Consider the following 84,252-nt stretch of genomic DNA (forward strand, 5'->3'; position numbering starts at 1 on the left):
GGCCGCCGCTGCCATAGACCAGAATCGAAGTGGAGACTGCGATGACCCTGACCGTTGAAAAACTCGATGTCTACATGCAATTCAAGGGTGACCTCGATGGTCGCACGCGCAGCGCGGCCAGCGCATCGCGGCAGGCGCTCAGTGACGACGAGTGGTATCTGATCGACGAGCTGTTGATGCAGCTTGGCAATGTGCACGCCGGCCACGCCTCGGCTGGTTTCATTGCCCGGCTGGAGGCGCGACTGCAGTCGGTCACCGCTGACGAAGCAACGCGCGACACCCTGCGCGCCCTTGCCCGCCGATCCGTCTGAAACCGCAGGCGCCGCCACCTGCACCTTGAATCTTGAATCTGCCTAGAGCCGGCCGTCGACCAGCCGCACGATGCGGTCCGCCCGTGCGGCGAGCCGCTCGTCGTGGGTGACGATGACGAAGCTGGTGCCGCGCGTGCGGCTCAGCGTCAGCATCAGGTCGAACACGCCGTCGGCGGTCTTGCTGTCGAGATTGCCGGTCGGCTCGTCAGCCAGCACGCACGCGGGCTGAGTCACCAGTGCGCGCGCGATCGCCACCCGCTGACGTTCGCCGCCGGACAATTCGCCCGGCTGATGTTCCACTCGATGCGCCAGCCCGACTTCGGCCAGCATGGCGGCCGCGGCTTCGCGCGCCTGCGGCCTTGACTGACGGCGGATCATCAGCGGCATCGCGACGTTGTCGAGCGCGGAGAACTCGGCCAGCAGATGATGGAACTGGTAGACGAAGCCCAGCGAGCGGTTGCGCAGCGCGCCGCGCGCCGCCTCGCCCAGCGTCGAATACTGCTGCCCCAGCAGCGACACGCTGCCCGCACTCGGCGTATCCAGCCCGCCCAGCAGGTGCAGCAAGGTGCTCTTGCCCGACCCGCTGGCGCCGACGATCGCCACGCGCTCGCCGCGCAGCACCGCCAGATCGACACCGGACAGCACCGGCACTTCGACCTTGCCCTGATGGAACACCTTGGTCAGCCCCTCGCACTTCAGCACGATCTCATTCATAGCGCAGCGCCTCCGCCGGCTGCACGCGCGACGCGCGCCAGCTCGGGTACAGCGTCGCGGCCAGCGTCAGCAGGCCGCCGATGACGGTCACCGTCAGCACGTCGGACCACAGGATTTCGGAGGGCAGCTCGGGGATGAAATACACCTCGGCCGACCACAGCGACACGCCGGCGATGGCTTCGATGACCGGCACCACGACGTCGAGATTGGACGCCAGCGCCACACCGCCGGCCACGCCGAGCAGCAGGCCGCCGCCGCCGATGATGGCGCCCTGTACGATGAACACCGCCATCATGCTGGCCGGGCTGGCGCCCAGCGTGCGCAAAATGGCGATGTCCGCCTGCTTGTCGGTCACCACCATGATGAGCATGGACACGATGTTGAACGCCGCCACCGCGACGATCAGCATCAGGATGATGAACATCATGTTCTTCTCGATCGCGATGGCGCGGAAGAAATTGGCGTGCTGGCGCGTCCAGTCGCCGACCAGCAGACCGTCGCCCGACATCTGCGCGTGCAGATCGCGTGCCACGCGCGGCGCATCGAACAGATCGCCCAGCTTGAGCCGCACGCCCGACACGCGGTCTTCCATGCGATACAGCGTCTGCGCGTCCTGCATGTGGATCAGCGCCAGACTGGCGTCGTACTCGAAATGCCCGGCCTCGAACACGCCGAGCACGGTGAATTGCTTCAGCCGCGGCAGGACCGCCGCCGGCGTCACCAGACCCTGCGGCGCGATCAGCGTCACCTTCTCGCCGACCTGGACGCGCAACGCGCGCGCCAGTTCGATGCCCAGCACCACGCCGAACCCGCCCGGCTGCAGGTCGGCGAGATTGCCGGCACGCATGTGCTGGCTGAAATCGGCAACGCCATCTTCGGCCGCCGGCAGCACGCCGCGCACCATGGCGCCGCGCACTGTCTGGTCGAAGCTCAGCATGGCCTGCTCGCTGACATAGGGCGCTGCGGCCTTCACATCCTTGTTCTGCAGCGCGCGATCGGCCACCTGCTGCCAGTCGGTCAGTTCGTTGTCGTAGCCGGTGATCTGTACGTGTGACGCCACGCCGAGGATGCGGGTGCGCAACTCCTTCTGGAATCCGTTCATCACCGACAGCACCGTGATCAGCGCTGCAATGCCCAGCGCCAGACCGAGCGTGGAAATCAGGGAAATGAAGGAAATGAAGCCGTTGCGCCGTTTCGCCCGCACATAGCGCAGGCCGAGCAGGATTTCATAGTTCATGGGGCAAGGATGGTACCGGTATCGGCGAGAGCGCGTCGTCCGCATCCGCTGACACGGCGAGCGAAATGGTTGCCCGGATGCGACGCTGCGAAGGGGAGCCGAGGGAGAGAGCTGCGCGCGGCCGCTGTGGAAGCGGCGTCTCGGGTGTTTCGGCGCGGCCGCAACCGCGGGGGTGGGGGAGCGACGATCCACGGCTGGCCCTGCATGGCCAGCCGTGGATCGCCGCTCCCACAGCCGCTCCGTCAGCCGCTCCACAGTCAGCGGTCCGGGACCCTCAAGCCCGTTCGCCGCCGGCATCCGACAGGGTGCGCGCAAACAGCCTGTGCAGCGCGCCGCACGCCGCGTCCGCGCCTTCCATCTGCGCCCGCACGATGGCGCCTTCGATGGCCAGCAGCAGGTCGGCCGCCACGTCTCCGGGACCGGCCAGGCCGGCGTCTTCACACTGCTGTTCGATGCGCGCGGCCAGTTCGCGCTTGTGCGTCACCGTCATCGCCGGCGCGTCGGGTCCGGCTTCGGCGTGACCGTTGATGAAGGCGCAGCCGCGGAAGCCGGGCGTGCGGAACCAGTCATCGAGCGCGTCGGGCAGCGCAGCGAGCCAGTCGCGCGGCGAGCTCAACCCGCCGAGCCGACCTTCCAGCCAGGCCATCCAGCGCGCATGGCGCAGGTCGAGACAGGCGTCGATCAACGCCTGCTTGGACGGAAAGTGACGGTAGAAGGACATCTTGGCCACGCCCGACTCGGCGATGATGCGGTCGATGCCGGTGGCGCGCAGGCCATGCCGGTAGAACAGCCGGTAGGCGGTTTCGAGCACGCGGGTACGCGCGTCCTGCTCCGGCAGCGGGCCGGAGCCGGCAAGGTCGTCGAGGGTGAAGGTCATGCGCCATGTTGACAGACAGACCTGTCTTGTTCAAGCATGTAGACAGATCTGTATCCCCGTCCTTTTTCCAACCCTGCACGATGGAGCCCGCCATGACCGACGCCCCCCGCCCGCCGCTGCCGCCCTTCACCGCCGACACCGCCGCACAGAAGGTACGCGCCGCCGAAGACGGCTGGAACAATCGCGACCCGCACAAGGTGTCGCTCGCCTATACGCCGGACAGCCGCTGGCGCAACCGCTCGGAATTCATCAACGGACGCGCCGGAATCGTCGATTTCCTGACCCGCAAGTGGGCGAAGGAACATGAATACCGGCTGATCAAGGAGCTGTGGTGCACCGGCGGCAACTGCATCGCCGTGCGTTTCGCCTACGAATGGCACGACGCCGACGGCCAGTGGTTCCGTTCCTACGGCAACGAGAACTGGGAATTCGACGAACGTGGCCTGATGGCGCGCCGCCACGCCAGCATCAACGATCTGCCGATCAGCGAAGCCGATCGGCTGTTCCGCTGGCCGCAGGGTCGCCGACCCGACGACCACCCGGGGCTGAGCGAACTCGGACTCTGATGCTGCGCTGACTTTTCGTCACCGCCTTTTCGTCACCGCCTTTTCGTCACCGCCTTTTCGTCCTTTCGCCGACCTGACGGTGGCGCGCCCGGGCCGCCGTCAGGGATACTGCACGCCTCCATCAACACGCCCCCTCCCCCATGTCCAGCCTGCTTTTCCAGCCCTATGCCCTCGGCCCGCTGCAGCTCCCCAACCGTATCCTGATCGCACCGATGTGCCAGTACTCGGCGCAGGACGGCTGCGCCACCGACTGGCATCTGATGCATCTGGGCCAGCTGGCGCTGTCCGGCGCCGGCCTGCTGATCATCGAAGCGTCGGCGGTCGAGCCGGAAGGCCGCATTTCGGCGCAGGACCTCGGCCTGTGGTCCGACGCCAACGAAGCGGCGCTGGCGCGCGTACTCGAGGCGGTGCGCGCGCATTCGAACATGCCGATCGCGATCCAGATCGGTCACGCCGGGCGCAAGGCGTCGGTCGCGCGGCCATGGGAAGGCGGTGCTCAGATCGCACCCTCGACCGGAGGCTGGCAGACCGTGGCGCCGTCGGCACAGCCGCATGCCCCGGGCGAACACCCGCCGGTCGCCCTCGATGCCGCAGGCCTCGATCGCATCCGTACGGCGTTCGCCGACACCGCCCGCCGCGCGGCGCGGCTCGGACTGGACGCGATCGAAGTGCATGCCGCGCACGGCTATCTGCTGCACCAGTTCCTGACCCCGCTGGCCAACGCACGCGGCGACGAATACGGCGGTTCGCTCGACAACCGCATGCGCTTTCCGCTCGAAGTGTTCGACGCCGTGCGTGCCGCCTTTCCGGCCGACAAGCCGGTCGGCGTGCGCATCTCCGCCAGCGACTGGGTGGACGGCGGCTGGCATGTCGATCAGAGCGTCGTCTTCACGCAGGCACTGAAGGCGCGCGGCGCGGCGTACATCCACGTGTCGAGCGGCGGCGCCTCGCCGCTGCAGCAGATTCCGGCGGTGCCCGGCTACCAGGTCGCGTTCGCAGAACGCATCAAGCGCGACGGCGGCCTGCCGACCATCGCGGTCGGCCTGATCACCGAAGCGGAACAGGCCGAAGCCATCCTCGCCAGCGGTCAGGCCGATCTGGTCGCACTCGCCCGCGCCATGCTTTATGACCCGCGCTGGCCCTGGCACGCCGCTGCGAAGCTGGGCGCGCAGGTCGACGCCGCACCGCAGTACCTGCGCTGCCAACCAAGGGAATTCAAGACGCTGTTCCGCTGAATGCAAGAAGGAGACGGCAGGAAGGCTGCCGTCTCGCAGCAGCTCGCGTGCCATGGGAGCTATTGCTGTGGCAGCGGCGGCCTGTGGGAGCGGCGTCCCCGCCGCGATCGTGCCGCGACCGTCGTTGTGCGAAGTACGTATCGCGGCGAGGGCGGAGCGGGAGTTTCGGCGAGCACTGCTCGCCGCCCGCAGAGCCGGCTGGCCATGCAGGGCCAGCAGTGGATCGCCGCTCGATCGCCGCTCCCACAGGGCCGGTGCCAATCTCAGCGAGGGCGCCGCTCCCCCTTGCGAGCCTGCTTCGGCTCAGTACCCGCGTTCCCGGCGCAGCACGAATGCGCTCGCCATCACGAGCGTGAGCGCGAGCCAGGCGAGCGCCTGCGGATTGCGCCAGTCGGCGAGCCAGGCGACGGCACTGCCGATCACCGCGACGGCGGCAAACAACGTGCCTTCCGGCAGAGGGGGCAAAGGCGCCAGCCGCGCGGCGGCGGCGGCCAGACCCCACTGCACCGCCGGCAGCAGGAACAGCAGGAAGGGAAAGTCGCGGTAACGGCCGTCGACGGCCAGCAACAGACCGCTGAATGCGAGTCCGAACAGCAGCACCCGGGCCGCAAGGCGCACCGCCTCGCCGGGGCGACCGTGCAGCGTCCAGGGCAGCGCGGCCCACATCAGCCAGCCGGCCGCCGCGACCACGCCCATGGCGGCCCATTCGAGCGGGCTGCGACAGGCCAGTGCGAGATATTCGAACTGCAGCGGTGCGATGACACCGGCCAGCACGCCTGACACAGCGAACGCGACCGTCGCGGCCGGCCGGCGCACGCGGCCCAGCGTCGACAAGACGAGCGCCAGCGCCAGACCCGCCGCACCGGCAACCAGCGGCTGCGGCCCGTCGACCCGCGCAGCCAGCGGTCCCTGCCATGCAAACTTGGCGTGGCCGTCCGAATCGAGCAGGCCCCAGAAGCCGCCCACCGTGCCCTCCAGCCGGCGCTTCCACGGCTGGTCGAACGCTTCGATCAGGTTGTACTGCCAGCCGTGCGTCTGCGCGGCGATGACGAATTCGCGCAGGTAGCGCGCCTGTTCGAGCACGCCGGGGCGCGCGCCGTCGCGCTGCTTGCCGACGCTGGGCCAGCCGGTTTCACCGATCAGAAGCGGCTTGTCGAAGGCGGCGTCGACCGTCTTCATCACCTCTTCCACATGGGCAATGGCGCGGTCGATCGGCTGCGGCTCGTCTTCCCAGTAGGGCAGCACATGCACGGTGACGAAATCGACCGACTGCGCGAGGTCCTTGTTCATCAGCCAGAACTCCCACACGTCGGCGTAGGTGACCGGCACATTCGTTGCGGCCTGCGCACGTTCAATATAGGAGCGCATGGCGTCCGGCGTCTGTTCGCGTCGCAGCAGCACCTCGTTGCCGACGATCAGGCCGCGCACCACGTCCGGGTGACGGTTGGCCAGTTCGATGGCCTGCGCCAGTTCGCGGTCGTTCTTCACCTTGTCGCCGCCGATCCAGGCGCCCAGCAGCACCTTCAGGCCGTGCTTGCCGGCCAGTTCGGGGACGTGGTGCAGGCCCTGATCGACCGAATACAGCCGCACACAGCCGGAAATCTCGGCCAGTCGCGCCAGATCGGCGTCTATCCGCTCGCGCGTGACCCGGAAGTCCGGCTGCAGCGGCGATTCACCCGGGCGGTAATAGGGCGCATAGGACACGCACTGCAGCGGACCCGCCTCCGCCGGCACGTCGGCCAGCGGCTGCGCCACATTGCGCTGCCACAGCCAGACCGCCAGCAGCACGAGGACGAGGGCATGGACAAGTGCAAAGCGCACCCAGCGCGGCGCGGAACGGTTCATGCGTTCAGTGACCGGTCACGCGGCCTGGGCCTGCGCCGGCAGCGGCTCGGCTTTTTCCGGCAACTGGGCGATGAACTGGCAGCCCACGGCGGCGAGATAGGGCAGCGACTGCAGACCCAGCATGGTCACCCACAGCACGACTTCGATGTTCTGCGTACCGCGCATCATGATCATGGCCCAGGCGGCGGCGATCAGCGCCAGCAGCAGATACGTTTCCTCGCGAATCGGCTGGAAGAACTGGGCCAGACCGCTTTCGCCCCTGCCCTTGGCGGTGCGCAGGAACACGCCACGCTTGTGCGTCAGCCCCGCGATCACGCCGCGCGCGATCGAATGCGACAGGCCGAGGCTGACCAGCGACGCGCCGGCAATGTCGGCCCACGGACAGTCCATCGCGCGCCGGTAAAGGATCGGACCCATCGCCGCCTTGGCGACCAGCAGCCCGAGCACCGGCGCCAGCATGATGGTGACCGGCAGCGAAAACAGCTTGGGCCAGATGAGCATCGCCGCCGTCCAGGCGATGGCACCCATCGCGAACACCAGCTGCAGCGCGTCGCCGAACCACGAAAACCAGCCGGTGATGAAGTGATAGCGCTGGCCGCTGTCGAGCTTGCTGCGACCGAACAGCGAACGCCAGTGGCCTTTCAGGATCTGCATCGCGCCGAACGCCCAGCGGAAGCGTTGCGACTTCAGCGCAGCAAAGCTGGCCGGCGTCAGTCCGCGGCCGAACACGCGGTCGATGTAGCGCAGTTCGTCGCCGTTTTCGAGCAGGCGCAGGCCCAGTTCGGTGTCTTCGCAGATGCACCACTCCGACCAGCTGCCCGAGCTCTCCAGGCGCGAACGGCGCACCAGCGTCATCGTGCCGTGCTGGATCAGCGCATTGCGCTCGTGGCGATGGTGCATGCCGATGCGGAAGAAGCCTTCGAATTCCCAGTTGCACATGCGGCGGAACGGGTGGCGCTCCCATTCGCGGTGCGCCTGCGGCGCCTGCACGACGGCGACCTTTTCGTCATGGAAGTGCGGAATCAATGCACTGAGCCAGTCCGGCGTGACGACGTAGTCGGCATCGACCACGCCGACCACGGTGGCCCGCGGGTCGGTCTGCTTCAGGCCGAAATTCAGCGCGCCGGCCTTGAAGCCGGGCCACGGCGACAGATGGAAGAAGCGGAAGCGCGGGCCCAGTTCGGCCATGCGCGCCTCGACCGGCTTCCACAGCGCCTCATCCTTGGTGTTGTTGTCGATCACCAGCACTTCAAAGTTCTGGTAATCCATGGCCGCCAGACTGTCGATGGTGGCAATCACCATTTCCGGCGGCTCGTTGCAGCAGGCCAGATGCACCGACACGAACGGTTGCTGCTCGGGCGGCAGCGGTTCGGCCGCCTTGTAGGCGCGACGCCAGCGCGCCTTGAAGAACACTTCGGCGAATTCGAAGCCATTGGTCAGCAGCACGCCCGCGGTCAGCATGACGCCGAACACCAGGCCGATCAGCGCCGTGAGGTCGCGCAGCGTGAAGTAGTAATCCGCCGGCAGCCGGGCCGAAATGACGATGGCGGTGACGCAGGCCTGCACCAGCACGCACATCCACAGCAGGCCGAACATGCTCATGCCGCGCTGTGCGAGGCACAGCAGCAGCATCGGCACCAGTGCGAACACGGTGGCGACGATGGCGTCGTCGATCCAGCCGCTGTTGCGGTCCACGCTGCCTTCGAGCGGGAACTTCAACTGGCGGTCGGCGTTGAACATGCCCCAGTAGGCACCGGCCCAGCCTTCGATCTCGATCTTCCACGGCTGGTCGTAGGCCTCGATCAGGAAGTAGTCCAGATTCTTGCACAGCGAACGGAACAGGAATTCGCGCACGAAGCGCGCCTGGTTCTCTTCCGACGCCACCGCGGCCTGGATGGTCGGCCCCTTGCTCGGCCAGCCGATTTCGCCGATCAGGATGGCTCTGCCGGGAAAGGCATCCAGCAGTTCCTGATAGCGCGCCATCGCATAATCGACCGCCTTGTCCGCCGGTACCCCCTCGTGATACGGCAGCAGGTGCACGGCCAGATAGTCGACGTGGTCGGCCAATTCGGGGTTCTTCAGCCAGACGTGCCAGGGCTCGGCGGTGGATACCGGCAGATCGCTCGCCTCGCGCACCTCGTCCAGGTACTCGATCATTTCCGGAATCGTCACGTCGGCGCGCAGCAGCGATTCGTTGCCCACCATCAGCCGGTCGATGTTGCCATGCAGACGCGCGTCCGCCAGCAGCGCGCCGATCTCCCGGCGGTTGCGCACCTTGTCGGTATCGATCCACGCACCGGCCGTGACCTTCAGGTCGTTCTGGCCGGCCAGATCCGACACCTCCGGGTTTTCGGTCGAGTTGTAGGTGCGGATGCGGTGGGCGATGCCGCCGAGTTGCGTCAGGTCCTGCGCAATCTCGTCGTACGAGGGATAGATGCCGCGCAGCGGCGTCTGGTCACGGCGGTAGGGGCTGTACGAGAAGCCGTCGATGTAGTCGAGCGGTTCGACCAGACTGACCGGCCGGTTCATCACCGCCCACAGGCCGAAGTGGATCGCGGCGACGCCGCCCGCCACGAACAGCGCCATCAGTATCCGGGCGAACGAAATCTGTCTTTTCATGCGCGGTGTGCGAACGCGCCCTGAAGCGTCGGACGCGGAATTTCCGGTAAGGTTGGGGTGTGCACAAGTCGCCTTTCTGACCCGTCGTACATATCTTCGAACGACCTGTTGTTGCAGCGCGGCGATGCTAACACAGCGAAAATCCGTTGCCCTGTGGCGACGGACTCCGCCTACACTCCCCCGCCCATGAACCGACACCTGTTTCACCACAACGCGCCGCTGACCGGCCTCATCGTCGCCTTCGCCGCCGCCGTCGCGGCCAGCGTGGCGCTGCGCTACGGACTGATGGAATCCGACGCGCTGCACGGCCTGTGCGCCGCGGCGAGTGACGACTGGCGCTGCGCTGCTAGGCGCTACGCGCCGCAGCTGTTCATCGACCAGCGCATCGGCTGGCTGGCGCTGGCGGCCGGCGCACTGGCGATGGCGACGCGCATCCCCGCGCTGGCGGCAGCGGCCTTGATCAGCGGCGGGGCCGGCCTGATCCTGTACAGCGCCGACTACGCCGCCGCCGGGCTGCTGCTTGGTCTGATCGCGCTCACATCGACCCGGTCACGCCGCAGTCACGCGCACTGACTGCGCAGTGCAATTGTTAACAGCGCGTAAACCGGCTGTGTGGATTTGTCCGGTTTGCATTCGGGCGGCCGGCAAGCCGCTAAGCTTGCATGCATGAACACCGCCAATCCCAAGCCGCGCATCCTGGTCGTCGATGACGACCCCGACCTGCGCGAGCTGCTGCGCGACTATCTGGGCAAGCAGGACATGGACGTGCGCACCGTGGCGGACGGCCCGGGCCTGCGCGCCGCACTCGCCCACGAAGCGTGCGACCTGCTGATTCTCGACGTGATGCTGCCCGGTGATGACGGGCTCGCGCTGTGCCGCGAAATCCGCGCGAAATCGCGTCTGCCCATCCTGATGCTGACCGCGCGCGGCGACGAGCTCGACCGCATCATCGGTCTCGAAATGGGTGCCGACGACTACCTGCCGAAGCCTTTTCACCCGCGCGAACTGCTGGCCAGGGTGCGCAGCATCCTGCGCCGCGCGCCGGAACACCCGGACGGTGACGGCAATGTGCGCGCGCTGAAATTCGCCGGCTGGACACTCGACCTGGGCGCACGCCACCTGGTGGATGCCCAGGGCGTCGTGACACCGCTGTCGAGCGGCGAATTCCGCATGCTGAACGCGCTGGCCGAAAGCCCCAACCGGGTGCTGTCTCGCGATCAGCTGATGGACGTGCTGGCCGGTCGCAGCGCCGGTCCGTTCGATCGCACGGTCGACGTGATGATCAGCCGGCTGCGCCGCCGGCTCGGCGACGACGGGCGCGAACCGCGCATCATCCGCACGCTGCGCAGCGAAGGCTATGTGCTGTCGGTACCGGTGGAGAAGCACGTTTGAGCACGTTTTTTTCGCGCCTGATGCCGCGCACGCTGTTCGGCCAGATCCTGCTGACCTTGCTCGGCGGCCTGCTGGTGGCCAATGGCGTCGGTCTCTGGCTGGTGGTGGACGACCGCGTGCGTCTGTCGCGTCAGGTGCGCAGCGAATACGCCGCGACGCGGGTGGCCGAATCGATCGCGTTGATCAATGACACCGCGCCGGCCGGACGAGCCCGCCTGGTGCGGCTGCTGGAAAGTCCGAGCACCGCGCTGTCGCTCGACGAGCCCTGGTATGACGATGCACGACCGGTTGACGAGGACTTCGAAACGTTCGCCAACAAGGTGGGCGAACGCATTGCGGGGCGGCATGTGCATCAGGTGATCACGCTGGAACGCCCGAAAGCGTCGGCGGGCGTACCGGCCGGTGACGCGCTGCCGCTGCGCCCGCCGCCCCCGCCGCCACCGGCCCTGGCCCGGCTGCTCGCGAAGCCGCACGCGGACAACGTGTCGACCCAGGCGCGTCTGAACGACGGCACGGTGCTCACCTTCCGCTATTCGCCGCCACCCGCGGTGGCCGAGCGGCCGCTGCGCATCATCGGCAGCCTGCTGCTGGTGGGCATCGTCGTCAGCCTGCTGTCGATCTGGGTGGTGCGCCGGCTGACCCGGCCGCTCGACATGTTCGCGCGCGCCGCAGACGGACTGGCGCGCGACCTCGAACAGGCGCCGCTCGGCGAATCCGGTCCGCGCGAGGTCGCCGGCGCCGCACGCGCCTTCAACAGCATGCAGCGCGCGCTGCGCACGCTGATCCAGACCCGGGCGCAGGCACTGGCAGGCGTGTCGCATGACCTGCGCCTGCCGATCACCCGGGTGCGACTGCGCCTCGAACAACTGCCCGAAGGGCCGGTGCGCGACGCCATCGAGCGCGATCTGGCCGACATGGAAACGCTGATCGACGACACCCTCGCCTTCCTGCGCGCCGGCGACAGTTCGGAAGCGGCGGCTCCCACCCGGCTCGACGCGCTGGTCGAAGGGGTGGCCGACGACATCGCCGCACTGGGCGCGGATATCGAAGTGAACGGCAGCGTGGCGCAGCCGGTCATCGTGCGGCCGTCGATTACCCGCCGCTGCCTTGCCAATCTGATGGACAACGCGCGCCGCTACGGCGGCGGCAAGATCCGTGTCACCGTGTCGGGCACCGCCACCGAAGCACGGGTGGACATCGACGACGACGGCCCGGGCATTCCGGATGCCGAACGCGAGCGGGTATTCGAACCCTATGTGCGGCTCGAGGCGTCGCGCGCCCGCCACACCGGCGGCAGCGGCCTGGGACTCGCCATCGCCCGCGCCGTGGCCCGGGCGCAGGGCGGCGAAATCACGCTGAGCCGCCGGCCGGAAGGTGGCATGCGCGCCAGTCTGGTGTTGCCGATCGCACCCTGAATCCGCCGGGCCCCGGGCAGCGACCACACCTTCACGTCCCGGCCGAGGGAGCCTGCCGGCCACGAGTTCGGCCCCGGACTTGGCGCCTCGTGTGCCTCGTACGCGGGACCTGGAACCTTGAATGGTGTCCCTGTGGGAGAGGTCCCTGTGGGAGAGGTCCCTGTGGGAGAGGTCCCTGTGGGAGCGGCGGCCTGCTCGCAATGCGGGCATGCCACGGGAAACTGCGCGCCGTCGATCGATCGCTACTTGCGCGCCTGCAGTGCCTCGACCGCAGGCGGGTACTTCTGGTCAGCCGCGCTGTTCAGCCAGCGCAGCGATTCGTCGCTGTTGCGCGACTGGCCGGCGCCGGTCTCGAGCATGACCGACAGCGCGTACTGGGCTTCGGCTTCGCCCTTTTCGGCCGCGACACGGAACAGCCGCGCAGCTTCGGCCAGATCGCGCGGCACGCCGCGACCCGATTCGTAGGCCCAGGCGAGCCGGGTCACGCCGCGCGGGTCGCCCGCATCGGCCAGCGTTCTGTACTGCGACACGGCATCGCCATGCCGGCCATCGGCTTCGAGTTTCCGGGCGTCGGCCAGCGCACGATCGGCAGCACTGCCGCCCGGTACATCGCCCGACAGCGCGGCGAGCTGGGTCAGCGCTTCCTGATCGCCGCCGTCGGCAGCGACCTTCAGCCAGCGCCGCGCGCCATCGGGGTCGGGCGCGCCGAGCTTGCTGGTCTGCAGCAACAGGCCGAGGCGCAGCGCGGCGTTGCGGCTACCGGCCAGCGCCCCCTGTTCGTAGCGGTGGCGCGCCTGCTGTGGGTCACGCGGCTCGCCCAGCCCGTCTTCGGCCAGGATGCCCAGATTGAACCAGGCCTCGCCGCTGCCGCGCTCGGCCAGTACGGTCCAGATGCGTTTGGCGTCGTCGTAATGCGCCATCTTGAATTCGGCGTAGCCCTTGTACAGGCCCCAGGACGGCTTGCGGATGGCTTCGTCGATGTCCGCTTCGGTCAGCGCGAACGCCGATATCGGCAGCAGACCCAAAGCCACGGCGGCATGAAGCAGGAAGCGCGGTCGAAAGCGTTGGATGGTCATGATGCAGGTTCTCCGCAGTGGGTAGCCCGGCCGTGCCGACAGGGTGCGGCAGCGGCTTTCAGGTATGTCATGTTTGCTTGACAGCTTAACGCGCGAAGGAGTTTCCCGCCGGCCGTGGATTTCGATCCGGCCGACGTGTGCTAGCGTCGCGAACCATCGCATCCTCGCCCAGCTCCCTGCCGCACGATGACGCTTTCCCTGTTCGGTCCGATCCGCTTCTTGCTGGCCGCGGCGTTTGCCTGTGCGCTGTGCTTCATGTTGTCCAGCGCGCCCGCCTTCGCCGGCGACATGACGCTGGAGGCGCTGTCGGCGCGCTTTCCGCCGCCGCTGCACGTGCAACCGAAGCTGACCGACATTCCCGCCTGGCCGATCACCAGCGAACTCGAACCGGAAGGCGGGCCGATCGGCTACGTGTTCGAATCGATCGATCTGGCGCCCATCCCGGGGTTCGAAGGCACGCCGATGAACCTGCTGGTGGCGATCGACCGCAAGGGCAACTTCATCGACGTATCGGTGCTGCGCCAGCACGAACCGGTGTTCCTGAGCGGCCTGGGCGAAACGCCGCTGAACGAGTTCGTGCGCCAGTACGCCGGCAAGAACCTGCGCCAGGACTTCACCGTGTCGTCGGCCTACGGCAATACGAAGACCGGCGCCGCCGACAACCGCGTGGTGCTCGATGGCGTCACCAAGGCCACCGCATCGGTGCGCATCGTGAACCAGACCGCGCTGGCCGCCGGGCTTGCGGTGGCGCGCGCCAAGCTCGGTTTCGCCGACCCCGGCACACGCGGTCCGCCCGCCGAAGTGCGCAGCGATGTCTATGAAGCAGTGGACTTTCCGGCGCTGGTCGAGCGCGGCTTGGTCGGGCGTCTGCGCGTGACGCACGCCGAGGCCGAAAAGCTGTTTGCCGGCACCGAAGGCGAAGGCGCCGACGAGGACGCGCTGCGCAGCCCGGGCGACACGCTGATCGAGCTTTACGTCGCCTATCTGAATGCGCCGACCGTCGGCCGGACCGTGCTCGGCGAGACACGCTACGCCGATCTGATGAAAAAGCTCGAACCGGGCCAGCATGCACTGTGGTTCGCCAGCACCGGCCGCGAGGCGGTGCTCGACGACAGCTTCGTACCCGGCACCGCCCCCCCGAAGCTGCAGCTGACCCAGGGTGGCTATCCGGCGGAAATGCGCGATCTGGTGTTCGAGCACCCGGCGCCGCCCGGCGCGCCCGCCTTCAATGCATCGGGTGTGTTCCGCGTCTATGCCGCGTCCAATCTCGACCCGGCGCAGCCGCTGCAGGTCACGCTGACGCTGACCCGCGCCAAGGGCATCATGCTGCCGCGCATCACCAACCAGACCGTGGCGCTCGACTACGCGCTGCCCGAGCGGCTGTTCATCTATCCGCCCAAGCCGCTGCCGGAATGGCTGATCGCCTGGCAGGGCCGCTGGCCGGATCTGGCGCTGATCGGCGCCGCGCTCGTGCTGCTGTCGGTGGTGCTGGCAAAACCGCAGTGGATGGCGAAGGATGCGCGCCGGCTGGTGTGGTTCCGCAGCAGCTTCCTGCTGTTCACGCTGGTGTTCATCGGCTGGTATGCGCAGGGCCAGCTGTCCATCGTGCAGATCACCGGCGCGATCAAGACGCTGGTCGCTGGCCAGAGCCTGAAGAGCTTCCTGTACGACCCGGTATCGCTGCTCATCATCGCCTTCACGCTGGTGAGTTTTTTCATCTGGGGGCGCGGCACCTTCTGCGGCTGGCTGTGCCCGTTCGGCGCGCTGCAGGAATTCGTCGCGATGGCGGCGCAGAAGCTGCGCGTGCCGCAGATCCGCCTGCCCGCGCGGCTCGCGCGGGTGCTCGATCGTGGCCGCTACGTCATCCTGCTCGTGCTGGTGGTGGCGGCAGGCGTCGCGCCTGATCTGGCGACCGGGCTGGTCGAGGTGGAACCGTTCAAGACCGCCATCACGGTGGGATTCGACCGCACCTGGCCCTATGTGGCCTGGGCGATCGGCCTGATGCTGGCCGGCGCGTTCAGCTACAAGTTCTTCTGCCGCTATGTGTGTCCGCTCGGCGCGGCCATGGCGCTCGGTGGCAAGCTGCGCCGCTTCGACTGGCTGGCGCGGCGGGTGGAGTGCGGCAAGCCGTGTCAGACCTGTCGTCACCGCTGCCAGTACGACGCGATCGAGCGCAGCGGCGACATCCGCTACGACGACTGTTTCCAGTGCCTCGACTGCGTCGGCATCCACGCCGACGAAAAACGCTGCGCGCCGGTGCTGCTGTATGCGAAGAAGGGCCGCACGGTGAAGCCCTTTCCGTTGCCGGTCAGGGTCGAAGGCGGCGCCTGATCAGTCCCAGCGCCGGGCGGCGCTGTCGTCGGTGTCGCGCGCATCGACCCAACGGCTGCCGTCCGGCGTGTCCTCGCGCTTCCAGAACGGGGCGCGCGTCTTCAGGTAGTCCATGATGAATTCGCACGCCGCGAAGGCTTCGCCGCGGTGACTGCCTGCGACGATGACCAGCACGATGCGGTCGGCCGGTTGCAACAGGCCGACGCGATGGATCACGCGCACCGCGAGAATGTCCCAGCGCGACTTCGCCTGGGCGACGATGTCGTCCAGCGCCGCCTCGGTCATGCCCGGATAGTGTTCGAGCGTCATCGCGTGCACGCCCGAACCGTCGTTCATGTCGCGCACCAGGCCGGTGAAGGTGGCCACCGCGCCGGCGTCGGTGCGGCCGGCCAGCAGCGCGTCGATTTCGGCGCCGATGTCGAAATCGGCTTCGCGGACACTTACGCTCATGCCTGCCTCCCGCTCAGCCGCCGGTGACCGGCGGAAAGAAGGCGACCTCGTCGCCGTCTGCCACCGTCGCGGCCGGATCAGCCATGCGCTGATTGATCGCGGCACGCAGGTTCTTCATCTGCGCCAGCTTCTCCCAGTCGCCGCCGCGGCCGGCGATCAGCGCCCGCACGCCGGCCAGCGTCGTGCAGCCGTCCGGCAGTTCGACCGTTTCGCCCGGGGTGCCGAGCGCTTCGCGCAGCGCGGCGAAATACAGCACTTTGATGGTCTTGTGGGTCATGACTCAGTACAGCAGCGATTCGAAGGACAGGAAAGGCACGGCATCGCCCCGGGCGATCGTCTGCCCGGCCGCGATGTCGGCCAGGCCATCGCCCCATACGGTCGAGGTCAGCACACCGGAACTCTGGTTGTCGAACAGCTCCAGCCCGCCAGTGGCGGTGCGGCGCACGCGCAGGAATTCGCGCCGGCGGTCGGGTTTCGGCCAGTCGAAGTCGGCACGCACCATGAAGGGCAGCGGCGTCACGTCATGCACACCCATGCGGCGCAGGATGAACGGGCGCACCAGCAGCAGGAAGGTGACGAAGCTGGACACCGGATTGCCGGGCAGACCCAGGAAGTCCGCCATGCTGCCATCGGAGCGTTTCACATGGCCGTGCGCCAGCGGCTTGCCCGGCTTCATCGCGATCTTCCAGCTGTCCAGCCCACCTTCGGCTTCGAGCGCCGGCTTGATGTGGTCTTCCTCGCCGACACCGACGCCGCCACTGGTCAGGATGACATCGCAGGTCGCCGCCGCTTCGCGCAGCGCAGCGCGCGTGGCGTCGAGCCGGTCCGGCACGATGCCCAGATCGAGCACTTCGCAACCCAGCGCCTCGCACAGCGCGCGCAGCAGGTAGCGGTTCGAGTTGTAGATGGCGCCCGGGGGCAGCGGCTGGCCCGGCATGACCAGTTCGTCGCCGGTGGAAAAGAGTGCGACGCGCGGCCGGCGCACCACCGGCAGGTCGGCCAGCCCGACCGACGCGGCCAGCCCGACTTCCTGCGCCCGCAGCCGGCTGCCGGCCGCCAGCACCGTGTCGCCGCTGCGAATGTCTTCGCCGGCGCGCCGTATCCACGCGCCGGTCTTCGGTATCTCGTCGAAGCACACGCCGGCATCGGTGGCGCGCGTGGCTTCCTGCATCACGATGGCGTCGGCGCCCGCGGGCACCGGCGCGCCCGTGAAGATGCGCGCACAGGTGCGCGGCGCAAGCGGCGCACCGACGTGTCCGGCCGGAATGCGCTGGCTGACCGGCAGGCAGTCGCCGACCGATTCGAGGTCGGCCACGCGCACCGCGTAACCGTCCATGCTGCTGTTGTCGTGCGGCGGAACCGTGATGGCCGACCGCTGATCGCGTGCCAGCACACGACCGGCCGCATTGAAAGTGCTGACCGTTTCGGTGTCGCCGATCGGGCGAGCAGCATCGAGCAAGCGGGCGAGTGCCGCGTCGAGCGTAAGCATTTCGTTCATCGGAACCCCTGGTGCGTGAGGATGAAGACGGCGATGGCGTCCACATCGTTCAGGTCGAGCCGCGGCAACGGAAGCTCCATCGGCACATCGGTCGCGACCGCGACCACATGCGGATTGTCCGGATACATCAGCGGCCGGTCGTGCGACGGACGGTGGACTTCCAGCTTGGGAATCGGCGATGCCTTGAATCCCTCGACCAGTACCAGATCGCACGGGCTCAGCGCAGCGATCTGCTCATCGAGCGACGGTTCTTCACGGCCGCGCAGTTCGTGCATCAGCACCCAGCGGTTGTTGGACGTGAGCAGCACTTCGGTGCAGCCGGCTTCGCGCAGGCGGAAGGAATCCTTGCCCGGGCGGTCGATGTCGAACCCTGCATGCGCATGCTTGATCAGCGACACAGTCAGCCCTTCCAGCACGAAATGCGGGATGAGCTGTTCGATCAGCGTGGTCTTGCCGGAGCCGCTGTAGCCGGCAAATCCGAAAACTTTCATGGGCTGGGCGATGCACGGAAACCGCGATTATCGCCCAGGCGACCGCACACGCGCACGGCGGCCGCCGCGCCCGCCATCGTTTGCCGGAAACGGCACAGATTGACCCGGGACTTCGCCCCTGCAGGCGAGGGCCGCTTCGACACTTACTTCGTCGACGATGTCGTACAGCTTCGCGGGGATGGAGCAGGGATGTTGGGCATCGCTGCGCTCACCCCAACCTACAACGGTGCGCGGAATCCGTAGGTTGGGGTGAGCCAAAGGCGATGCCCAACACGCACCCGCCGCACCCCACACCCGCCCCGCAGGTTAGGGCGAGCGCAGCGATGCCAGACACGCACCGCGTCAGGCCGCCTTCTTCACCTGCTTCTGGTACAGAAACTCGAGCAGCGCGGCGCGGTACTCGACAAAGTCGTGGTCATGCGCCAGTTTCAGCCGGTCGCGCGGGCGGGCCAGCTTCACTTCAAGGATTTCGCCGATGGTGGCGGCCGGGCCGTTGGTCATCATGACGATGCGGTCGGACAGCAGCACCGCCTCATCGACGTCGTGCGTCACCATGACGACGGTCGCACCGGTCTTTTCCATGACACCGTTCAGCTCGTCCTGCAGGCTGGCGCGCGTCAGTGCGTCGAGCGCGCCGAAGGGCTCGTCCATCAGCAGGATCTTCGGCTCCATCGCAAACGCGCGCGCGATGCCGACGCGCTGCTTCATGCCGCCGGAAATTTCATGCGGCAGTTTGTCCAGCGCGTGGTCCATATGCACCATTTCGAGCGCCGCCTCGGCGCGCGCCTTCAGCTTGCCCTTGCCTTCCTTCTTGCCGAACACGCGCTCGACCGCCAGCAGCACGTTTTCGCGGCAGGTCAGCCAGGGCAGCAACGAGTGATTCTGGAACACCACGGCGCGTTCCGGACCCGGGCCGGCGATTTCGCGTCCGTCGCAGAACAGGTTGCCGCTGGTCGGCAGCGTGAGCCCGGCGATCAGGTTCAGCAGCGTCGACTTGCCGCAGCCGGAGTGGCCGATCAGCGTGACGAATTCGCCCTCGGCGATGGTGAGGTCGATGTCGCGCAGTGCGACGAACTTGCCCTTCTTGGTATCGAAGGACATGCCGGCGTTTTCAACCTTGACGATGACTTTGCTCATGGGAGTCTCCTGGGTCCGTGATCAGCTGTTGCCGTACGAGAAGCGGCGGGCGAGCAGCAGCAGGCACTGTTCGAGCAGCAGACCGACGATGCCGATGACGAAGATGGCGATGATGATGTGTTCGACCTTCAGGTTGTTCCACTCGTCCCACACCCAGAAACCGATGCCCACGCCGCCCGTCAGCATTTCGGCGGCGACGATGACCAGCCAGGCGGTGCCGATGGACAGGCGGATGCCGGTCAGCATGTAGGGCAGCACAGACGGGAACAGGATCTTGGTGACGATCTTCCACTCGCTCAGATCGAGCACGCGCGCCACGTTCATGTAGTCCTGCGGCACGCGCTGCACGCCGACCGCGGTGTTGATGATCATCGGCCAGATGGAACAGATGAAGATGGTCCAGGTGGCGGCCGGATCGGCCTGCTTGAACACCAGCAGACCGATCGGCAGCCAGGCCAGCGGGCTGACCGGGCGCAGCAGCGAAATGATCGGATCGAGCATGGCGTTCATGAAGGCGAAGCGGCCGATGATGAAGCCCAGCGGAATACCGACCAGGGCGGCGAAGCCGAAGCCGACGCCGACGCGCTGCAGCGACGACAGCACGTTCCAGCCGATGCCCATGTCGTTCGGCCCGTTGTTGTAGAACGGGTCGGCGAACAGCACCTTGGCCGCTTCCCACACCGGCAGTGGCCCCGGGATGCTGCCACCGGAGCCGGCCAGCAGCGCCCACACGGCGATCAGCAACACCATGCCGGCGATCGGCGGAAACACCGCCTTGAAGATGTTCAGCAGAATTTCCGACACCGGCGTGCGCGGCTCGCGCGGCGCGGCGGCTACAACGGGTGGCGCGACCGGCACGGCTTCGTTCGCGGCGCGCACCGGCGTGGCTGCGGAGCCCGATGTCATCGGAACGACCTTGTCGCTGGTAATGATTGCTGCACTCATGATTGACTCCTTTCGGTACCGGAGGACGCGGGGCGAACCCCGCGCCCGAACCATCAAGCGGCGTTGACCTTGAAGCTGCCTGCATACTTCTGCGGTTCCTTGCCGTCCCAGGTGACACCGTCGATCAGCTTGTGCGACCGCATGTCGCTCTTGGGCAGCGGCGCGCCGGCGGCCGTCGCGGCCTGCTTGTAGATGTCGATGCGATTGATCGCCTTGGCCACAGCCAGGTAGTCGGGGTCGCTCTTCAGCAGGCCCCAGCGCTTGTGCTGGGTCAGGAACCACATGCCGTCCGACAGGTAGGGGAAATTCACCGCGCCGTCGTTGAAGAATTTCATCGCATTCTTGTCGTCCCAGCTCTTGCCGAGGCCGTTCGAATAGCGACCCAGCATGCGTTCCAGGATGACGTCCATGTCGGTGTTGATGTACGACTTGGTCGCCACGACTTCGGCCGTCTTGCGCCGATTGACGAGCGAGGCGTCGATCCACTTGCCGGCTTCCAGAATGGCGGCTGTCATGGCGCGCGCCGTGTTCGGGTTCTTGCTGACCCAATCGGCGGTGGTGCCCAGCACCTTTTCCGGGTGATCGGTCCAGATGTCCTGCGTCGTCACCGACGTGAAACCGATCTTGTCGATGATGGCGCGGTTGTTCCACGGCTCACCGACGCAGAACCCGTCCATGTTGCCGACGCGCATGTTGGCGACCATCTGCGGCGGCGGAACGGTGATGACCTTGACATCCTTCATCGGGTTGATGTCGTGTGCCGCCAACCAGTAATACAGCCACATGGCGTGGGTGCCGGTCGGAAAGGTCTGCGCGAACGTGTACTCGCCGGGCTTGCTCGTCAGCAGTTTCTTCAGGCTGGTGCCGTCGGTGACGCCCTGATCCTTCAGCTTGTTGGCGAGCGTGATGGCCTGGCCATTGTTGTTCAGATTCATCAGCACGGCCATGTCCTTCTTCGGACCGCCGATGCCCAGATGCACGCCATATACGAGGCCGTACAGCACGTGCGCTGCATCGAGTTCGCCGTTGACCAGCTTGTCGCGTACCGCCGCCCAGGATGCTTCCTTGGACGGGATGATCTTGATGCCGTACTTTTCGTCGAACTTCTCGACCGCCGCCATCACCACGCTGGAACAATCGGTCAGCGGAATGAAGCCGATGCGCACTTCCTTCTTCTCGGGTGCATCGGAGCCGGCGGCCCACGCTCCCGAACGCACGCCGGGCGGCACCATGCTCATGAGCGCGGCTCCTGCGCCCAGTGCGACGCCCTGTCTGAGGAAGCTGCGGCGCTTGTCTGGGGTTTCAATGATGCCTGGGACCTGCGCGCTGTCTGCCTGTTTCGGATGGTCAGCCATCGTGTTCTCCGTCGGTTCATGTTTCGGTTCCAGAATGAAAAAGGGGCGTGCATCCGCAGCGGTGAAAGCCGAGCCGGATGGACGCCCCTGTCCCTGTCGGAGGCTTTCGAGCCTCGCTGGCCGCAACGTCGTTGTTGCGCCTTGATCAGCTGTTAGCATGCGGCGTGCCAGAGCACCGCACCGAATACATCCTTATGTTTTGAAACGGTTTTGGCTGCGACAGCCGACAGCGTTTCGCACGCTTCATCATCAGGCCGCACTTGTGCGGTGCAGCAGCCCAGGGTCGCGCACCATGACGAACAGCGGTGACGGACCTCGGCGCAGCGTGCATTCAAACCAGGATGCCGCCGGCTGCAGGTGCCGGGGCGGATGCCACCGGCGCCGCGTCAGCCGAGCAGGCGGGCGGTCGCAAGCAGGTCTTCGGACACGGCGGCAATGGTCTTGCCGCGCTCCATCGCCAGCTTGCGCAGCGTGTGATAAGCGGCGTCTTCCTCGATACCGCGCAGCTTCATCAGCACGCCCTTGGCGCGGTCGATCGTGATGCGGTCGGACAGCTTCTGCCGCGCCTCGTCGCGCGCGCGCCGCAGTTCCTGGTGTTCCTCGAACTGCGCCAGGGCTACATCGATGATGGGCTTGATGCGCTTGGCTTCCAGCCCATCGACCACATAGGCCGACACGCCGGCCTTCATGGCCCGACGGATGGTCTTGCTGTCGGATTCGTTGGCGAACACGATGACCGGACGTGGCATTTCTCGGTCCATCGCGGCCATGTGTTCCAGCGTGTCGCGCGAGGGCGAATCGGTCTGGATCAGGATGACGTCGGGTTTGAGCTCTTCGACCTTGAGGTGCAGGTCGTAGGCGCTCGACAGCACGGCGGCAACCTGATAACCGGCGCAGGCGAGCCCGGCACAGATTTCCGCTGCGCGCTTGCGCGATTCATCGACCACCAGCACATTGAGGACAGCCATGGAGCAACATTCGAAATTCGGGTTGACCGTGGCATGCAATCGCTGTGCCAACGTGCCGGAACAGCGGGCACAGTGAACCCTGTCGATGTGCGTGCGCCGTTCGGCGCGGGTTTCATTCGAGATTGATCACCATCAGGGACACGTCGTCGTGCGCCGATGCCCCGTCCAGATGCATATCGAGCGTCTTGCGCACCGCATCGTGGCGTTGCGTGGGCACAGCAACCTTCAACACCGCTTCGAGGCGAGGGCTGCCGAACGCTTCACCACCCGGTGACTGCGCCTCGAGCAGTCCGTCCGAACACAGCACGAGCTGGTCGCCCGGCGTCCAGCGGAAATGGCGCGGCGGGACATTGACCGGATCATCGGCGTCGATGCCCAGCGGCAGATTGGCTGACGCGAATCGCTCTTTCACCTCGCCCTGCGTGTCAAGCCACAGGACCTCCGGCGTACCGCCGACCCACAGCTCGCCGAAGCCATCGCCCAGTCTGACCATGCTGGCCGCGACGAAGCGGCCGACCGGCAGCGACGACATCAGGTGGCGGTTGATTTCGCTGGCCATCAGGCCGAGCGACAGATTCTTGGCCGCCATGCCGAAAAAGACCTGCAGCACCGGCAGCACGCTGATCGCTGCGGCCAGTCCGTGACCGGTGGCATCGGCCAGCAGCGCATAGAGCGCACCGGAATGCGAGCGCGACACGGCAACGATGTCGCCGGAGAACAGCGTCGTGGGGATCACCGAATAGCGTACGCGCGAATCGGCGACCGCCTTGCCCTTCACCTGGCGCTCGATGACGCCGCGCGCGAACTCGATTTCCGCTTCCTGCTCGGCGCGGTAATTGTTCATGTCGGCCTGCAGTGCCAGCTGACGGGCGAAGGCAGCGAGCTTGGCCGCAAGGATGGCGCGCCGGATCGGCTTGCTCAGGTAATCGTCGGCGCCCGCCTCCAGACCGGCAATCATGTCTTCGTCGTCGGAACGCGCCGACAGCAGCAGGATGGGCAGCCAGGTACCGGCGCACAAGCGGCGCAGTTCGCGCGTGGCCTGCAGGCCATCCATGCCGGGCATGACAACGTCCATCAGCACGATATCGGGGCGCACGCTGCGGAAGGCCTGCAGCGCAGCGGCGCCGTCCGATGCTTCGATGCAGCGATAGCCGAGGCGACGCACCAGCGCGCTGACGGTTGCGCGGCCGATCAGGGTGTCGTCAACGACCAGCACCGTCATCGGTCGCACCGGCGGCTGATCGACCAGTAAGGTCAGGTCGTCAGCATTGACTTGCGTATGGCTCATTTCAAATCCACCGCTGCGCTGACCACGTTGCCGGATCCGATGTATTCGAGCCGCTTGAAGGAGAGCTGGCGCGCCATGGCGATGCCGCGGCCATTCGGATCGAAGGCGCGCTCCGGATCGAAGTCGAGATAACGTGTGTAGTCGAAACCGCGGCCTTCATCGAAGACCGTGAAACGCACTTCCACTGCCGAGCGTTCGACCGTCAGGCGCGCCCGCTTGCCCGCGTTCTGCGGCAACAGCAGGCGGCGTTCGACCTCCTCCTGCCAGCGGTCTTCCAGGCGCAGGCGCGATTTCTCGGCGTACGTGATGCCCAGATTGCCGTGTTCGATCGCGTTGATCAGCAGTTCGCTCAGGCCCATCACGATGTTTTCCGGTTGCGGTGCCGCCAGCGAAGCCAGCGTCGACAACTCGGTCGCCTGCTGCAGCGTGGCGAATTCGAACTCGGCCCGGGTGAGCATGCACATGGCGCGGCGCATGTCTTCGACCTGCAGCAGAATCTCGCGCGTGCGGCGAACTTCGTCGAGTGCGGACTTGACGATGGCGAGCAGCGCATCCGGCTCGTACGGCTTGGTGAGGTAATAGCGCGCGCCCGCTTCGAGCCCTTCGCGCACCTGGTCCGGGGTGGCGGCGGCCGTCTGCATGATGACCGGCATCCCGCGCAGACGCGGCGTGCGCTGCACGCGGCGCAGCACCTCCATGCCGTCAAGGCGCGGCATCATGCGGTCCAGCACCAGAAGATCGAATTCGCGCTCGACCTCCTCGAGCAGCGCCCACGCTTCGACACCGTCGTGAGCCATGGTCAGCTCGAATCCGGGGGCGTCCAGATACTCCCGGATGATTTCAAGGTTGAAGGGCTCGTCGTCGACGACAAGCACGCGAACTTTCGCTGACACACTGGGCATGCAAGGCTCCGGAAGTCTGCGGCCGGAATCCCGTCAAACCTGATGGCACCCGACCTCTGGCAGTGCTAACGGCCTGCTGCGCCGGGTCTTGAACCCGTTCAGCCGGCCAGGGCGGCCAGGGCGGCCAGGGCCACTTCGGCCATCACCTGCTGCACCCGCGCATCCTCACCCACCGCAGTGGCCAGTTCGATGTGCAGCGAGGGATGGCGCGCGCGCGCTGCATCGACCTGCGCCGGCAGGTCACGCCGCACATGGCCGCTCTGTGCGATGAACATCGGCACCACGGCAATGCGCGTCACGCCATCGGCGACCAGCCGGTCGCAGGCCTGTTCGAGCGTGGGTTCGAGGAATTCGAGAAAAGCGAGTTCGACGCGCGGCGCCGACGGCGCACCGGCCAGCCGCGCCGCCACCTCGCGCAGGGGGCGGGCCCATTCCGGATCGCGCGAGCCGTGTCCGAACAGTATCAAGCCGTGATTCAAGGTTATTCCCTTTCAAGTTATATGCTTACGATCAAGCACCGGCGATGCGCCGCAGGTACACTCGCGCCATCTCATTGCGACGGGACTTGGCATGCAGGTCATGATCATCGAAGACCAGCCCCTGATCGTGGAGGGGCTGCGCAGCGTGCTCTCCGGCATAGACAGCGAGCCGGACATCCGGTGCGCACTGCTTGCGTCCCGCGCATTGTCCATGCTGCGCAGCGGTTTGCGCCCCGATCTGGTGCTGCTGGACCTCAATCTGCCGGACGCCGAGGGGACCTCGCTGCTGACCGAACTGCGCCAGGAGTTTCCGGACGTGCCGGTGGTGGTGATTTCGGCTCAGGACGACCGCGACACCATCACCCGAGCCATCGATCAGGGCGCCATGGGTTTCATCTCCAAGAGCTCGAACACGGCGATTCTGGTCAGCGCGCTGCAGCTGGTGATGAAGGGCGGCATCTATGTGCCGCAGCAGGTGCTGGACGACCATGGCGCCGACCAGCCGCTGCGCCCGAGCATTCAGGATCTTGCCGACATCGGCTTGACGCGGCGCCAGATCGAAGTGCTGACGCTGATGATCGAAGGCCTGCCGAACAAGCTGATTTGCCGCGAACTGGGCATTTCCGATGGCACCTGCAAGACGCACATTTCGGCCATCCTGCGCCTGCTGGACGTCCGCAACCGGACGCAGGCGGTGTTTGCGCTGTCGAAGATGGGTGTGAAGCTGCCCCGCCGCCCGGCCAAGGAATGAACCTGAAGGCCTCGCAGCCCGTCAGGTGTCCGGATCATCGGCCGCGTCGAGCATGCCGCCGATCACCGCGTCGAGCACGATCGGACGCACCGGTTTGGCGACCAGCGGAATGCCATGCCCTTCCAGTTCGATTTCGAGTTCGCGCGTGGCAGCCAGCCCGGTCATCACCAGCGCCGGAATGTCATCGCCCAGTTCGCGCCGCAGCGTCAGCACCGCATTCAGTCCGTCCAGCCCGTCTCCCAGCTGGTAATCGCTGATGATGAAGGCCGGTGCGCCGGCCTGCCTGAGCTGACGCAGCACGAAATCGGGCGAGGTACCGGCAATCACGTCGATGCCGACCGAGCTGAGCAGCGACTGCAGCGACTGCAGCACCGCGGCATCGTCGTCGATCAGTGCCACCCGGCATCCGGCCAGGCGAACCAGCCCATGCAGCGGTTCGGCCACCGGCGCCTGCACCCAGGCGCGTACCCGGGGCAGCGCAACGCTGAAGGTTGATCCGCGCCCGGGGCGCGAGCGCACCTTCACTTCATGCCCGAGCAGGGCGCACAGACGCTTCACGATGGTCAGCCCCAGCCCCATGCCCAGCCCGCCCGCGCCCGGGTCGGCGCCGGGCAGGCGCACGAATTCCTCGAACACGTCGTCGATGCGGTCGGCCGGTATGCCCTGACCGCTGTCGCGCACCTCGATGCGCAGGCGGCCGTCGTCGAGCATGCGCACGCCGGCGAACACCGTGCCGCGCGTGGTGTAGCGCAGCGCATTCGACACCAGATTGGCCAGCACGCGTTCGAGCAGCAACGGGTCGGAGCGGCACCACGCCCGCGTCGGATGCAGCTCGAAGCGCAGCCCCTTCTCCGCGGCCTGCGCCTCGAAGGTGACACGCAGGCTGTCGAACACGCGGATGAGCGGAAAGTCGGTCAGACGCGGCTGCGTGGCCCCCGACTCGAGCCGCGCCACATCGAGCAGCACATCGCGCATGTTCTCCAGCTTCAGCGAGGACCGTTCGAGCCGCGACAGCAGGCCTGCGCTTTCATCGTCGCGCAGGCGCAGCTTCAGCGTGCGGATGTCCAGACCCATGGCCATCAGCGGCTGGCTGAGGTCATGCAGCAATGCATCGACGAACTGCGTCTTGGCGCGGCTGGCCTGCTCGGCCACTTCCTTTTGCTGCTGCAGCTGGGCGGTGGCGTCATGCACCCGCTCCTCCAGCCCGGCGCGCGCCGTCTGCAGCGCGACCGCCATGCGGTTGATGCCGTCTTCGAGCACCTGCAGGATGCCGCGCGCACCGGTACGCGCGCGCACCGAAAAGTCGCCCTTCTCGATGCGCTGCACGGTTTCCGCCAGCGCACGCACCGGTGCGGTCACGCCGTCCGACAGGAAGCGGGCGAACAGGCCGGCCAGCAGCAGGCCACCGGCGGTGATCAGGACGGCACTGGTGATCAGTTCGCGCCGCGCCTGCGCACTGCCGAAACGCGACACCTGAACCACCACGGTACCGAGTCGCAAGGGCCCGGACGGCGCCAGTTGATCGTCGAGCAGCAGATCCGTCGGTCCCTGGGCAGAAAACACCGGCGCGGCAAACTGATGGAAGCGATCGCTGCTCTGCAGGCGCGCGGTCCGGGCGAGACCGCGTGTGGCGTCCACGGGCGGGTCACTGACCTGCCCTGCGCGCGCCAGAACGAGCTGGTCGCGATCGACGATGAGTACGCCGTCCACGCCGCGTTCGCGCATCATCGAATCGGCCAGCGACTGCAGGATGTCGAGATTGCCGACGAAAAGCCCGTATTCGGAGGCTGGCGCGAGGCTGCCGGTCAGCAGCGCGGCGCGGTCGATCAGCGACTGCTCGATGTCGTCGATGCGCGTACTGGTGAAATGAACCGCCAGTGCGAGCGCAATGGCCACCGAGGGCAGCAGCGCGGCGACCAGTACCCGACTGCGAAAGCCGAGGCGATCGAGTCCGAAACGACTCCGCACCCTGTGCCCCCCACACGCGCCGAGCGCGGAAATTTACCGCACTCATGATACGCGAAGCCCGTTGCGGGCCCGTGCTCAGTACCAGCTGGTACGCAGCGTCAGCCGTGCCTGCCGGCCGACTGCATTGAACGGGGTGCGGCTGCCCTGGTCATCGTTGAAGGTTTCGTAGCGGGGTCCGATGTCGGTCACCGCAAACGCGGCTTCCCACAAGGTGCCGCCACTGCGGAATTTCTTCGCGATGCGCGCATCCAGCGTCTGATAGCTGTCGACCCGTTCGCTGCCGCTGAACCAGCGGGCGGAATTGACGCCATGCAGCGTGGCCGAGATCGACCAGTCGCGCGGCAGCGCCTCGAACCAGGTCAGCGACCAGGTCGACGACGGCACGGTGTCGCCGTAGCAGACGCGCCGCGGATTGCAGGTGGCATCGGAGCGGATGCGCGGAATGGCCTGGGAAAACCAGATTTCGCGCCCGTTGCCGCGATAGCGATATTGATATTCGACTCCCTGTATGGTGACCGCGTCGCCCTCGATGAAGGTCACGCCGGTTTCAAGGTAGTCGTTGTCGCGATAGCGCGCTTCGGTGACAAGGTGGTTGAAGCGCTCGTGAAAGGCACGCACTTCGAGCGTGGAGGGGCCGAACTGGCCGACATAGCCGAATTCGACGGAATCCAGCCGTTCCGGCTGCAGCGAGGGCGTGCCGACGAAGGTGCGCCGCGACCGCCCCTGCTGGAATCCGGCCGCCAGCAGCGGCCCCGCCACCGGGTCGAGTGCGGTCAGTGCGGCCGCCACTTCCGGATAGATGAAACGGGAATCACCCCGCGTTTCGATCAGCGCGGGATGACGGTATGCGCGGCTGACACCGGCCTTCAGGGCATGGTTGGGTGTCGCATGCCAGGTCGCGAACAGGCGCGGCGATGCCTGCGGGCTGCGATCGCGGAAGCGCTCGATCATGTTGCCTGCATTCAGGGTCCACCGTTCGCTCGGCCGCCATTCGACATTCGCCGACACGCGCACGAAGCCGTCGGATTCGCGGCCGGTCAGGAAGAACATGCGATCCGACTTCAACTCTTCGTGGCGCAGTTCGGCGCCCCAGGCCACCCGCCAGTCCGGCGCCGGAACGAAGCTGTGCTGGAAATCGATGTTCTGCCGGGTGGCCGAGCGGTTGTAGTCGATGGGCAGCGGCAGCGAACCGATGGAAAAAAACGGAAAGCCGGCATCGATGAGCCCCTGATTCACCACGTCGGCCGCTTCACCGAACCACTCCTCGCGCCCGCGGTCCTCGTTGCGGTAGTAGCTCACCGACCATTCGTTGTCGGTCGATACCAGCCGCCGGAAGCGCAGGTGCAGGAACCGGTTGTCGGTACGCGATTCGCGGAAGCCGTTCTCGTTCGCGCTGTTGCCGGTCACGCCGTATGGATAACCCAGCTCGCGGCGACTCTTGTTCTGTCCGGCCGTCAGGTTGATTTCGTCCGAGCTGTTCAGCGTCAGGTCGGCGCGGAAGGTCATTGAATTCAGCCGCGCATCATCGTAGCGATCGTCGAAACCGGCGTCGCCCATGGTGCGGGCGTTGAGCGCGATGCTCAACGGTCCGAAGCTGTGCCGCAGACGCATCGACGCATCGGCCACATCGCGATTGCCGCGGCTGACCGAAATGCTGGAGCGCGGACCGTCCTGGCTGCTGCGCGTGACGATGTTGACCACGCCCGCCACGGCGTTCGAGCCATAGGTGGTGGCATTCGAGCCACGGACCACCTCGATCCGCTCGATCTCTTCCATCGTCAGCGGCAGGGCGTCCCAGTCCACGTAACCGAACAGATAGGGCGAATAGACCGACCGGCCATCGATCAGCACCTGCATGCGGTTCGGATTCAGCGAACCCAGGCCGTGATAGAACACCGCCGGCGAGTGTCCGGTGTCGCTCATCACGTTCATGCCGGGTACCAGGCGCAGCACCTGGGTCAGACGGCGATAGCCGAGACGTTCGATGTCTTCGCGCGTGATCAGCGTGACCGCACCCGGCGCATCGTCGATGCGCTGCGGCATGCGGGTCATCGACAGCACGACCGGCAGATCATCGAGGTGCGGCGCCTCGGGCTCGTCGGCCGCCACAGCAGGCTGCGCGGTCAGGACGACGCCACAGACCAGCGGCACAAACGGCCAGCGCGTGCAGAACCGCCTCAATTGCGGGCGCTCCGCGGCAACGGACATGGCATCAATGCGTATCGGAGGCGATTCGAAAGACTCAATTCAGAATGACTCCAAATGACCACCACGGGCTCGCGGGGTGGCAAAAAGCAGCGATTATCTGTCAAAGCGCCCCTTCGGCGCATGCCCTGCTCCGCCGCTCACCCCACGATCAGCAGATGCACCCGGTACGGTCCGTGGGCGCCCAGCACGATGGTCTGTTCGATGTCGGCCGTACGCGACGGACCGGACACGAAGTTGACGGCACGCGGCCAGGGGTCGAGCGTGTCGCGCGCGACGGCGAATGCGGCTTCCATGTCGGCCACGATGTGTTCGCGCGGCACCACCGCGATGTGCGTCTCGGGCAGCAGGCTGTTGACCGCCGGCGACTGCGCACCGGAACACAACATCAGCGTGCCCGTCTCGGCGATGGCACGGAAGCAGCCGGTGATGCCGACCGGGTCGTCGCCGGCTGCCGCACCGAAGCGCACGTCCAGACCGCTGGCCGCCCAGTCCAGCCCGGCCAGCGCAGGGGATACGACCACCCGACACCCGAGCCCCTGCAAAGCCAGCCAGCTGGCACAGCGCGCAGGCACCTCGGCCGGCGCGGCACACTCGTCCACGGTGGAAATCAGCGCTTTCGCCCGCTCGATGAAACGCGTCGCCAGATCGCCGTCGTACGACGGGCGCGGCCCGGCCTGCGACGCGGAGATCACCTGCTCGACACGCTCGCGCGCCGCCAGGGTACCGACCGGTTCGCGCCCGATGCGCTGGCGCAGCCGGCCGAGGATGTCGTCGCGCGCGCTGCTCATCGCCCTGCCCTGCGACGCGCCGCATACTGGTCGCGGAAGCTCTGCGCGGCCGGTGCCGGAAAGTCGCGCTCGGCGGTCCAGCCCGGGGCGACCCCCATGGCCTGGATGCGGTCACGACCATCGGCGAGCCAGCGCAGATAGCGCACGGCAAGACGCACGCCGCGCGCATACAGTGCCGGACGCTGTGCCACCCAGGCCCACAGGCGCATCGACAGCCGCTCGCTCCACGGTCGCAGGCCGGCGTCGACCTGCTTCTCGCGCAACTTGCGCATCAGGTCGGGCAGCGGAATCGACACCGGACACACCACGCCGCACTGGTTGCACAGCGTGGCCGCCTGCGGCAGATCCTTCGCCTTCTCGAGCCCCTGATAGAGCGGCGTCAGCACCGAACCCATCGGCCCGGGATAGACCCAGCCGTAGGAATGGCCACCGATGGTCTGGTACACCGGACAATGGTTCATGCAGGCGCCGCAGCGTATGCAGCGCAGCATGGCTTCGAAGTCGCCGCCGATCAGATCGGCGCGGCCACCATCGACCAGCACGAAATACATGTGCTCCGGTCCGTCGGCGTCGCCCTCGTGCTTCGGTCCGGTCAGCAGCGACACATAATTCGAGATCGCCTGCCCGGTGGCCGAGCGCGGCAGGATGCGCATCAGCGTCGCCAGATCGTCCAGCGTCGGAATCACCTTTTCGATGCCGGTCAGCGCGACGTGCACGCGCGGCATCGTGGTGCACATGCGGCCGTTGCCTTCATTGGTGACGATGGCGACCGACCCGGTTTCGGCAATCAGGAAGTTGCCGCCGGAGATGCCCATTTCGGCGCCCAGAAATTCCGGCCGCAGCTTTTCGCGCGCCTCGCGCGTCAGTTCGACGATGTCGGTCTTCGCCGCCGTGCCATGCACGCGCGCGAACAGTTCCGACACCTGCTCCTTCGACTTGTGGATCACCGGCATGATGATGTGCGACGGTGGTTCGTTGTCGTTGATCTGCAGGATGTATTCGCCCAGGTCGGTCTCCACCGGACGGATGCCGGCGGCTTCGAGTGCGGCGTTCAGCCCGGCTTCTTCCGACACCATGGATTTGGCCTTGACGACGGTTTTCACGTCGTGCCGGCGCGCAATGTCGATCACCAGCCGGCAGGCCTCGTCGCCGTCGCGCGCCCACAGCACGGTGGCGCCGCGGCGCGTCGCTTCCGCCTCGAAGCGTTCCAGCCAGACGTCGAGATCGCGCAGCACCGACGCCCGGATGTCGGTGGCGCGGGCCCGCACCGCATCGAAGTCGTCCAGACTCGACAGCGACGCCAGCCGCGCCGCGGCGTTGCGGCCGCGCGTGCGCTGCAGGTTGCGCTGCAGTTCGGTGTCGTCGAGCCGCTGGCGCACGCGCGACACGAAATGCATGGAGCGGATTTCCATCGCCGCCTCAGTCCGGGTCGAGCCGGCCGGCCAGCAGCTCGGCGATGTGGATCACCTGCGTGCCCTCGTCACCGATACGGCGCAGCCGTCCTTCGATATTCATCATGCAGCCCAGATCGCCCAGCGCCACGGTGCCGGCGCCGGAAGCGCGGATGTTGTCGCACTTGCGCTGCGCGATGGCACCGGAAATATCCGGGTACTTGACCGAAAACAGGCCACCGAAGCCGCAGCACTCCTCGCACTCGTCCAACGGCCGCTGCTCGACGCCGGGCATGCGGTCGAGCAGCGCGCGCGGCTGGCGCTTGACGCCCAGTTCGCGCAGCCCGGCACAGCTGTCGTGATAGGTGACGGCACCGACGAAGTCGCCCGGCACCTCGGTGACGCCCGCCACGTCGGCCAGGAACTGCGTCAGTTCGAAGGTCTTTGCGGCCAGCGCCTCGGCACGGATGCGCCAGGCATCGTCGTCATCGAACAGGTGGGGATAGTGCGTGCGGATCATGCCGGCACAGGAGCCGGACGGCGCGACGATGCAGGGGAAAGCTTCGAACTCGGCAATCAGCTTCTGCGCCAGCGCGCGCGCGCTGCGCGCGTCGCCCGCGTTGTGTCCGGGCTGTCCGCAGCAGGTCTGTGTGTTGGGTACGACCGGCGTGTAACCGGCCGCCTCGATCAGTTTCAGCGCCGCGAATGCGATCGACGGACGCATCAGATCCACCAGGCAGGTGACGAACAGGCCGACTTCGCCACGGCTGCCGGGAGGTGGCTTGCTCATGGGATTCAGCCCGCGCCGGCACCCTGTAGCGCCAGGTGTTCGACCCAGCGGCGGATGCGGTTGGCGTCACCGATACGGGTCAGGCGACCCCAGGAGTCGAGCAGCACGATGACCACCGGCTTCTGGTTCAACCAGGCCTGCATGACCAGGCACTTGCCCGCTTCGTTGGTGAAACCGGTCTTCTGCAACGCGATTTCCCAGTCGGAACTCGATACCAGCGCATTGGTGTTGTTGAAGTGCAGCGTCTTGCCCTTGACCGCGAACGACCCGTCGCGCGTGGTCGAGAACTCGCGGATCAACGGATAGGTGGACGAGGCAGCGACCATCTTGGCCAGATCACGCGCCGACGACACGTTGTGCGGGTCGAGGCCGGTGCTGTCGAAGAAGCGCGTATCGGCCAGCCCCAGCTCGATCGCCTTCTGGTTCATGGCGGCGATGAACGCGCGCTGACCACCCGGGTAGTGGCGCGACAAGGCGGACGAGGCGCGGTTTTCCGACGACATCAGCGCCAGGTGCAGCATTTCCTCGCGCGTCAGGCGGGTGCCGACGGCCAGCCGCGAGCGTGTGCCCTTGAGCTGGTCGATGTCCTCTTCCGACACGACCAGCACTTCGTCCAGCGCCGGGCGGGCGTCCAGCGCAACCATCGCCGTCATCAGCTTGGTGATCGAGGCGATCGGCACCACGGCGTCGGAATTGCGTTCGAACAGCACTTCACCCGAAATCTGGTCCTGCACCAGCACGGATGCGGATTTGACGTTCGGCAGACCGAGCGCGTCGAAATCGGGTTCGTTGGGAACGCGCGGCGCCATGGCGACCGACTTGCGGGAGGATTTCTTGATGCTGGCCTGCTTGATGCGCTTCGAATGAGCGGCCTTGGCAATCTTTTTCTTCGAGGAGGACTGTGCGGCGGTTGTTTTGCCGGCGGCTTCGGAGGGCGGTGCGACGCCCAGGCCGAGCACGACTGCGGTGCAGCTGACCATCAGGTATTTCAGAAGCATGCGTAGGACCCCTGGTGGCGATTCGATTGAGTGAAGAGTCTACCCGTCGAAGGCAAATTTTCAAACGAAAATAAGGCCATGGAAAGCATTCTTATGGCCGTTTCGCGATTGTGACGAAGGTATTCACGGCGCAATCGCCGCCGGCTTGAGGCCGAGGAAGTTCACCACATCGTCCGCGCGCGCCATCGTATCGCGGTAACCGAGGTCGATCAGCGCCCGGGTATAAGGCTTTTCGAACAGCAGGTAGCTGGCCAGGCCGCCACCGGCACGCTTGGTGCCGCCGATACCGCCCAGCAGGGTGCGGATACCGAACGGCAGCGCATCGACGTGGCGCGCCGCGATGTCGTCGAGCCGCTCCGACGGCGCGATCACCAGGGTTTCGATCGGTCGCAGCGGCAAGCCCATCTCGGCCATCACATGGTCCGGTACGCGGCCGAGAATGTCATTCACGCGCTGCAGCTGCTCGATGTCGATCATCAGCTGATCCAGGAAGATACTGGCCAGCGCGTGGCCCGCCACCTGGGCCAGCGAGGGGTAGATGTCGCCCCGTCGACGCTGGTCCTTTTCGTTCATGCGGCTGACGCCGATGATGAAGATGCGTTCTGCGCCCAGATGCACCGCTGGACTGATTGGTGCGAGCTGGCGCATCGATCCGTCACCGAAGTATTCACGATTGATCTTGGTGGCGGGAAAGATGAACGGCAAGGCGCTGGATGCCAGCAGGTGCTCGACCTTCAGCGGCGTGCGCGAGGCGGCGCGCTGCATGCGCTTCCACGGCTCGATGTGCTCGCCGCCTTCGAAAAAGGCCACGCTGTCACCCGAGGTGTAGCCCGAAGCGGTGACCGACAGCGCGTACAGCGCACCCCGGTCGATGGCCCGCTGGATGCGGGTGAAATCGAGTCGGTCGGTCAGCAGGTCGCGCAGCGGCGTGTTGTCGAGCAGCGACTTCGGGTAGCGGTCGACCGCCCAGCCGAACATCAGCGCCATCAGCCAGCGGGCACCGGTGCGCGCCAGACCGAGATTGTCGGCGCGATAGACCTGTCCGGCGTGAAAATTGCGCCAGATGTACAGCAGGTTGTCGACCGCGTCGCCGAAGTCCTCGCTGTAGACACCCAGCGACACGGCATTGATGGCGCCGGCCGACGTGCCGCACAGGATGGGAAAGGGATTGATGCGCGTGTCGGGCAGCAGGTCGCGCACCGCCGACAGGACGCCGACCTGATAGGCGGCGCGCGCGCCCCCCCCGGACAACACCAGCGCCGTCCTCGCTTGCTGCACCAAGCCTCCCCTTCTGGCCGCATGCCGGTTCGAGCCGGCATGCGTGCGTCAGCGCACTGCGCGGGTCTTCAGCGTATCTGCCCCGCCTCGACCACGGTCAGTGCTGTCATGTTCACGATGCGCCGCACGGTGGCGGTCGGCGTGAGGATGTGCACCGGACGCTTGGCACCGAGCAGTATCGGGCCGATCGTCATGCCTTCTCCGGCTGCGGTCTTCAGCAGGTTGTAGGAAATGTTCGCCGCATCCAGCGTCGGGAAGATAAGCAGATTCGCTTCGTCCCGCAATCTGGAATTGGGGAAGATGCGCGTGCGGATGTCAATGTCGAGCGCTGCGTCGCCGTGCATTTCACCTTCGACTTCGAGGTGCGGGTGGTCGGCGTGCAGCATTTCCAGCGCGCGGCGCATCTTGTCGGCCGTCGGCGTGTTGTCGGACCCGAAGTTGGAATGCGACAACAGCGCAATCTTCGGCTCGATGCCGAAGCGACGCGCTTCCTCTGCAGCCAGCACGGTCATCTCGACCACCTGAGCCGCCGTCGGGTCGTAATTGACATAGGTGTCGCACAGCATGACGGTACGACCCGGCAGGTTCAGCAGATTCATTGCATAGAAGCTGCTCAGGCCGTCCTTGAGGCCCAGCACATTGCGCACGAACTGAAGGTGGCGCGTGAAGTGGCCGAAAGTGCCGCAGATCAGACCGTCGGCGTAGCCCAACCGGGTCAGCAGCGCGCCGATCAGCGTGGTGCGGCGGCGCGCTTCGAGCTTGGCGTAATCGACCGAGATGCCCTTGCGCTCGGTCAGGCTGTGATACAGCGTCCACAACTCCTTGTAGCGCGGGTCATTGTCCGGCGTGACCAGTTCGAAATCGACCTCGGGTCGCAGCCGCAGCCCCAGCTTCTGGATGCGTGACAGGACGACGTCACGGCGGCCGATCAGGATCGGTCGCGCCATGCCTTCGTCCACCACGTTGCGCACCGCGCTCAGCACGCGTTCGTCCTCGCCCTCCGCGTAGATGATGCGTTTCGGGTTGCGCTTGGCTTCGGCAAACACCGGCTTCATGACGAGGCCGGATATCCACACCAGGTTGTTCAGCTGCTGGCGATAGGCTTCGAAATCCTCGATCGGGCGCGTCGCCACGCCGGAATCCATCGCGGCTTGCGCCACGGCCGGCGCGATCTTCACGATGAGGCGCGGGTCGAAAGGCTTCGGAATCAGATATTCCGGCCCGAACGACAGCGGCTGCTCGCCGTAGGCGGCGCGCACGATTTCGCTTTGCTCGACCTGTGCCAGTTCGGCGATCGCCAGCACCGCGGCCAGCTTCATTTCCTCGGTGATCGTGGTCGCGCCGACATCGAGCGCACCGCGGAAGATGAAGGGGAAGCACAGCACGTTGTTGACCTGGTTCGGGTAGTCCGAACGTCCGGTCGCGATCACCGCATCGCTGCGCACCGACTTCACCTCTTCCGGCAGGATTTCCGGCGTCGGGTTGGCCAGCGCGAAAATCAGCGGGCGCGGTCCCATGCGCATCACCATGTCGGCCTTCAGCACTCCACCGGCCGACAGGCCCAGAAACACGTCGGCGTCGCCGATCACGTCGCCCAGCGTGCGCGCGTCGGTGACCTTGGCATAGCGCGCCTTCAGCGGCTCCATGTCTTCCTTGCGGCCTTCGTACACCACGCCCTTGATGTCGGTCACCCAGATGTTCTCGACCGGCATGCCGAGCAGCACCAGCAGGTCGAGGCAGGCCAGTGCGGCCGCGCCGGCACCGGACGTCACCAGTTTGACTTCGCGGATGTCCTTGCCGACCGCCTTGAGGCCATTGAGCACTGCGGCGCCGACGACGATCGCCGTGCCGTGCTGGTCGTCATGGAAGACCGGGATCTTCATCCGCTCGCGCAGCTTGCGCTCGATGTAGAAGCACTCCGGCGCCTTGATGTCTTCGAGGTTGATGCCGCCGAAGGTCGGTTCCATGCTGGCGATGATGTCGACCAGCTTGTCCGGGTCGCGCTCGTCGAGTTCGATGTCGAACACATCGATGTTGGCAAACTTCTTGAACAGCACCGCCTTGCCTTCCATCACCGGCTTGGCGGCGAGCGGACCGATCGGGCCGAGCCCGAGAACCGCCGTGCCGTTGGTGATGACGCCGATCAGGTTGCCGCGCGCCGTGAGCGAACTCACTTCAAGCGGGTTGGCAACGATCTCCTCGCACGCAGCGGCAACGCCCGGCGAGTAGGCGAGCGAGAGGTCCTGCTGATTGGTCAGCGCCTTGGTCGGTACGACGGAAATCTTGCCCGGACCGGGCTTGCGGTGGTAGTCCAGCGCGGCAGCGCGAATATGTTCGTCCATGATGAACAGCAAATCCTCCGATCGAGTGATACGACACGGCGGCCACGACTCACCTGGTGGGTGAGCATGGTGCAGTGCGAAAACTCAGGATTTTAGCTGTTCGGCGCGCGGCGCGGGCTGTGGTTTACCGTTGTCGGCCGCTTATCGAACTTCGGGCATGCGCCCGGGCAGGCGCACGCCTCAGATGGCGGCCTGTGCCGTCTGCATCGGCGGCGCGAACAGGCCCTGCAGGCGGCGGTACTCGTTCAGCACCTTGTTCGAGTAGACGAGATCCGGATCCTCGATCGAACCGACATAGCGCTGCAGACCGCCCTCCACCGATCCTGCCGAGCGGATGTACTCGCGCAGCACCTGCGCGCCGACATGGATGCTGATGCGCGGTTCGAGCAGCGTCGCGTCGGGCCCGTGCAGCGCAAGCTTCTCCGGGTGGAAGCGCGGGATGACCTGGGTCAGTCCCTGCGCACCCCACACGCTCTCGGCGGTGGGATTGAATGCCGACTCGACGGAGATCAGCGCCACCAGCAGCAGCGGATCGATCCGGTATTGCGTGGCCGCGGAATAGATATGCGGGATGTATTGCTCGACCGCGGCACGGGCCACGCGATGGCGCCGGGAAACCTGGTCGATCAGGGCCTTCTGCTGAGCGGACAGTTTCTGCCCGGACGCCGGTGCTTCGTCACGCGTCATGATGAAGTCGAGTGATGAAGGCGCGTTTCCGCTGGCCGGCTCGATGGCATTGATCAGCGAGAACTCGGGCAGCGACGGCATGATCTGCGGTGTCAGCCCTGCTTCCGATACGCGCAGTCCGATGAATACGCTGACCATCACACCGACTGCCAGCAGACCGCCATGGGCGAAGTGAACGACGATGGCGAGAACGCCCTTTAAAACCGAATACAGCTTGTTCATGCAGCACTCCTTTCGAACGTCCGCACGTCGCCTCGCAAGGAGGTGCGACGGATGTCTGAGGGATCCTTGTCAGGGATCGTTGCCGTGACGCGCGTCTGACACGCGTACAGGGGCTTTTCGATCGCATGATTCGCGGCATGGGGATATGCCGGAACATCTGGACAGTCTGATCAGCGCAAGGCGCTGTCGGACCACGTTGAAACGGCGGATGACGTTGTCGTGATGGACACTCATCCGGAGGGGCGACCAAGCAACCCGGCCGCGATAGTGCTGATTCAGCGGAGTTTCGTCAAGTAAAGCTTCGTAAAGCGAAATGTCGGCGGGCGCCGGCGCATGACGTTCAATCAGGAAAGGGCGGCCGCGAAACGGGCACCTGAAGGGGCAACCAAAGGGACGGGGGAAAGGCAGAAAAAAACCGTGGAGGCACGGGGGCCTCCACGCGAGCAGAACACACTCAGGACGGACGTGAGCCCGTCGGGAACGGCCATGCTGCAGCCGGATTCAACGATGACTTGATGCCCGGTGTGGCGGCCGTCGACGGCGTGGCCGGCGCAGGAGCAGCCGGCGCGGGCGCCGGGTCGGACGACTTCGAAACCACCTTGGTCGCAGCCGGTGCAGCCACCTTCTTCGCAGCGGGCTTCGCTGCCGGCTTGACCGCAGCCTTCGCGGGCGCAGCTTTCTTCACGGCGGGCTTTGCCGCCGGCTTGGCCGCAGCCTTTGCCGGTGCGGCCTTCGCGGGTGCAGCCTTCTTCGCAGCGGGCTTCGCTGCCGGCTTGGCCGCAGCCTTCGCCGGTGCAGCCTTCTTCGCAGCGGGCTTCGCCGCCGGCTTGGCCGCAGCCTTTGCCGGTGCAGCCTTCTTCGCAGCGGGCTTTGCCGCCGGCTTGGCCGCAGTCTTTGCCGGTGCAGCCTTCTTCGCAGCGGGCTTCGCCGCCGGCTTGGCCGCAGCCTTCGCCGGTGCCGCCTTCTTCGCAGCGGGCTTTGCCGCCGGCTTGGCCGCTGCCTTTGCCGGTGCCGCCTTCTTCGCAGCGGGCTTTGCCGCCGGCTTGGCCGCAGCCTTTGCCGGTGCCGCCTTCTTCGCCGCAGGTTTTGCCGCCGGCTTGGCCGCAGCCTTCACCGGTGCGGCCTTCTTCGCTGCAGGTTTCGCAGCAGCCTTACTCGGGGCACTCGCCTTCTTCGCCCCCTTCTTTGCGTCAGCTTCAGCCATGACTACTCTCCTCTGGATAACAGGAATTGACAGCACCTCAGCCCCTCCGGTGGCGGAAGGTCCGTTCACGACGGTGCGCACCCTGCGCATCGCCAGGAACACTTTTCGGTCGAAGCAGATCGCTCCGCATCGGCCTGCAGATCACCGATCCGCAGGGCACCCGGACGACGCATGCCGTCCGGGTGCCCGGTTCGTCATCGCATGCAGCCCGACGCTGCTTACGACATTCAAAAAGACTAATGAAGGCTGGATCGCCCCATACCGTGAATTCCTTCGCGTGTATCGACCTTCGCCATCGCCCGCAAACGCGCGGCGGCGATGATGTACCGCGTCGCCTCCACCTGCGCGATGCATGCGGAACCACATCGGCCGAGCCGGTGCGGACGGGACACACGCACGGGGCGACGACACGGCTGGAGGGCGGATGAAATGGCCGGATGCAATCGACCATGCGGGGTGATGCGCAAGAGGGAAGCGGTCGAATCCGTCGGAAACAGGCGACCCGGATCGCCGGACAGTGCGGCAACTGACAAGAGGCTTGAAGATTTCGTCACAAGGGACTGATTCATGGGCCGAAAGTATTACATAACCATCAGCTTTTAAAGCAACAATCCACACAAAAGTCCAGATTTTTTTCCGCCTTTTGACACACGTTCCGGACGCATATTCTTTCAGCATTGCCGCCAGCGCCCCGGACAGGCATCCGGAAACCTTTACCGGGCAAGGATCGCAGCACACTGGCAATTTTCCACGGCACATTCTGCGGACAATTTCCGGCGCAGTTGAAAGTGTTGCGAAGCTGCCATCGATCCGTGGAGCAGAACGGTACCCGTAGTGTGCTACCGCGTCCGCGTGACTAGATACAGCGTCTTGCATTCCTCGATTTTCTGACTGCAGCGACGCCGGCGAGTCGCACTGCGGGGCATCCGGCGCCGGCGGACCGGACGCGCGCAGACGCGAGTCCGGTCCGCCCGCCCTGCGAGTGCCCGCATCATGCGTCGATGATTGCGCTGCGCAGACGCTGCCGTCCCGCACGTCACCGACCGACAGCCATGTGATGACGATGATCACGACGCCGTCGAGTGCCGGCACGCATTGCGGATGGGCGATGGCACGCGGAAAGGCGCGGTTGAAGACAAGCGCCTTCCGATTGCCGGGCGCGCACGGCCGTACGCAGGAGACAGCCGGTCAGCCGCGTTCCGGTTCCTGCGGCGGCTGTGCCGGACTGGGCCACCATCCGGACTGCGGCACCACCTGCGGCGTCGGCGTATCGGCCATGTAGTGCGGCGACATGATCTGCACGCCGTACTCGTTGAACACGTCCTGGATGTTGCCGTGCAGCTGGTTCAGCGCTTCGGCGCGCCGCGCCGGCGCGCTCTTGTCGATCTGCGCGCACATCCTGTATTCGACATAGAAGTCGGACAGCGCAGTCTGCAGCACATAGGGCGACGGCGTCTGCGCGACACCCGGCGTGCGCCGCGCGGCTTCGAGCAGCATGGCATGCACCTGGCGCCAGGGCGTGGCGTAGCCGATGGTGACCGTCGTGTGTACGACAAACCGGCCATCGGTCACCAGGCGGGAGAAGTTGCGCACCGGCTGGCTGAACATGACCGCGTTCGGAATGCTCACCTCTTCGCCCATGCCGGTGTGTATCCGGGTCGCAAACAGGCCGATGTTCATCACCGTGCCTTCGGTGTCGCCGGCCTTCACGTATTCGCCCGGACGCAGCGAACGGGAATACATCAGGCTGAAACCCGACAGCACCTGGCCGACGATGCTGGAAGCACCGAGCGACAACATCAGGCCGGCCAGGACCGATACGCCCTTGAACGCTTCGCTGTGCGAACCGGGCAGATACGGATACGCCATCGCCAACGCAAAAAGCCAGATGATCAGATTGCCGAGGCGGCGGGTCGGCCCCGCGGTGTCAACGTCCAGACCGGCCACCCGGGCCTCGCCGCTTTCGACGCGCTCAAGCAGCGCACCGAGCGCCTTCGAACTGACGCGCGCCAGCAGGAAGATGAGCACCGCGATCACCAGTCCGGGGATCGCACCCGCAATGGCCCATGCAAACTGCGCGAGCACATCGAGCAGCCAGGCGGTCGATCGTTCGCCCCACGGGCGGGACCAGGCAAACTGGTGCAGCACGAAGGTGAGCCACGCATCGATCAGGAGCACGGCGGCGACCCAGCTCAATCCGCGCGACACGGCGCTCAGTACCCGGCGAGCGTGCTCGGCGTAGGCGGCAAGCAGGTCGCCGGCCGATCGGTCCTGCTGCCATGCGGCGAGACGCCGATCGAGCCGCTCCGCCAGTTTGCGACGCAGCCAGAACACGCCCTTGAGCAGCACCAGGGCGAGCAGCGTTGCACCGGCCGACCTGGCAAGCCCTTCACCGATGCGTCGCGCATCACCCTTTTCACGCACTTCGAGCACCGCTGCCTGCAGGCGACGCCGCACCTCTTCGGCCGCGGCATCGAACGACAGGCCGGAAGATGGCCCGACATCGTCAGCCACCAGATGGAACACCCGTTCGCCGTCGAACTTCAGGCTGGCGGTCGAGCCTTCGCGCAGCAACGTGATGGCCGCCGGACCTGCGCCGGCCAGCATGCGCTCCAGCGTTGCCTCGGCCTGCTGCGCGCGCACCGCCGGCGCATCGTCGAGCAGCGTGGCGCGGAAGGTCACGATGCGGCGTCGATTCACGAACAGCGTGCCGTCCTCGACGTCGATGCTGCCGCCGCGCGACACCTCGAACGCCGGGCGCACCGATCCGTCGACCGGAGCGGGCGGTGCATCCGTCGGCTGCGAAAACGTACCCGCCGAACAGGTCGCCGTACCGATCAGAACGAGCAGGCGCACGCAGCGGAATGCATTACGACGGGCGTTCACGCGCGTCTCCGGATCATGTCGATGATCGCGAGAATGCTGCATTCAAGGCGGGGCGTCCAATGCCTCGTCCGTCATTTCGTGTCGGCCTCAGCGGCACACGCTCGGCCCGAAATGCCGGGTTGCTTCGCGCCCGGGCACCCCCGCTACCGAGCGCGCCCGGGCGCTTCGCCCATGAAGCATGTCGACCCGCTTTACAGCGCCACACCGGCGCCTGGACACTGAGCACACGAATGAAATGTAAAACATTGATTCTTCGAGCTTCGTCGAGGCGTGCCCGGATCGGGAACGATTCATGCGTCGCTTTCATGGTGACCGGCCTTTGCGTCGGACCACCCACTGTGGAGGCACACCGGATGAGCAACTCGATCCTGCGCGGCGCACTCGGACTGCTGTTGGCGGTGCTGCATGCAACCGCCACTGCCGCACCGACACTCACCAACGGCGGCTTCGAATCCGGACTGGCGGGCTGGACGGTCGCTGACCAGGCCGGGGGCGACGGCACCTTCTTCATACAGTCCGGCACGCAGACGCCGCTGAGCGATCCGGCGTTTCCGGTCGCCGTTCCGGCGCCGCCCGAGGGCAGCAACGCCGCGATGACCGACGCCTTCGGTCCCGGCGCGCACCTGCTGTATCAGGATTTCGTCGCCAGCCCTGGCGTGGCGGTGCTGAATTTCGACCTGTTCATCCTGAATGGCGGGGGCGAATTCGAATCACCCGACAGCCTGCTGTTCGATCTGACCGACATCGTCGGCGAGAACACGCAGAACCAGCAGATCCGGGTGGACATCCTGCTGGTCAGCGCCCTGCTCGACCCGTTCAGCGTGGACCCGTCGGACGTGCTGGCCAACCTCTTCATCACCCTGCCCGGCGACGTACCGCCCGACGGCTACACGACGATCACGCACGACCTGACGTCGCTGATGGGCAGCCACGCCGGCCAGACCCTGCGCCTGCGTTTCGCGGAAACCGACAATCTCGGCCCGTTGAACCTGGGTGTCGACAACGTCCGCTTCGATGACCGCAACACGGTGCCCGAACCGGCGACGCTGCTGCTGGCGGCGGCTGCGCTGGCCGCACTGGCCGGCACGCTGCGCCGCCGCTGAAGCCCCCACCCTGAGGAGAGGTTCCGATGTCGCGCATCCTTCATGCAGTCCGTCAGTCCCTTTTTCAATCGTGGCTGCAGCCGGTCCGGATCGCCACCGCCTGTACGGTCTGCTGGCTCGCTCTGCCGCTGCAGGCCGACACCACGCCGGTCACGCTGCTCGATCCGACGCTGCAGGTGACGACCGCGCTGGGCAGCGGCATCACGCAGCCGATCGGCATCGTCTTCCTGGAAGACGCGGACAACTACTTCGTGCTGGAAAAGGCCAGCGGCCAGGTCAAGCGGGTGCTCGACGGCGCGCTCCAGGCCACACCGGTGCTCGATCTGGCAGTCAATTCAGCCAGCGAGCGGGGCTTGCTGAGCATGGCGTTCGACCGCAATTTCCCGTCCGTACCCTTCGTCTATGTGTTCTGGACCGAAAGCCAGTCCGGCACCGATTCGACGGTGATCAGCGACGTGCCGCTGCTGGGCAATCGCGTCGATCGATTCGTATGGACCGGCAGTACGCTCACGTTCGACCGCAACCTGATCCGACTGCGCGCCCGCCAGACGGACAACGTGCTGGTGCCCGGGCAGACCGGCGGTGCCAACCCGTCCGAGAACGGCAATCACAACGGTGGAGTGATCCGCACCGGCCTCGACGGCAAGGTCTATGTCTTCATGGGCGACCAGGGCCGTCGCGGGTGGACGCAGAACCTCGCCAACGGACCGTTCACCCGCGCCCCCCTCGTCGACGACACCTTCGGCGGACCGTCCATCGACGCGGCTCACCTGTCCGGCGTGGTGCTGCGGCTGAACGACGACGGCACGGCGCCGGCCGACAATCCGTTCTTCGCGGCTGGCGCATCCCTCGGCGGCGACGTCGGCGCCAACGTCCAGAAGCTCTTTTCCTATGGCCACCGCAACGGTTTCGGCATGGCGTTCGACCCGATCTCCGGCGCGCTGTGGCTGAGCGAAAACGCCGACGACGCCTATGCGGAAATGAATCGCGTGCCGCCCGGCATGAATGGCGGATGGGTACAGTTCGCCGGCCCGATCGGCCGCATCCGCGACTGGCGCACCATCGAGACGACCCAGTTCAACCAGTCCCTGCAGCAGGTGCGCTACCCGCCGACGCGGGCGGCCTACACGTCCGCCGCGGCGGCGTCCCGCCTCCTGATGCTGCCCGGCGCCTTCTACAAGGATCCTGAATTGAGCTGGCGCTACGAAATCGGTCCGTCCGGCCTGGCCTTCGTCGGCAACGATGCGCTGGGCGCGGCCTACAGCGGAACGCTGTGGTTCGGTTCGGCGCGTTCGTTCGGACAGGTCGGCGGCACCGGCGGCAACCTCTACCGCCTGAGATTGACCGCCTCACGGGACGCACTGGATCTCAGCGCCGACCCGAGGCTGGCCGACAAGGTCGCCGACAGTCTGTTCCGGTCACAGAAGTTCGAAGGCACGGAAAGCGAAACGATGGTGATCGGACGCGGCTTCGGCGTCACCGCCGCCATCGAACAGGGCCCGGACGGCAATCTGTATGTCGTGTCGCTGAGTGACAACCGCATCTACCGCATCAGCGCCGCGGGACCCTGATGACACCGGACGACAGGCGGCCCTGCCCGCCCGTCGTCAGCGCACGTGCGACATGTCGATGGCTTCGGCCATCGGCTCGCCCATGCGCACGCTGCAACCGGGCGTCCAGTCGGCGCGCGCGCGCAACACGTTCTTCGGGAACAGCATCACCACCGTCGAACCGAGCAGGAAGCGGCCCATCTCCTCGCCGCGCGCGAGCCGGATGTCCTGGTCGTCGTAGCGCCAGTCGCGCAGCGTGCCCGGGCGCGGCGGGTTGATCAGGCCATGCCACACGGTCTGCATGCTGCCGACCGCCATGGCGCCGACCAGCGTCAGCACGAACGGTCCGAACGCCGAATCGAACAGGCACACGACACGTTCGTTGCGCGCGAACAACGCGGGCACACCGGCCACCGTCGCCGGATTGACCGAATACAGCGTGCCCGGCACATGGATCATGCGCCGCAGCCGCCCGTCGCACGGCATGTGGATGCGGTGGTAGTCCTTCGGGCTCAGGTAGATCGAAATCGCCTCACCGCCCTCGAAAGGCGCCGCCAACGACGCGTCGCCGCCCACCAGCGCCTGCGCACTGTAGGCGTGCCCCTTCACCTGCAGGATGGTGGCGTCACGCAGCGTCACGCAGTCGATCACCGAGCCGTCGACCGGGCTCACGAAGGGCGCGTCGGCCAGCGGACGCACGCCGTCGCGCAGCGCGCGGGTGAAAAAATCGTTGAAGCAGGCGTAATGCGTCGGGTCCGGATCGGCGGCCTCGCTCATGTCCACGCCGTACTTGCGGATGAACCACGGGATGATGCCGCGCGTCCATGGCGCGCGCGAGTTGGCGACGAACTGGGCGAACCGGGTCAGCGCCTGCTTCGGCAAAACATGCTGCAACTGGACAAAAAGTCGATCGTGAAGATCAGAAGACGACATCGGACAGTCTCGTGAAGGGGCTCTCGCGCGCCTGGACGCCCTGCGCCATGCGATGCACAACAGCGTCCGACGGCCCGCCGCCGCGCGTTCAGCGGCGTATGACCGGGTAGTGGCGCGGAGCAGATGGCTCGCCAACGGCGAGCGCCCCGGATTTTCGGTCCCGCATATTAATGGAAGCGATCGGCGAGGGCACGGCGTTCGCGCGGCCGCGGACGCCGCGGGCCGGTCACGAAGGCGCCGTGCGCGACGGTGGGAGCGGGCCGGGCAATCCGGCGCAGCTCGTCAGGCGTCGTATTCCGGGGACGCAGTGCGCCGATGACAGGCCCCCGCGCACGATCGATCCGCGCTGTCCACGCGTACGGAACGTGCGACTTCAGCCGCGAATCTGCCCCGCCTGGGGCGCGCGCCGTCCGGGCAGCGCAGCGGATCCGTCGGCGATGCCGAGCGCACGCAGGCGACCGGTCTGGCGGAGCACGTCGCGACACTCCGGACGGTCGATCGCCACGACGACGACCGTCAGACGGATATCGCCGTCAGAAAACGTAGCTTGCGACGAGCGCCACCTGATGCGACGAGAACTTGCTCTGATTCCACTTGTAGTCGTAGAGCCCCTTGACCGTCCAGGCATTGTCGACGCAGTTGCATGATCGGTAGGAGACGCCTGCGCCGACATTGAACAGATCACGGTCCTGCTCGATGCCTTCAACCTTGAAACGCGAACCGCCACCGGTGAAAGCTGCGGTCTGCTCTGTTGTCGTTGACGCAAAGTCGTGCAGCCATTTGACGTGCACCTCCGGGTAGACATTGCCGTTGCCTGCCTGGATGCGCTGCTCTGCCTTGACACCCAGGCTCGATTGAACGATGTCGTAGTCCTGACTGTTCACCCGCAGATTGACGTCGCCGGCACCGGTTTCCGAATAGCTGTCGACATGGATACGTGACGTCTGCAAGGCTGCAAGCGGCGTGATGGTGGCGGTATTGAAGAAGAAGTGATGGCCTGCACTGACGATGGCCGAGTAATGGTGGCCCTTGTAGTCGGCGCTCGCCGTGCGGCTGATGCCGGGAAAGACGATGGAGCGCGAGCCGTCATACCTGTCGACTCCCGCTGACAAGGCGCCCCGGACGAACCACGGGCCCGGCGCGTGGTTGAGATAAGCCGTCAGATGATAGGCATCCAGCTTCGTCTGGCCGACCGAATTGTTGTCATCGATCTTTGCGTTGGCATAACCGCCGCCGAGGCCGACGCGGGTTTCAGCGTTCAACGGGATGTCGTAGGCGAGCATCAGGCCGAAGGTTTCGGTCTTGTATCCGCTCATTTCGTCGACGTCGCGCTGACGACCGACATTGCCGAAGCCTTTGCCCCACCAGTTGCCCTGCTTTTCGAGATCCTTGCACTGAGCCGTATTCGCGGGCGCTGACGTCGTGCGTTGCTGTTCGCAAACGTCCTGCATTTCATTCACGCGCCCCATCCACAGGTCATCGAACAGCTGTGCTGTCTGACCGGCAACCCGGGGTGCCGCGAGCTGGGTGACACCGGGGGCCAGCTGTGCCAGCGCATTGTTGATCCCCGCTGAGTTCGGAAGCGCGGCAATCGCATCCTGAACGACCAGCAAATCTGAATTCGCAGGCGCATTCACATCCAGTATGGGCGATATCGCAAGCGCTCCGGGCGCAGTGACCAGGGTGCCCAGTGGCGCCACGCCGGTCAGGCGGATGTTCACGTCCCCGGTGACCGTCGGCAAGCCGGCAAACGTATAGCGCGGGTTGTTGTTGATGACGGACACAACAGCGCCGACCGTGCCGGCCGGGGCATCGACGATCTTGTATGTGGTCCCGTTCGTGAGGGCCCCCGTCACGGTCGGAATCACCGTCACGCCACCCGCATTGATATTCGACGTATCGACCGCGATCTTTCCGAATACCGCATCGCTGAGCATGGTCGTCCGGATCACGCCCCCGGCGTTGGTGGTCAGCGCGCCGGTGATGACGAGGGTATTCTCGTTGAGGTTGAATCCCTGCGCCTGAACGGCGCCGGTCACGGCGGCATTTCCGCCCACCACGTTGATCTGCCTCAGCCCGCTGGCGCCGCCTATCGCACCCGTTACGCTGCTTCCGCCATTCAGCGTCAGGGTTCCGGTGTTCGCGGTATTGGTGGTGATGGCGCCGGTCAGCGCGCGGCCGGCACCCAGATTGATGAAACCATCATCGGCAAAGACGGGCGCCCCGGTCACGTCGCCATTGAAGTTCAGTGTTCCGGTTCCGCTGACATTGATGGTCGTTGAAAAAACCGGGCCATTGAAGTCCACCGCCGTTCCGGCGACGCCAGCGCTGACGTTGAGAAAGCTGTTTCCGATGGTGCCGGTGGCACCCGTGACCGTCGAGTTACCCAGAAACAGGATAGTGCCCTGATTGTTGTTGGCCGTCGTAAAGGCGCCACCAAGGTCATTATTTGTATTGATGTTCTGGTTGTTGGCGACGGTCAGGCTCGCGTTGCCCGTCGTATCGACGCCGTTCAGCACACCTTCTGCCCCCACGACACCGGGCAGGGCCACAGCCTCCCGGGCCATGCCATGCGGTGCCCAAGTGGCCAGCGCAGCCAGCACGGATGCAGAGAGAAGATTGATTTTCATGGAGTATTTGTCACAGGTAGAAGAGCGGCTCGGGAAGCCAGGACGCTTCTCAAGCCGCGAAGGAGTCTGGGCAGGCTCGAAAGAGCGCAGTACCCGCGCTGGCATTACGGGGTCGGGTGGAGCAGACAATCCGACCGGTGTCCGATTCGCCTGGCAGGCTGGGGCTTGGACGTCGACACGTATGTGCGCTGGCAAACACGAATCCGGGTTTGACTCGGCTCGAATCCGCTCACGACGGCGATGAGCGCGTGCCGATTCCTCGCAACGTGCGCGATGCATTGCCAGCGGGCGCGGGACGCACCGGATTCAGCCGCCGCTGAGTGCCTGCACGATGATCAGCTCGCCGTCGGCGCGCAGCGGCTGCGCGAGGTCAAGTACCTGTTCGCCGTCAAAGAAGATGCGGATGTGGCGGCGGATGCGGCCCTGTTCGTCGACCATGCGGAAGCGGATGCCGGGGTACTGGCGATCGAGCGCGTCGAGCACCTCGGCCAGCGTGGCACCGGACGCCTCGGCATGAGCGCTTTCGGTGTAGGTGCGCAGGGCGCTCGGGATCAGCACCTTCATCGGACAGCTTTCCTTGCAGCGGTCACGGCGCGGGCCGTTCCGCCACCTCGACCGCATAGATGTCGGGCAGGTGCTGCGCAATGCAGGTCCAGTGCGCGCCCTCGTCGGGACTGGCCCACAGTTCGCCGCTGGTGGTGCCGAAATACAGGCCGATCATGTCCTGGCTGTCGGCCGTCATGGCCTGGCGCTTCACCGTCCACCACGCCTGAGCCGTCGGCAGGCCTGCATCGAGGCGTTGCCAGCTCGCACCGGCGTCGCGCGTGACATACACGGCGGGCCGTCCGTCCGGACTGGTGCGCGGCCACACCGATGTGCCGTCCATCGGAAACACCCAGGCGGTGTCGGCGTTGCGCGCGTGCGCCACCATCGGAAAGCCGATCTCGCCGACCTCGGGCGGCATCGTGTCGCCGATCTTGCGCCAGCGCGTGTCCGGCCGGTCGAGCCGGTAGATGCCGCAGTGATTCTGCTGGTACAGCCGGTCCGGGTTGGTCGGACACAGCCGCACGCAGTGCGGGTCGTGGAAGCTGGGTTGCGAGGCGTCGAAACCTTCGACCACGTCGAGGCCATCGATCAGCGGCGCGAAGCTGCGGCCACCATCGAGCGATTCATGCACGCCGCCGCCCGACATCGCGAAATACAGATGCGCCGGGTCGCGCGGGTCGACGATGATGGAATGCAGCTTGGGCCCGTCGGGTGTGCCGTCCTGCGCCGTACCCATCCATTTCAGGTAGTCCGGATGGTCGTTGATGCAGGAAAACGGCATCCAGCTGATGCCGCCGTCGTCCGACCAGAACAGGCCCTGGGGCGAGGTGCCGGCGTACCACACGCCCGGTTCGATCGCCGGGCCGGGCGCGAGCCAGAAAGTGTGGTCGACGCTGCGCCCGGCGCCGTCCTCGGCGCGGGCGAACGCCGGCGGCCGGGCCGCTTCGGTCCAGTGGGCACCGAAATCGGTCGATCGGAAAATCGTCGGCCCCAGGTGACCGGTTTTCGCGGCAGCCAGCAGCGTGCGGCCGTCGCGCGGATCGAGCACCACATGGCTGATGACGTGACCGAGAAAGTGCGGCCCGTCGGTGCGCCAGCTGCCGCGCGCCGGGTCGCCGTGATAGAACCACGCGCCCTTGCGGGTCGCCACCAGCAAGGTGACCTGACGCGTCGGGCCGGACGGCTGAAGGCGGGTGTTTTCGGATGACATGATGTGCTCCTCGTGCAGGCGTGACGCCGATGCCGGGTCGACGAACGACGGCTCCCGATTTCGACAGTGTCCGCAGCGCCTGACCGGATCATCCGCCGGACGGGGCGCGTTCGGGAAGCCCGCACGGCATCGGGTTGCGCTGCAACCCGCCTCAGGATTTGAACTGCCGGGCGACAAACGCCCACACCATGCGCGACGCATCGGGGCCCTTCGCATCGCCATAAGGTTCGCTTGCAGCGCCCCCGCTCCACGCATGCGCGAGCCCGGCGATGCCGATCTGCGTGACCACGGTGCGGCCACGCAGCCGGAAATCGGTCACTGTCATCGGGTGCCGCTTGCCGCGCTGCACGGTACGCGCCGCCACCGCAGAGGCCCCCGCAGCTTCGGCCCACAGTTGCGCGGCGGAATCGCCATTGCCCGGCGCGACCACCACGTCGCGTCCGCCGTGGATCACCAGCAGCGGTGGCAGATCGACCGCCGGTGTCATCGGCGCAGCCGGCAATGCCCCTGCCGGACGCCGCCCGCGCATGGCGCCGAGTGCGCTCAGCGTCGAATGCGCGCTGCCCGGCGGCACGCCCGAATGCATCACCAGCGCGCGGAATCGTGCCGGGTGCCGCGTGACCAGCAGCGCCGCCATGCTGGCGCCGGCCGACAGACCCGCCACGGCGACCCGCTCTCGATCGGCCGGATAGAGCGTGCAGACCTGATCGATGGCGGCCATGATCAGCGCGACTTCGCCCCAGGCACGGCCGGATCGGGTATCGAACCAGTTCCAGCAGCCCTGTGCATTGGCCAGCCGCTCCTGTTCCGGATACAGCACCAGAAAGCCCTCGCGTGCCGCGATGCGGTTCATCCGCGTGCTGTCGGCAAAACCCTTCGCGTCCTGCCCGCAGCCGTGCAGCATCACGAGCAGCGGCACCCGCTCGCCAGGACGGATGCCAGCCGGGCGGTAAAGACGGTAACGGCGGGCACCCGCGGGGCCGATCGCCACGCCTGGCAGCCACTGGCCTGCCTTGACTGCCGCTGGGGTGCCGGGCGCCTTGGCCCGGGTGCGCCCGCGCACGGCGGGCTTCACGAGTGCGACTTTCGGCGTGACCGCCTTGAGCGCACGCCGCGTGGCCGGCAGTGCCGAGCGCAGCGCCGAGCGCTGCAAGGTCGCCAGACTGCGCGTCATGCTTCGGGTGAAGATCGAGGTCCAGCTGCGTTTGGCCATCCGTTCGGGTCCGTATACCTGCTTGCCATGGGGTGGCGCCGCATTCCGCATATATCTATGCAGGCACGGCCCTCCATCTGCTTGTACAGCATGTATGCGCAGCCGCACCGGAACATTGCAGCGGCTCACACCTTTGCCGCACGACGTGGCTGAAACGGCACGGACCGCACGGCACACCGCAGACGCGGCGCCTGCTTCAGCCGGAACAGCGCGTCTTTCAGGCGTCTGATCCCACAGACAGCGGTCGAAGATGCGCGCATGATCGGCCGCGCATCACGGCATTCCGGCCATGCCGCCCTTGCCCCAACCTTCCTCCAACACTGCAAAGCTCGACGCGATTCGCCGGGTTTCACGAAAGTCAGGTGTCGAGTGCTTCACCACAGTTTCAAGGCCCGGGCCGCGCGCTGGACCGCATCCGCCGCATTCGTGCTGTGCACCGCATTTCCCGCGGGCCGCGCCATCGCCGCCTGCAACGGCGGCGTCACGGTCACGTCGGCCATCGTGATCAGTGCGAACTGCGACGGTGGCAGCACCACGCCTCTGCGCATGAACACCGGCGCGAACGTGACGATCAATTCCGGCGTGACCGTTTCGAACAATTCCGGCAGCGGACGCAACGGCGATCCGGTGTCAGTGCTGTCCACCAGCGCATCCGCCACGCTGACCAACAACGGCAGCATCTACACCGCCGCGCAGTGGGGGGTCACGAACAACGGCACGCTCGACGCGCTGATCAATACCGGCACGATCGCCTCCGGCGTCCGGCGCGCCATCGTGAACAACGGCGGCACCATCGGCACGATCACCAATACCGGCACCGTGACCGGACCGTTCGCCGACATCACGGCCTCGGGCGGCAGCATCGGCACCCTCAACAACCTGCAGGGTGCCGGCAACGCGGGGGGCGCGCTGACCTATGCCGGCGACCTGCCGACCCGCTACAACATCATCATCAACGGGCCCGCCACCTATGGCGTGCTGGCCGGTGCGGGCGTGGTCGGCGCCACGACATTCGGCATCCACGGCACGTCGACCGTCGCCACCGGCACCTATTCCGGCGTGCTGACCGGGCTTGGCGCCGGCAACCTCGGCGGTGCGACCAGCGGCAACTTCGGCGGCTTGAGCTGGACGCTGAATCTCGCCTCCGGCAGCAGTACCGTGTGGGATCTGGTGTTCGCACCGGCGGCCAGCGACATCACGAGCGGCGGCAGCTTCGCGCTCGACAGCGTCGGGGTCACGACCAATCCGGTGTTCGATGGCGGCACATTGACGCTTGCGCCGGACGACGCATCCGCCCGGGCGTTCACCGTGAACGCCAGCGGCGGCACCCTCACCACGCCGAGCGGCGGCAGCGCCACACTGTCGGGCGTGTTGTCCGGCGCCGGCGGTCTGACCGTCAACGGCAGCGGCCGACTCACGCTGTCCGGCCTGAACACCTACGCCGGCGGCACGACCATTGCGTCGGGTACGGTCGCGATCGACGGCGATTCGGCACTCGGCAGCGGCGCGGTATTCGTGGCACCGGGCGCCATGCTGATGGGCACCGGCACGATAGACGGCCCGGTCACCGTCGCCGGCACCTTCAAACCCGGCAACTCGCCCGGTTTCATCGCCGTGAACGCGACGGTCACGCAGACTGCCGGCAGCACCTATCAGCAGGACATCGCCGGCACCGTGCCGGCGGCGGGCACCACGCCCGCCGGATCGACCGGTTTCTACAGCGTCCTCGACATCACCGGCGGGCAGTTCGTCATCCAGCCCGGCGCCACGCTGACGCCGCAGCTGCTGAACCTGTTCACGCCGGCCGAGCCCGGGTTCGGCAGCGCGCCGCATGTGCCCGCGCTCGGCGAGCGCTTCCGCATCATCACCGCCGACGGCGGCATCAACGGCCGCTTCACGACGCTGGCCCAGCCGGCCGGCCTGGCCGCCGGCACGCAGTTCGCCGCCTTCTACGACATGGCCGGCAGCCGGAGCATCGACCTGCTGGTGATCCCCTTGTCCTACCGCACCGCACTGGCTGACGGCAACGCGAATGCGTGGTCGGCGGCCGACGCGCTCGACCGGCTGGTCGAACTGAATCTGGCCGGCACGGCGGGGGCGGCGCAAACCACCGTGCTGCAGGCGGCCGCGACGCAGGGGGCCGCCACGCTGCCGTCGTTCGCGCGTGCGCTGGCCGGCGAAATACACGGCGCCAGCCTGGCGGTCGTTCCACAGACCACGCTGCGCCTGCAGCAGGCGGTGATGGCACAACTGGGCAGCGCCACCGGGGTGCGCAGCAAGGCGTGGGGCGAAATCGCCTACCAGCGCGGCGATCGATCCGGCGACGACACGGCCGGCGGCTTTTCCAGCCACCTGTATCAGCTGGCTTTCGGGGCCGACACGCACACCACCGACGGCCGCACGCTGGGCACCGGCTTCGCGCTGTCGACCACCCGGGTATCCGCCCGCTCGGGCTCCGGAACGGTTCAGCAGGGCACGCTCTTCGTATACGGACAGCGTCCGGTCAGCGAATGGATGCTCGACGGCATGGCCAGCTTCGGCCTGAATTCGACCGACAGCACCCGCAACGATCCGCTCGGCAGCGCCACGGCGCTCGACGCGAACGACATCCACGGCCGCGATGCGCTGGTCAGCCTGGGTATCGGCCGTGCCCACGATGTCGCGACCGGCCGCGTCACACCGTACGCCCGCCTGACCTGGCAGCACGTTCGGCAGTCCGCGTTCAACGAGGGCGACAGCGCTGCCGCGCTGGGCATGCGCCGCTTCAGCGAGGACGGCCTGCGCGCGATGCTGGGGGTGACGCTTGCCTCCGCGCCGACCTTCGCGACCACCGACCCAGCGGCACAGCGCTTCAGCTACCGCGCCCACCTGGGCGTCGGGGCCGACACGTCGGACCTGCTCCAGCCGCGCCTGAACACCACGCTGGCGGGCATCGCGATGACCTTGCGTACGCCCGACGTCGGGTCGACCTTCGTGCAGGCCGGTGTCTCCGCCACCGCCCGGGTCGCCGCCGATACCGTGGTGCAACTGGGCCTGTCCGGCGAAGTCCGGCAGGGTGCGGCGCTGGGCAATGTCAATCTGGACGTGATCGTCCGTTTCTGACGCACGCGCTGCCTGCAGCGCGCAGGCAACGGTTGTTTTCGCTCGATTCCGCCTCATCTATCGCAGCAATCGGCGCTCCGGCCAACCGGCGCGTCGGGGCACGAACTTGAATGCCCTCAGGCTCGTGCGCCTGCTGTCCCTGGAGGAATCGAACCATGCTCATCGTGTGCCCGCACTGCAGCACGACCAACCGCGTCGCGGACGAGCGCCTCGACGATCAGCCGGTGTGCGCGCGCTGCAAGCAGCCGCTGCTGGCGGCGGATCCGTTCGCGCTGAACGACCAGACATTCACCCGTTTTGTGCACACCACGGAGTTGCCGGTCGTGGTGGATTTCTGGGCCGACTGGTGCGGTCCGTGCAAGGTCATGGCGCCGCAGTACGCAGCGGCGGCGGCGCAACTGCCCCGCGTGCGCTTTGCCAAGGTCGACACCGAAGTGGCGCGAAACACGGCCGCGCAGTTCCAGATCCGCAGCATTCCCACGCTGGTGCTGTTGCGTGGCGGCCAGGAGGTCGCGCGCAGATCCGGTGCGATGAGCGCCGCGGATCTGCTGCGCTGGGTCAAGGCGAATACCTGAGCTTGCCGTCAGCCTGCGCGCCTGCAGCAACGCTGCACTCAGACGCGCGCTGCCATACCCTGACGACGCCGCGCCATCGCGCCGACGGCGACGAGACCGGCCAGCATCAGCCCCCAGGTCTGCGGCTCGGGGATCGCCGCGACCACGACGCGCGTGAATTCGGCGCCCTGTGCGATCGCACCCAGGTCGATGGTTTCGTAGATGAACTCACCGTTCGCGTCGTAGCCGGAAATGCCCAACGTCAGGCCGGTGGCGAAGAAGCTGTAAGACCCCGGTGCGGCGCCACCTGCGCTCGGCGTGAACTGCGCGAACACGTAGTCGACCGATTCGCCGGGCTGCAGCGTGATGTCGCCGCGGTCGTTGATCGACGGCTTGCCGTCCTGGGATTCGAGGAAGAAGCTGTAGGTCCAGTTCGACGTATCGTTATTGCAGCCACCCGAGAAGGTGTCGGAGCAGACGAAATAGGTGTTGAGTCCGACGCTGCTGATTTCTGCGAACGGAAAGGTGGTGACTTGCTCCACCCCACCTTCGTCGTTCGGGACCCACTGCGTGATGCCCGCGTTTTCGGGCGTCAGCCCCGGTACGGAGCCGCCCTCGATGATCAGCGGCAGCGATTCGGGGTGCAGCGTGAACCTGACCCACACATCCACCGTCTCGTTCGGCGACACCTCGGCGTAGGGCTGGATGAAGATCATCGAGCCGAACGGATACACGAAGGGTTCAACCGGGTCGGCGACCTCCTGGGCATACGCTGTGCCGGCGCACAGCAAGGTGGTCAGCGCGAAGGCCTTCTTCAGTCGTGAGCAGTTCATTGCATCGATATCCATGAAAGGTGGCGCCGGACGGCTACGAAACCCCAACAGGCCGTAGCAATCATCGGTCCACGCCATGCCGTCCCGGCGAACATCGGCGCGCAGGCGGGCGTTGCGGCGCGGCCGGCCGACACGGCTTTCGACGCGTTGCCGGTCGATGTCAGATTTGCCGACAGTGAGGATGTGCCCCTGCAGGGCACCCGGGAGGATCGAGCACGTGACGCGCATCCGCTCACTCGGCGACGATCACCCCCTTCGTGCCGGCGTCGAAGTCGGCCCACGTGTCTTCACCCGTCAGGCGGCGATCGCCCTGAATGGTGTACAGGACGGGACCATCACGGAACACGAGTGCGCCATCACTGCGCTTGGCCGTCACCCGCCTGCCGTTCACCCAGACGCGTTCGCGACGGTCGATGCGCAGCGTGGCGAAGGTCGAGCCATCCGCGGCCCGGGCAACCCATTGCCCGGCGTAGGGCGTCGGTGGCGTGGCCGGACCGGCGCCAGCGGGTGTGGTGGTGACGACACCGGCCGCGGCGTTTTCAGCACGGGTTTTCGTGATGTCGCAGCCTTGCAGTTCCGACACCTGGGTACAGCCGGAACGTTCGAGCTGCCGTGCGTACTTCGCGTCGATCGCATGAGCCGGCGCAGCGGAAAGCAGGCCGATGGCGGCAACAGATAGCCAGCATGACTTCATGGACTCACCTCTTCGGGCCATCGCAGTGCGAAAGCGGGCGTGTGCAGGGCGCACACCCGGCCCGCTGCGACGTGACCCGAAAGCGTACCAACAAGAAGCGCCATCCTGTTGGCTCGACCATCACCGACCAGTCCGCGCACTGCGCGGACGCAGCGCTCAGGCGTAGGTGTCGATCAGGTGACTGCCGGAGGGTGCGGCCGGCACCGGTGTGGGGAGGGCCTGCAGCAGTTGCAGCGCACTGGCGGCCTGCATGTCCAGCGCCTTCTTCAGCACCAGCGTGCCGGCGGCATCGGCCACCCGCGCCTGCGACAGCGCGGTGGCGGTACTGGCTATGGCGGATACGTCCATCGGAGCACTCCTTGCGCCGTAACACGGCGTGAAGTCAGGGCTAACGACCGCCGGGCCCGGAAGCTTGAGCGCGTGCCAGGCGCGTCAGACCTTTGTCGGTGCGCAGCGCCGGCACCGCGCCCCATTCGAGCCGCGTCAGATTCACACCCACGTTGCCCGGGCCGAACAGGTCGCCCGGCACACGTTTCGTGCGACCGCGCCTGCGCGGCGCGAGCGGTTCCGGATAGACCGAAGGCCTGTTACGGGGCGCCACGTACGCGGCAACAAGAGCGATCGGGCGGGTAGGTTCCGGCACGTTCGAGGTCGCAGTGGGCGTGGCGTGCGTGAATCAGGCAGACGGCGCGGCGGGATCCGGACGCCCGGTACCCGAAAGGATGGCGCAGGTTGCCCTGATCAGGGCAACCGTACGATCGCCGACGCGGAATTCGCCGGAGGCGACGCATTGCCTGCGGCCGATGCGGTGCGCATGGATGCGGCCGACCAGCCAGTCGCCGGCCGTGCTCGGGCCGAGGTAGTCGATGGACAGGCTGGCCGTCACCATCCGGGTATCCGCCGGCATCTGCGTGGCGATGAAGCCGACGATGAAAATATCGGCCAGCGTGGCGATGACGCCGCCGTGCGTGATGCCCAGCAGGTTGCAGTCGTCGGCGGTGATGCGGGCCATGAAGTGATCCGTGTGCCCCTCGCCACCGGTGAATACCGTGCGGCCGCCGAAGAACGGCCCGCGCAGCACCCGCGGCGTGAAACCGGCCGGCGTGCCGCCGTCGTCAGGTGCGGCAGGCGGCTGCATCGAGTGCGTCCTCCAGCTGATCGTTGCCCCAGTACAGGTCGTCGCCGACGAAAAAGCTCGGCGCGCCGAACAGGCCGCGCTGCGCCGCGCGTTCGGTCTGTTCGCGCAGTGCCTGCTTCGCCTCGGACGACTGCGCCCGAGCGATCAGATCGTCGGCCGGAAGTGCGAGCGCATCGAGCACGCGCCGCATCGCTTCGACGTCATTGATGTCCGCGTCGTGCACGAAATTCAGTTCGAACACGCGGGTGCAGAAGGTCGCGATCCACGGTGCGTCGCTGTGGGCGAGCGCAATGCGCGCCGGCAAGAGGCTGTTGCGAGGGAATTGCGACGGCTTGCGCCAGGGCAACCCATGGCGCGCGCACTGGCGCGCGAGATCCGTCCACATCCAGGCGAATTTGACCGGCTGCTGCAGGAAGGGCGAACTGTCCCAGCCGGCAGAGCGAAAGATCGGGCCGAGCAGCAGCGGGCGCCATGCCACACGCACGCCGCGCTCGCGGGCCAGCGCTGCGATGCGCAGCGTGCTGAGGTAGCTGTAGGGGCTGGCAAAGTCGAACCAGTATTCGATATGCGGATCGTTCATGACGGACCTTTCAGTCGAAAAGCACGAGGCAGCGCGCCTCGATGCTGGCGCGCAGCGGCGCATCAACAGGTGCCGCCGGATCGAGGAAGGCGGCGTGCGGGGTGAATCGTGACACGCCGCTCGCCTGCGAGTCGTATTGCTTGAACACCAGCACTTCATGCTTCGCCATGTCTGAGAAGTAATGCCAGCGATGCTGCGACGCGTGCTTCAGCAGATAGATTTCACCGCTGCGTTCCGGATAGCGGATGTGCGCCGCCACCAGATCCTGCGCCATCACCGACCGCGCATCGCACAGGGCCAGCGGTGCATCGACGACCGGCTCGATCAGCGGGCGCCACACATTCACCACGGCGTAGCGACGGATGCGTGCTCGCGCCGCGTCATCGCGCAGCACGAGACCGAGCCGCGCCAGACCGCTCGTCTCCGAGTAGTCGTTGTGCACGCGTCCGACGGCTGAAGCCTGCGCGTGCTGCCGACCGAAGGTGAGGTGCTGTTCGCCCCGCTGGCGCCGGCGCACCTGATGGTCGAAGCACAGCGCACGCCTCGCGCCGGTGGCGTCGCGGGCGATGGCCTCGACTTCCGGGTAGTAGCGGGCGCCGATGCGTTCGTCGTCGTCGAAGCCCGCGAGGCCGGTCGGGGCGTCGCGCAGTTCAAAACCGTGACGGTCGATCAGGAAACCCTGCCTGGCCGGGCGGGCGTCGGCGATGTCGACCCGGTGCGTGCGGTAGCTGCAGTTTTCCCACGGTTCGCCGTCGGGCGGCGGGTACATGTAATTGACCGGCGCGCCGGCGCTGTCGTGCAGGTAATCCAGTCCGCCGGTGGTCCGCCGCGCGTCAAGGCGCGGATCGCGTTCGTCATGCCTGGTCATTGGAGTCTCTCCGGTCGTCATTGCATGGCCCCCCACAGCAGGCGCGCGGCCCAGGTCGTCAGCAGCGCGATCTGGACCAGCATGAACAGAAAGCGCAGGCGGATCGCCCGCCGGCGGCCCGAGCCCAGGTGCGTCACCGTTTGGCCGACCCGTGCGGCAACCACCCACAGCGCCGTCGGGTCGGTGATGTCGGCGTGGCCGCTCAGCGCCGCCGTGACGACCAGCACGCCGAACACCGGCAGGTTTTCGCAGCAGTTCGCGTGCGCCCGGCACAGCCGGCCGGAAAACGGCGACACGTCATCGCCGGCCGGGGTGAAGGCGTCGGCTGTGCGCTGGCGCGTGATGACCAGGGTGGCGCGCAGCGCCGCGATCGTCATCAGGAGCAGCAGGGTCAGGGCGGCGTACAGCAGCGCGGCCAGCAGTGAGGGCGACATGGATGCGGGCTCCTTGAGGACATGGGCAGGCGGTGGATCAGGCCCCCATGCTGAGGCCGCGCGGCTTCGCTATCGAGTGTCCATATCGACATCGATCGGGCTAATATGGACATCATGAAAACAGCCGTACTGATCCTGCCCGGCGTGCTGGACATCAGTCTGGGCATCACGCTCGACGTGATGAACACCGCCAATCGCCTGTGCGTGCTCACGGACCGGCCACCCCTGTTCGACATCACGCTGGCCGGCACCGGACGGCGGCGCGAGCGCAGCGGGTCCGGGCTCGAAGTCGGGCCGCTCGAGCGCATGGCCGATCTGCCGCCGCCCGAACTGCTGCTGCTGCCGGGCGCCAATCGCGCCTCGCGCAGCGAGCTCGAAGGCTGGCTGGCGACCCGCGAAGTCGTGAAGGCAATGGACCGGGCGGGCGGCTGGCTCGACACCGGCACCGAAGTGGCGGCGTCCTGCGTCAGCACCTTTGCGCTGGCGCAGGCCGGCCTGCTCGACGGCCGCGTCGCCACGACAAGCTGGTGGCTGGCGCCATGGTTCCGCGAGCGCTTTCCGCGCGTCGATCTCGACATGGCGCGCATGGTGGTCCATGACGGCGCGATCAGTACGGCCGGCGCCGCGCTGGCCCAGGCCGACCTGATGCTCGCACTGGTGGCCCGCCACGGTTCAGACGAACTGGCGCGCCGTTGTGCGCGCTTCCTGATGCTGGATCACCGCGTGTCGCAGAGCCAGTACGCGATCGCCTCGCATCTGGTCTGCCAGACCCCGACGCTGCAGCGCGCCGACCGCTGGCTGCAGGCACACCTCAGCGAACCCATCACGCTCGCCCTGCTGGCCGAGGCGCTGCACATGACGCCGCGCACGCTGAGCCGGCACTTCGCATCCGCGGTCGGCCTGTCGCCGATCCAGTACGTGCAGAAACTGCGCGTCGAGCGCGCGACACAGCTGCTCGAAACCGGCCGCGCGTCGATCGAGTCGGTGGCGGCACAAGTGGGTTATGCGGATGCGTCGATGCTGCGCAAGCTGCTGCGCCGCGAACGCGGCGTGACGCCGCACGGAATCCAGCCCCGGTCGCGCCGGGCGTCGGCCGTCGGCACCGCCCATCCTGACCGCCGTCCTGATGATGGACATGCCCCTGCACACGCGACACCGGAGGCGCCCTGCGAGCCCGGTTCGTCGAGCTGACCGGCGCGACCGTGTTCAGGCGGCCGGACGGTAGCGCCTTCGAAACGCATCCGGTGTCATGCCCACGACGCGCTTGAAGAACTTGAGGAAATTGGTGGGCTCGGAAAAGCCCAGCGCCTCACCGATGGCCGTCGTCGTCGCACCGGTATGCACCAGCAAGCGTTGCGCCTCGAGCGCAGTGCGGCGATCGATGAATGCCTTCGCCGACACGCCGACGCGCTCGAGGCACACGCGCGACAGCGTGCTGGGCGACACCCGCAGTCGCCGGGCGATCGCGTCCACCGTCGGCCGGGTGCTGACCGAAGCATCCAGGTCACGCTGCAAGCGCTGGAACAGGCGTTCCTGCGCGGTGCGCGCAGGCGCGGCGATGCGTGCGGCACGGCTCAGCAACACCATCAGGCTCAGGAACAGCTCGCGCGCCAGCCGAGCACTGACGTCATCGACGCGATCCCGGTCGAGCTGGCGTTCGAGCACGCGCGTGAGCGCTTCGCCGTCGCGCTGATCCCCGGCGGACAACACGAACGCAGCCGGCCACTCGTCGATCTGCAGCAACTGGAAGGCCGGGTCGGCCAGCGCGCTGGCGGCCAGTTGCGCCAGCCGGGTGTCCACCAGCAACAGCAGGCCGTGCACGCCCGGATGCAGGCGCCACTGCTGCACCTGACCGGGGCGCACGACCACCACGGCGCCCGGCGCCAGTCGCACCGGCTGGAAGTCGATCAGGTGTTCGCAGGCCCCCTCGCTGATCAGCAGAACGATCAGGAAGTCGACGCGCTCCGCTTCGGTCAGCCGATCGGCCGTCACCCGGCTGCGCAGGTCATCGAGGCTGAGCACCTCGACGCCGATGTCCGACAGGCGGGCGTTATCGAAATGGGTATCGCGGACCTGCGCCGTCGTGCTCATGCGTATTTCCGAAGTTGTGCCGATGCGCGATTTTGACCATAACTTGCCGAATCGCAACCTCGGCGTATGGCGTGCCCTCGGACAGACTGCGAGTTCGATGACAACCCAGCGCTCACGCCAATGAAAAGCACCCGCCTTGCCCATGCCACCGTCGCGGTCGTCGCGGCACTCGCCCTGTCCGGCTGCGCCGGCTCACACACTTCGAAGGAGAAAGTCACCATGACCACCGACCGCAAGACTCAAGTTGTCGCCCTGCTCAAGGCAATCGAAACCGGTGAATCCGCGCCGGTGGCCGTCATCAACCCGGACCATTACGTGCAGCACAACCTCGCCGTGGCCGACGGCCTCGCCGGATTCGGCGCCGCACTCGCCGCGCTGCCCGAGGGATCGGCGCGGGTCAACCCGGTGCGGGTGTTCCAGGACGGCGACTACGTGTTCACCCACACCGAATACGACTTCTTCGGCCCGAAGATCGGATTCGACATCTTCCGCTTCGAGAACGGCCGGATCGTCGAGCACTGGGACAACCTGCAGCCGACGCCTGCCGCGCCCAACCCGAGCGGGCGCACGATGATCGACGGCCCGACCTCGGTCATCGACCTGGACAGGACCGACGCCAACAAGAAACTGGTGGCGGCCTTCGTCGACGACGTGCTGGTCAACGGCCGCCTTGATCGCCTCGCTGGCTACTTCGACGGTGACCACTACCGCCAGCACCATCCGCAGATCGCCGACGGCCTGAGCGGGCTGGGCGCGGCGCTCGAAGGCCTGGCCAGGGCGGGCATCACGCTGAAGTACCACACGGTGCACAAGGTGCTGGGTGAAGGCAACTTCGTGCTGACGGTCAGCGAAGGCGAATTCGCCGGCAAGCCGACCGCGTACTACGACCTCTTCCGGGTGGAGAACGGCAGGATCGCCGAACACTGGGACACGCTGGAAACCATTCCGCCGCGCACCGAGTGGAAGAACGGCAACGGCAAGTTCTGACGGCTGGCGCGTGGAGACAACAGGCAGCCGCCGGCTCTCCGGCTGCGCCACCTTCAGGGCGTGCGGCGAGGGGGCAACGCCGCGCCGCCTCAGCCCGCCGACCGCGCCTTCCGGCCTGCTGCGAATGCGATGATCCCGAGGCCGCACAGCAGCATCACGGCAGTACCCGGTTCCGGCACCAGGGATACGTTGTCCAGATGACCGATGTCGGAACCCGTCTGATATTCCGCACGAATCTTCAGCGACGACAGGTTCGACAGGACGGCGAGGAACTGCTCGTCCGTCGGCGCGCTGCCCGACAGGTTGCCCAAGCGCCATCCGGTCGCCGACAGCGGAACCGAATACGAGGTCCATGCGTTGTTGGCCGGATTGCTTGCCGTGTTGTAGACGACCGTCAGCCCGCCGCCCTGCAGGATCACATCTTCGGCATTGAACTGGTTGGGGGAACCGGGGTAGCGCTGCATGAGGTCGAACGTCAGCTGCGTGCCGAAGGCGCCGGCGAAATTGCCATGGAACAGTGCGGGGGCCACGAAATAGGTCACGCCCCCGGTGGTCAGATCGTCGATGAACACACTGCCGCCCGGATTGCCGTCGGTGGCACTCCAGGTCAGGGGTCGTTCCACGTCGCCCTGGGCGCTCCAGCCCTCGGCATCCGTGTCGAAGGTGCTCGTGACGGCATGCGCCGGGAATGAAGCCGCAAGAAGCAGGGCCAGTGCGGAAACGCGAAGATGGCTGTCAGTCATTGTCGTGTACCTCCAATGTTTTGAGCGAGTCCGGCGCCGCACTCGGCCGGGCCCTACAGTGGATCGCAAGACCGCCGCCACTGCAAGCGGCCACCGTCACGCCTTCGCGCGGACCGTGCATCCATCCGGTATCCGGCCTGCAGGCCGACCTCGCGGCCGACGCAGGGGTCCGCGCCATCGTCCTGGCCGGCAAAGGTCGCGGAAGCCGATAGCAGGTTCATGCAGAGGGAACGCGGCGCGCGCGCGTTCAGATGATCACTCGCCCTGTCGGCTCGAGCACGCGCCCGACGTGCGCAAGCGCACTGCGGGCGAGCAGCGCATCGGCCATCCAGTCACTGCGCCGATCGGCCGGTTCGGTCTGCGATTCGGGCGCCTCGCCGATCAAGCAAGGCGCGGTTTTCCCGCCTCACGACCGCCAGCGCGGACAATGCCCCGGCGCCCAGTTCCCCCTTCTCACGCCTCTTTCCCGACCGATCCCCCGTGGCGCCCGCCAAGGGCGCGCTGAATTTCTCAGCGTCTACACCGTGTTTTCGACGCCCCGCCGAAGCCTTGCACCCTGTTGACGCGGGTCAAAAACGCCGGGCCCTGGGGGCATAGGCTGAAATTGTCGGCGTCGCACAACACCGGCAACAGGGCACACGACCCACGACTGACCGTGCGCCGCCGCAGCATAAGGCGTCGGCCCGATCGGCGTGGGTGGCGTGCCGTCGATTCAGCTTTGAAAATGGGAAAAAACTCATGAAAAACAATCCGCTCATCCGTTTCGCAGTGCTTGCCGGCCTGGCCGTCAGCGGTTCGGCAATCGCCGACAGCACGATGGTTCCGGCCGCTGACTGGGGGAGCATGATTTCAGTGCCGTCGAGCAGCGCTGTGCTCAACGAACTGATCTACGAATTTACGGTGACGCCCGATCAGCCGCTGACGATCAGCAGCACGTTCACGGCGTCGGGATACCAGCCTGGCCCCTATCAGCCCGGATTCGTTTCACCGGGATGGTTCTACGTGCGCCAGATCTGCTCACCCGACTGCGGCGCCGATGGAAACGTGGTTTTCGACATGGGAAAGCGCTACGGTTGGGATTTCAAGTTGAGCGACACGATGATCCTGATCGGCGACGTGGGGCGCGGCACCGAGGTCGGTGACTACGTTCCGGGCGCCACGTACACCACGACGATGACCTGGAACCGTGCAGAAAATACGATCGACATCATGGTAGCCGGCGGTGGCGGCAGCTTCAGCCGCACGGTGGCGTCTTCCGGTCGCACCATCACGGGCCTTGTCTTCCGCGGACCCAACTACGACCAGATGGGCGCATCCGCATTCGGCCAGGTTTCCGTCATGACCCAGCCGATACCCGAGCCGCAGGTCTATGCGCTGCTGCTGGCCGGCCTGGGACTGATCGGCGTGATCGCCCGGCGTCGGCGTGCCTGATCAAGGCACGTAGCAAGAAAGGAAACAGGGGTCAGCCCCCTGTTTCCACGTGACGCTCAGTCCCCGTAGCCACCCCTCGCGCGGGGGCTCACCGCCAGCACGATCGCCCTGTCGCGACCGACGTCGTAGCTGCTGAACAGAAACGAAGCCTCCTGCCCTGCCCACTGCTACCGCGCTGACGGCGAGGGTCGCTTCAGCGATACCCCTCTTCGCGCCGCACGCCCGCAACGACCGGCCGGGCGCGCATGCGTTCGTAGTGCGCCCGGCAGATCGATGCCGCAATGGCCCGCCCAGAACTCGACGTAGAACAAGGCGGCATCGGCGATGCAGAAATCGCCCGCCAGTTCGCGCAGGCGCGGCAGTTGGGTGTCGACGATGGCGAAGCCCTGTTCGACGATTTCGCGTCCGCGCGGCGCATTGCGGGTGGCGGGTGGCGGGTGGCGGGTGGCACCAGAGGTTCTGCTCGCGCGGTGCTCCGTCAGTCGGGCACGACACGGTCGAAGCATCGGAAGAGTCTGACCCGGCTGTCTTTTCTACGGGAGCAGATCAATCGGCGTTCCGTTCCCGACGATCTGCCAGACGATGTCCATGTCCTCGTTGCGCAAGCCGATGCAGCCATCGGTCCAGTCGAAGCGCTGGGTCAGCGGCGCCAACCAGCCAAAGCCATTGCGCTGCCCGTGGATCATGATCAGGCCGCCGGGCGAAACGCCTGCCGCCTTCGCCTGCTCGACGTCGCGCGCCTCGGGATAGGAAACGTGCAGTGCCTTGTAATAGGCACTGTCCGGCTTGCGGTAATCAAGCGTGTACCGACCTTCCGGTGTCCGCTGATCGCCCTCCTGCTGCTTGTGCCCGAGCGGGTGGCCGCCCAGCGCGATGCCGAACTCGTGCAGCACGGTGTCACCGGCGAGAATCTGGAGCTTTCTTTCGCTCTTCAGCACGCGAACCCTGTCGGCCTGAGCAAATACGTACGGGGTCGAAAGTGCAAGCAGAAGGCAGAACAGGCGTCGCATCGTGATTCGGTGGCGTTGGCTTTGCGCAATCTTAACGGCGTCCAACGCGGACTTGAGCGATGGGACAGTGGAGTGAATTGCCTCCACCGTCGGGATCGGGTCCGGGCCGGGGAGCTGAGCAGCGGTTCTGCGTGAGCGGCTGCAGCGCGCTGCGAACTACCTGCGGCCGGCCAGCACCTTGTCCAGCACCCCGGTGAACGCGTCGAAATGCTCGAACTGCGGCATGTGGCCCAGATCCGGCAGTTCGTACAGCACGGCGCCGGGAATCAGCGCGGCGGCCGTCTTGCCGAGCCGGTCGTAGCGCCCGGGTTCGTAATCGACGCCGGCTCTCATCCACCCGCGACCGGGGCCGGTGCGATCGCGCGTTCCGATGATCAGGCTGACCGGCACCGACAGGTCGCCGAATTCGGTCACGACCGGCTGGGTGAAGATCATGTCGTAGGTCAGCGCATTGACCCAGGCCACCTGCGCCTTGTCCGGCCCCTGGAGCTGGCCGACGAGGAAATGGGTCAGCGCCGCGTAGCGCTCGTTCCACTGGCCGGCGTAGTAATTGTCGCGCTGGTACTTCGCGATGCCCGCGGCCGTCTGCGCCTGCTCGGCCTTGTAGAAGAAATCGGTGTCCTTGTATTCGGCATACTTCAAGTAGTTTTCCAGGCCGATCGGGTTCACCAGCACCAGTTGCTGCACCGCCTGCGGATACATCAACGCGAAGCGACTGGCCAGCATGCCCCCCATCGAATGCCCGATGACGACCGATCTTTCGATGCCGAGCGACTTCATCAGCGCGCGCGTGTGGCTCGCCAACACGGGAAACGAATACTGGTACTGCATCGGCTTGGACGACTTGCCGAACCCGATCTGGTCGGGCATCAGCACGCCATAGCCCTGCTTCTGCAGATGGCGGGCAGTGGACGCCCAGTAATCGGCGTTGAAATTCTTGCCGTGCAGCAGCGTGACCACCGGCTTGCCGGCCTCGCCCGGCAGATGGATGTACGCCATTTCCAGCGACTGGCCCTGCGACGCGATCGGGAAGAACTTCACCCCGAACGCGTAGGCGTAACCGGTCAGCCGGGCATCGTAGGACAGCTTCGAGAGGTCTTTAACCGCAGAGTCTTCCGCCGCACGCGCGGGAAGGCAGAGCGGCAGCAGCACCGCACACAGCAGGACGCTCAGACGTAGCAGGGACACGGCACTCTCCGGATGGGGCAGGCAGACCCGCGGTCAACGCGGGAACGCCGGGGCGATTCCGAGGCAGGGTACATGTTTCGAGTGACGGGCCCGTGCTCATCTCCTGCCGGTGCGCTCGAAGGGAACGGCTTCGCTGGTCATCAGCGGTAATCTCGCGACACGCGCCTGATGTTGGGCATCGCTGCGCTCACCCCAACCTACGGGCTGGATCCGCAAGCAGTCTTGCCAAATATTGCAAAGCCCTCTAGTCACGGGGGTCACAACCCGCGCGCAGGGACAAAGCCACAGCGCTCAATCCGCGTAACCGCCCTTGCGCTGGTGTCTCACCGCCAGCACGATCGCCATGGCGCGGCCCGCGTCATAGTCATATAGGGCCACGTAACCCGTCCGGCCGTGCGAAATCACCAACTCGCGCAGACCGTGTTCGACCTTGCGGCCGATCAACGGATGCTGGCGCAACAGCGCGAGGCCTGATTGCAGCAAGGGCAGCGTTTCTGCAGCCGTCGAGGGAGCGTCCGCATGCAGCAGAAATTCGGTCAGCCGTTCCAGATCGGCCAGCGCGCGCGGCGCCAGAACCAGACGTGTGCTCAATGCAGGTCGGTTCTCAGATCGCCGACGGGTCGGGCTTTCGGGCGGCCTTTCCTTCAGCGCGCGCCTTCAGGTAATCGAACACCTCGTCGGCATCCACCACCAGCCCGTAACGCGCGACCTCTTCCCGCGCCAGCAGCGCATCGGCTAGGAAGGCGCCGCGACGTTCGGCCAACTCAGTCTGCAGTTCCAGCGCCTCGACCATGAAGGCATGCGCGGTCTTGCCCGTCTGTTGCGCCGCAGAGGCGATGCGCGCCCTGAGTTCGTCGGACAGCTTGAGCGTTGTGGTGCTCGGCATTGTCGGTACTCCCGGAAGAGGTGACACCATGGTAGCACCGACGCACCTGCGTCAGCGCGAGCGGCTGGCAGTGCCGGAAACCTTGCTACGTCCCCTATCGTTACTCGACGTTTCCGTTGTTCGGAAGAGTCGGAGGTCTATCCCCTGTTTCGGACTTCTTGCACCTTGCGAAACACATCCGGATTGGCGCACCATGACATCAAATCCGATGCAAACAAGGACATCCCATGCGAACGACCGTGACGATAGACGACGCCCTGTACGAGCGGGCGCTTGAAGTGGCCGATCCGTCCATGGACAAGGCCGACCTGTTCCGCGAAGCGATCAAGACCTATGTCAGGGTGCAGTCGGCCAGACGGCTCGCCGCGCTGGGCGCAACCCAGCCCGACATGCCGGACATCCCGCGCGCGCGGGCTGACGCCCCCCAGTGAGCGGCGTCGTTGTCGATACCTCGGTGTGGGTGGATCACTTCCGCCACGGTAACGACACGCTCATCCAGTTTCTGGATCGCGACCTCGTACTGATCCACCCGCTGATCATCGGCGAACTGGCCTGCGGCACCCCACCGAGCCGCGCGCGAACACTGACCGACCTCGCCAGCCTGCAGCCCGCCCGTCAGGCCAGTGCTGCGGAAGTGCTGGCTTTCATCGACCGCGAACATCTGTTCGGCCTCGGCTGCGGCATCGTAGACATGCACCTGCTCGCCTCCACCCTGATCACGCAAGGCGCCAGATTGTGGACACTGGACAAGCGACTGGACATGCTGGCGGAGCGGTTCGGCGTGGCCCATCGGATGGGAGTGAGCTGAGTGATCGTGCAGAAAGCACACGCCTCCTTGTTTGACACCTGATTCGCACCTAATATGACTATGGTTCCATGACCATGATCAAAAGAGGCCCGAGATGAGTACCGAAGTGTCCAAATCGCAGTTCAAGGCGCGTGCGCTCGAATACTTCCGCGACGTTGAGCGCAGCGGCGAACCCCTCATCGTGACCGACCGCGGAGAACCGCGGCTGGAAGTGCGCCGCTTCACACCGCAGGACCGCTCGCCGCTGGACATCCTGCGCGGCTCGGTACTGCGTTACGACCGGCCGACCGAACCGGTGGGCGAGGACGACTGGGACGCCGCGCGGTGATCGTGCTCGATACCCACGCGCTGCTGTGGTGGGCCAACGGCGAACGCGCGCAATTGTCCGCTGCCGCGACGTCGGCCATCGACGCCGAAATGGACGGCGGCCAGATCCTCGTTTCAAGCATGTCGGCCTGGGAACTGGCCATGCTGGTCGAGCGCGGGCGTGTCGCGCTGTCGATGGACATCGCATCCTGGCTGGACACCCTCAGCCAGATCGACGCGGTGCAGTTCGTGCCGGTGGACGGCGAAATCGCCGTGAAGAGCGTGCAACTGCCGGGCGACTTCCACAAGGACCCGGCCGACCGCATCATCGTCGCCACCGCGCGCAAGTTCGCAGCACCCCTGGTCAGCGCCGACGAAAAGATCAGGGCCTACCCGCATGTGCGGGCGATTTGGTGAAATAGCTCAAGGGAAGCGGGTGCCCGACTTTGGTCGGTAAACAGGGAACTGCGAAGAGGCTGGCGTTGCCTGCGTTGTCAGACTCTTGAGTCGTATGCGGTTCGGAAATGTTGCTACGTCCCTATTGTTCGCACCCGATGTTCAAAACACAACACAAACCAAAATAACTGTCAATCGCCCAAACAGATCGAAAATTTATGTTGCAGGCTCTCGCAACCGAAACGCATAGCTGGCCATAATATGCATAATCTTCGAACTGGTAATCGATGATTTCCAACACCTCAAGCCCAGGCGACAGCGCTCCATTTCTGAAATGCTTCCACCCAGCAATCAATTTTTGATTTACCTGAAAATTTAGAATATCGACAACGACCACTCGGCACTACGAATCCCTCTCCGAGGAAGAATTGTGGATATCGAGACGAGCCTCCTCTTGCACATGAAAACGGATAGAAAAATGAAAAAATTGGTTTTGGCTGTCGGCATAGCGGGAGCCTCTGCGGCAGCTCATGCCACTACTGTTCAGGTCGTTATAGAGGTAATTGCACAATCACGACAAATCACCACGCTAAGTCAGGAAACCGGAAACTGGAACGTCACATACGACTTTGCGTTCGAACCCAGCCGTTTCGAATACACCGCGCAATTTGATTTAGATAGCCCCTTAGTTGACCAACCGCAGCACGCATGGAGCAATGGTGGTTCAATCTGGTATAGCAACGTGATGTACACCGGTGGAGCAGGCGCTTCCACCACACCCACGCCGTATACAGCAGACTTGACAAACGGATTTCCACCATCAGGAACTGCCGTTTGGCCACTATTTACACAAGCCAGCCAACGACTGACGTCGCCCATCAATCAGGAGGGTGCACAGCCCGTCGACGCTATTGCTTCCTTCAGCACCCTCACCAGATGGGAGACCTTTGGCGAACTGCAACACACGTGGTCGTATGGACGCTCAAGCTTCGTTCAGCTACCCGCAGGCCCGGTTCCCAACGCCGACTTTCGGGTATGGTCTGCTGAGGAATTCATATCTGCAATGCAGGCCAGCGTCGGGACTGTGACTCAAAACTCCTTTAACGAAATGTCCTTTTACGGAGTTTCTCAGGTATACAGCAGCCCATTCGAGGGAACGCGCATCGACATAATGGGTGACACTATGCTGAAGTCCGTCACTGTTGTACCCGAGCCGTCCATCTCAGTATTGATGACACTGGGGCTGATGGCTTTAGCGACTGCGCGGCGAGCGAAGAATTCAAAAAACCCGACGATTTATAGGAATTTAGGGCACACCCATGTTTTCAATGACCGAAACTAAAAATGATGGGCCGTCATAAATTTTTGAATGGCCGGATCGATTTTTCTACTGTGCGGAATGATTGTGACCTGTTCCCACGGGGGAAAATTGGGTCTGACCCCTATTGTTTTTTGACCCCTATTGTTTTTTCGGCCTCTGGCCTCCAGAAGGGCAACAAAGACGAACCCGCTTTATCCAGAACAATCGCAACACTCTGCTTCGCCCGTGTAACTGCGACATAGAAACTGGAGGCGGAGTTCGCCTCAAGATAAGTGCCAGATACGATGAATTTTGCGATTGGCAACGTTGGGACTATCAACACGCGTTCGTACGTCATACCCTTTGATACTTTGAAATTAAGATAATCTAGCGCGAAGGCTTTGCCAGAACTTGCGCTGTGCCGAAGGCATTGAGGCTGAAAGAGGCGAACGTACTCGGTGACGTGCGTCGCCGAAACGAGGAAAACCCCATCGTGATCTGTGACAGTTTCGTTCTTGGATTGCGTCTCTGGGAATCTCCAAGACGGGTCAAAAATGCTGTCTGAGAATTTCGCAACGGCGGGATGGCATCGCCACGTCGTCACGCTCTCCTGTATCTCAAGCAGTCCTTGGGACTGACGCTCGCGTGCCCATTTGATGGCCGCGGCGTAAGAATACTTTGCGTTCTTGGAACTACGCGGGTTCGTCGCTAGTACCGACTGCCGGATGTCACCGACCATGCGGATGTCGATCGAAGAGTGCAGCAGCACGTCGATGATTTCCCAGTCGTGGGCGCTGAGATCCTGAACCTCATCGATCAGGATTTCATCATAGATGCACTCCAGCCTTCTCAGCAGCGCTCCCCTGCTTTCGGCAACCAGCTCGTGAGCAAGGCGGCCGAGTTCACATCCATATGCGGAGCCGTTGGAATCCAGAAATCGACTAATACCTATTGCATTGCGGTGGGGCCGCCCGTCGAAATTGAAACCAAGGACGCGCCGCCCTGAGAATTTGAATGGTAGAAAAGGCCTTGCAAAATGTCGAAGCAGGAACGTGAACCAGCCTACTACCTCAACATGATGGTGATCTCCCGCGTGCTGCTTCAGCCGGCTGATCAGTTCCTGCTGATTGGCCTGCGTATATGTAAGTGCGAGCACACGGCGTTCGCGCGACAGCGACGCGCAGTGCTCGACGATGCCTTGTGTTTTCCGAGAGCCAGCTACCGCTAGCGTCAGATGGTTACCCATGAGCAAACTTAACCGCTTCGAGCATGTACAGCGGCGGAACGATCTTCTTGCTGGAAGCGCTGATGCGAAGTGCCGCCTCCGTCTTCTCCCGGGTCATCCATTTCAGCAAGTCTGCATGAGCAGGAATCCCGAGAATGTCACGCAGCAACGTCTCGCTGTTGTGGTCAATCAATTGAGGCTCAAGCGTTTCGCCATGGTCGACCTCGCCAATGAAGAGTTCGCGCTCACCCTTCTTCAACCACCTATCTACAGAGCTACGAAGCTCAGCCGGATCGACGCCATCGTTATCCCGAAGAGCGGTTACCGGTTTGTTGAGTGCAGCACACAGTTCCAAACCACGTGCCAGAGAAAGCCCGCGCATACTCAGAATATCGATCCCACACTCCATAGGCCGCTTGCCGTAAATGTCCTGGAAGATCCGTTCGAACACGATCTCATCGGATGGGCCTTCGACCAACACGATCTTTTTCGCGAGGACGATGCGCAGGGTGTCGTATCCGGGAAGCTTCTTGAAGTAGTTGACGGTTTCCGGGTCTAGCACCGAGAGTTTAGCGGCGAGATCATTACCCATCAAAAAAAGCGCATCCAGTCCCAAGCGGTTGAGCACGAAAGAGCTATGAGTGGTGACAAACAGTTGCTGCTGCTCACCCGCAAGCGACTCAATTCTCGACAGCAGAGTAACGAGGCTTGTATGCGTCAAATGGTTCTCAGGTTCTTCGACCATAACGAACTTCGCGCGTCCAGCGTGCCGGCTCATCGCGAGCGAAATCTTGATCGCCGATTGCTGCCCTTGACCAGACATGTTGAAGGGCACGTCATCGACATGCGAAGTGACGACACTCTCCCATGACGTTCTCGCGCTTTGATCCAGTGCGAGCGCAATTGGCCTGCTATGCAAGCTTGCGTGGATGGAACCCATCCTCGCATTAACAGCGTTCAACGCCGTCGTTGATATGGAGGCCTTCAAGCGCCGGTATTCGAGCGATATCTGCGCTCGCTCAGCGGGCTCCAGTTGCTCGCTGAGTATCTGACGCAGGTGATAGTCGACGCCGGACGACGTTCGGACGGTGTGCGAGTTAATTACGGCCGTGGCCAGGATCTTCGGCCGCGTCGTCAGTTCTTTATCTGCAAAAGACCGCCAGTTACAACGATAGTACTCAACCGGTAGAAGAGATGTCGGGGACTTGGCCCATTCCTCCAGTTCTGCCGCGTATTCCGGATTTGCGGAAATCTGCATAGTCACGCCGGGACAAGCGGTTGTCGGGACATGCGAGTTAATAGCTCCACATAGGCTTTGCAGTTCCGGCATGTCCTCGAAAGAAAGCTCAATCAAGATCTCCGGAAAACTAACCGGAACACCTCTAGTTCGCTTCTCGATGAACGCATTGACGACGGATGTGTTGAACCAATGCGGGTTGAGCTCCTCGCTGACGCTGCGGCCATTGATCCGGCCAGTGAGCGCAAGCGCAATCGCCTCCAGAAGGGATGACTTGCCAGATTCGTTGGCCCCAACGATCAGGTTGAATTTCTGGTTTGGTTCAACAGTCAGGTCTTTATGGATACGGTAGCCCTTAATTTTAATTTTTCGAATCACCCCGTTCCTCCATTGCGCCCTTTTACGAGGGCGTTGCGTCCTTCGAACGTAGCGGATGTGTATGCGCGCGCACTTTAGAGCTGAATCATGTGGCGGAGACAGACCAAGATTTTAACGAAGTCAGAATCTGGGTATACGCTTACGAATACGGAAATAAAAAAGCCGGCATCTGCCGGCTTTCTTTTCGTAAATTCTCATTAGAGACAAGAATGCCTATCGATGGCTTTCAGATACTTACCGCCATCCGTCTCGCTTCAGGAAGTCGCAACTTCTCACGAGAGACAAGAACAGCGCCCATTCGTCTCATTAGAGACGAGATTTTCCGAAAGCCTCAAAAACAGGTGAGCTATCTTACTGAATTTAAACACGATTTTTATTTTGAGGAAAGTCCGATATCTGATACCGACCGCTACGTTGGGTCAGGCTCCGGAATCAGTAACAGGAACCAAAAGCTTCTCTGTTTCAAGTGGTCCAGCAAGTCGGGAGTAGGTCAGATTCCCGAGCGTGAACAAGCGCGAGGCACTGAAAGCTCGCACTGCGACGTTCGGCCAACTCAGTCTGCAGTTCCAGCGCTTCGGCAATGAAGGTATGCGAGGTCTTGCCCGTCTGCTGTGCCGCCGAGGCGATGCGCGCCTTGATCTCGTCGGACAGCTTGAGCGTCGTGGTGCTCGGCATGGTCGGCACTTCCGGAAGAGGTGACACCATGGTAGTACCAACGCAATAGCGTCAGCGCGAGCGGCTGGCAGTGCCAGAAACGTTTCTAAGTCCCCTGTTGCTTGTCGGTATCAAAGCACCTTAAGGTCAGCGCGAGCCTGTTCTGCATGCTGGACGGCAGAAACCAGTTGGCGGTGTAACTCCGCGGCCTGTTTAGCCCCTTTTTGCACAATGCCTTCAAGCTCGGAAGGGGCTCCGGTCAATATAGACTCGATCACTACTCGACGCATGTAAATGTCCGACCGCACTACCTGACGGTCCGTATCTGTCACTGCTTGTGACCGGTTGAACACGAAACGCCTCTCACAGCTTGCCCGCCAGTCGATCATCGCTTGAGTGAGGCCTGGCCCGAAGCCCTTCACTTGGCTTACCCGCTCCCTTTTTACATCCGCCGCAGTCTCGATGCCGAAGGAACGAAGCGCTGCCTTTCGCCCCGGCCCCACACCTGGAATAGTCGCCTTATCAATAAAGAAGGCATCAAGGAAGCGGTGCCGCTGGCGCGCCTCCGCTGTATGGCTCAGATTGGCAATTTCCCTCGCCTCGCGTGCGGGCAAAACCTTGTATTCCTCGTACAGTTCTCGAAGCTGGCGCTTCCTTGCGTTGAAGGCTTCCGGCCGAACGCCGTCCTGAAGCTTGCACACCAACTCCGAGAGCGCCTTCTCGGCCTCGGCTGCAACCAGCTCACGACGCTCCTTTTCATTCAAGTAAGCGGCAGACGGTTTGGGGCCCAACATCAACCAGAAAAATGTTCCAATGAGAAGCACGCCCCCCACCGACTTCGGATCGGCTGCAATCATTCCGATAGCCGCGAGTATGACAAGAGCCCTAGCTAGTGGAACGGGTGGCTTGACGTCGGCTGGCAGAGGCTTGGGCGTAGGTTGGGCAATCAGAGGTAGAGCCCGTGTGGCTGCGAGCGGTGCTTTAACAGTTTCAATTTTCGCCCAGATGTGCTCAATGTTAAAGCCGCTACCGTTGTGACCTGGCGAGGTGCCCGTCCTCCCAACATGGACGAAAAACACGACCCCCTGCTGTTCGAGGGTGCACCAAGGGCAGTCTGGAAGGTGCGAGGGAAACACGTGGGTGGGCGTTTGCGCACAAGCGCGAACGCTCTTACGAAGTTCATCCAACGCCTTCAGCCACTCCTTCGCCGAGGGGCGAAGCCGTTCCTTTGGTGAAGTAAACGCTGTGTAGAACATGTTCTGCATCGCCAGTGGCAGTATGCCAATCGGCACACACCGCGGCGGCGGACTAAGCCCGCGCGAGGCGGCATCTGGCCCGTATGCGTAGCGATACGCTTTGATGTCCGTTTCCAACTGCTCGCCAATCCCAACGCCTGTGGCTACGCCCGCGAAGGGATGCCGCCCGCCAATAAGCAGATGAAAGATCAGCAACGCGAGCCCAAAATTGTCGTGGTTGGGCATGCGCGTAACGCCACGGAAGGAATGGATGCCCTGCAGTTCCGGAGGAGTGAAATGCCCTACGCCCACTTCACACAAGTGAAGCGTGCCGTGCGCGTTGATTTGGTAGGAGTCGCTGTCGATCAACACAACCTTGCTATCGACGCCCACCATCACGTTGCCCTGGTTGACGTCCCCAAGCACGTGGCCGTGAGAGTGCAGGACGTCGAAGGCCGCAGCAATATTGCGTGCAACGTAGATCAGAAAGTCCAGAGCGAGGTTCGGATGTTCCTGTCGCCGGTGCGCCGGACTATAGATCTCATGTACGGGCTGCTTACCCGCGACCTTGCCCATCAAGAAGCCAACAACTGGTCCATTGGGCTTCGCGTGAAGCGTCTCCTGTGGCCAGGCGGTGTAGCTCAGCAGTTCCTTGTCGGCCGCTCGCGCCATGAAGGAGAGCTTGGCCTGCTTTTGGTTGTCTGGCGCTTGGTGATAGACCTTGGCGACTAGATCTGCGCCATCGGCCTCATAGACCGAACCTTCGCCCCCGCGCCCAAGCTCCCGGCCAAGATGGACCGTTCTGCCACTGGATGTGAACAGGCGCTTTGTCATCATGCCGATCAAATCCGGCAGGCAAGGACCAAGGTCTTGTCGTCATCGGTTCGATCACATACCTGCTCGCTATCGAGAAAGCGAACGAGGGCGTGCTCAAGCTCGACTTCTTTGTCTTCAGACGTAGTGCTAAGAACTCGAAAGAAAGGCTCAAAGAACGGGCCATGTGGCTGGTTGCAGACCATGTTCAGTGCAAGGCGCTGCAGACCATCGGTGAAGAGCGCAGCGCGCGAGACTGGGCTTTCGAAGAAACGAGTCTTGAGCTGCTTGATTGCGCCCTCGTCGGTCACAAAATAGGTCATGTTGGCGTATTCGCCACTCATGGGCACGATCGCAAGTTCAAGGCCGGCGCCTGCATCCAGCACGATCCCACCATCGCCAATCTGCAGGGCAAGACAGGCCTTGTCGGTGCTGAGCAGGCCGAGCAGCGTGCAGGCAAAGTCCCGGATCACCAAGCCATCGCGTTCAGCCTCCTGAGCCAGGCGCTGGCGCACCGCCCTGACACACTCAACTGCAAGCTCATCAGTTAGACCGAATTCGTGCTGTGGAATAAGGCCTGCCACGACCTCAGCGATCGCTTGCATGGCGATCTCGGCCCCCTGACCACCACGCAGCGCACTGCCGGCACCGTCTGCCGCGAATAAGGCGAGCAACCGCTCGCCCGACACGGTTTTCTCCTCAAGTGTCCAGCAACTGTCTTCGCAGGACTTTTCGACCTCCAGGTGAGAGGATCCAACTCTGGAGGCAGCAACGATGCGCCAACTCACACGGCCGACCAGCCGCTCGGCGCCTGAAGCGGCACCTCTGTACCCGGCGTCGATTGCGAAACCGAGCGCAGCGAACTGGAGAGCCAGCTAAAGAGTTCGCGGAACTTGAGGCCATCGAGTACGAGCGGGGTACGAACGCTTATTTGACTCAAAATATCCATGTTGGCGCCCTTTACGCCTACGGCGAAGAAGGCAAATTTCTTGGATGCTTCCCCTTCGCGCACCCGGGCGGCGGCCTCCTGCCAAGCGTCGGTTGGCCCCCCATCAGTGATGAGGAAGATCCAGGGACGGTAATAGGCAATCCCGTTAGCACGGTAATCCTGCTTGCGGCTCTCAACAAGGTCGAGGGCTTGCTCAATGGCGCTTCCCATCGGCGTATCACCTCTTGCCACCAAGGTGGGAGGGTAAAATACATCGGCGCCAACGAACGGCTGCGCAACTTGAGTCGGCCCGAAGGTTACGATGCCCACTTCCACGCGCTTCGAGGCAAGTGAATCGCTCGCAAGCTCGTCTTTGAACTGGGTCAGGCCGATGTTGAGCTCATCAATGGGCCGGCCATTCATCGAACCCGAGACGTCCAGAAGCAGCACGCAAGGGCAACGGGGTTCGGGATTGGAGGCGAAATCATCGGGGCCTACTGGAAAAGATATCTGGTCGCTCATTGTTGATCCTTGTTAGTACGATCAGCAAAACAGGGGAGTATGTCTCTGCCCTATTTGAACAGTTTCTTCAGCAAATTCCAAAACAAGATCATCTCGCGTGAGCTGGCGTATTAGTACGCGGCTCTACGCGGACTAGTCAGTCTTGCCGTTGAGGCGACCGGTCGGAGCAGATCACTGCAAAGGCAGACAGGTTTGCGATCATCTCAAGTTTCAACTGGTCCGAAAAGTCAGGAACAGGTCAGCGTAACGCGGTCTTCAAGCCACTTCGCACAAGCAGATCAAGCACTTTGCCGCCAGGGACCAAACTGATCGATGCGTGACGATGGGCAAGCGCTACCGGGACTAAGGCGTTTTCGTAGAGATCCATCTCAAAGTGACGAATCAGATCGCAGGCTCGCTCGATAAGCGAGCCATACCTCGCCAGGTCAATCTTGGCTTTTGCAAAGCCGATGCTGCCTTCGGCCGCCTTATCTTCAAAGGGATAGGGAATGGCGAAATTAAAGATCCGCCCCCGCTCGGTCTTGAACAAGAAGTCCTGCCCATAGTAGGTCTCGTTGCCGAAATTCGATGCGGGAGAGTCCGTACCGGTGATGAACTTGTTCCGGTAGTCATCATCAACCACTCGCAAAACCCCGTCCGGTAAGAACTTTTCCAGTAACCGTGCGTGATCCATAACGGCGCCCGTTTTCTGCAAGCCTAGAACGAGCATAGGCGGCAGGCCCATGCCGCTAAGCCGCTGATTGACCCGAAAGATCAGACGCTGCATCCGGGGATGCAACTTTGCTGGCTCGCCGAACAAGGCCAACGGCCCATCCATTACGAACGCGATCTCAGACAAGGCCTGTGGCTGAGCCTCAAAGACTTGCATGATGAAGCCCGCGAGCATCAAGTGCTCAATAGCATTCATCATCCGGGTCATGGCGCTCGCATTGTCACCAAAATCACTGATCCCCTCGTGTAGCCGAAGGAAATCGGTGGCATAGATTTCGCCCCCACATTCGCTGCATTGACGCGCCAGTGCGCCCTTGTCGAAAGTGGCCCCAGGCTGCGCGTGACATATCGGACAGGATGAAACCACAAGGTTGTTGTCGCCCAAAGCTACGAGCATCCTGGCCAACACCTGTCCGTTCTTCGTTTCACTACGATCAACAGTCAGCTGATCGAACAGAGCACGCCTGAATCCGTGCTTGACGTTGTCAATGCCACGGTAGCGGATATTGCTCCCGGGCATGGTGAAGGTCACGGGCGAAGCTGCACGATGCATTTCAGCAACCCTAAATGGATCGACGAAACGGTTCACCGGATCGATTAGGTCAGCGTACTTCTCCATGTCAATCAGGACGTGGCTTACCTTTAGAAAGCCAACCTGCGTGCTAGGCAGCTTGTCATTGATTGGAGCGTCACTCTTGCTTGCGTCAGACGCCACGACGTAGCGCGGAAGGTTTCGAGGCTGACCCGACGGGGCCGGTATGAACTGCGACGCAAGCTCTTTCGCCTCTTCGTCAGTGGGCTCCCGCAAGTAGGTGCAGTTCTCCAAGAATTGCTGCACATCCGGGTTACGTACGAAATCAGCATGTCCGCCCTTGCCAGCAGATTCACCCGGATACGGCATCAGAACGCTCCCGGTTCAGACGACGACGCCGCGGCAGCTGCCAAGCCTAAGGACTTCATCTCAGCGATGAGGTCAGCAGGGGTGAAGCGATTAATCTGAGTTGGAATGACAAACGGTGAAGAGAGCGTCTTGATCCGCGCAAAGCCCACGTCCTGCGCTGACTTAAGCGACGGCAGAAAATCTCCAAAGTCGTAGAACTTGCCGAGAGTTTTCAGTTCATCGTCATTGTTAAGGTGCGTCACGAACCAATTCTCGGTGTTCGCCAAGATGTTCGGGTGGACAGAGGACGGCTCCTGAGTTGCATAGACAAAGGCAATCCGTGCCTTTGCGCCCTCTTTAGCAATCCGAGGCCACGTATCGGTCAGGTCACTCTTCTTACCGATGAGGTTATGAGCTTCCTCCACGTACAGAACCACGTTCATTGGTGTCTCGCCGCGGTTCAGAGCGCCGAACTGCCTGTTGAACACCGCTTCTGCGATTCGAAGGGACAAAGTTTTACGAATCGATACGGGCCCGGCAGACAGGTCAAGAATAACGATGCAACCGCTATACAAATGCCCCAGGATCTCTTCGACGACATCACCTCGCCGGCGCGCAGAGTGGTAATCCCGATACTCTTGAATTTGCCGGAAGCCCCGGATATAGGTCCCACCCGTGTTCATATTGCAGAGGACGTTCAACGTGGCTTCCAGCGAAGCGTCGACCCATTTGCCCCCACTGGAGCTGAAGAGAGGGGTGGCAATGTTGATCTCTCGGAGCTTTGAGAACCAAGTCGTAGCTTGGGTGAGGCTAAGGCGGTAGAACTGGGCATTTCCCTTTGAGATCGTCCCTGGGAATCCTGCTGGCAGCTCAGGCGATATTTGATCGACTACTGCCTTGCTGACCGGAAACTCGACGACAAAACCACTTGGCGCCTGATAGCTCGCCGCATTCAAGACGCAATAGTAGGCAGCTCTCCTTACCAGCCATCGGTTGTGCCCGCCACGGTCCTCATTCTTGTCCGGCTCATCAAGAGGACTGGTGAGAAACGTGGTGATGTCCATTGCATTCCCACGAGTGTCCCTCGACAGCTGTTCCAGCAGACCTATAGCGACGTCCGGCTGTTCGTAAAAGTTGATCCTCAAGTCTCCGAAATTCGGCGTGTCGATTGCTCGATAGCGCCTGACGCGATCACCGAACACATCAGCGATCGAGCTACCGTCGTCTTGATGATTCGCGTTCGCATATTCACCATTCACGTCGAAGATGAGCTGCCCGACCCGGATGTCGGACTTGAGCGCGGCCATTGCGACTGCTGAGACAGTCGTCTTTACCGTGTTTGACTTGCCTGTCCGGGTCATGCCCAAAACGGCAGTTCGACGAGCGAGAAAGTCTGCAGGCTGGATCTGGACTCGAACCGGGGCCTCAGTCTCACCCCGGTGCAATCGGTCAGTGGATGTAAATCGCACCGTACCCAGCTCTATCGGTTTTGGCGTGTCCTTGAAGCCCGCCTTCTGAGCCTCTTCGCGCGCCTTAGCTCGAATCTCGGCATTCACATGATTGACGATCAACTCCAACGATGCACCTCGTGGTTTGAACGCTCGCATCCGCGAGAGGCTCATGAAATTCTCGATGTCGCTACCTAGATGGAGTTCTCCATTCTTCATGTAGAACGTCCCCAGCACCCGGCACCGCATGCCACCCCATTGCAATTCGCTGGCCGTCATCGGATCCAGGCCATCGTTTACATCTCCGGGCAGCCTTTCACTTTCCCTGCGACGTTGATGGTGCTCGATTCTTGTCCGAACCATGTCCGCATCCTGAGGAAGACCCGTCGGCCCAAGTACTCGAAGCAGTACCACCTCCTGGTCGATAGGCGGAGCCGCGTCAAAGCGAGACGGATCAAAACCAGCCGCCAGCAAAAAAGAGTTGTGAGGCAATCCATTCACGGCGTGCTTGAATGCATCATTCGTCTGAACAAGGCATTCGTCATATCTAAGGCTGTACACGTAACCGATGAATGACTCGTCCACGTTTCCTATCAGGCGCGTGAGCGGGTTGTCTGAAATGACCGTGCGAAGGACCGTGTTCAAACGTACTCCCCTTTTCTTTCTTGGGTTTTGGCGTCTTCAGAGCGAGGCGCTGTACGCCGGGCGGTGAGGTGCTCGCTCCGGGTAAGCCTTGGCGACGATGGCAGTTCGAGGTTGGCGTAGAACAGGGCTTCGCTCGCCACGGGTCGGGCTGTATGCGTGGAGTACTGCAACGAAAATTCGGTCCCTCGCATGGCGCTATAAAGCGTGCGTACCTCGGGACAGTTGTCGTACGTGATCAGTAATGGATGCTTTACCGTTGAAGCGCATTTGGCGATAGCCACGTGATCGGCATGCCTGTAGTGGTGCAGGTAAAGCTGACTACCTTTCACGTAGTAAGGGGGATCCATATAGATGAGTGTGCAGTCGGGCGCGCCAGAGCTAAAACCATCCAGCAAATCAAGCGCATCCAGCTTGCTAACCGTGATGTGCTCTCGCATCGCCCCGATTGCACGAACTCGCGCCACGAGATCTTCACGCTGGAAGCGGGCATCGAGCTTGTATGGACCTGCCTGGTCTTTACCGCCAATCACGCCTCCCGTCAGGATGCCCGACCGACTTGTGCGATTCAGAAAGAAGGCCGCGAACCCGAGTTCGAGTAAGGAGTGCCTATTCGGTCTTTGCACCGCCTCAAGCAAGGTCTCCCTGGTGCCCATCGTTATCGGTGTGCTCTCAATCAATCGTACGAGTTCATCCGTTTGTTCGACCACCGAGTGCCACAGTGCATGAATTAGCGGGTCGGCATCATTGATTACGATGTGGCCTACGTGTTTCTTAAGGAGAAGGTACAACGCAGCACCCGCGCCGCCAGCGTAGGGCTCAACATACCTACAGCCAGTTAGTCCGTTATGCTCGATCACACTGGCGAGCCATGGCCCTAGGCGCCCTTTTCCTCCGGGGTACCGCAACGGACTGGCGAAGAAGCCGGCGCTTTGTGGTCGTTGTTTTTTGCTTGGCTCGGGCAAGTTGTTTCTCTTCAGGAAAATTCAGTATGCAAGCATTCTTGGCACTGATCACGACGATTCGAACCAGTTCTTCACCAATGTAGCGACTTCAAAGTTAGCTTACCTTGATCGAAGCCTACTGAATTGCCCCCGGACTGGTGGGCGCCAAACCACCTCGAAATGAGCCGTAAGGAGGCGTCTATGCCAAGGACGAGGCCTCAGCAGCCGGGCGTCCTTCAAGCGTACGTGCCGGTGAGGTTTCTCAGAAGCAGATCATCTAAAAGCTGCTGACCAGTGACGGTACCGAGAAATTCTATTGCTAGTCTTCCGCCAAGCGCCGGTTGGGGCGACAGTAGCCAGCGCCCTGCCCAAGCTCCCGCATCGAATCCAGTAGGATCACCGCCTTCTTCCACGATCGTCTGGATCCGCCCAACCAACCGTTGCAATCCTAAAACCCGCTCACCTTGGTCCAACCGGAGCGCTTCTTCATTCCGTGCTTTACGGCGGATTGTTGAGTTGGGGATTCCGAGCGCGCAGGACAATCGGGCAAGCGGTAAGCCGAGCAGAGCAGCCAAATCCTCCACTTCTCCCGCGGCGACTCCTTGCTGTACCGCCTGCTCCATTTCTCCGAGACTTGCGGAACATGCGAGCTGAAAACGGCGAATCACTTCACCCTTGGACATCGAACCCAACGACTGCCGAACCATCACAGGCACCTCCGCATGCGGGGCCCCTACAACCGAGGCCGCTCGCCTTACACGCTATCACTATGCGTAGATCTTGATTAGCGGTGCTTGCCATTAAGCCAGCCATCATTCACAGCGGTAGGCGAGGCGGACGATTAAGCGTTGGGCAACTGTGCATGTAATTTTGCCGATCCTCAAAGTGCCGACCTGTCTTCCCACTTGCTTCAAGCGTCACGGCTTGTCTTGATCTGCCGCGAGGAGGGGCTGAGAGTACGCGTGCGCTGCGATATCGGGGCGTTTCCTCTTCCAAGTCATTTGGAATGTAAACGCCATAAGGCCTAACGCAGAAGAAATCGGCCTGCACGGCCTTTTGCGCAAGTCCGGTTGGCGGCCGGGTTAACTCTGCCGCTGGCGTACCAATGGCTTTTCATTTCCGATTGACCTCTCGCTCTAGAGATAGTGACGCGGACTCGACCTGTTGTAGAAATTCAAGTTCTTGGGCTTTTTCGGTTAGACCAAGCTGCCCGCCGCCTTAGAGAGGCTGTCCCAGAACTTTGCGCGAGGCGTGGTTTTGTGACCAGCCGCAGCAAGACGGTTGAGCGTTAACTCGAATTGGCCTTTCTCGACGAACGCTTCGATTGCGGCAAGATGTTCGTTCAAAGATGCGGAGCCCGCACAGGGCACCTCGACGCCCAACGACGCTGTAGAAAAACCCCATTTCGGGGCAAGTTGCTGCGTCCGGACATTGCCGGCTTGAACTCATTCTTCATC

Annotated in this window: 78 protein-coding genes; 21 read left to right on the top strand and 57 right to left on the bottom strand. The window is 64.5% G+C overall.

Going from position 1 to position 84,252, the window contains the following annotated elements; all coding sequences use genetic code 11:
- Positions 1-41: 41 nt before the first annotated feature.
- Positions 42-311 carry a hypothetical protein gene (locus ACTIFF_RS16475; RefSeq protein ID WP_439537808.1) on the top strand — a complete coding sequence of 90 codons (270 nt, stop codon included), beginning with the start codon at positions 42-44 and terminating at the stop codon, positions 309-311.
- 42 nt (positions 312-353) lie between these two features.
- Here ACTIFF_RS16475 and lolD read toward each other — a convergent pair whose 3' ends face one another.
- The 3 genes from lolD to ACTIFF_RS16490 all read right to left on the bottom strand — a co-directional run bounded on the left by lolD (position 354) and on the right by ACTIFF_RS16490 (position 3,139).
- Positions 354-1,025 (bottom strand): lipoprotein-releasing ABC transporter ATP-binding protein LolD, encoded by a 672-nt coding sequence (lolD, locus tag ACTIFF_RS16480; RefSeq protein WP_439537809.1) that lies wholly within the window; start codon positions 1,023-1,025, stop codon positions 354-356.
- Positions 1,018-2,262: a lipoprotein-releasing ABC transporter permease subunit gene (locus tag ACTIFF_RS16485; RefSeq protein WP_439537810.1), complete on the bottom strand. Its 1,245-nt coding sequence runs from the start codon at positions 2,260-2,262 to the stop codon at positions 1,018-1,020. Before ACTIFF_RS16485 ends, lolD begins: the two co-directional genes overlap by 8 nt.
- A 274-nt stretch (positions 2,263-2,536) precedes the next feature.
- The gene (locus ACTIFF_RS16490) at positions 2,537-3,139 is read right to left on the bottom strand and encodes a TetR/AcrR family transcriptional regulator (protein WP_439537811.1); all 603 of its coding nucleotides are present in this window, start codon (positions 3,137-3,139) and stop codon (positions 2,537-2,539) included.
- 92 nt (positions 3,140-3,231) lie between these two features.
- Here ACTIFF_RS16490 and ACTIFF_RS16495 point away from each other — a divergent pair, with 92 nt between their 5' ends.
- Together ACTIFF_RS16495 and ACTIFF_RS16500 are read left to right on the top strand one after the other, a co-directional pair.
- The gene (locus ACTIFF_RS16495) at positions 3,232-3,705 is read left to right on the top strand and encodes a DUF1348 family protein (protein WP_439537812.1); all 474 of its coding nucleotides are present in this window, start codon (positions 3,232-3,234) and stop codon (positions 3,703-3,705) included.
- A 140-nt stretch (positions 3,706-3,845) separates the two neighbouring features.
- Entirely contained in the window at positions 3,846-4,940 is a 1,095-nt protein-coding gene (locus tag ACTIFF_RS16500) for an NADH:flavin oxidoreductase/NADH oxidase (protein ID WP_439537813.1), read from the top strand.
- A 303-nt stretch (positions 4,941-5,243) separates the two neighbouring features.
- On the opposite strand, the gene ACTIFF_RS16505 is transcribed toward ACTIFF_RS16500, so the two are convergent.
- Both ACTIFF_RS16505 and ACTIFF_RS16510 read right to left on the bottom strand, forming a co-directional pair.
- Complete coding sequence (locus ACTIFF_RS16505; RefSeq protein ID WP_439537814.1) at positions 5,244-6,785, bottom strand: glucan 1,3-beta-glucosidase; 1,542 nt, start codon at positions 6,783-6,785, stop codon at positions 5,244-5,246.
- Between the two features lie 15 nt (positions 6,786-6,800).
- Positions 6,801-9,404 carry a glycosyltransferase gene (locus ACTIFF_RS16510; protein WP_439537815.1) on the bottom strand — a complete coding sequence of 868 codons (2,604 nt, stop codon included), beginning with the start codon at positions 9,402-9,404 and terminating at the stop codon, positions 6,801-6,803.
- A gap of 186 nt (positions 9,405-9,590) precedes the next feature.
- Here ACTIFF_RS16510 and ACTIFF_RS16515 point away from each other — a divergent pair, with 186 nt between their 5' ends.
- The 3 genes from ACTIFF_RS16515 (at position 9,591) to ACTIFF_RS16525 (ending at position 12,211) form a co-directional block, all read left to right on the top strand.
- Complete coding sequence (locus ACTIFF_RS16515) at positions 9,591-9,977, top strand: hypothetical protein (RefSeq protein ID WP_439537816.1); 387 nt, start codon at positions 9,591-9,593, stop codon at positions 9,975-9,977.
- Positions 9,978-10,070: 93 nt separating this feature from the next.
- Positions 10,071-10,796 (top strand): response regulator, encoded by a 726-nt coding sequence (locus tag ACTIFF_RS16520; protein WP_439537817.1) that lies wholly within the window; start codon positions 10,071-10,073, stop codon positions 10,794-10,796.
- Positions 10,793-12,211: an ATP-binding protein gene (locus ACTIFF_RS16525; protein ID WP_439537818.1), complete on the top strand. Its 1,419-nt coding sequence runs from the start codon at positions 10,793-10,795 to the stop codon at positions 12,209-12,211. The genes ACTIFF_RS16520 and ACTIFF_RS16525 overlap by 4 nt, the downstream gene beginning before the upstream one ends.
- 242 nt (positions 12,212-12,453) lie before the next feature.
- On the opposite strand, the gene ACTIFF_RS16530 is transcribed toward ACTIFF_RS16525, so the two are convergent.
- Entirely contained in the window at positions 12,454-13,287 is an 834-nt protein-coding gene (locus tag ACTIFF_RS16530; protein WP_439537819.1) for a tetratricopeptide repeat protein, read from the bottom strand.
- Positions 13,288-13,473: 186 nt separating this feature from the next.
- On the opposite strand from ACTIFF_RS16530, the gene ACTIFF_RS16535 reads away from it, so the two are divergent.
- On the top strand, positions 13,474-15,618 hold the full coding sequence (locus ACTIFF_RS16535) for a 4Fe-4S binding protein (protein ID WP_439537820.1): 2,145 nt from the start codon (positions 13,474-13,476) through the stop codon (positions 15,616-15,618).
- Here the strand turns inward: ACTIFF_RS16535 and moaE are convergent, their stop codons facing one another.
- The 11 genes from moaE to ACTIFF_RS16590 all read right to left on the bottom strand — a co-directional run bounded on the left by moaE (position 15,619) and on the right by ACTIFF_RS16590 (position 25,131).
- On the bottom strand, positions 15,619-16,068 hold the full coding sequence (moaE, locus tag ACTIFF_RS16540; RefSeq protein ID WP_439537821.1) for a molybdopterin synthase catalytic subunit MoaE: 450 nt from the start codon (positions 16,066-16,068) through the stop codon (positions 15,619-15,621).
- Between the two features lie 13 nt (positions 16,069-16,081).
- Positions 16,082-16,345: a molybdopterin converting factor subunit 1 gene (gene moaD, locus ACTIFF_RS16545; RefSeq protein WP_439537822.1), complete on the bottom strand. Its 264-nt coding sequence runs from the start codon at positions 16,343-16,345 to the stop codon at positions 16,082-16,084.
- Positions 16,346-16,348: 3 nt separating this feature from the next.
- Complete coding sequence (locus ACTIFF_RS16550; RefSeq protein ID WP_439537823.1) at positions 16,349-17,566, bottom strand: molybdopterin molybdotransferase MoeA; 1,218 nt, start codon at positions 17,564-17,566, stop codon at positions 16,349-16,351.
- Positions 17,563-18,057, bottom strand: a complete 495-nt coding sequence (mobB, locus tag ACTIFF_RS16555; RefSeq protein ID WP_439537824.1) for a molybdopterin-guanine dinucleotide biosynthesis protein B — start codon at positions 18,055-18,057, stop codon at positions 17,563-17,565. Before mobB ends, ACTIFF_RS16550 begins: the two co-directional genes overlap by 4 nt.
- A gap of 342 nt (positions 18,058-18,399) precedes the next feature.
- Entirely contained in the window at positions 18,400-19,194 is a 795-nt protein-coding gene (locus ACTIFF_RS16560; protein ID WP_069038023.1) for an ABC transporter ATP-binding protein, read from the bottom strand.
- A 21-nt stretch (positions 19,195-19,215) separates the two neighbouring features.
- Complete coding sequence (ntrB, locus tag ACTIFF_RS16565; RefSeq protein ID WP_439537825.1) at positions 19,216-20,139, bottom strand: nitrate ABC transporter permease; 924 nt, start codon at positions 20,137-20,139, stop codon at positions 19,216-19,218.
- Positions 20,140-20,192: 53 nt separating this feature from the next.
- Complete coding sequence (locus ACTIFF_RS16570) at positions 20,193-21,494, bottom strand: CmpA/NrtA family ABC transporter substrate-binding protein (RefSeq protein ID WP_439537826.1); 1,302 nt, start codon at positions 21,492-21,494, stop codon at positions 20,193-20,195.
- Positions 21,495-21,880: 386 nt separating this feature from the next.
- A complete protein-coding gene (locus ACTIFF_RS16575) occupies positions 21,881-22,462 on the bottom strand; it encodes an ANTAR domain-containing response regulator (protein ID WP_439537827.1) in 582 nt (193 codons plus the stop codon).
- 112 nt (positions 22,463-22,574) lie between these two features.
- Complete coding sequence (locus ACTIFF_RS16580) at positions 22,575-23,750, bottom strand: SpoIIE family protein phosphatase (RefSeq protein WP_439537828.1); 1,176 nt, start codon at positions 23,748-23,750, stop codon at positions 22,575-22,577.
- Positions 23,747-24,652, bottom strand: coding sequence for a response regulator (locus ACTIFF_RS16585; protein WP_439537829.1), 906 nt, complete (start codon positions 24,650-24,652; stop codon positions 23,747-23,749). Before ACTIFF_RS16585 ends, ACTIFF_RS16580 begins: the two co-directional genes overlap by 4 nt.
- Positions 24,653-24,750: 98 nt before the next feature.
- Positions 24,751-25,131, bottom strand: coding sequence for a sirohydrochlorin chelatase (locus ACTIFF_RS16590; protein WP_439537830.1), 381 nt, complete (start codon positions 25,129-25,131; stop codon positions 24,751-24,753).
- A gap of 91 nt (positions 25,132-25,222) precedes the next feature.
- Between ACTIFF_RS16590 and ACTIFF_RS16595 the strand changes: the two genes are divergently transcribed.
- On the top strand, positions 25,223-25,882 hold the full coding sequence (locus ACTIFF_RS16595) for a response regulator (RefSeq protein ID WP_439537831.1): 660 nt from the start codon (positions 25,223-25,225) through the stop codon (positions 25,880-25,882).
- A 21-nt stretch (positions 25,883-25,903) separates the two neighbouring features.
- Here ACTIFF_RS16595 and ACTIFF_RS16600 read toward each other — a convergent pair whose 3' ends face one another.
- The 9 genes from ACTIFF_RS16600 to ACTIFF_RS16640 all read right to left on the bottom strand — a co-directional run bounded on the left by ACTIFF_RS16600 (position 25,904) and on the right by ACTIFF_RS16640 (position 38,554).
- A complete protein-coding gene (locus ACTIFF_RS16600; protein ID WP_439537832.1) occupies positions 25,904-27,850 on the bottom strand; it encodes an ATP-binding protein in 1,947 nt (648 codons plus the stop codon).
- 75 nt (positions 27,851-27,925) lie between these two features.
- On the bottom strand, positions 27,926-30,058 hold the full coding sequence (locus ACTIFF_RS16605; protein ID WP_439537833.1) for a TonB-dependent receptor plug domain-containing protein: 2,133 nt from the start codon (positions 30,056-30,058) through the stop codon (positions 27,926-27,928).
- Between the two features lie 137 nt (positions 30,059-30,195).
- The gene (locus ACTIFF_RS16610) at positions 30,196-30,846 is read right to left on the bottom strand and encodes a LutC/YkgG family protein (RefSeq protein ID WP_439537834.1); all 651 of its coding nucleotides are present in this window, start codon (positions 30,844-30,846) and stop codon (positions 30,196-30,198) included.
- Positions 30,843-32,258, bottom strand: coding sequence for a LutB/LldF family L-lactate oxidation iron-sulfur protein (locus tag ACTIFF_RS16615; protein ID WP_439537835.1), 1,416 nt, complete (start codon positions 32,256-32,258; stop codon positions 30,843-30,845). Before ACTIFF_RS16615 ends, ACTIFF_RS16610 begins: the two co-directional genes overlap by 4 nt.
- A 7-nt stretch (positions 32,259-32,265) precedes the next feature.
- The gene (locus tag ACTIFF_RS16620) at positions 32,266-33,027 is read right to left on the bottom strand and encodes a (Fe-S)-binding protein (RefSeq protein WP_439537836.1); all 762 of its coding nucleotides are present in this window, start codon (positions 33,025-33,027) and stop codon (positions 32,266-32,268) included.
- A 5-nt stretch (positions 33,028-33,032) separates the two neighbouring features.
- A complete protein-coding gene (pbpG, locus tag ACTIFF_RS16625) occupies positions 33,033-34,025 on the bottom strand; it encodes a D-alanyl-D-alanine endopeptidase (RefSeq protein ID WP_439537837.1) in 993 nt (330 codons plus the stop codon).
- Positions 34,026-34,148: 123 nt separating this feature from the next.
- On the bottom strand, positions 34,149-35,276 hold the full coding sequence (locus tag ACTIFF_RS16630; protein ID WP_439537883.1) for a patatin-like phospholipase family protein: 1,128 nt from the start codon (positions 35,274-35,276) through the stop codon (positions 34,149-34,151).
- Positions 35,277-35,371: 95 nt separating this feature from the next.
- Positions 35,372-37,645, bottom strand: a complete 2,274-nt coding sequence (locus ACTIFF_RS16635) for an NADP-dependent malic enzyme (RefSeq protein WP_439537838.1) — start codon at positions 37,643-37,645, stop codon at positions 35,372-35,374.
- A gap of 180 nt (positions 37,646-37,825) precedes the next feature.
- Positions 37,826-38,554: a transglycosylase SLT domain-containing protein gene (locus ACTIFF_RS16640; protein ID WP_439537839.1), complete on the bottom strand. Its 729-nt coding sequence runs from the start codon at positions 38,552-38,554 to the stop codon at positions 37,826-37,828.
- A 515-nt stretch (positions 38,555-39,069) separates the two neighbouring features.
- Between ACTIFF_RS16640 and ACTIFF_RS16645 the strand changes: the two genes are divergently transcribed.
- Positions 39,070-40,080, top strand: a complete 1,011-nt coding sequence (locus tag ACTIFF_RS16645; RefSeq protein ID WP_439537840.1) for a hypothetical protein — start codon at positions 39,070-39,072, stop codon at positions 40,078-40,080.
- An 866-nt stretch (positions 40,081-40,946) separates the two neighbouring features.
- On the opposite strand, the gene ACTIFF_RS16650 is transcribed toward ACTIFF_RS16645, so the two are convergent.
- Positions 40,947-42,644: a mechanosensitive ion channel family protein gene (locus tag ACTIFF_RS16650; protein WP_439537841.1), complete on the bottom strand. Its 1,698-nt coding sequence runs from the start codon at positions 42,642-42,644 to the stop codon at positions 40,947-40,949.
- A 353-nt stretch (positions 42,645-42,997) separates the two neighbouring features.
- Here ACTIFF_RS16650 and ACTIFF_RS16655 point away from each other — a divergent pair, with 353 nt between their 5' ends.
- Both ACTIFF_RS16655 and ACTIFF_RS16660 read left to right on the top strand, forming a co-directional pair.
- Positions 42,998-43,747 (top strand): PEP-CTERM sorting domain-containing protein, encoded by a 750-nt coding sequence (locus ACTIFF_RS16655; protein WP_439537842.1) that lies wholly within the window; start codon positions 42,998-43,000, stop codon positions 43,745-43,747.
- Positions 43,748-43,773: 26 nt separating this feature from the next.
- A complete protein-coding gene (locus tag ACTIFF_RS16660) occupies positions 43,774-45,318 on the top strand; it encodes a PQQ-dependent sugar dehydrogenase (protein WP_439537843.1) in 1,545 nt (514 codons plus the stop codon).
- A gap of 36 nt (positions 45,319-45,354) precedes the next feature.
- Here the strand turns inward: ACTIFF_RS16660 and asd are convergent, their stop codons facing one another.
- The 5 genes from asd to ACTIFF_RS16685 form a co-directional block, all read right to left on the bottom strand.
- Entirely contained in the window at positions 45,355-46,230 is an 876-nt protein-coding gene (gene asd, locus ACTIFF_RS16665; RefSeq protein ID WP_439537844.1) for an archaetidylserine decarboxylase, read from the bottom strand.
- A gap of 533 nt (positions 46,231-46,763) precedes the next feature.
- The gene (locus ACTIFF_RS16670) at positions 46,764-48,860 is read right to left on the bottom strand and encodes an autotransporter domain-containing protein (protein ID WP_439537845.1); all 2,097 of its coding nucleotides are present in this window, start codon (positions 48,858-48,860) and stop codon (positions 46,764-46,766) included.
- Between the two features lie 306 nt (positions 48,861-49,166).
- Positions 49,167-49,424: a MoaD/ThiS family protein gene (locus ACTIFF_RS16675; RefSeq protein WP_439537846.1), complete on the bottom strand. Its 258-nt coding sequence runs from the start codon at positions 49,422-49,424 to the stop codon at positions 49,167-49,169.
- Between the two features lie 22 nt (positions 49,425-49,446).
- Positions 49,447-50,616, bottom strand: coding sequence for a WD40/YVTN/BNR-like repeat-containing protein (locus tag ACTIFF_RS16680; protein WP_439537847.1), 1,170 nt, complete (start codon positions 50,614-50,616; stop codon positions 49,447-49,449).
- A gap of 151 nt (positions 50,617-50,767) precedes the next feature.
- Positions 50,768-51,829, bottom strand: a complete 1,062-nt coding sequence (locus ACTIFF_RS16685) for an extracellular catalytic domain type 1 short-chain-length polyhydroxyalkanoate depolymerase (protein ID WP_439537848.1) — start codon at positions 51,827-51,829, stop codon at positions 50,768-50,770.
- Positions 51,830-52,198: 369 nt separating this feature from the next.
- Here ACTIFF_RS16685 and ACTIFF_RS16690 point away from each other — a divergent pair, with 369 nt between their 5' ends.
- The gene (locus tag ACTIFF_RS16690) at positions 52,199-54,931 is read left to right on the top strand and encodes an autotransporter outer membrane beta-barrel domain-containing protein (protein WP_439537849.1); all 2,733 of its coding nucleotides are present in this window, start codon (positions 52,199-52,201) and stop codon (positions 54,929-54,931) included.
- Positions 54,932-55,086: 155 nt separating this feature from the next.
- Positions 55,087-55,506, top strand: coding sequence for a thioredoxin TrxC (gene trxC / locus ACTIFF_RS16695; protein WP_439537850.1), 420 nt, complete (start codon positions 55,087-55,089; stop codon positions 55,504-55,506).
- Between the two features lie 38 nt (positions 55,507-55,544).
- Here the strand turns inward: trxC and ACTIFF_RS16700 are convergent, their stop codons facing one another.
- The 7 genes from ACTIFF_RS16700 to ACTIFF_RS16730 form a co-directional block, all read right to left on the bottom strand.
- Positions 55,545-56,333: a PEP-CTERM sorting domain-containing protein gene (locus ACTIFF_RS16700; protein ID WP_439537851.1), complete on the bottom strand. Its 789-nt coding sequence runs from the start codon at positions 56,331-56,333 to the stop codon at positions 55,545-55,547.
- Between the two features lie 217 nt (positions 56,334-56,550).
- Positions 56,551-57,012: a hypothetical protein gene (locus ACTIFF_RS16705; protein ID WP_439537852.1), complete on the bottom strand. Its 462-nt coding sequence runs from the start codon at positions 57,010-57,012 to the stop codon at positions 56,551-56,553.
- 156 nt (positions 57,013-57,168) lie between these two features.
- Positions 57,169-57,360, bottom strand: a complete 192-nt coding sequence (locus tag ACTIFF_RS16710; RefSeq protein ID WP_439537853.1) for a YjfB family protein — start codon at positions 57,358-57,360, stop codon at positions 57,169-57,171.
- Positions 57,361-57,688: 328 nt separating this feature from the next.
- Complete coding sequence (locus ACTIFF_RS16715; protein WP_439537854.1) at positions 57,689-58,150, bottom strand: PaaI family thioesterase; 462 nt, start codon at positions 58,148-58,150, stop codon at positions 57,689-57,691.
- A complete protein-coding gene (locus tag ACTIFF_RS16720; RefSeq protein WP_439537855.1) occupies positions 58,128-58,730 on the bottom strand; it encodes a 2-hydroxychromene-2-carboxylate isomerase in 603 nt (200 codons plus the stop codon). The genes ACTIFF_RS16715 and ACTIFF_RS16720 overlap by 23 nt, the downstream gene beginning before the upstream one ends.
- A gap of 10 nt (positions 58,731-58,740) precedes the next feature.
- Complete coding sequence (locus ACTIFF_RS16725) at positions 58,741-59,598, bottom strand: CmcJ/NvfI family oxidoreductase (RefSeq protein ID WP_439537856.1); 858 nt, start codon at positions 59,596-59,598, stop codon at positions 58,741-58,743.
- A gap of 17 nt (positions 59,599-59,615) precedes the next feature.
- Positions 59,616-60,032 carry an MAPEG family protein gene (locus ACTIFF_RS16730; RefSeq protein ID WP_439537857.1) on the bottom strand — a complete coding sequence of 139 codons (417 nt, stop codon included), beginning with the start codon at positions 60,030-60,032 and terminating at the stop codon, positions 59,616-59,618.
- A gap of 114 nt (positions 60,033-60,146) precedes the next feature.
- On the opposite strand from ACTIFF_RS16730, the gene ACTIFF_RS16735 reads away from it, so the two are divergent.
- On the top strand, positions 60,147-61,223 hold the full coding sequence (locus ACTIFF_RS16735) for a GlxA family transcriptional regulator (protein ID WP_439537858.1): 1,077 nt from the start codon (positions 60,147-60,149) through the stop codon (positions 61,221-61,223).
- A 15-nt stretch (positions 61,224-61,238) separates the two neighbouring features.
- Here ACTIFF_RS16735 and ACTIFF_RS16740 read toward each other — a convergent pair whose 3' ends face one another.
- Positions 61,239-62,123: a helix-turn-helix domain-containing protein gene (locus tag ACTIFF_RS16740; RefSeq protein ID WP_439537859.1), complete on the bottom strand. Its 885-nt coding sequence runs from the start codon at positions 62,121-62,123 to the stop codon at positions 61,239-61,241.
- Between the two features lie 120 nt (positions 62,124-62,243).
- Between ACTIFF_RS16740 and ACTIFF_RS16745 the strand changes: the two genes are divergently transcribed.
- Positions 62,244-63,110, top strand: a complete 867-nt coding sequence (locus tag ACTIFF_RS16745) for a nuclear transport factor 2 family protein (RefSeq protein ID WP_439537860.1) — start codon at positions 62,244-62,246, stop codon at positions 63,108-63,110.
- Between the two features lie 89 nt (positions 63,111-63,199).
- On the opposite strand, the gene ACTIFF_RS16750 is transcribed toward ACTIFF_RS16745, so the two are convergent.
- Positions 63,200-63,895 carry a laminin B domain-containing protein gene (locus ACTIFF_RS16750; RefSeq protein ID WP_439537861.1) on the bottom strand — a complete coding sequence of 232 codons (696 nt, stop codon included), beginning with the start codon at positions 63,893-63,895 and terminating at the stop codon, positions 63,200-63,202.
- Between the two features lie 205 nt (positions 63,896-64,100).
- On the bottom strand, positions 64,101-64,238 hold the full coding sequence (locus tag ACTIFF_RS16755) for a hypothetical protein (protein ID WP_439537862.1): 138 nt from the start codon (positions 64,236-64,238) through the stop codon (positions 64,101-64,103).
- A gap of 353 nt (positions 64,239-64,591) precedes the next feature.
- On the opposite strand from ACTIFF_RS16755, the gene ACTIFF_RS16760 reads away from it, so the two are divergent.
- Complete coding sequence (locus ACTIFF_RS16760) at positions 64,592-65,284, top strand: PEP-CTERM sorting domain-containing protein (protein WP_439537863.1); 693 nt, start codon at positions 64,592-64,594, stop codon at positions 65,282-65,284.
- Positions 65,285-65,451: 167 nt separating this feature from the next.
- On the opposite strand, the gene ACTIFF_RS16765 is transcribed toward ACTIFF_RS16760, so the two are convergent.
- The 5 genes from ACTIFF_RS16765 to ACTIFF_RS16785 all read right to left on the bottom strand — a co-directional run bounded on the left by ACTIFF_RS16765 (position 65,452) and on the right by ACTIFF_RS16785 (position 68,368).
- Complete coding sequence (locus ACTIFF_RS16765) at positions 65,452-65,790, bottom strand: hypothetical protein (RefSeq protein ID WP_439537864.1); 339 nt, start codon at positions 65,788-65,790, stop codon at positions 65,452-65,454.
- A 27-nt stretch (positions 65,791-65,817) separates the two neighbouring features.
- The gene (locus tag ACTIFF_RS16770; protein ID WP_439537865.1) at positions 65,818-66,381 is read right to left on the bottom strand and encodes a L,D-transpeptidase family protein; all 564 of its coding nucleotides are present in this window, start codon (positions 66,379-66,381) and stop codon (positions 65,818-65,820) included.
- A gap of 69 nt (positions 66,382-66,450) precedes the next feature.
- Positions 66,451-67,482, bottom strand: coding sequence for an alpha/beta fold hydrolase (locus ACTIFF_RS16775; RefSeq protein ID WP_439537866.1), 1,032 nt, complete (start codon positions 67,480-67,482; stop codon positions 66,451-66,453).
- A gap of 291 nt (positions 67,483-67,773) precedes the next feature.
- Complete coding sequence (locus ACTIFF_RS16780; RefSeq protein WP_439537867.1) at positions 67,774-68,073, bottom strand: type II toxin-antitoxin system RelE/ParE family toxin; 300 nt, start codon at positions 68,071-68,073, stop codon at positions 67,774-67,776.
- A gap of 13 nt (positions 68,074-68,086) precedes the next feature.
- Positions 68,087-68,368: a CopG family ribbon-helix-helix protein gene (locus ACTIFF_RS16785; protein ID WP_439537868.1), complete on the bottom strand. Its 282-nt coding sequence runs from the start codon at positions 68,366-68,368 to the stop codon at positions 68,087-68,089.
- A gap of 227 nt (positions 68,369-68,595) precedes the next feature.
- On the opposite strand from ACTIFF_RS16785, the gene ACTIFF_RS16790 reads away from it, so the two are divergent.
- The 5 genes from ACTIFF_RS16790 to ACTIFF_RS16810 all read left to right on the top strand — a co-directional run bounded on the left by ACTIFF_RS16790 (position 68,596) and on the right by ACTIFF_RS16810 (position 71,220).
- The gene (locus tag ACTIFF_RS16790; RefSeq protein WP_069038052.1) at positions 68,596-68,799 is read left to right on the top strand and encodes a type II toxin-antitoxin system VapB family antitoxin; all 204 of its coding nucleotides are present in this window, start codon (positions 68,596-68,598) and stop codon (positions 68,797-68,799) included.
- Complete coding sequence (locus ACTIFF_RS16795) at positions 68,796-69,176, top strand: type II toxin-antitoxin system VapC family toxin (protein WP_439537869.1); 381 nt, start codon at positions 68,796-68,798, stop codon at positions 69,174-69,176. The genes ACTIFF_RS16790 and ACTIFF_RS16795 overlap by 4 nt, the downstream gene beginning before the upstream one ends.
- A gap of 94 nt (positions 69,177-69,270) precedes the next feature.
- Complete coding sequence (locus ACTIFF_RS16800) at positions 69,271-69,504, top strand: type II toxin-antitoxin system Phd/YefM family antitoxin (RefSeq protein WP_439537870.1); 234 nt, start codon at positions 69,271-69,273, stop codon at positions 69,502-69,504.
- Positions 69,501-69,899 carry a type II toxin-antitoxin system VapC family toxin gene (locus tag ACTIFF_RS16805; RefSeq protein ID WP_439537871.1) on the top strand — a complete coding sequence of 133 codons (399 nt, stop codon included), beginning with the start codon at positions 69,501-69,503 and terminating at the stop codon, positions 69,897-69,899. Before ACTIFF_RS16800 ends, ACTIFF_RS16805 begins: the two co-directional genes overlap by 4 nt.
- A 409-nt stretch (positions 69,900-70,308) precedes the next feature.
- Positions 70,309-71,220 (top strand): PEP-CTERM sorting domain-containing protein, encoded by a 912-nt coding sequence (locus ACTIFF_RS16810; RefSeq protein ID WP_439537872.1) that lies wholly within the window; start codon positions 70,309-70,311, stop codon positions 71,218-71,220.
- Positions 71,221-71,320: 100 nt separating this feature from the next.
- Here the strand turns inward: ACTIFF_RS16810 and ACTIFF_RS16815 are convergent, their stop codons facing one another.
- From ACTIFF_RS16815 to ACTIFF_RS16860, 10 genes are all read right to left on the bottom strand, one after another.
- Positions 71,321-72,424: a UvrD-helicase domain-containing protein gene (locus tag ACTIFF_RS16815; RefSeq protein WP_439537873.1), complete on the bottom strand. Its 1,104-nt coding sequence runs from the start codon at positions 72,422-72,424 to the stop codon at positions 71,321-71,323.
- Complete coding sequence (locus ACTIFF_RS16820) at positions 72,417-74,018, bottom strand: ATP-dependent nuclease (protein WP_439537874.1); 1,602 nt, start codon at positions 74,016-74,018, stop codon at positions 72,417-72,419. Before ACTIFF_RS16820 ends, ACTIFF_RS16815 begins: the two co-directional genes overlap by 8 nt.
- Before the next feature lie 462 nt (positions 74,019-74,480).
- On the bottom strand, positions 74,481-74,693 hold the full coding sequence (locus ACTIFF_RS16825) for a hypothetical protein (RefSeq protein ID WP_439537875.1): 213 nt from the start codon (positions 74,691-74,693) through the stop codon (positions 74,481-74,483).
- A 110-nt stretch (positions 74,694-74,803) separates the two neighbouring features.
- Complete coding sequence (locus ACTIFF_RS16830; RefSeq protein WP_439537876.1) at positions 74,804-76,744, bottom strand: helix-hairpin-helix domain-containing protein; 1,941 nt, start codon at positions 76,742-76,744, stop codon at positions 74,804-74,806.
- Between the two features lie 5 nt (positions 76,745-76,749).
- Positions 76,750-77,508 carry a PP2C family serine/threonine-protein phosphatase gene (locus tag ACTIFF_RS16835; RefSeq protein ID WP_439537877.1) on the bottom strand — a complete coding sequence of 253 codons (759 nt, stop codon included), beginning with the start codon at positions 77,506-77,508 and terminating at the stop codon, positions 76,750-76,752.
- Entirely contained in the window at positions 77,505-78,170 is a 666-nt protein-coding gene (locus ACTIFF_RS16840) for a vWA domain-containing protein (protein ID WP_439537878.1), read from the bottom strand. The genes ACTIFF_RS16835 and ACTIFF_RS16840 overlap by 4 nt, the downstream gene beginning before the upstream one ends.
- Positions 78,171-78,408: 238 nt before the next feature.
- Positions 78,409-79,782: a hypothetical protein gene (locus ACTIFF_RS16845; RefSeq protein ID WP_439537879.1), complete on the bottom strand. Its 1,374-nt coding sequence runs from the start codon at positions 79,780-79,782 to the stop codon at positions 78,409-78,411.
- Positions 79,782-81,854 (bottom strand): ATP-binding protein, encoded by a 2,073-nt coding sequence (locus ACTIFF_RS16850; protein ID WP_439537880.1) that lies wholly within the window; start codon positions 81,852-81,854, stop codon positions 79,782-79,784. The genes ACTIFF_RS16845 and ACTIFF_RS16850 overlap by 1 nt, the downstream gene beginning before the upstream one ends.
- Positions 81,851-82,816: a DNA adenine methylase gene (locus tag ACTIFF_RS16855; protein ID WP_439537881.1), complete on the bottom strand. Its 966-nt coding sequence runs from the start codon at positions 82,814-82,816 to the stop codon at positions 81,851-81,853. Before ACTIFF_RS16855 ends, ACTIFF_RS16850 begins: the two co-directional genes overlap by 4 nt.
- Positions 82,817-83,031: 215 nt before the next feature.
- Positions 83,032-83,502 (bottom strand): antitoxin Xre-like helix-turn-helix domain-containing protein, encoded by a 471-nt coding sequence (locus ACTIFF_RS16860; protein WP_439537882.1) that lies wholly within the window; start codon positions 83,500-83,502, stop codon positions 83,032-83,034.
- Positions 83,503-84,252: the final 750 nt, after the last annotated feature.

Origin of the sequence: Methyloversatilis sp. (assembly GCF_051861465.1) — a bacterium.
Classification (GTDB): Bacteria; Pseudomonadota; Gammaproteobacteria; order Burkholderiales; family Rhodocyclaceae; genus Methyloversatilis.

Excerpts from the sequence above, each read along its gene's own strand:
- ACTIFF_RS16860 (WP_439537882.1), bottom strand. The coding sequence starts at position 83,502 with ATGGTTCGGCAGTCGTTGGGTTCGATGTCCAAGGGTGAAGTGATTCGC.
- ACTIFF_RS16515 (WP_439537816.1), top strand. The coding sequence starts at position 9,591 with ATGAACCGACACCTGTTTCACCACAACGCGCCGCTGACCGGCCTCATC.
- ACTIFF_RS16675 (WP_439537846.1), bottom strand. The coding sequence starts at position 49,424 with ATGAAGGTGCTGATCCCGAGCGCCCTGCGCACCTACACCGAAAGCGCT.
- ACTIFF_RS16660 (WP_439537843.1), top strand. The coding sequence starts at position 43,774 with ATGTCGCGCATCCTTCATGCAGTCCGTCAGTCCCTTTTTCAATCGTGG.
- ACTIFF_RS16670 (WP_439537845.1), bottom strand. The coding sequence starts at position 48,860 with ATGAAAATCAATCTTCTCTCTGCATCCGTGCTGGCTGCGCTGGCCACT.
- ACTIFF_RS16760 (WP_439537863.1), top strand. The coding sequence starts at position 64,592 with ATGAAAAACAATCCGCTCATCCGTTTCGCAGTGCTTGCCGGCCTGGCC.
- ACTIFF_RS16640 (WP_439537839.1), bottom strand. The coding sequence starts at position 38,554 with ATGAACAAGCTGTATTCGGTTTTAAAGGGCGTTCTCGCCATCGTCGTT.
- ACTIFF_RS16570 (WP_439537826.1), bottom strand. The coding sequence starts at position 21,494 with ATGGCTGACCATCCGAAACAGGCAGACAGCGCGCAGGTCCCAGGCATC.
- ACTIFF_RS16720 (WP_439537855.1), bottom strand. The coding sequence starts at position 58,730 with ATGAACGATCCGCATATCGAATACTGGTTCGACTTTGCCAGCCCCTAC.
- ACTIFF_RS16475 (WP_439537808.1), top strand. The coding sequence starts at position 42 with ATGACCCTGACCGTTGAAAAACTCGATGTCTACATGCAATTCAAGGGT.
- mobB (WP_439537824.1), bottom strand. The coding sequence starts at position 18,057 with ATGAAAGTTTTCGGATTTGCCGGCTACAGCGGCTCCGGCAAGACCACG.
- ACTIFF_RS16495 (WP_439537812.1), top strand. The coding sequence starts at position 3,232 with ATGACCGACGCCCCCCGCCCGCCGCTGCCGCCCTTCACCGCCGACACC.
- ACTIFF_RS16620 (WP_439537836.1), bottom strand. The coding sequence starts at position 33,027 with ATGAGCAAGCCACCTCCCGGCAGCCGTGGCGAAGTCGGCCTGTTCGTC.
- ACTIFF_RS16580 (WP_439537828.1), bottom strand. The coding sequence starts at position 23,750 with ATGAGCCATACGCAAGTCAATGCTGACGACCTGACCTTACTGGTCGAT.
- ACTIFF_RS16725 (WP_439537856.1), bottom strand. The coding sequence starts at position 59,598 with ATGACCAGGCATGACGAACGCGATCCGCGCCTTGACGCGCGGCGGACC.
- ACTIFF_RS16585 (WP_439537829.1), bottom strand. The coding sequence starts at position 24,652 with ATGCCCAGTGTGTCAGCGAAAGTTCGCGTGCTTGTCGTCGACGACGAG.
- pbpG (WP_439537837.1), bottom strand. The coding sequence starts at position 34,025 with ATGCTTCTGAAATACCTGATGGTCAGCTGCACCGCAGTCGTGCTCGGC.
- ACTIFF_RS16510 (WP_439537815.1), bottom strand. The coding sequence starts at position 9,404 with ATGAAAAGACAGATTTCGTTCGCCCGGATACTGATGGCGCTGTTCGTG.
- ACTIFF_RS16840 (WP_439537878.1), bottom strand. The coding sequence starts at position 78,170 with ATGAGCGACCAGATATCTTTTCCAGTAGGCCCCGATGATTTCGCCTCC.
- ACTIFF_RS16645 (WP_439537840.1), top strand. The coding sequence starts at position 39,070 with ATGCCCGGTGTGGCGGCCGTCGACGGCGTGGCCGGCGCAGGAGCAGCC.
- trxC (WP_439537850.1), top strand. The coding sequence starts at position 55,087 with ATGCTCATCGTGTGCCCGCACTGCAGCACGACCAACCGCGTCGCGGAC.
- ACTIFF_RS16485 (WP_439537810.1), bottom strand. The coding sequence starts at position 2,262 with ATGAACTATGAAATCCTGCTCGGCCTGCGCTATGTGCGGGCGAAACGG.
- ACTIFF_RS16535 (WP_439537820.1), top strand. The coding sequence starts at position 13,474 with ATGACGCTTTCCCTGTTCGGTCCGATCCGCTTCTTGCTGGCCGCGGCG.
- ACTIFF_RS16615 (WP_439537835.1), bottom strand. The coding sequence starts at position 32,258 with ATGGAAATCCGCTCCATGCATTTCGTGTCGCGCGTGCGCCAGCGGCTC.
- ACTIFF_RS16530 (WP_439537819.1), bottom strand. The coding sequence starts at position 13,287 with ATGACCATCCAACGCTTTCGACCGCGCTTCCTGCTTCATGCCGCCGTG.
- ACTIFF_RS16845 (WP_439537879.1), bottom strand. The coding sequence starts at position 79,782 with ATGCCGTATCCGGGTGAATCTGCTGGCAAGGGCGGACATGCTGATTTC.
- ACTIFF_RS16520 (WP_439537817.1), top strand. The coding sequence starts at position 10,071 with ATGAACACCGCCAATCCCAAGCCGCGCATCCTGGTCGTCGATGACGAC.
- ntrB (WP_439537825.1), bottom strand. The coding sequence starts at position 20,139 with ATGAGTGCAGCAATCATTACCAGCGACAAGGTCGTTCCGATGACATCG.
- moaD (WP_439537822.1), bottom strand. The coding sequence starts at position 16,345 with ATGACCCACAAGACCATCAAAGTGCTGTATTTCGCCGCGCTGCGCGAA.
- ACTIFF_RS16745 (WP_439537860.1), top strand. The coding sequence starts at position 62,244 with ATGAAAAGCACCCGCCTTGCCCATGCCACCGTCGCGGTCGTCGCGGCA.
- ACTIFF_RS16785 (WP_439537868.1), bottom strand. The coding sequence starts at position 68,368 with ATGCCGAGCACCACAACGCTCAAGCTGTCCGACGAACTCAGGGCGCGC.
- ACTIFF_RS16830 (WP_439537876.1), bottom strand. The coding sequence starts at position 76,744 with ATGATGACAAAGCGCCTGTTCACATCCAGTGGCAGAACGGTCCATCTT.
- ACTIFF_RS16825 (WP_439537875.1), bottom strand. The coding sequence starts at position 74,693 with ATGCCGAGCACCACGACGCTCAAGCTGTCCGACGAGATCAAGGCGCGC.
- ACTIFF_RS16575 (WP_439537827.1), bottom strand. The coding sequence starts at position 22,462 with ATGGCTGTCCTCAATGTGCTGGTGGTCGATGAATCGCGCAAGCGCGCA.
- ACTIFF_RS16815 (WP_439537873.1), bottom strand. The coding sequence starts at position 72,424 with ATGGGTAACCATCTGACGCTAGCGGTAGCTGGCTCTCGGAAAACACAA.
- asd (WP_439537844.1), bottom strand. The coding sequence starts at position 46,230 with ATGTCGTCTTCTGATCTTCACGATCGACTTTTTGTCCAGTTGCAGCAT.
- ACTIFF_RS16715 (WP_439537854.1), bottom strand. The coding sequence starts at position 58,150 with ATGCAGCCGCCTGCCGCACCTGACGACGGCGGCACGCCGGCCGGTTTC.
- ACTIFF_RS16560 (WP_069038023.1), bottom strand. The coding sequence starts at position 19,194 with ATGAGCAAAGTCATCGTCAAGGTTGAAAACGCCGGCATGTCCTTCGAT.
- ACTIFF_RS16655 (WP_439537842.1), top strand. The coding sequence starts at position 42,998 with ATGAGCAACTCGATCCTGCGCGGCGCACTCGGACTGCTGTTGGCGGTG.
- ACTIFF_RS16710 (WP_439537853.1), bottom strand. The coding sequence starts at position 57,360 with ATGGACGTATCCGCCATAGCCAGTACCGCCACCGCGCTGTCGCAGGCG.
- ACTIFF_RS16765 (WP_439537864.1), bottom strand. The coding sequence starts at position 65,790 with ATGCTTCGACCGTGTCGTGCCCGACTGACGGAGCACCGCGCGAGCAGA.
- ACTIFF_RS16740 (WP_439537859.1), bottom strand. The coding sequence starts at position 62,123 with ATGAGCACGACGGCGCAGGTCCGCGATACCCATTTCGATAACGCCCGC.
- ACTIFF_RS16700 (WP_439537851.1), bottom strand. The coding sequence starts at position 56,333 with ATGGATATCGATGCAATGAACTGCTCACGACTGAAGAAGGCCTTCGCG.
- ACTIFF_RS16635 (WP_439537838.1), bottom strand. The coding sequence starts at position 37,645 with ATGGACGAACATATTCGCGCTGCCGCGCTGGACTACCACCGCAAGCCC.
- moaE (WP_439537821.1), bottom strand. The coding sequence starts at position 16,068 with ATGAGCGTAAGTGTCCGCGAAGCCGATTTCGACATCGGCGCCGAAATC.
- ACTIFF_RS16595 (WP_439537831.1), top strand. The coding sequence starts at position 25,223 with ATGCAGGTCATGATCATCGAAGACCAGCCCCTGATCGTGGAGGGGCTG.
- ACTIFF_RS16610 (WP_439537834.1), bottom strand. The coding sequence starts at position 30,846 with ATGAGCAGCGCGCGCGACGACATCCTCGGCCGGCTGCGCCAGCGCATC.
- ACTIFF_RS16800 (WP_439537870.1), top strand. The coding sequence starts at position 69,271 with ATGAGTACCGAAGTGTCCAAATCGCAGTTCAAGGCGCGTGCGCTCGAA.
- ACTIFF_RS16490 (WP_439537811.1), bottom strand. The coding sequence starts at position 3,139 with ATGACCTTCACCCTCGACGACCTTGCCGGCTCCGGCCCGCTGCCGGAG.
- ACTIFF_RS16735 (WP_439537858.1), top strand. The coding sequence starts at position 60,147 with ATGAAAACAGCCGTACTGATCCTGCCCGGCGTGCTGGACATCAGTCTG.
- ACTIFF_RS16505 (WP_439537814.1), bottom strand. The coding sequence starts at position 6,785 with ATGAACCGTTCCGCGCCGCGCTGGGTGCGCTTTGCACTTGTCCATGCC.
- ACTIFF_RS16680 (WP_439537847.1), bottom strand. The coding sequence starts at position 50,616 with ATGTCATCCGAAAACACCCGCCTTCAGCCGTCCGGCCCGACGCGTCAG.
- ACTIFF_RS16500 (WP_439537813.1), top strand. The coding sequence starts at position 3,846 with ATGTCCAGCCTGCTTTTCCAGCCCTATGCCCTCGGCCCGCTGCAGCTC.
- ACTIFF_RS16730 (WP_439537857.1), bottom strand. The coding sequence starts at position 60,032 with ATGTCGCCCTCACTGCTGGCCGCGCTGCTGTACGCCGCCCTGACCCTG.
- lolD (WP_439537809.1), bottom strand. The coding sequence starts at position 1,025 with ATGAATGAGATCGTGCTGAAGTGCGAGGGGCTGACCAAGGTGTTCCAT.
- ACTIFF_RS16605 (WP_439537833.1), bottom strand. The coding sequence starts at position 30,058 with ATGTCCGTTGCCGCGGAGCGCCCGCAATTGAGGCGGTTCTGCACGCGC.
- ACTIFF_RS16550 (WP_439537823.1), bottom strand. The coding sequence starts at position 17,566 with ATGAACGAAATGCTTACGCTCGACGCGGCACTCGCCCGCTTGCTCGAT.
- ACTIFF_RS16685 (WP_439537848.1), bottom strand. The coding sequence starts at position 51,829 with ATGGCCAAACGCAGCTGGACCTCGATCTTCACCCGAAGCATGACGCGC.
- ACTIFF_RS16705 (WP_439537852.1), bottom strand. The coding sequence starts at position 57,012 with ATGAAGTCATGCTGGCTATCTGTTGCCGCCATCGGCCTGCTTTCCGCT.
- ACTIFF_RS16790 (WP_069038052.1), top strand. The coding sequence starts at position 68,596 with ATGCGAACGACCGTGACGATAGACGACGCCCTGTACGAGCGGGCGCTT.